This is a genomic window from Enterobacter sp. CPE_E863, assembly GCF_046521465.1.
Lineage (GTDB): Bacteria > Pseudomonadota > Gammaproteobacteria > Enterobacterales > Enterobacteriaceae > Enterobacter > Enterobacter adelaidei.
In genome coordinates this window covers 4,129,742-4,242,650 of record NZ_JBKFZX010000001.1, presented here as the reverse complement: position 1 = coordinate 4,242,650, position 112,909 = coordinate 4,129,742, and the positions used below count along the sequence as shown (strand labels likewise).

Genomic DNA, 112,909 nt, shown 5'->3' with positions numbered 1-112,909 from the left:
GGTTAAAAAATACCCTGTCTATATTATCGCCGCATTGAAAGACTTTTCGGGGGAACATTGGCCCCCACAGGTAAGGAATAATTCACTCTCAGATCCTTTTTTGATATGACGTTCAGATCGCTTATTTCAATCCTCACGTTAAGTTTTGCTTCATTTTCCGCATTCAGTTTTGAGCTGCCTGCATCCATGATCTCGATGAACAGCGCATTTGCTGTATCGCCAGCGAAATCGGCTCTGTTTCACCACGAAACAGGCCCGCTACGCTCGCGCATCCTCGATCAATACCAGAAGTGGAAGGGGACCCAGTATCAGTGGGGCGGAACCACGCATCGCGGGGTGGATTGCTCGGCACTGATGCAACATCTGTTCAGCGATGCGGTACACCTTAATTTACCGCGCACGACGAGCGAACAGATCCACCGCGGCGTGCAGGTGGCGCAATATCGCCTGAAGGCAGGAGACCTGGTGTTCTTCCAGACGGGACCGAACCGCAAGCACGTAGGCGTTTATATTGGCAATAGCCAGTTTATTCATGCTTCAAGTAGCCAGGGGGTAACGGTCTCAACCCTGACGGACGACTACTGGCAAGAGCACTACATTACTGCCCGTCGGGTCGCGGGCAGTGCAGCCTGACGATATCAAATGATGTCATCCACGACGCCGCCATCGACGCGCAATGCCGCGCCCGAGGTGGCGGAGGCCTGGGTCGAACAGACATAAATCACCATATTGGCCACCTCTTCAACCGTGGCCGCGCGCTGGATAACCGAGCTGGGGCGGTTGGCCATCACAAACTCTTTCGCCAGCTGTTCCAGCGATTTGCCGGTTTTTTCGATTTCATCCTTCATCATTTCGGCGAAACCATCAGACATCGTCGGTCCTGGCAACACGCTGTTGACCGTCACACCACTTCCCGCCACGAACTTCGCCAGGCCGCGTGCGAGCGAAAGCTGCGCCGTTTTGGTCACGCCGTAGTGGATCATATCCGCCGGGATATTGCAGGCCGACTCGGAGGAAATAAACACCACGCGTCCCCAGCCTTTCTGCACCATGCCCGGCAGCAAGGCGCGGGAGAGGCGTACGCCGGACATCACGTTGGTCTGCCAGTAACGCTCCCAGGTGTCATCGTCGGTAGCATAGAAATCCTGCGGTCCGTAAATTCCGGCGTTGTTGACCAGGATATCAACGTTGCCCGCGACCTTCACAAGCGACTCGACCCCTTCTGCCGTACTGAGATCGGCGATCGCGGCACGCACCTGCACGCCTGGCACTACCTGCTGAAGCTGTTGAATACCTTTATTCACCGATTCCGTGCTGCGGCCATTGACGATTACTTCCGCACCACTTTCCGCCAGACCTCTGGCAATAGCGAACCCGATCCCGCCGGTTGAGGCCGTCACCAGCGCCACTTTCCCCGCAAAGTCGATTTTCATCATCCACTCCTTATCGTTTTAACGTTCGGACCTTAAAGCGTAGCAGGTGGTGATGATGGCTCATGGCTAAAAAGGTGCACCAGCGTCTCAACCTGCTCATCAAGCGGGGTGAGGGAGCGTTTAACAATCAGGTGAAGCGGCGTTGCTCTGCGCGCGCCGTGGCTCAGCGGCAGATGTTTCAGTACACCTTGATCCAGCTGGGTCTGGATGTGTTCTGCTGGCAGCCAGCCGTAGCCAACCTGAGAGACAACGGCCTCAATGGCGGCATCAATGGTGGAAAACGTCCACGACTCGCCGGCAGCGCGCGCGGTAGTCTGGTTGTCCGCAATCTGGATGAGCGGCCACGGGCGCAGCATGTCATCGTTAAGCGGTACGTCGAGGGTGAAAAGGGGATGCTGATGATGCGCCACGGCGACAAAGTCGATATTCATCAGCCATTCGCCGAGCCCTGTCATGTCCTGGCGGCGCGTCAGAACCATGATATCGGCTTCGTCATTTATGGCATCGGCACGGGACGTTTCAAGCACTTCGGTGAGGCGTACGTGGGTTTGTGGATACTGCTGCTGGAACTGACGCAGAATGGCGAACAGGCGGCGACGCGGGAAAACCGTGTCTACGACCAGATCCAACCGTGTGCGCGTGCCGTTGCGAAGGGTACCTGCGCGCGTCTCAACATACGAAAACGCTTTCAGCAACGGTTTCACCTGGTTGAGAAGAAGTTCTCCGGCTGGGGTTAGCACCGCTCGTCGTCCTTCCGGCGCCAGCAGCGCCACGCCCAGCCTCTCCTGCAACAACGCCAGGTTATAGCTGACGGAGGACTGGCTGCGATGGGTTTCTTCCGCTGCTTTGGCAAAGCTACCGGCCTCAACCACTTTCATCAGTAAAGACCATTGTTCCAGCGTCGTCTTGTGCATGACATATCTAAATTTTGGATGAGTTTGATTAAAACATAGCGTTATTCATCCATTTTTTGAAGGGGTACGATCGTCTCATCAAAACAAAGGAGACATCTTATGAACACCTTCGACAAACACGACTTAAGCGGCTTCGTTGGCAAACACCTTGTTTATACCTATGACAATGGCTGGAACTACGAGATTTACGTAAAAAATGAGACCACCCTTGATTACCGTATTCATAGCGGTCTTGTGGCAAACCGTTGGGTAAAAGATCAGCAGGCCTATATCGTACGGGTAGGGGAGAGTATCTATAAAATTTCCTGGACAGAGCCAACCGGGACGGATGTGAGCCTGATTGTAAACCTGGGCGATAAACTGTTTCACGGCACCATCTTCTTCCCGCGCTGGGTCATGAACAATCCGGAAAAAACCGTCTGCTTCCAGAACGATCATATTCCTCTTATGAATAGCTATCGCGATGCAGGTCCGGCCTATCCAACTGAAGTGATTGATGAGTTTGCTACGATCACTTTTGTACGCGATTGCGGTGCGGATAATGAAAGCGTTATTGCCTGCGCAGCCAGTGAATTACCAAATGATTTCCCTGCTAATCTTAACTAAGCGCGACAGTTGATTCCGCGACAATTCATATTAATAAAAAGTTCCCGGAGGACGGTCTATTTCCGCCGAAACCGCCGGGATTTTAATTTTGGTTGAGTATTCATTTACTTTTCTTATAATCTCAATGTAAAAGAAATGAAATATTGTCGTAAGTGTTGTGAGGCTTCCCACAAAAACGTGAAAAATTTAACATGACAGCTATCTTGCTGTTGTAAAAAGACTTCTTGTCATTCTTAATGTGCTGTCCCCCTTCTGCTTCTCACCTGTCTTAATTTTTTCCTAAGAAAACACCGCTACTTTGTTTCAGTTGATGGTTTGTTGACATAACTGTTATAGCGACTTAATTTTATTTGGTCTTTATTTAATAACCATCTTGCATGATCCCATTGAGCTGCCCATTACGACAGCGCAGTAAAAGATGACGCCTTTAATACAGCAAGGAAATTAATAATGAGTGATTTTCTGCCTTTTTCGCGACCGTCGATGGGCGCTGAGGAAATTGCGGCGCTTCAGGACGTTTTGATGTCGGGCTGGATCACCACGGGGCCTAAGAATCAGGAACTTGAAGAGGCATTCTGTCAACTTACCGGGAACCAGCATGCAATTGCCGTTTGTTCTGCAACAGCAGGAATGCATGTCACGCTGATGGCGCTGGATATTGGCCCGGGCGATGAAGTCATTACCCCCTCCCAGACCTGGGTCTCCACTCTGAATATGATTGTTTTACTGGGCGCAACGCCGGTAATGATTGATGTGGACAAAGATACCTTGATGGTGACACCCGAAGCGGTTGAAGCTGCCATCACCCCGCGTACCAAAGCGATTATCCCCGTTCATTATGCCGGCGCACCATGTGAAATCGACGCCATCCACGCCATTGGTGAACGCCACGGTATTCCGGTGATTGAAGATGCGGCTCATGCAGCCGGTACTTACTATAAAGACCGTCATGTCGGCTGGAAGGGAACGGCGATTTTCTCTTTCCACGCCATTAAAAATATGACCTGTGCAGAAGGCGGTCTCGTGGTGACGGATAACGCGCAACTTGCTGCGCGGATCCGCAGCCTGAAATTCCACGGCCTGGGTGTCGACGCGTATGACCGCCAGACGCACGGTCGTGCGCCGCAGGCAGAAGTGATTTCCCCGGGCTATAAATACAACCTGGCGGATATCAACGCCGCGCTGGCGCTGGTGCAGTTGGGCAAACTGAAGGAAGCCAACAAACGACGCAAGGAAATTGCTGAACGCTACCTGCGGGAGCTTGCCGATACGCCGTTCCAGCCGCTCACCATTCCGTCATGGCCGCATGTGCACGCCTGGCACCTGTTTATCATTCGCGTTGATGAAGCGCGCTGCGGGATTTCACGCGACAACCTGATGGCAGCGCTGAAAGAGAAAGGCATCGGTACTGGCCTGCACTTCCGCGCGGCGCATACGCAAAAATACTACCGCGAGCGTTTTCCTGATGTATCGCTCCCGAATTCAGAATGGAATAGCGCGCGTATTTGTTCTCTCCCTCTTTTCCCGGACATGACTCATGACGACACAACCCGCGTCATTACCGCGCTCCATCAGCTTGCAGGAAATTGATATGTTCAGTGCACCGCCTGTACAAAAAGTTTCTGTGGTGATCCCTGTTTATAACGAGCAGGAGAGCCTGCCTGAACTGATCCGCCGCACAACCGCCGCCTGCGACACCATGGGCAAAGCGTATGAAATTCTGCTGGTGGATGATGGCAGCAGTGATAATTCCGCCCTGATGCTGACCGAAGCCGCACAGGTAGAAGGCAGCCATGTTGTGGCCGTGTTGCTCAACCGTAATTACGGCCAGCACTCCGCCATTATGGCCGGGTTCAGCCACGTCACGGGCGATCTAATCATCACCCTGGACGCTGACCTGCAAAACCCGCCGGAAGAGATCCCGCGCCTGGTGGCGAAAGCCGATGAAGGCTATGACGTCGTCGGCACGGTGCGTCAAAACCGTCAGGACAGTATGTTCCGTAAGCTGGCCTCACGCACCATCAACCGCCTTATCCAGCGCACCACCGGTAAAGCGATGGGCGATTATGGCTGCATGCTGCGCGCCTACCGCCGCCATATTGTCGACGCCATGCTTCATTGCCATGAACGCAGCACCTTTATTCCGATTCTCGCTAACACCTTTGCCCGCAAGGCCACGGAAATTCCAGTTATGCACGCCGAGCGCGAGCATGGGGAGTCGAAGTACAGCTTTATGCGCCTCATCAACCTGATGTACGACCTCATCACCTGCCTGACCACCACACCGCTGCGCCTGCTGAGCGTTTTCGGCAGCATCATCGCCGTGGCCGGGTTTGCGCTGTCCGTACTGTTGGTCGTGCTGCGCCTGGTCTTTGGCCCGCAGTGGGCGGCGGAAGGGGTCTTCATGCTCTTTGCCGTACTGTTTATGTTCATCGGCGCCCAGTTTGTCGGAATGGGCCTGCTGGGTGAATACATTGGCCGTATCTATAACGATGTTCGCGCACGTCCGCGCTACTTTATTCAACGTGTTGTCCGTCAGGAACACAAAGCATCTCAAGAGGAAATCCACCCATGAAAGCTGTTGTATTTGCCTATCACGATATGGGGTGCACGGGCACGCTGGCCCTGCTGGAAGCGGGCTACGACATTGCTGCGATCTTTACTCATCCGGACACGGCGGGAGAGAACAACTTTTTCGGCTCTGTAGCGCGTATCGCCGCTGAACGTGGTATTCCGGTTTATGCACCGGACGATGTAAACCACCCGCTGTGGGTGGATCGCATCCGCGTGCTCGCGCCTGATGTTATCTTCTCGTTCTACTACCGTAACCTGATTTCCGACGAGATCTTAGGTCTGGCCGCCAAAGGGGCATTCAACCTTCACGGCTCCCTGCTGCCGGCCTATCGTGGCCGCGCGCCGCTGAACTGGGTACTGGTCAATGGTGAAACCGAAACCGGCGTGACCCTGCACCGTATGGTGCATCGTGCGGATGCGGGTGCTATCGTGGCACAGCAGAAAGTGGCTATTGATGCCGACGAGACGGCGCTGCAGCTGCATCAAAAGCTGAATGCAACCGCGCAGACGCTGCTGCGTGATGCACTGCCAGCGATCCTTGGCGGTACGTTCAGCGAGACTGCGCAGGATGAGAGCAAAGCGAGCACCTTTGGCCGCCGCGCACCGGAAGATGGTCGTCTGGACTGGAACAAACCCGCTCGCCAGCTGCACAACCTGGTGCGTGCGGTGACCGATCCATGGCCGGGCGCTTACAGTTTTGCGGGTGTCAGCAAATTTATCGTCTGGAAATCCCGCGTGCGCGACGACATTCCGGCGGCAAAACCGGGTACCGTTGTCTCTGTCTCCCCGCTGATCGTGAGCTGTGGTGAGCAAGCTCTGGAGATCGTTACCGGACAAACCGATAACGGTCTGTATGTTCAGGGTACTCAACTGGCACAGTCTTTAGGTCTGGTGACCGGGGCGCTGATCACCAGTGCGCCAGTTGTTGCCATCAAACGCCGCACTCGCGTGTTGATCCTCGGCGTGAACGGCTTTATCGGGAACCACCTGACCGAACGTCTGCTCAAAGACGATAACTACGAAATCTATGGTCTGGATATCGGCTCTGATGCGATCAGCCGTTTCCTTGATAACCCGCGTTTCCACTTCGTGGAAGGGGATATCAGCATCCATTCCGAATGGATCGAATATCACATTAAAAAATGCGACGTGGTGCTGCCGCTGGTTGCCATTGCTACGCCGATTGAGTACACCCGTAACCCGCTGCGCGTGTTCGAGCTGGACTTCGAAGAGAACCTGAAGATCATCCGCGATTGCGTAAAATACGACAAACGCATCATCTTCCCGTCCACCTCTGAAGTGTACGGCATGTGTACCGACAAAAACTTCGATGAAGACACCTCCAATCTGGTGGTCGGGCCGATCAACAAACAGCGCTGGATTTATTCCGTCTCCAAACAACTGCTGGACCGCGTGATTTGGGCCTACGGTGAGAAAGAAGGCCTGCGCTTTACCCTGTTCCGTCCGTTTAACTGGATGGGTCCACGTCTGGATAACCTGAACGCGGCGCGTATCGGTAGCTCACGTGCGATCACGCAGCTGATCCTCAACCTGGTTGAGGGCTCCCCAATCAAGCTTATCGAAGGCGGCAAACAGAAACGCTGCTTTACTGATATCAGCGATGGTATCGAAGCGCTGTTCCGCATCATCGAAAACAAAGATAACCGCTGCAACGGTGAGATCATCAACATCGGTAACCCGGACAACGAAGCGAGCATTCGTGAACTGGCAGAGATGCTGCTGGCAAGCTTTGAGCGCCATCCACTGCGCGATAAATTCCCGCCGTTTGCCGGTTTCCGTGAAGTGGAAAGCAGCAGCTACTACGGTAAAGGGTATCAGGACGTTGAGCACCGTAAGCCAAGCATTCGCAATGCGAAACGCTGCCTGAACTGGACGCCGACGGTGAAAATGGAGCTGACTATTGATGAGACGCTCGATTTCTTCCTGCGCACTGTGGAGCTGTCGGAACAGGACTCATGAAAAAAGTCGGTTTACGCATTGATGTCGACACCTTCAGGGGGACGCGTGACGGCGTACCCAAACTGCTGGAACTGCTGAGCAAGCACGATGTGCGTTCAAGCATTTTCTTCAGCGTGGGGCCTGACAACATGGGACGCCATTTATGGCGTCTGATTAAACCGGCGTTTCTGTTCAAAATGCTGCGCTCACGCGCAGCATCCCTCTATGGCTGGGATATTTTGCTGGCCGGGACCGCATGGCCCGGCAGGCGTATCGGTGCGGGCAATGAAGCGATTATCCGTGAAGCGACACGGCAACACGAGGTCGGCCTGCATGCCTGGGATCACCATGCCTGGCAAGCGTGGGCTGGCGTCTGGGACATATCGCGCCTGACCCGTGAAGTCGAGCGCGGTATGTTGGAGCTGGAGGCGATTACCTGCCAGCCTGTGCGCTGCTCCGCCGTGGCGGGATGGCGTGCGGACCAACGTGTTGTGAAAGCTAAAGAATCCTTCGCATTCCGCTACAACAGCGACTGTCGCGGGACCGGGCCATTTTTACCGCTGTTAGGGGAAAATCGCAACGGGACGGTGCAGATCCCGGTCACGCTTCCCACCTGGGATGAAGTGGTTGGCCGCGAGGTGAAGGCAGAGGATTTCAATCGCTATATTCTGGACCGCATGCATCGCGATACCGGTACGCCGGTGTATACCATCCACGCAGAAGTGGAAGGGATTGCGTATCAGCATGATTTCGATGAGCTGCTGACGATGGCTGCTCAGGAGGGGATTCAGTTCTGTCCGTTGAGTGAACTGCTGCCAGACGATCTCAGCGTCCTGCCCGTGGGCAAAATAGTACGTAATGAACTGGCTGGCCGGGAAGGCTGGCTTGGCTATCAACAAACCGTGAGTCCGGCCCCATGAAAACAGCCCGTTATGGCTTAGCGCTTCTCGCACTGTTTATCGTTTACTACCTCATCCCTGTCGATATCCGCCTGCTGTGGCAGCCTGATGAAACGCGCTATGCGGAAATTAGCCGCGAAATGCTGGCATCAGGAGACTGGGTTGTCCCGCATTTCCTGGGGCTGCGTTACTTTGAAAAACCGATTGCGGGCTACTGGATCAACAGTATCGGGCAATTGTTGTTTGGGGATACCAACCTTGCCGTGCGTGCCGGGGCCATATTCTCCACCGGGTTTGCGGCGCTGCTGGTCATCTGGATGGCCTGGCGTCTGTGGCGAGATAAACGTATTGCCATATTCTCCGGTCTTATCTTCCTGACGCTGTTCCTGGTGTATGGCATCGGTACGTATGCCGTGCTGGATCCCATCATCACCCTGTGGCTGGTGGCGGCGATGTGCAGTTTCTGGCTAGCATCCCAGGCTGAGACGGTTGCCGGAAAAGCAGGGGGGTACGTGCTGCTTGGGCTGGCCTGCGGTATGGGGGTGATGACCAAAGGCTTCCTGGCGCTGGCAGTACCGGTGATTGGCGTACTGCCGTGGGTCATTGCCCAAAAGCGCTGGAAAGAGGTGCTGATTTTTGGCTGGCTGGCAATCCTGAGTTGTGTGCTGATTGTCCTGCCCTGGGCACTGGCGATTGCCCATCGTGAGCCTGATTTCTGGCGTTACTTCTTCTGGGTTGAGCATATTCAGCGTTTTGCCCAGAGCGATGCCCAGCACAAAGCGCCATTCTGGTATTACCTGCCGTTCCTGGTCGCGGGTAGTCTGCCGTGGTTAGCGTTGTTGCCAGGCGCGTTCCGTCTTGGCTGGAATGACAGACAAAACGCGGCTGGCGGGTTCTATCTGTTGGGCTGGGTGGTTATGCCGTTGCTGTTCTTCAGCATTGCCAAAGGCAAGCTGCCGACCTATATCCTGCCTTGTTTTGCCCCGCTGGCGATTCTGATGGCGCGCTATGCCTGCCTCGCGGCGGAAAAAGGTGCTCGCGTGCTGCGCATTAACGGGGGGATCAACGTGGCATTTGGCGCCATTGGCGTGGTGGCTGCTCTGGTTGTCTCACCGTGGGGGCTCTCTAAACACCCGGTCTGGACGTCGGTTGAGCTGTATAAAGTCTTCTGCGCGGTGGTCGCGTTCCTGATTTGGGCCGTGGTGGGCTGGTTTACGCTCAGGCAGAGTCAGCAGCGCTGGTGGCTAGCGGCGTTGTGTCCTGCCGGGCTGGCGTTGTTGATTGGTTTTGCCATTCCTAACCTGGTGGTGGATTCCAAACAGCCGCAGTCGCTGGTCGACACCGTGCGCGATCCGCTGCAGGACAGTCGGTTTGTGCTGGCCAATAACGTCGGTGTGGCCTCTGGCCTGGCGTGGGAGCTTAAGCGTAATGACATCATTCTGTTTGGTCAGAGTGGAGAACTGCGCTATGGCCTGGATTACCCTGATGTGAAAGACCGTTTTGTGGGTAAAGCTGATTTCGCAGAGTGGCTGGCGGAACATCGACAGCAGGGGCGCATATCGCTGGTGATTCTGCTGTCAAAAAGCGACGATCTTAAGCGGGCTAATTTGCCAGAACCGGACAGCGTGTATATCCAGGGTCGTCTGGCCTACCTTCAGTATCTACCGAAGTGATGACCTGGCTCTGGCTGATACTGGCAAGCTTGCTCAGCTGTGCGGGACAACTTTGCCAGAAACAAGCCACCCGTCCGGCGAAAGCCGGGCGGCGTGGTGTACATATCGCGCTGTGGCTTGGCCTGGCCCTGTTGGCATTGGGCTGCGGGATGCTGGTCTGGCTGGTGGTCTTACAACGTATGCCTGTGGGCATTGCTTACCCGATGTTAAGCCTCAATTTTGTCTGGGTGACGCTAGCGGCGAAGACCGTCTGGCGTGAGAACGTTGCTTCGCATCACTGGCTGGGTGTTGGGTTTATCATCATTGGCATTATTGTGCTGGGAGGAAGCCTGTGAAAGGAACGTTCTGGGCCCTATGCAGCGTACTGTTAGTCAGCGCCGCGCAGCTGCTGCTGCGAAGCGCCATGCAGGCGCTCCCCCCCGTCAGTGATGTCCTGGCGTTAATTTCTGCCCTCTGGCATTTCTCATCCGGTACCGGTGCGCTGCTGCTGGGGTTAACGGGGTATGTCGCCTCAATGGGGTGCTGGTATCTGGCCTTGCATCGTATGGCGCTCAGCAAAGCGTATGCCTTGCTGAGCCTCAGCTATATCCTGGTGTGGGGCGCTGCAATCTTGTTGCCGGGCTGGGAGGAACGCTTCTCCTGGCACGGGCTGGTGGGGGTGGGGTTTATTATTCTGGGCGTGCTGACTATTTTCCGACCAGCGCGTCGTCAACCGAGTGAATCCGCGCGGCAGTGAGTTCGTAGGGTGTTGCGGTGCAAACGGCAAGGCTGAGTAAACCGACCTGGCACTGGCTTGATGAATGGAGCGCGCGGGCTGAACTGTCAATGCTGACCATCTGCCAGGCATGACCGTCGCGTTGTTTAAGAATCGCCTTTTTTCGCGTCCAGATGCGCCAGAATGCAGTAAGCTGGCCTTCTGGCGTTTCCTTTTCCAGCTCATCGTGTTCGGCATTGCTGAACACGGCATTGGCAAGCGTACGCCAGTTATCCTGCTGGCGAATGTGTTCCAGTGAACAGCCAACATCGCCTTCATCACTGATAATTAAAGCAATATCGTCGCCCGAGTGGCTACTGCTGAACCACAGTGGATAGTCGCCAGCAAAAATGGCTTTCCCTTGTTCGCTGTAGATAATCTCCGGGAGTTGTTCTGGAGCCAACAGCCGAGAAAGCAACCCGCGATCGGCCAGCCAGCGAGCACGCTGAGCGCCTTCCGGCGCGTGTCGGGAGAGTGCTTCAGCCCAGCAGCTTGTGCTCAGCGAGGAAATTTTTCCCAGAAAAACCTGGTACATATAGCGTCTGGCCTTCAGTTAAAACGATGATAGCCGTAAAGTTGAGCGGCGAAACTATTACTATAATCCATTGCCCCCTTGAATTGCTAACCAGACAGGGATGCTCACCCTGGTAATCGGCTTTTCGGTCGCCCTGGCCCGAGCAGGATCGCCAGCTTGCTTCCGCCTTTGGTGGTTTCCATCCAGATCTTACACACACTGGTTAGCGGGACCGACAGTAGCATCCCGACCGGGCCCAGCAGCCATCCCCAGATCAGTAACGATAAGAATACCACCAGCGTCGACATGCCCAGCCGGTGCCCCATCATGCGCGGTTCGAGAATATTCCCCAGCACCATATGCACGACGAGGAAAAGTGCCCCGACCAACATGCATTCATAGAAACCATTAAACAGGAATGCCTGAATCATCGGTGGTACGGCGGAGAGTACCGCGCCAATATTGGGCACATAGTTGAGCAAAAACGCCAGTACGCCCCACATCAACGCAAACTGCACGCCCATCAACATCAACCCCAGCCAGACAATCACGCCGGTCCAGACGCTCAACAGCGTTTTCAGCGCCAGATATTTGGAGACGCCCTTTAACGCGCGGTGTAATCCGGCGATGTGAATTTGAGGATTATTCAGCGCAAAGCGCAGCTTATAGGGGACGTGGCGCACTTCGAACAGCATAAACACCACCGTCATGACCAGCAGAAGCATACTGGCCATCGCGCCGGAAAGTCCCGTCATCAGGGTGGTGGCGTAGGTCATGACTTTCTCTGAATCCATCCGGCGCAGCATCCGCTCTGGCGAGATATGCAGATTAAGGAAAGGCACCATCTCCTGCAGCGCCACGATCTTCCGCGTCAGCGCTTTGTTGTACTGTGGCAACATCGTGGAGAATTCGCTCAGCGAAGCCGCCAGCACGCCGAAAAGCGCCGTCAGGGCAATTAGCATCACGATGACGACGATGGTGATGGCCACCGGGCGACTGACGCCCCGACGTAAAAACCAGCTCACCAGTGGATTAAGCACAATGGCAAAAAAGAGCGCCAGCAGGAGCTGCACAATAATGTCAGCCGCGGCATGGATACCCGCAAGGATAACCACCAGGCAGGCGAGTTTTAATAAGATGTGGAGCCCAGCTTTGTCGGACGGGTTAGCGATCATACGCGTTCCTTAAAATGATGACCCGGTAAGTTTAGTGTCCGCGGTTCGCTTCGTCTGGGGCTGTTAATCTGAAAGTCGGTGCTGATTTTCTTATTGTGTCGTGGTAATAGTGAAACACTGTTGTAAAAATCCAGGTAGAACCTCATGCCCGAACCTGCCGCTGAACCGGCGCTGAGCGGACTGCGCCTCAATCTGCGCATCGTCTCCGTTGTTATTTTCAATTTCGCCAGTTATATGACCATTGGCCTGCCGCTGGCGGTTTTGCCTGGCTATGTCCATGACGTGATGGGCTTTAGCGCCTTCTGGGCGGGGCTGGTGATTAGCCTGCAGTATTTCGCCACGCTCCTGAGCCGTCCGCATGCCGGGCGTTACGCGGACCTTTTCGGCCCAAAAAGCATCGTGGTTGTAGGGTTGTGCGGCTGCTTTCTGAGTGGCCTGAGCTATTTTCTGGCCGCCACCACCAGCCACTGGCCCCTGGTTAGCCTGGTACTGCTCTGCCTGGGTCGCGTGATCCTGGGTATCGGTCAAAGTCTGGCGGGAACCGGTTCGACACTGTGGGGCGTGGGGGTGGTAGGCGCGCCGCACATTGGTCGGGTTATTTCATGGAATGGCATTGTCACCTACGGCGCAATGGCGCTGGGGGCGCCGCTTGGTGTGGCCTGTTATGCGTTTGGTGGTCTGTATGGGCTGGCGATTACCATTATGGCGGTTGCGGCTCTGGCGATCCTCTTTGCGCTGCCGCGCCCGAAAGTGAAGGCCAGCAAAGGCAAACCACTGCCGTTTCGGGCGGTGCTCGGGCGCGTCTGGCCGTATGGTATGGCCCTGGCGCTGGCGACAACGGGGTTCGGTGTGATTGCGACCTTCATTACCCTTTTCTATGACGCCAAAGGATGGGACGGCGCAGCTTTCGCGTTAACCCTGTTTAGCTGCGCGTTTGTTGGCGCGCGTTTGCTTTTCCCGAACGGTATCAACCGTCTGGGCGGGCTGAACGTGGCAATGATCTGCTTTGCGGTAGAGATAGTCGGGCTGCTGTTGACCGGCATAGCGATGATGCCATGGGTCGCAAAAGTGGGCGTCTTCCTTGCGGGAGCAGGTTTTTCACTGGTCTTCCCGGCGCTGGGGGTGGTGGCGGTAAAAGCCGTGCCGCAGCAGAACCAGGGGGCGGCGCTGGCAACCTACACGGTATTTATGGATATGTCTTTGGGCATTACCGGCCCGCTGGCAGGGCTGGTGATGACCTGGGCAGGAGTACCGGTTATTTATCTTGCTGCGGCGGGTCTGGTGGTTATCGCCTTGATGCTGACATGGCGGCTAAAAAAATGGCCCCCGGTGCAGGCACCGGAGGCCACGTCATCCTCGTGAAGGATTACTGGATCACGAGGGTGTTAATGATGTTTTCAGCCGCAGTCTGCGCTTTCTGCTGATCGTCCGCTGGCAGGGTGATCTGCATAGTCAGCAGTTTGTTATCGACCTTACCCAGCACCACAGACGAGTACGCGGTCTGGCCTTTTGCGGAGATGATGCTATCCAGCTGTTGCAGCGTGTGGCCTTTCAGTTCGATGGACTTATTGGTCACCACCTGCAGCTGCGGGTCGCGGCTGCGCTGCTGATCTTCCAGACGTTTTGACAGTACGCTCAGATCTTCGCTGGTGTCGTCACCCACAATCACAATGACGGCTTTCTGCCCGGTTGCGTCGGAATAAACGTGCATATTGTTCGCCTGAGTGCCCAGCTTACCGCTCTGGTCAGTCATATCGGCTGGCAGAGAGAATCTGAGTTTGCCATCCAGCAGATTCACCGGCTGACCGGTCGCATTGCTCTCTGCAGATGCACCCTGAGCAGGCGTTTTCGTGTCGCTGTTATCACAGGCTGCAAGACCCACAACCAGCAGGCCAATCCCGACATATTTAACCAGATTGCGCATTGACTTCTTCCTTTCGATAAACGGCCATAACGGCTCATTCGCTCATCTTATCACAACTGATAAAGCGAACCCTTAACCAGCCTGCAATGCCGTGATTTCAGATTTATCTGCCAGCCTTTTCAGCAGCATATTCAGCAGCACACCGTACATTGGCAGGAAGAAGACAATACTGATGAGCACCTTGAAGCAGTAGTCCACCAGGGCGATCTCCATCCAGTGCTCGGCCATGAACGCATCCGGGCTGTGCCAGAAGGCGATGAAGAAGAAGGCCAGCGTATCGCTCACGTTACCGAACAGCGTCGAGGCGGTCGGGGCCATCCACCAGCGGTGATTCTGACGCAGGCGGTTAAACACATGCACGTCGAGGATCTGCCCCAGCGCATAAGCCATAAAGCTTGCGGTGGCGATTCGGGCGACAAACAGGTTGAAGTGGGTTAGCGCCTCAAAACCCTGCCAACTGCCCATATAGAACAGGGACGAAATCACGTAAGACACGAACAGCGCCGGGAGCATGACCGCAAAAATAATGCGGCGAGCCAGCGGTGCGCCAAAAATTCGCACGGTCAAATCGGTGGCGAGGAAAATAAACGGAAAACTGAACGCCCCCCAGGTGGTATGAAAACCAAAAATGGAGATGGGAAGCTGTACCAGATAGTTGCTGGAGGTGATCACCAGCAGATGAAAAAGCGAAAGCCAGAACAACGCTTTTACGCGCTGAGATTCAGAAAACTGCGTCATATTGTGACCTTTTTATACGTTGGGGTGAGGGAACCCAATAAAAACCGCAGCATGATACTGCTTTGGGCAGACATTGCAATGGTTAGTTTTTACGCAATCGTTAACCTGGTTTGCATTGATCGCTACGGGGCGTAAACTACAGCCGTTTTTACCTGACCGAGAAAATCATGACCGACCTGTTTTCCAGCCCGGACCACACTCTTGATGCCCAGGGCCTTCGCTGCCCGGAGCCGGTAATGATGGTGCGCAAAACCGTGCGTAACATGCAATCCGGCGAAACGCTGCTGATCATCGCCGACGACCCGGCGACCACCCGCGATATCCCCGGATTTTGTACCTTTATGGAGCATGAGCTGGTGGCTCAGCAGACTGAAGCGATGCCGTACCGGTATTTGATTCGTAAGGGGTAGATGGGCAGCCCCTGCGGCCTGATGCCCTCACTCCGACCCTCTCCTTTCGGGAGAGGGAGAACGTCACCCCTTCATCCACGTCCGTATCCCGTCCAGGAACATCTGCGTCGCCATCATCACCAGAATCAGCCCCATCAGGCGTTCCAGCGCGTTCACCCCTTTCTCACCCAGCAGGCGCAGGAACAGGGACGACTGCAGCAGGATGATAAATGTCCCACCCCAGGCGATCAGCAGGGCAATCACCAGATGGCTCATCTGGTTCGGATACTGATGTGACAGCAGCATCAGCGTCGCCAGAATGGTCGGCCCGGCGACGAGAGGAATCGCCAGCGGCACAATAAATGGCTCTTCACCCGCAGGCAGGCCGCTGCTGCTGCCTTCCGCGCTCGGGAAAATCATCTTTATGGCAATCAGGAACAGGATAATCCCGCCGGAAATCGACACGGTTTCGGCACGCAGGTTCAGGAAGGCGAGGATTTTTTCGCCCGCAAACAGGAAGATAAACATCACCAGCAGCGCGATAAGCAGCTCGCGGATCATGATCGCCCGACGGCGCTTTGGCTCGGTGTGCTTCAGCACCGACATGAAGATCGGCAGGTTTCCGAGTGGATCCATTATCAGGATCAATAAAACCGCCGCGGAAATGATTTCACTCATGTAAATTATCCCTGAAACTCTCTATGGTTATTATGATGATTAGCTCTTTTTCTGATTGCCGGGCAATCATCGATTAATTTCGCTTGCGACTTTGGCAGCATTTTGTAATGTGAAGCATATCCCAGTTCAATACTGGCTTGCACAAACAGCACACACCCTCTGCAGGAAAAAAATGCTATGAAAAACGTTGGTTTTATCGGCTGGCGCGGTATGGTCGGCTCTGTACTCATGCAACGCATGGTTGAAGAGCGCGATTTCGACGCTATCCGCCCGGTCTTCTTCTCCACTTCCCAGCTCGGCCAGGCTGCTCCGTCCTTTGGTGGTACCACAGGCACGTTGCAGGATGCTTACGATCTGGAAGCGCTGAAGGCACTCGATATTATTGTCACGTGCCAGGGCGGCGATTATACCAACGAAATCTATCCAAAGCTGCGTGAAAGCGGCTGGCAGGGCTACTGGATTGACGCGGCCTCTTCGCTTCGCATGAAAGACGATGCCATCATCATTCTTGACCCGGTTAACCAGGGCGTGATCACCGACGGCCTGAACAACGGCGTGAAAACCTTTGTTGGCGGTAACTGCACCGTCAGCCTGATGCTGATGTCTCTGGGCGGCTTGTTCTCGCAAGATCTGGTGGAGTGGGTCTCCGTGGCGACGTACCAGGCGGCTTCCGGCGGCGGTGCGCGTCATATGCGCGAGCTGCTGACCCAGATGGGCCAGCTGCACCAGAGCGTCGCGACCGAGCTGGCAGACCCGGCGTCCGCGATTCTGGATATCGAGCGTAAAGTCACCCAGCTGACCCGCAGCGGCGAGCTGCCGGTGGATAACTTCGGCGTACCGCTGGCCGGTGGCCTGATCCCGTGGATCGATAAACAGCTGGATAACGGCCAGACTCGCGAAGAGTGGAAGGGCCAGGCCGAGACCAACAAAATTCTCGCCACCGCGAATACTATTCCGGTTGATGGCCTGTGCGTGCGCATTGGCGCGCTGCGCTGCCACAGCCAGGCCTTCACCCTTAAACTGAAAAAAGATGTGTCTATTCCGACCGTGGAAGAGCTGCTGGCTGCACACAACCCGTGGGCGAAAGTGGTACCAAACGATCGCGATATCACCATGCGTGAACTGACCCCTGCAGCCGTGACCGGCACGTTGACCACGCCTGTCGGCCGTCTGCGTAAGCTGAACATGGGGCCGGAGTACCTCTCCGCGTTCACCGTTGGCGACCAGCTCTTATGGGGTGCCGCCGAGCCGCTGCGCCGCATGCTGCGCCAGCTGGCGTAATAATTTGTTAACGACCGGGGGTGATTTTCACCCCCTTTTTTTGCGTACTACATGGAGTAAAACGCGTATGTCTTATTTTTTATCAGGAGTCATTTAGAGCGTTGGCTATGCTTTAAGGAAGAGTCATTTCTTACCTGAGGTTAGGACGGGCTGTGAGGATGCTCGTTCAGGTCACATTAAAGTCGTCCCAGGCGCTAAAAAAGGACGACATAAAAAACAGGATGAATACCATGTCCGATCGTGTGGATAGAGACGTGATTAATGCGCTTATTGCGGGTCATTTTGCCGACCCCTTTTCCGTGCTGGGGATGCACCGTACAGAGACCGGGCTGGAAGTCCGGGCGTTGTTACCGGATGCGACAGAAGTGTGGGTTATCGAACCCAAAACCGGCCGCAAAGTGGGCAATCTGGAATGCCTCGACTCGCGTGGTTTCTTCTCTGGCGTGATGCCCCGTCGTAAAAACCCTTTCCGTTATCAGCTCGCCGTCATCTGGCACGGCCAGCAAAATCTCATTGATGATCCCTACAGCTTTGGTCCTCTTTTGCAGGAGATGGACGCATGGCTGCTGTCTGAAGGAACCCATTTGCGGCCTTATGAAACGCTGGGTGCCCATGCAGACACGATGGATGGTATCACCGGCACGCGGTTTGCCGTGTGGGCACCCAACGCCCAACGCGTCTCCGTTGTCGGACAATTCAACTACTGGGACGGCCGTCGCCACCCGATGCGCCTGCGCCGGGAAACGGGGATCTGGGAGCTGTTTATCCCCGGTGCGCACAACGGACAGCTCTACAAATTCGAGATGATCGATGCCCACGGCAAGCTGCGCATTAAAGCCGACCCGTACGCCTTTGAAGCCCAGATGCGCCCGGATACGGCATCGCTGATTTGTGGCCTGCCAGAGAAGATCACTCAGACGGAAGAGCGCAAACAGGCCAACCGCTTCGATGCACCTATCTCCGTCTATGAAGTGCATCTTGGCTCATGGCGCCGCCACACCGATAACAACTTCTGGCTCAGCTACCGGGAGCTTGCCGACCAGCTGGTGCCGTATGCCAAATGGATGGGCTTTACTCACCTTGAGCTGTTGCCGGTCAACGAGCATCCGTTCGATGGTAGCTGGGGTTATCAGCCAACCGGGCTGTATGCGCCTACGCGCCGCTTTGGCACGCGCGATGACTTCCGTTATTTCATCCATGCCGCGCATGCCGCCGGGCTGAATGTGATCCTCGACTGGGTGCCAGGCCATTTCCCGTCGGATGACTTTGGTTTGTCAGAGTTTGATGGTACGAAGCTGTACGAGCACAGCGACCCGCGAGAAGGTTATCACCAGGACTGGAATACGCTGATCTACAACTACGGTCGCCGCGAAGTCGCGAACTACCTGGTCGGAAATGCCCTGTACTGGATTGAGCGCTTTGGCATTGATGCTCTGCGTGTTGATGCGGTGGCATCCATGATCTATCGCGATTACAGCCGCAAAGAGGGAGAGTGGATCCCGAATGAGTTTGGTGGCCGTGAAAACCTGGAGGCGATTGAGTTCCTGCGCAGCACCAACCGCATTATCGGTGAGCAGGTGGACGGCGCGGTAACAATGGCAGAAGAGTCGACCGACTTTGCGGGCGTCTCCCGTCCGCCTTCATTAGGCGGTCTGGGGTTCTGGTACAAGTGGAACCTGGGCTGGATGCACGACACGCTCGACTACATGAAGCTCGATCCGGTATATCGTCAGTATCATCACGACAAGCTGACGTTCGGGATGCTCTACAACTACACCGAAAACTTCATGCTGCCGCTGTCGCATGATGAAGTGGTACACGGCAAAAAATCCATTCTTGACCGCATGCCGGGCGATGCGTGGCAGAAATTTGCCAACCTGCGCGCCTACTACGGCTGGATGTTTGCGTTCCCGGGCAAAAAACTGCTGTTTATGGGCAATGAGTTCGCTCAGGGACGCGAGTGGAACCACGACGCCAGCCTCGACTGGCATCTGCTGGAAGGCGGTGACAACTGGCACCACGGCGTGCAACGTCTGGTGCGTGACCTGAACCTGACCTATCGTCATCACAAAGCGCTGCACGAACTCGATTTTGACCCGTACGGCTTTGAGTGGCTGGTGGTGGATGACCATGAGCGCTCGGTGTTTGTCTTTGTGCGGCGAGATAAAGCGGGTAACGAGATCATCGTCGCCAGCAACTTCACGCCGGTGCCGCGCCAGCACTATCGCTTCGGCATTAACCAGCCGGGTAAATGGCGCGAAATCCTGAATACCGATTCCATGCACTACCACGGAAGCAATACCGGTAATGGTGGTCTGGTGCAAAGCGATGCTATCGAAAGTCACGGGCGGCCAAACTCTCTGAGTCTCACGCTACCGCCGCTTGGCACCATCTGGCTGATGCGGGAGGGGGAATGACGCAGCTTACGGCAGGTCAACCCGAACCGCTCGGGGCGAGTTTTGACGGAAAGGGTGTGAATTTCACCCTCTTTTCTGCTCACGCTGAGCGGGTAGAACTGTGTGTTTTTGACGGTGAGGGTAACGAGCACCGTTACGATTTACCGTCGCGCACGGGGGATACCTGGCACGGTTACCTGGCCGGAGGACGGCCAGGTATGCACTATGGTTTTCGCGTTCATGGTCCGTGGGAACCTGCGCAAGGGCACTGGTTTAACCCTGCAAAGCTGTTGATTGATCCGTGTGCGCACCGCGTGGACGGTGAGTTTAAAGACGACCCGATTTTCCATGTTGGTTATGGTGAGCCTGACCATCGCGACAGTGCCCATGTGGTGCCAAAAAGCGTGGTAGTGCACGATCTCTATGACTGGGAGGACGATGCGCCACCGGCCACGCCGTGGGGCAACACCGTCATTTACGAGGCCCATGTCAAAGGGCTGACGTATCTGCATCCGTCCATCCCCAAAGAGATGCGCGGCACCTACAAGGCGCTTAGCCATCCGACCATGATCGCCTACCTGAAACACCTCGGCATCACCGCTCTTGAACTGCTACCCGTCGCCCATTTTGCCAGCGAGCCGCGTCTGCAGCGGCTGGGGTTGAGCAACTACTGGGGTTACAACCCGCTGGCGATGTTCGCGCTCGAACCCCGCTATGCCGTCCATCCGGAAAAAGCGCGGGACGAGTTTCGCGATGCGGTGAAAGCGCTCCATGCTGCGGGAATTGAAGTCATTCTGGATGTGGTGCTGAACCACAGCGCAGAAAGCGATCTCGATGGTCCAACGCTCTCCATGCGCGGAATTGATAACCGTAGCTATTATTGGATCAGGCAGGGTGGCGATTACGAGAACTGGACCGGCTGCGGTAACACGCTCAATCTCAGCCATCCGGCGGTCACGCATTTTGCTTATGAATGCCTGAAATACTGGGTGGAAACGTTCCACGTGGACGGTTTTCGTTTCGACCTGGCACCCGTGATGGGACGCATGCCGGCGTTCAGCCAGCAGGCGCCGCTGTTTGAGGCGATAAAAAACTGTCCGGTGCTCTCGCAGGTCAAGCTCATCGCCGAGCCGTGGGACATCGGTGAAGGAGGCTATCAGGTCGGGAATTTCCCGCCGCTGTTTGCCGAGTGGAACGATCACTATCGCGATGCCGCGCGCCGCTTCTGGCTGGAGCGAAATCTCTCGCTGGGGGAATTTGCCGGGCGCTTTGCCGCGTCAAGCGATCTCTTTAAGCGCGACGGTAAGCGACCGTCGGCCACCGTCAACCTGTTGACGGCGCACGACGGTTTTACGCTCAGGGACTGCGTTTGTTTCAATCAGAAACACAATGAGGCGAACGGCGAAGAGAATCGCGATGGCACTAACAATAACCATAGCTTCAATCATGGTATAGAAGGGTTAGGCGGAAGCCTTGACGTTATCGAGCGGCGGCGCGCCAGCGTTCATGCGCTGCTGACAACGCTTCTGTTGTCGCAGGGGACACCGATGCTGCTGGCGGGCGATGAGCACGGCCACAGCCAGCACGGTAACAACAATGCGTATTGCCAGGACAACACCTTAACCTGGCTTGACTGGGGGGAGGCGAACAGCGGGCTGATCCATTTTACCGCTGCGCTGATCCACCTTCGCCAGCAAATCCCGGCCCTGACCACCGACCGCTGGTGGGAAGAGGGGGACGGAAACGTTCGCTGGTTGAATAAAGACGCGCAACCACTAAGCGCGCAAGAGTGGCAACACGGTGTACCACGGCTGCAAATCCTGCTTTCGGATAAATGGCTGGTTACGCTGAACGCGACGGATGATGTCGCAGAGATTGTTTTACCTGAAGGGGAATGGCGCGCCGTTCCCCCCTTTGCCGGAGCGGATAATCCGGTAGTAATGGCTGTCTGGCACGGGCCTGCGCACGGAGTGTGTGTATTCCAAAGATGATAAAAAAGGAGTTAGTCATGGTTAGATTAGAGAAGAACGATCCCTTAATGTTGGCACGCCAGCTACCATTAAAAACGGTTGCCCTGATACTCGCTGGTGGGCGTGGTACCCGTCTGAAAGATTTGACCATCAAACGCGCCAAGCCGGCTGTTCACTTTGGTGGTAAGTTCCGTATCATTGATTTCGCACTCTCCAATTGCCTCAACTCTGGCATCCGCCGCATTGGCGTCATTACGCAGTATCAATCACACACGCTGGTGCAGCATATCCAGCGTGGCTGGTCCTTCTTCAGCGAAGAGATGAATGAGTTTGTCGATCTTCTTCCGGCCCAGCAGCGCGTTCACGGCGAAAACTGGTACCGGGGCACGGCGGATGCGGTGACGCAAAACCTTGATATCATTCGTCGTTATAACGCGGAATACATCGTGATCCTCGCCGGGGATCATATTTACAAGCAAGACTACTCCCACATGCTCATCGACCATGTCGAAAAAGGGGCGCGTTGCACCGTGGCGTGTTTGCCGGTGCCCGTTGCTGAAGCGACGGCATTTGGCGTAATGCACGTGGATGCGGACGACAAAATTATCGACTTCGTCGAAAAACCTGCAAACCCACCGACCATGCCGGGAGATGATACGAAGTCACTCGCCAGTATGGGGATCTATGTCTTTGATGCAGATTACCTTTATGAACTGCTCGAAGAAGACGACAAAGACGAAAACTCCAGCCATGACTTTGGCAAAGATATCATCCCGAAAATTACGCAAGCTGGCATGGCGTATGCACATCCCTTCCCGTTGTCCTGCGTGCAATCCGACCCAAATGCGGAACCTTACTGGCGCGATGTGGGAACGCTGGAGGCGTACTGGAAGGCGAACCTCGACCTGGCTTCGGTGACCCCTGAGCTGGATATGTACGATCAGAACTGGCCGATTCGTACTCATATGGAATCGCTGCCGCCAGCCAAATTCGTTCAGGACCGTTCAGGTAGCCACGGTATGACACTGAACTCGCTGGTCTCTGGCGGATGCATTATTTCAGGGTCGGTGGTGGTGCAGTCAGTGCTGTTCCCCCGCGTGCGGATAAATTCATTCTGTAATATTGATTCGGCAGTCTTATTGCCGGATGTCTGGGTAGGACGTTCGTGTCGCCTGCGTCGTTGCGTTATCGACCGCGCCTGTGTCATTCCTGAGGGGATGGTCATTGGTGAAAATGCGGAAGAAGACGCGCGTCGCTTCTACCGTTCGGAAGAGGGAATCGTGTTAGTAACACGGGAAATGTTGCGGAAGCTGCAGATCAAACAGGAGCGATGATGCAGGTTTTACACGTATGTTCTGAGATGTTCCCGTTGTTAAAAACGGGCGGCCTGGCGGATGTTCTTGGTGCATTACCGGCGGCGCAAATCGCCGGAGGGGTGGATACCCGAGTCCTGCTGCCCGCATTTCCGGATATCCGGCGTGGTATTCCTGATGCAAAAGTGGTGACGCGTCGTGAGACTTTTGCCGGGCGCATCACCCTGCTGTTTGGACATTACAACGGCGTTGGGATCTACCTGATTGACGCGCCGCACTTATACGACAGGCCCGGGAGTCCGTATCACGACACCAACCTGTTTGCTTACCCGGACAACGTACTGCGCTTTGCGTTGCTCGGCTGGGTCGGTGCAGAAATGGCGACGGGGCTGGATCCGTTCTGGCGTCCGGATGTGGTGCACGCGCACGACTGGCACGCCGGGCTTGCCCCGGCGTATCTGGCCGCGCGCGGCCACCCGGCCAGGTCAGTCTTTACCGTGCATAACCTGGCATATCAGGGGATGTACTATGCCCATCACATGCATGAAATCGATCTGCCATTGTCGTTCTATAACATGCACGGGCTGGAGTTTAACGGGCAGATCTCGTTCCTGAAAGCCGGGCTTTACTATGCCGATCATATTACCGCCGTGAGCCCGACTTACGCCCGGGAAATTACCCAGCCGGAGTTTGGTTATGGTCTGGAAGGGCTACTGCGACAGCGGCATCGTGAAGGGCGCCTGTCGGGTATTTTGAACGGTGTGGATGAAAAGATCTGGAGCCCGGAAACCGATCTCCTGCTGGCGTCGCGCTATGGCCGTGATTCGGTCGAGGACAAAGCCGAAAACAAGCGCCAGCTGCAAATTGCCATGGGTCTGAAGGTGAACGACAAAGTCCCGTTGTTCGCCGTGGTCAGCCGTCTGACCAGCCAGAAAGGGCTGGATCTGGTGCTGGAAGCGCTGCCTGGTTTACTGGAACAGGGAGGGCAACTGGCTCTGCTCGGCGCGGGCGACCCGGTATTGCAGGAAGGTTTTCTGGCTGCGGCGGCGGAACATCCCGGTCAGGTTGGGGTGCAGATTGGCTATCACGAGGCGTTTTCGCACCGCATTATGGGCGGCGCGGACGTCATCCTGGTGCCAAGCCGTTTCGAACCCTGCGGCCTGACGCAACTCTACGGCCTGAAATACGGCACGTTACCGCTGGTGCGTCGCACGGGTGGGCTGGCTGACACGGTTTCCGACAGCTCTCTGGAAAACCTGGCGGACGGTATCGCCAGCGGGTTTGTGTTTGAAGACAGTAATGCCTGGTCGTTGTTACGGGCGATTCGGCGTGCTTTTGTTTTATGGTCCCGGCCTTCCTTGTGGCGTTATGTTCAGCGCCAGGCGATGAGCATGGACTTTAGCTGGCACGTTGCGGCGCAGTCATACCGCGATCTTTATCAACGCTTGATGTAACAAGGCGGAGTCACTGATATGAATGCACCTTTTAGCTACTCTTCACCCACACTCAGCGTTGAGGCGTTAAAGCACTCTATCGCCTACAAGCTGATGTTTACCATCGGGAAAGATCCGGTCATCGCGAACAAACACGAGTGGCTGAACGCCACCCTGTTTGCCGTGCGTGACCGTTTAGTTGAACGTTGGCTGCGCTCCAACCGTGCCCAGCTCTCACAGGAAACGCGTCAGGTTTATTACCTGTCGATGGAATTTTTGATTGGCCGCACACTTTCCAATGCGCTGTTGTCGCTCGGTATTTATGACGACGTCAAAAACGCCCTGGAAGAGATGGGGTTAGATTTAGAAGAACTGATTGACGAAGAGAATGACCCGGGTCTCGGTAACGGCGGCCTGGGACGCCTTGCAGCCTGCTTCCTGGATTCGCTGGCGACTCTGGCGCTGCCGGGTCGTGGTTACGGTATTCGCTATGACTACGGCATGTTCAAACAGAACATCGTCGACGGACGTCAGAAAGAGTCGCCGGACTACTGGCTGGAATATGGCAACCCCTGGGAGTTCAAGCGTCACAATACGCGCTACAAAGTGCGCTTCGGTGGACGTATCCAACAGGAAGGGAAAAAATCCCGCTGGGTGGAAACCGAAGAGATCCTGGCCGTGGCCTATGACCAGATCATCCCGGGCTACGACACTGACGCCACCAACACGCTGCGCCTGTGGAGCGCCCAGGCCAGTAGCGAAATTAACCTCGGTAAATTCAACCAGGGTGACTACTTCGCGGCGGTGGAAGATAAAAACCACTCCGAGAACGTGTCCCGTGTCCTTTACCCGGATGACTCAACCTACTCCGGGCGTGAGCTGCGCCTGCGCCAGGAGTATTTCCTGGTGTCCTCGACGATTCAGGATATCCTGAGCCGTCACTACCAGCTGCACAAAACCTACGCCAACCTGGCGGAGAAAACCGCGATTCACCTCAACGACACCCACCCGGTGCTCTCCATTCCTGAGCTGATGCGCCTGCTGATCGACGAACATAAGTTCAGCTGGGATGATGCGTTTGAAGTGACCTGTCAGGTGTTCTCATACACCAACCACACGCTGATGAGCGAAGCGCTGGAAACCTGGCCGGTGGATATGCTCGGCAAAATCCTGCCGCGCCATCTGCAGATCATCTTTGAGATTAACGATTACTTCCTCAAGACGTTGCAGGAGCAGTACCCGAACGATACCGGCCTGCTGAGTCGTACGTCGATCATTGATGAGTCGAACGGCCGCCGTGTGCGCATGGCCTGGCTGGCGGTGGTGATCAGCCACAAGGTTAACGGAGTGTCCGAGTTGCACTCAAACCTGATGGTGCAGTCGCTGTTTGCTGACTTCGCGAAGATCTTCCCGACACGTTTTTGCAATGTGACCAACGGCGTGACGCCACGACGCTGGCTGGCGCTGGCCAATCAGCCGCTCTCTGAGGTGCTGGATGAGAATATCGGTCGCACCTGGCGTACCGATTTGAGCCAGCTGAGCGAGCTGGAACAGCACATTGATTTCCCGACGGTCAACAAAGCCGTGCGTGAAGCCAAGCTGCTGAACAAAAAGCGTTTGTCAGTATATCTTGCACTACACCTGAACGTAGTCGCCAACCCGAAAGCGCTGTTCGATGTGCAGATCAAGCGCATCCATGAGTACAAACGTCAGCTCATGAACGTGCTGCATGTGATCACCCATTACAACCGCATCAAGGCCGACCCTACGGCTGAGTGGGTGCCACGGGTGAAGATCTTTGCCGGCAAGGCGGCTTCCGCCTACTACATGGCCAAGCATATCATTCACCTCATCAATGATGTGGCGAAGGTGGTCAACCTGGATCCGGAAATTGGTGACAAGCTGAAGGTGGTGTTCATCCCGAACTACAGCGTCAGTCTGGCGCAGCTGATCATCCCGGCGGCGGATCTCTCTGAGCAGATTTCCACGGCAGGTACCGAAGCGTCCGGTACCAGTAACATGAAGTTTGCCCTTAACGGCGCGCTGACCATTGGTACGCTGGACGGGGCGAATGTCGAGATGCTGGAGCATGTCGGTGCAGATAACATCTTTATCTTCGGTAACACAACGGAAGAGGTCGAAGCGCTGCGTAAGCAGGGTTACTCGCCGCGTAAATATTACGAAGAGGATGAAGAGCTACGCCAGGTATTGACGCAAATCGCCACCGGCGTGTTTAGCCCTGACGAGCCTGGCCGCTATCGTGACCTGGTAGATTCGCTGATTAACTTTGGCGATCACTATCAGGTGCTGGCGGATTATCGCAGCTACGTGGATTGTCAGGATAAAGTAGACGAACTGTACCGGCAGCAGGAGAAATGGACCATTGCCGCGATGCACAACATCGCCAATATGGGGTATTTCTCGTCAGACAGGACCATCAAAGAGTATGCCGAGACGATCTGGCATATTGATCCGGTGAGGTTGTAAAAACAAAGCCGGGTGGCGGCTTCGCCTTACCCGGCCTACTTGATCCCGTAGGCCCGGTAAGCGTAGCCCCACCGGGCATTTTTTCACATCAGGACGCTAGCGACAGCTCACGCTTCCCCGCATTTTGCAGTAACCACTGCGCCACGCGAGACTGCTGCTCGGCATCCAGCCACATCCCTTCTTTAGTACGACGCCAGATGGCGTCATCCAGGCGGCGCACCCACTCGTGTTCAACCAGATAACGCAACTCGGCTTCGTACAGTTCATGGCCGAAATGTTCGCCCAGATCGGCAATCTCTTTGGCTTCACCCAGGATCCACTCCGTGTTGCTACCGTAAGTACGGGCATAATGGCGTGCCATCCCTTCGGTGATGAACGGATAGCGGCGACGCAGCTTCGCGGCATAATCATCGCGGTTATCCCCGATATCTCCGCCAGGGAGCACGGCACCTTTGGTCCATGCCGGACCAATGCCTTTATAGTACGGCACCAGTTTTTCCAGCGCGTGCTCGGCCAGCTTACGATAAGTGGTGAGTTTGCCGCCAAACACCGACAGCAGCGGTGCCTGCCCATCTACGTCGTGAATATCAAGCGTATAGTCGCGGGTGATGGCCTGCGGTGAATCCGATTCGTCATCGCACAGCGGACGCACGCCGGAGTAAGTCCAGACCACATCATTACGAGACAGCTGTTTCTTAAAGTGCGCGTTATACACTTTCAGCAGGTAGTTGACCTCGCTCTCGTCGATCTCAACGTTTTTCGGATCGCCTTTGTACTCCACGTCGGTGGTGCCGATAATCGAAAACTCGTCCATCCACGGGATCACAAACACGATGCGTTTATCTTCGTTCTGCAGAATATAAGCCTGCTTCTGAGTATGTACGCGCGGCACCACAATATGGCTGCCTTTGATCAGGCGAATACCGTACGGTGAAGGTAGGTGCATGCCTTCGTCAAAGAACTGTTTCACCCACGGACCGGTGGCGTTGACCAGGCCGCGTGCTTTCCAGCTGAATTTCTCGCCGGTATCGATGTCTTCCGCGTCGACAATCCACAGACCGTTTTCACGACGAGCAGAGGTCGCGCGGGTGCGGGTTTTCACCTCGCCGCCTTTCTTCACCACCATCTGTGCGTTCGCCAGAACCAGACGCGCATCGTCCACCCAGCAGTCGGAATATTCGAATCCGCGCACGATTTCAGGTTTAAGGACCGATTCTGAACCAAAACGCAAACCGTTCGAACCCGGCAGACTGGTGCGTTTACCCAGGTGATCGTACATAAACAGACCGATTCGGATCATCCAGGCCGGACGCAGATGCGGGCGATGGGGCAGACGGAAACGCATCGGAATCGCCAGATGCGGTGCCATTTTCAACAATACTTCACGTTCAGCCAGCGCTTCGCTGACCAGGCGGAATTCGTAGTGTTCCAGGTAGCGCAGGCCACCGTGAATCAGTTTGGAGCTGGCGGACGACGTCGCGCAGGCGAGATCGTTAGCTTCCAGCATCAGTACGGATAATCCGCGTCCTGCGGCATCGACCGCAATACCGGCACCGTTGATGCCACCGCCTATCACAATCAGATCTTTGGTTTCCATAACACCCTCATGCACTTTCGTTAAAGCTCAGAAATGTTCGATATCGCTCATAATAGCAAAGGAACGCGCTTTTGGTAACATCAAAAAAACAATTTAGAGTGATATGGATAACATAATGGCGTTTACCCGCCGCCAGGACGTACACTACGGGGTAAAATAGTGCCGTTGACCAATGTAAAGAGAACACCATGGATCAGTTTGAATGTATTAACGTAGAAGAAGCCCATCAGAAAATGCACCAGGGAACGGCGGTGCTGGTGGACATCCGCGATCCGCAGAGTTTTGCGATGGGCCACACGCCGGGCGCGTTCCACCTTACCAACGACACGCTGGGCGCGTTTATGCGCGATAACGACTTCGACACACCGGTGATGGTCATGTGCTACCACGGCAACAGCAGTAAAGGTGCGGCGCAGTACCTGCTTCAGCAGGGTTATGATGCGGTATACAGCGTCGACGGCGGATTCGATGCCTGGCATCGCCATTTCCCGGCAGAAGTTGAGTACGCGTTTGAGCGCTGATCCCGCTATACTGTCCCCTTTTGTGTGGAAATAAGCGACCGCTACCCATGTTGATGATCACCTCTTTTACCAACCCGCGTGTCGCCCAGGCGTTTGTCGACTACATGGCGACGCAGGGTGTTATTCTGACCATCCAGCAACATACTCAGACCGATGTCTGGCTGGCCGACGAGAGCCAGGCAGGGCGGGTAAACGAGGAGCTGGCGCGTTTTCTTGAGAACCCCGGCGACCCGCGCTATCTGGCTGCCAGCTGGCAATCTGGCCAGACGGGCAGTGGGTTGCATTATCGTCGTTTTCCTTTCTTTGCCACCGTGCGTGAACGTGCTGGGCCGTTTACGCTACTGCTGATGGCGGCCTGTATTGTCGTCTTTATCATTATGAACGTGGTGGGTGACCAGAGCGTGATGATCGCTCTGGCGTGGCCGTACGACCCTTCTCTGGAGTTTGATGTCTGGCGCTACTTTACCCACGCGCTGATGCACTTCTCGGTGATGCACATCCTCTTTAACCTGCTGTGGTGGTGGTATCTCGGCGGTATCGTTGAGAAGCGGCTCGGCAGCGGCAAGCTGATCGTTATCACCATTATTAGCGCCCTGCTGAGCGGCTATGTGCAGCATAAATTCAGCGGTCCGTGGTTCGGTGGGCTGTCTGGCGTGGTATACGCCCTGATGGGCTACGTCTGGCTTCGCGGGGAGCGCGACCCGGAAAGCGGCATCTATTTGCAACGCGGGCTCATAACCTTTGCGTTAATATGGCTAATTGCCGGATGGTTTGATCTGTTTGGTATGTCTATCGCCAATGGTGCACACGTCACTGGCCTGGTTGTCGGGTTGGCAATGGCCTTTGCCGACACGCTCCATGCGCGAAAACGAACATAATTCTCAGGGATAATTGATGAAACAAACACAACGTCATGACGCCATTATCGAACTGGTAAAAAAACAGGGATACGTCAGTACTGAAGAGCTGGTTGAGCAGTTTGCCGTCAGCCCGCAAACCATCCGTCGTGACCTGAACGATCTGGCCGATCAGAACCGTATTCTGCGCCACCACGGCGGGGCGGCGCTGCCGTCCAGCTCGGTCAACACCTCCTGGCACGATCGTAAAGCCACGCAGACGGCAGAGAAAGAACGCATTGCCCGTAAGGTCGCCAGCCAGATCCCTAACGGGGCGACGCTGTTTATTGATATCGGCACCACGCCGGAAGCGGTCGCCCATGCGCTGCTGGATCATGAGAACCTGCGCGTGGTCACCAACAACCTGAACGTCGCCAACACCCTGATGCAGAAAGACGATTTCCGCATTATTCTCGCGGGCGGCGAACTGCGCAGCCGCGACGGCGGGATTATCGGCGAAGCGACCCTCGACTTTATCTCTCAGTTCCGCCTCGATTTTGGCATTCTCGGGATCAGCGGCATCGACAGCGACGGCTCGCTGCTGGAGTTTGATTATCACGAGGTGCGTACCAAGCGCGCGATTATTGAAAACTCACGTCATGTGATGCTGGTGGTAGACCATTCGAAGTTTGGCCGTAATGCGATGGTAAACATGGGCAGCATCAGCATGGTGGATGCGGTGTATACAGACGTGATGCCGCCAGCGGGCGTGATGCAGGTGATTAAAGATAATAATTTGCAGCTGGAATTGTGCTAGGAATTGTGTCGGGTGGCGCTGCGCTTACCCGACCTACAAAACTCCGTAGGCCCGTGCAAGCGTAGCGCCGCCGGGCAATGAATTACACTCCGTACCCCATCATCTTCAACAATCGCTGCGCATGCTGCACCGCATCCTGACGATGCGCCACGCCCAGCTTTTGATACAGGTTGCGGATATGCGTTTTGATGGTGGTCGCCGCCACCGCCAGTTCACCCGCAATTTGTTCATTGCTGTAGCCGGAGTAGATCAGCCCCAGTACCTGCCATTCACGCTGGGTGAGCGGGCTGGTGCGGATAAGCTCCGGTACTTCCGGGTGGTTCAACAGACGTTCGACAAAGTTCTCATCGAAATGCGCAAACTTATGGCGATGGTGCTGGTTGATTTCACGCAGAATACGTTGAGCGCGATGCTGATCGAGTTCCGGCAGCGTATTAAGCTGAATCAACTGACGCAGCTGCTGCGCCATCACTTCACCTTCAATCACAAAGTGGCTGATAAACCCGGTGCGGTTCGCGAGTTGCAGCGCTTCCAGCAGTACACGCTGAGCATCATTTTTACGACCCGCCTGCCAGTAGAGCTGGTTTTGCAGCAGCAGGTTGCGGTTCAGATCGCTCATCAGACGCAGGCCGCGCGCGTTCTCGTTCAGCTCTTCCAGCACAATCTCCGCGGGCTCTAATTCACCGAGCAGGATCTGCGCGCGGGCAATGTTGCGCCACTGGCTCTGCAGGAAGTGGTTGTTAGCAAATTCCGGTTTTGGCGTCTGACGCAGCCAGTTGGCGGCGGATTTTTTATCGCCTGTCATTTGCCAGTAAATCACCCGGACCTTATCGGCGTTCGATACCCAGTCGCTATGATACTGACCGTTGCCCAGCAGGTTTTCGAGACGGTTAAGATGATTACGGGCGTTATCGAGATCGCCACGCGCCAGCGAACACTGCACCAGCAGCGCCAGACACTGCAACTGTAGCTGCGGCTGGAAGCCAGAAAGCACGTCCACACCCTGGCGGGCGCAACTTTCAGCTTCATCCAGACGTGACCATGCCCACAGGAGCTGAGCGCGAATACGCAACAGGAACTCGTGCATCGGCAACTGTTCCAGATGCTGTTCCCGAATCAGCTGGAAGGCTTTTTCCTGATTTTCCCAGGCAGCCTGCAGGAACCCCTGAGCGAACAGAATTTCGCTTTGCTGGATCAGGCTCCACAACGCGTAGTGCCAGACATCATGGCGCCGTGCCATTTGTTCAGTTTGCTGCATCAGCGAAAGGGAGCGCGTCAGCTCGCCTTTGCAGTGCAGCACTTCACCGTGTACCGACGTGGCAACGATCCGGCTGTAGAAGTTGGCCAGCGGCAGTTCATCCAGTGCGACCATCGCCAGGCGTTCGGCTTCATCCGGGTCGCCGTCGTTAATCGCCACCTGGGCCCGCAGGGCGTTAAATTCACCGTGCAGGGGCGTGTCCATGTTGCTTTCCATCTCCTGCTCCGCACGTGCCAGCAGGGTATTCACTTCGCTATAGCGATGTTGGCTCTGCATCAGCCAGGCCTGCAGCAACACCAGACGCGGGTTCTCCAGCAGACTTTCCCACGGCAGCGCTTTGAGAGACTCTTCAAGCAGCGTCAGCTCGCTGTGGTTGAACAAGCCCCACGCATGGTTGAGGAGAATATCACGCAGCATGTTGGCATCACCTGCGGCCAGCGCATGATGGATCGCCTCGCTCGGGAAGCCTTGTGCCATCCAGCTTTCGGCGGCAGCGCGATGAATTTCCGGCAGTTCAACCGCAAGCTCCCACTGGCAACGCTGGCGCAGGAAACTGCCAAACAGCGGATGGTAGCTGAACCATTCGCCGGGATCGTCCATACGCGTCAGGAACAGGCCCTGACGTTCAATTTCTTCAAGCTGTAGCTGGCCGTTTTCGCAGCCCGTCACGCGCACAATCAGCGCGTCGTTCATGGAACGCAGCAGGGAGCTTTTCAGCAGGAAGTTACGGGTAGACGGATCGACGCTGTCCAGCACCTCATCCACAAGATAATCAGAAAGATGGCTGGCATTGATCCCTGCCAGTCGACGCGCTGACTGATGCGCCGGGCTGTTGTTTTGCCGGGCAGAGAGGGCAATTAACTGCAGTGCAGTGGCCCAGCCTGCGACATCGTCACACATCCGGCTGCTTTCTGATGCCTCAATGGGGGAGGTCAGACGGCAGTCAAAGAACTGTTTCGCTTCCTGATGAGTAAAAGCCAGCTGCTGGCTGCCCACTTCCAGAAGTTGATCGCGCACGCGCAGGTTGGCAATACCCAACTGCGGCAGGTTGCGTGACAGTACCACCAGGGTCAGGTTTTCCGGTTGATGGCGCAGGAAGAAACGCATCGACTCATGAATTACCGGGTTAGTGATGAGATGGTAATCATCAATCACCACATACAGCGGGCGATGCCATTCGGCCAGTTCAATAAATAGCTGAGAGAAAAGGGAGGACATGCTGGCGTACTGGCGCTTTTGCACCATCACTTCACTGGCGACGCAGTGTCCATTGGTGGCCTGTTGAATAGCGGCAATCAAATAGCTGGCAAAACGCTCTTGCTGGTTATCGCCCTCATCAAGGGAGTACCAGCCAAGATCGCTCTTACCTGCGGCCCATTGCGAAATGAGCGTTGTTTTTCCATAGCCTGCAGGGCTCGTAACCAGCGCCAGTCGGAAATTATGCGCGCCGGAAAGTTTAGCCAACAGGCGCTCGCGGACCACTGTATGGTCAAGGCGAACCGGGCGACTTAATTTAGACGGAATCAACATAGGTTTCACTTCACTGTGGGGAACGAGAGATTTTATTTTTTTTGCGCTTCGTAATTAATACGATATAAGGTCGGCCAGAAAGAGAACTATTGCAAGTTATGTCTGGATTTGGTGGCTCTGAATTTGCACTCTGTCACAAAACATTCAGACAGATGATGGAACTTTCTGGAATGGGCTTTAACACCGCGTCAATGCTGGCTTGTATGGTTCTGGTACGGCTGCGCTGAAACTGGTTTCAGAAAGGGATAGTGACGTCAAATGTAATAAAGTTCGGGTAAAATTATAAGTGATTAATAATCTCCTTAGTTATTACCCGATTGCAGAAATATTATTCTACGTAAGTAATCATTTCAGAGGGGTTTAATTAACCCCCGAAACTGCATTTCATTTCTTTGACATTCTCCCCGGTTACTTTTTTATCTTCAGGGCACACTCGAACTATGCTCTGAGAGTGGCCTCGATCACATTTTCATGCTCATCCCCGCTACTCATCCCTGTCTAATCCCCCACAGGAGGAGGAAGAGGTGAAATGAGCCAGGCACACTAGCGCCAACTTGTGTTTTCTTTCTAAAGGATGCCGATCCCCTATGTCACAGCCTACCTTCAACAAAGCTCAATTCCAGGCTGCCCTGACGCGTCAGTGGCAGCGTTTTGGCCTTCATGCGGCAAACGAAATGACGCCTCACCAGTGGTGGCAGGCGGTGAGTGGTGCGCTCGCGGAACAGCTGGATGCTCAGCCTTTGGCAAAGCCGGTGAAAAACCAGCGACACGTGAACTACATCTCGATGGAATTCCTGATTGGCCGTCTGACGGGCAACAACCTGCTGAACCTTGGCTGGTATCAGGACGTTGGTGATGTGCTCAAAGAGCATGACATTAATCTGACCGACCTGCTTGAAGAAGAGATTGACCCCGCGCTGGGTAACGGTGGACTGGGACGTCTGGCTGCCTGCTTCCTTGACTCCATGGCGACCGTTGGCCAGTCAGCAATTGGCTATGGTCTCAACTACCAGTACGGCCTGTTCCGTCAGTCATTTGCCGATGGTCATCAGATGGAAGCGCCGGACGACTGGCACCGCAATACTTACCCGTGGTTCCGCCACAACGCGCAGCTGGATGTGCAGGTCGGGATTGGCGGGAAAGTGACGAAGCAAGGTCTCTGGGAACCGGCATTCACCATTACTGGCGAAGCCTGGGACCTGCCGGTGCTGGGTTACCGTAACGGCGTGGCGCAGCCTCTGCGTCTGTGGCAGGCGAAGCACGCGCATCCGTTCAACCTGACCAAATTCAACGACGGCGATTTCCTGCGTGCTGAACAGCAAGGTATCGACGCCGAAAAACTGACAAAAGTCCTCTACCCGAACGACAACCATCTGGCGGGTAAAAAACTGCGTCTGATGCAGCAGTACTTCCAGTGTGCCTGTTCCGTGGCGGATATCCTGCGTCGTCATCATCTGGAGGGCCGCAAGCTGGCGCAGCTGCCTGATTTCGAAGTGATTCAGCTCAATGACACACACCCGACGATCGCAATCCCGGAACTGCTGCGCGTGCTGATCGACGAGCATCAGCTGAGCTGGGATGACGCCTGGGCGATTACCAGCCGTACCTTCGCTTACACCAACCACACCCTGATGCCAGAAGCGCTGGAGTGCTGGGACGAGAAGCTGGTGAAAACACTGCTGCCGCGTCATATGCAGATCATCAACAAGATTAACGACAACTTTAAAGTGCTGGTGAAAAAGACCTGGCCTGGCGACAAAGAAGTCTGGGCGAAGCTGGCAGTGGTTCATGACAAACAGGTGCGCATGGCGAACATGTGCGTGGTAAGCGGCTTTGCCGTAAACGGTGTGGCAGCGCTGCACTCGGATCTGGTGGTAAAAGATCTGTTCCCGGAATATCACCAGCTGTGGCCGACCAAATTCCACAACGTGACAAACGGCATCACGCCGCGTCGCTGGATCAAGCAGTGCAACCCACTGCTGGCAGGGCTGCTGGACAAAACCCTGAAGAAAGAGTGGGCCAACGATCTGGACCAGCTCATCAACCTGGAAAAATACGCCGACGACGCGAAATTCCGCGAGCAGTACCGTGCGATCAAGCGGGAAAACAAAGTTCGCCTGGCAGCGTTTGTCAAAGCGCGTACCGGAATTGAGATCAACCCGAATGCCATTTTTGACATTCAGATCAAACGCCTGCACGAGTACAAACGTCAGCACCTGAATCTGCTGCACATTCTGGCGCTGTACAAAGAGATCCGCGAGAACCCGCAGGCTGACCGCGTACCACGCGTGTTCCTGTTCGGTGCGAAAGCGGCACCGGGCTACTACCTGGCGAAAAACATCATTCTGGCAATCAACAAAGTTGCTGAAGTCATCAACAACGATCCGAAAGTCGGCGACAAGCTGAAAGTGGTGTTCCTGCCGGATTATTGTGTCTCGGCGGCTGAAATGCTGATCCCGGCGGCAGATATCTCCGAGCAGATTTCTACGGCAGGTAAAGAAGCATCCGGTACCGGCAACATGAAGCTGGCGCTTAACGGCGCGCTGACGGTTGGCACACTGGACGGTGCAAACGTCGAAATCGCCGAGAAAGTGGGTGAAGAGAATATCTTCATTTTCGGTCATACCGTGGAAGAGGTGAAAGCCATCAAGGCCAAAGGCTATGACCCGGTGAAATGGCGTAAGAAAGACAAAGTGCTTGATGCGGTGCTGAAGGAACTGGAAAGCGGTAAATACAGCGACGGCGACAAGCACGCGTTTGACCAGATGCTGCACAGCATGGACAAGCATGGCGGTGACCCGTATCTGGTGATGGCGGACTTCACAGCCTATGTCGACGCACAAAAACAGGTTGATGTTCTGTATCGCGACCAGGAAGCCTGGATCCGGGCGTGCATTCTGAATACCGCCCGCTGCGGTATGTTCAGCTCTGACCGCTCAATTCGTGATTATCAGGCCCGTATCTGGCAGGCAAAACGCTAAGGAAGCGCGATGGAGAGTAAACGTCTGGACAGCGCCGCGCAGGCGGCGGGGATCAGCCTCAGTTACATTAATGCTCACGGCAAACCGCAGTCTATTGGCGCAGACACCAAAAGACGTTTGCTGGATGCCATGCACAAAACCGACGCGAAAGCGTCGGTTGCGCCGGTGCCGAATGTGAAGGTATTCACCGCAGGCAAAAAGATGCCTCTGGCGGTGGAGGGGCAGGGCGAGTTTAGCTGGCTGCTTACCACCGAAGAGGGGCATCAGCACAAAGGTCACGCCACCGGCGGCAAAATGCTAAACCTTCCGGCAAAACTGCCGGAGGGCTATCACACCTTAACGCTCACCCAGGACGACCAGCGATACCCTTGTCGGGTGATTGTGGCGCCAAAACGTTGCTATGAACCGCAGGCGTTGCTTGAAGGTAAAAAGCTGTGGGGTGCCTGCGTGCAGCTCTACACGTTGCGTTCCGACAGCAACTGGGGCATCGGTGATTTTGGCGACCTGAAAAAAATGCTGGCATCGGTGGGGGAGCGCGGCGGCGCATTTATTGGTCTTAACCCTATTCACGCGCTCTATCCGGCCAACCCGGAGAGCGCCAGTCCGTATAGCCCGTCGTCCCGTCGCTGGCTGAACGTCATCTATATCGACGTTAACGCGTTAGATGACTTCAAAAACAGCAAAGAAGCGCAGGCATGGTGGAAACTTCCGACCACCCAGCAGATGCTGAAACAGGCTCGTGACGCGGAATGGGTTGATTACTCTACGGTTACCTCGCTGAAGATGGCGGCTTTACGCCTGGCGTGGAAAGGTTTTGCCCGGCGCGATGATGAGCAGATGGCGGCTTTTCGTCAGTTTGTTACCCAGGAGGGCGAAAGCCTTTACTGGCAGGCGGCATTTGACGCATTGCACGCATACCAGGTGAAAGAGGATGAAATGCGCTGGGGCTGGCCGGTATGGCCGCAAGCGTATCAATCTGTTGATACCCCGGAAGTGAAAGCGTTCTGTAAGAAGCATGCTGACGAGGTGGATTTCTACCTGTGGCTGCAGTGGCTGGCGTACAGCCAGTTTGCTGCCTGCTGGCAGGTAAGCCAGGGCTACAAGATGCCGATCGGCCTGTATCGTGACCTGGCCGTGGGTGTGGCTGAAGGCGGGGCGGAAACCTGGTGTGACCGTGAACTTTACTGCCTGAAAGCCTCTGTGGGGGCGCCACCGGATATCCTTGGCCCGCTCGGTCAGAACTGGGGCTTACCGCCGATGGATCCGCACGTGATGGCGGCGCGTGCTTACGAGCCGTTTATCGACCTGCTGCGCGCTAACATGCAGAACTGCGGGGCGCTGCGTATCGACCATGTGATGTCCGTGCTGCGTCTGTGGTGGATCCCATACGGTGAAACGGCGGACCACGGGGCGTATGTACAGTATCCGGTTGACGATCTGCTGTCGATCCTGGCGCTGGAAAGTAAGCGCCATCAGTGCATGGTGATCGGTGAAGATCTGGGTACTGTGCCAGTGGAGATTGTCAGTAAACTGCGTGATAGCGGTGTGTATTCCTATAAAGTGCTCTATTTTGAAAACGACCATGAGAAAACCTTCCGCGCGCCGAAAGCGTACCCTGAACAGTCAATGGCAGTCGCGACGACGCATGATCTTCCTACGCTGCGTGGCTATTGGGAAAGCGGTGATCTGACGCTCGGTAAAACGCTGGGGCTGTATCCTGATGAAGAGGTGTTACGCGGTCTGTATCAGGATCGTGAGCTGGCGAAGCAGGGCTTGCTGGATGCCTTGCATAAGCATGGCTGTCTGCCGAAACGTGCCGGGCATAAGGCGTCGCTGATGGCGATGACCCCGACGCTCAACCGTGGCTTGCAGCGCTATATTGCTGACAGCAACAGTGCCCTGCTGGGTCTGCAACCGGAAGACTGGATTGATATGGCCGGGCCGGTGAACATTCCGGGAACCAGCTATCAGTACAAGAACTGGCGTCGCAAGTTGTCCGTGAGTCTTGAGAAGATGTTTGCCGATGATGGGGTGAACAAGCTGATTAAGGATTTGGATAAGCGCAGAAGAGCAGTAGTGAAGAAGAAATAAAAAAGAACCCGCCAGTTGGCGGGTTCTTTTTTTACATCAGATAACCATATTCAACAGCAGAACCCCGACCAGACCGCACACTGAAATAATGGTTTCCAGCGCAGACCAGGACTTGATGGTTTCACCGATAGTCAGGTTGAAGTACTCCTTGAACAGCCAGAAGCCCGGATCGTTTACGTGAGAGAAAATCACGCTACCGGAACCGACTGCGATAACCATCAGCTCAGGGCTAACACCTGTCGTGGCAATCAGCGGCGCAACGATACCACCGGCGGTGATGGCGGCCACGGTCGCAGAACCGAGTGCAATACGCAGAACCGCGGCGATAGACCAGGCCATCAGGAGCGGTGACACGTTAGTTTCATGCATCATGGCCGCGATGTATTTATCCACGCCGCTGTCGACCAGTACCTGCTTGAACGCACCGCCACCGCCGATGATCAGGAGCATCATGGCAATGATTTTGATGGAGGAGGTCAGCGTGTCGTTGATCTGATCCATTGAACGACCACGGTTCAGACCAAAGGTGAACATCGCGATCAATACCGCAATCAGGGTTGCCATCACCGGGTCGCCCAGGAACTCCGCAACGGACAGGAACGGGTGACCTTTCGGCAGGATCATCTCTGCCACGGCACGCATCGCCATCAGGATAACCGGCACCAGAGAGGTCCAGACGCTGACGCCAAAGCCAGGCATCTCTTCTTCGGTGAAGGTTTTTGCGCTGTATAGACCTTCCGGGATTGGCTTATCAATGCCTTTCAGGAAACGGGCATACACCGGGCCTGCCAGGATCACTGTTGGGATAGCGAGAATGGTGCCGAACAGCAGCGTTTTACCCATATCGGCGTGGAAGATGGTCGCGATAGCGGTTGGACCCGGGTGCGGTGGCAGGAAGCCATGCGTCACGGACAGCGCTGCGGCCATTGGTACACCGACATACAGCAGAGGGATGTTTGCCGCCGCCGCAATGGTGAACACCAGTGGCAGCATCAGCACAAAGCCTACTTCATAGAACAGCGCGAAACCGACGGTAAAACCGGTTAATACCACCGCCCACTGGATGTTCTTCTTACCAAATTTGGCAATGAGCGTGGTGGCAATACGTTGAGCACCACCGCAGTCCGCCAGCATTTTGCCGAGCATGGCACCGAAGCCCATGATCAACGCCAGGCTGCCGAGCGTCCCGCCGACACCGGCTTTAATTGAGCTGATGACTTTCACCAGCGGCATCCCTTGCATCAGACCGACTGCAAGTGCCACCAGAACCAGAGCGATAAATCCGTTCATTTTGAAACGGATCATCAAGAGCAGTAATAACACAACACCGATAGCAACGATGACTAATGGCATGATTTACCTGGCCTTTGAATTGTTATGGGTAACGTCATTGTTTCAACGACAAATTCCGATTGTCCCAACTGGGAACAGAGTGATTACGGCACTAGTACTGATACCTTGGAAACCAATAAGTTTAGTCGGCTGTTATGAGAGTGCTTAGTGCCCATGAGAATGATACGGGTAACATGATGTGATTGAGAATCACCCTGGGAGGCTAAATTTGAATTATGAGACGCAGGTCAACATATGGAGGGAATGAAGGGGGAGAAGCGAGGCCCGGTAAGCACAGCGCCACCGGGCGATTAAGACGGGCACTGAATCAGTAGTAAGAGTGCTCGCCGCGCTGGTGTTCGGTCAGATCACGCACGCCTTTCAGTTCCGGGAATTCGTTCAGCAGCTGCTTTTCGATCCCTTCTTTCAGGGTCACATCGACCATGGAACACCCGTTACAGCCGCCGCCAAACTGCAGAATGGCGAAGCCTTCGTCGGTGATTTCCATCAGGGAAACACGACCACCGTGGCCCGCCAGCTGTGGGTTGATCTGGGACTGCAGAAGACACTCTACGCGCTCCATCAGCGGTGCATCGTCTGCCACTTTACGCATTTTCGCGTTTGGCGCTTTCAGGGTCAGCTGAGAACCCAGCTGGTCGGTGACGAAGTCGATCTCCGCATCTTCAAGATACGGTGCGCTCAGCTCATCAACGTAGGCGGTGAGCTGTTCAAATTTAAGGGCTGTGTCAGTTGCTTCTACCGCATCCGGCGGACAATAAGAGACACCACATTCTGCATTCGGAGTGCCTGGATTGATCACAAACACGCGGATCTGCGTCCCTTCTTCCTGATTTGCCAGCAGTTTGGCAAAGTGCGCTTGTGCAGAATCGGAAATACGGATCATAGCTTTGGCCTAATAGTTGACTAAATTACCTGGGTATAATCATACGCCCATTGAAGAAGGGCTACAAGGTACGGCACAGACACCATACCTGAACCGACGCGGCGCCGCTTCGCAAAAGCAGTCGGGAAAGTTCAGCAACGGTACTGCCTGTGGTGACGACATCATCCACAATCGCGATATGGAGGCCTTTGACCGCTAATTCAAGGCGAAAGGCATTTTTGAGGTTTTTTTTGCGAAGCCGGGCGTTGAGCTGATGCTGGATGGCGGTGGCATGGACACGCGTGATCGCGGCGGCATCATACTCACAGCCGAGCCAGCGGGCGAGTGGGCGACATAGCAGGTCACTCTGGTTGTGGCCGCGCCGCCAGTGTCGGCGTCGGTATAAGGGGACATTCACCACCCTGTCGATTTTCGGCAGGGTGCGGCTACGACGAGCCTGTAACACCGCCAGCAATAACAGGCGGGCGAGAGGTTGCGCCAGCGAACTCTGACCGGAAAACTTCAGGGCGTGAATGAGCCTGCTCAACGGTGGAACATAATCATCCACCGCCACCAGCGCGCTCCAGGGCGGGGATTTTTTCAGGCAGCGTCCGCAGGGTATATGTCGGCTCGTGGCCGGTAAACCACATTGTGGGCAGACCGTGAGACGTCCTTCCAGCGACCGCGTACAGACGGAACAGATCCCCCACCCACTGAGTGCAAGTGGCATTTGGCATAGCCAGCACAAGCCGGGCACTGTTAGCATGTGCAACCTCCATGTGAAATAAAGAGAACAGTAACTGATGAAGACGCTGTGGTGGCAGACTGTAGGGACAGGAAATTGCCATCTTGTGCTGCTGCACGGATGGGGCCTGAATGCGGAAGTATGGAATTGCATAAACGAGGAACTGGCCTCGCATTTCACGCTGCATCTGGTGGACTTACCGGGTTTTGGTCGCAGCCGTGGTTTTGGCCCTATGTCGCTTGATGAGATGGCGCAGCAGGTTCTGGCCGCCGCGCCACAAAACGCTATCTGGCTGGGCTGGAGCCTGGGCGGGCTGGTGGCAAGCCAGATTGCGCTCTCCCGACCAGAACGCGTGAGCGCGCTGGTGACCGTGGCCTCGTCGCCATGCTTTAGTGCACAAGCGTCGTGGCCGGGTATAAAACCGGATGTGCTGGCGGGCTTCCAGCAACAGCTGAGTGAAGATTTTCAGCGGACCGTTGAACGGTTCCTCGCATTGCAAACGATGGGGACCGAAACCGCACGTCAGGATGCGAGAGCATTGAAGCAGACCGTGCTTTCCCTGCCGATGCCGGACGTGGCGGTGCTTAACGGTGGTCTTGAGATCCTGAAAACGGTTGATCTGCGTGAACCGCTGTCTGCGCTGACGATGCCGCATCTGCGTATCTATGGCTACCTCGACGGACTGGTGCCGCGGAAAGTGGTTCCATTGCTGGATTCGCTCTGGCCGGAAAGTGAATCGCAGATCATTGCCAAAGCGGCCCATGCCCCGTTTATCTCTCATCCGGCGGAGTTTTGTGCAGCGCTCATTGCGTTAAGTCAACGTTTAGACTGATTAATTTCTATCCAGCCTGGAAAAAGTGATACACCGCAACCATACTCCAGAGGTCGTTGCGGTGGTTCTGCCTACGACAATCAAAACAACAATCCTAAGGAGAGTCAGGCTATGAAACTTGTTACAGGTATTGTCACTTCTCTGGTTATTGGGTCACTTTCATTTGGCGTCTTTGCGGCAAAAGAGCTGGAAAAAGATAAAGTTGCCGGGATGAATCTGACCAAAATTGGTGAGATTTCTACGTCTGACACCACCGCGCCGATGGACGCTCGCAGAGAGTTGTCGAAGAAAGCGGATGAACTGGGCGGGAAGTATTATGTGGTAACCAGTGCGAATAAAGATACAAAAAACGTGCGCGCAACGGCGGAAGTGTATAAGTAATACGATAAAGCCGGGCATCTCTGCCCGGCTTTATTAACGCAAAGCCCACCACTCCTTGAGGCAGGCTTTACCTTCCGGGCAGCGTTTACAACTGCCGGAGAGACAGCCGTCCGCGTCTTCCTGAATCCGCACGGCTTTCCCCATGGCTTCCAGTCTTTCCAGCATGGCATCGATCATCGGCTGCGGCGTATGCAGGCTGAGGCTCAGCTGTTTCGCCTCCATCCGCCCTTGTAATGCCAGCAGATCACGAACCTGAATCAACGATGCCATGGCTTACTCCTTAGTGACAGTCACCCGCCGGGCTGCTGCAACAAGTGGCGGCGGTTTTACGGTTTGCCAGCAGGTCGATATCGACGCGGCTGCGTGCCCGGCGTAGCAGACTGATAACTAACACGTTAAAGAGGACAACTGCCAGAATACAGACCAGGCTATAACGCGGGTGCTGGCTAAAGTTAACGGCCTGGTAAAAGAGCGTCGCCAGCGAGTAAGCAATGTTTAACCCCCACAGAATGGAGAATCCCATCCAGCCACGGCTGGACTCACGGGAAATCGCCCCCATCACGGAGATGCACGGAATATAGAGCAGGACAAAGATGAGGTAGCTGTAAGCTGCAGACTCGCTGCCAAACTTCTCACTCATCACGCCCATAGCCCCCGTCGCCATTTCACCGTCGCCTTTGCTGGCTTCAATAGGGTTTGCCAGCACGCTCAGGCTGAAGGTGTCTTTCAGGCTCTGCCAGGTTTCCTCTACTGCACCCAACAGTTCGTTACCGAGGTGAAACTCTGCCGGATTAAATTCCTGCTCCTGAATGTTCTCAGCGGTGTAAAGCGTGTTCAGGGTGCCGACAACCACCTCTTTTGCCATCGCACCCGTGAACAGGCCAACCGTCGCCTGCCAGTTATCCTCATGCACGCCAATCGGTTTGAAGACTGGCGTGATGACGCGGCTGACGGAGGCAAGAGCAGAATCGTTGATGTTATCTGCCGCCTGCCCGCTGAGGGTGAAGCTGTTCAACGCGCTCAGGAAAATGCTGACGATGACAATTACCTTACCGGCGCGCAGCACAAAGCCTTTCAGGCGCTGCCAGGTCTGGATCGCCAGGCTTTTTAGATGCGGCACGTGATACACCGGCAGCTCCATCACAAACGGCGACGCTTCACCGCGCATGATGGTGTGCTTCAGCATCAGACCGGTGAGGATCGCCATCACGATACCCAGCACATACAGCGAAAAGACCGCCAGCGCGCCCTGTTGGCCAAAGAAGGCTGCCGCAAAAACCGCAAAGATGGCCAGACGGGCACCGCAGGACATAAACGGCGCCATCATGATGGTCATCAGACGTTCACGCGGTGCATCCAGGGTACGTGCGCCCATCACCGAGGGTACGTTACAGCCGAAGCCAACAATCAGCGGGACGAAGGATTTACCCGGCAGACCCAGCGCCTGCATCAGACGATCCATCACGAACGCGGCGCGCGCCATGTAACCGGAATCCTCCAGGAAGGAGAGGAACAGATACATCATGCCAATTTGCGGCACCAGTGGCAGAACGGTATTGATACCGCCACCGATCCCCTGGGCAAGGAAAATGGTTAGCCATTCCGGGAAGTGCAGGGTGTAACCCACCCACTGAATACCGTGTACGAAGACCGCGACGGAACCCGCATCGAAAATAGGCTGCAGCGCGCCACCGATGTTAATGGCGAGCAGGAACATTACGTACATCACCAGCAGGAAGATCGGCAAACCCAGGAAACGGTTAAGCACAATCTTGTCTACCGCAGCGGTAAAACGGCTCGGTTCCGCCGTAAGGGCGTTACTGACAACGTCGCAAATTGAGGCAATTGCCTGGTAACGTGCATCGGCGATGTGCAGGGCCGGGTCATCCAGCTCGTCGCTAAGACGGGCGATTGTGACATCCAGTTTATCTGCCGCATGCCCGGCGTATGCACGGCTGTAGATATCCCCTTCCAGCATCTGCAGGCCGAGCCACAAACGCTGTTTTTCGGGCATGCTTTTGTCCATTTCCTCTGCCAGAAGACCAGCTTCGCGCAGAAGTGGTTGCGCGTAATGCACCAGCTCAACGTCGCGATTCCCCGTATGACGGTCAATCGCCAGCTTCAGCGCATCAATGCCGCGAGCACGCGTCGACACCAGCGGAACCACCGGGCAACCCAGGCGCGCTGAGAGAGCATCGACGTCGATGCGCAGCTTCTGTTTCTCGGCAATGTCGAGCATGTTAAGCGCCACGATGCAGGGAATACCCAGTTCCAGCAGTTGCAGCGTCAGATAGAGGTTACGCTCAAGATTGGAAGCGTCGACCACGTTGATCAGGAGATCCGCGTCGCCGCCAAGAATATAGTGGCAGGCAATTTGCTCATCGAGCGAGGTTTGCGACGAAATGGTGGTTAAGGAGTAGGTGCCGGGAAGGTCAACCAGCGTCACCTGGTTGTCTGTCGTCGTGAACTGGCCTTCTTTACGCTCAACCGTCACACCTGCCCAGTTACCCACGCGCTGACGCGCTCCGGTTAACTGGTTAAATAACGTGGTCTTGCCGGAATTTGGATTACCAATTAAGCCAATAGTTAATTTTTTCATTTTAGTAGACTCACTGAAACCGCTGGCTTGTTATTGAGATAAGGCTTCGACTTCTATTAATGCGAGGTCTTTCTTACGCAGCACCAAATTCACGCGGCGGGTTTCGATATGAACGGGATCACCTAACGGGGCAACGCGCACGACCTGGAAAGACGAGCCGGGTAGCATGCCCAGTGACAGCAGCTTTTGCCGATAGGCCGGGCTAATTTCACGGGTAAAACCGGTAATTTTCCATGCACTGTCTGGAGTGAATTGCATAATGCCTGATCCCACGAAGGTTAAATAATCTACTATGCGATGATAATGAGAATAGTTTGTATCAGCAATAATAAAACTGTGACGGAATGTTGTTTGCGGGAATAATTTACGGCCTGTTTGACCTTGCTCAATATTTGCTGAATATGCGGCGACGAGAGAAGCGGCCTATTTGTTAATGGCGTGCTAATTATTGGTTTAAATAAAGGAGTGAGAGAATAAACCGTACTGCGCGATCCCCTCTCCCCTGTGGGGAGAGGGTGAGAGGTTAGCGTTTTTTACCCATCGCGGCCGCCAGCGCATCCATCATCGCGCTGTTGCCTGCAGGCTGAGCATCACGCCCACGCGGTTTCGCGGCTTTAGCAGCCGGGCGCTGTTGTTCGCGGCCACCACCATTGCCGCCACGGCGCGCGTTGGTTTCGCCCGGCTGCTCGTCCAGACGCATGGTCAGGGCAATTCGTTTGCGCTGTAAATCCACTTCCAGCACTTTGACCTTCACGATATCGCCCGCTTTGACCACGGTGTGCGGGTCTTCAACGAACTTATCGGCAAGGGATGAGATATGGACCAGGCCATCCTGATGCACGCCGATATCCACAAATGCGCCAAAGTTGGTGACGTTGGTCACCGCGCCTTCCAGCACCATGCCTGGCAGCAGGTCGTTCATGGTCTCGATGCCGTCGGCAAAGGTCGCGGTTTTGAACTCAGGACGTGGATCGCGGCCCGGTTTTTCCAGCTCTTTGATGATGTCAGTGACGGTTGGCACACCAAATTTATCGTCGGTGAAATCCGCGGCTTTCAGGTTGCGCAGCGCACTGTTATCACCCATCAGGTCTTTCAGTGCCTGTTGAGTGGCAGCCAGAATGCGTTCTACCACCGGGTACGCTTCCGGGTGAACGGTTGAGGCATCCAGCGGGTTATCACCGTGGTTGATGCGCAGGAAGCCCGCACACTGCTCAAAGGCTTTCGGTCCCAGACGGCTCACCTTCAGCAGTTGCTGACGGTTCTGGAACTGACCGTTCTCATCACGCCATGCGACGATGTTCTGCGCCATCATGCGGGTTAAGCCTGCAACACGGGTCAACAGGGGAACTGAGGCGGTATTCAGGTCTACACCGACGGCGTTTACGCAGTCTTCCACCACCGCATCTAGCTTACGGGCGAGCTGAGTCTGGCTCACGTCGTGCTGATACTGGCCCACACCGATGGATTTCGGGTCAATCTTCACCAGTTCTGCCAGCGGATCCTGCAGACGACGAGCGATAGAGACCGCGCCGCGCAGAGAAACGTCCAGGTCCGGGAACTCCTGCGCCGCCAGTTCAGATGCGGAATAGACGGATGCCCCCGCTTCACTGACGATCACTTTCTGCGCCGTTACTTTCGGGAATTGTTTCTGCACGTCGAGGTAGAAACGTTCGGTTTCGCGGGACGCCGTACCGTTGCCGATAGCAACCAGCTCCACGTTGTATTTCTCGCACAGTGCCGCCACTGCGACAGCCGCTTTCGCTGCCTGGCCAGTGTGTGGATAGATGGTGTCGGTTGCCACCAGCTTACCGGTGCCGTCAACTACCGCCACTTTTACGCCCGTACGCAGACCCGGATCGAGCCCCATGGTGGCGCGAAGGCCCGCCGGGGCGGCCATCAGCAAGTCGTGCAGGTTGCGGGCAAACACATTGATCGCTTCATCTTCGGCGCGCTCGCGCACGGTGCCCATCAGCTCGGTTTCGAGGTGCATCAGCACTTTGATACGCCACGTCCAGCTCACCACGCCTTTACGCCAGCTGTCCGCCGGGGCGTTGTTCAGACGCAGGCCGAGGTGATCGATGATGATCTGCTCGCAGTGGCTCTCTTTCGGCGGCTCGTCAAACTGCGGGTCGGCATTCAGGGAAAGCTGCAGCACGCCTTCGTTGCGGCCGCGGAACATTGCCAGCGCACGGTGAGACGGGGTCGTTGAAATCGGTTCGTGGTGATCGAAGTAGTCGCGGAATTTCGCGCCTTCGTCCTCTTTACCCGCGACGACGGTCGAGACGATGTGGGCATTCTTCCACAGGTAATCACGTACTTTGGCGAGCAGGGCGGCGTCTTCGGCAAAGCGTTCCATCAGAATATAACGCGCGCCGTCGAGGGCGGCCTTGGTGTCCGCTACGCCTTTGTCAGCGTCGATGAATTTCGCCGCTTCGGTATCTGGATCGTGGGAAGGTTCGTTCCACAGCAGGTCGGCCAGCGGCTCAAGACCCGCTTCAATCGCAATCTGCCCGCGCGTGCGGCGCTTTGGTTTGTACGGCAGATAGAGGTCTTCGAGTTCGGTTTTGCTCAGGGTACCGTTAATAGCGTTTTCCAGCTCGCTGGTCAGTTTACCCTGTTCGCCGATGGATTTGAGGATCGCCTGACGACGTTCTTCCAGTTCGCGCAGATAACCCAGACGGGTCTCCAGGTTACGCAGCTGTGTGTCATCCAGACCGCCGGTGACTTCCTTACGATAACGTGCAATAAACGGCACGGTGTTCCCTTCATCAAGCAGGCGAACGGCAGCTTCTACCTGTTCGGCTCTGGCCTGAAGTTCACCCGCAATAATGCGGCAGAGCGAATCTTTCATCATGGCTTTATCATCTTGTGGGTCAAAAATCAGGGGATAGTTATACGGGCTGACACGGCAAAATGCCAGCCGTGGAGGGCGCTCTCGGACTATTTTACGTACTCGATCTCATTGACGTACCAGCTGGCTTCACCGCCGGGTGTCTGAACGACGGCTAAATCGCCCACTTCCTTTTTCAACAGCGCACGGGCCATAGGGGAGTCGATGGAGATGTAATCCTTACGACCAAAAATTTCATCGTAGCCGACGATGCGAAAACGCAGGGTATCGCCGTTATCGTTTTCAATCTCCACCCATGCGCCGAAGAACACTTTGCCTTCCTGCTGCGGGGAGTAATCGACAATTTTAAGGTTCTCAAGGCATTTCGTCAGATAGCGTACCCGACGGTCGATCTCACGCAGCCGCTTCTTGTTGTACTGATAATCAGCATTTTCGCTGCGATCGCCGAGGCTCGCGGCCCAGGTGACTTTTTTCGTCACTTCAGGACGCTCTTCGCGCCACAGGTAATCCATCTCTTTTTTGAGTTTTTCGTACCCTTCGCGGGTGATCAGGGGCGTTTTCATGGTAAAGCCTTTGCTGCCGGTTTTCTGTCTTGCGCACAATACGTACCACACAGTGTAACAGACAGGATTAATAATGATTTATGTGATGAAATGAGCAGATAAGCTGCTGTTAAATATGCTTTGTAACAATTTCGACTAGAATTTATACCAGAATTAGCTGGTCGAACACGTGCACTTTTTTAGAATACGCTGTTACAAAGACTATCCGAACCTTTGGGAGTAAATACAATGCAAGAGAACTACAAAATTCTGGTCGTGGATGACGACATGCGCCTGCGTGCGCTGCTGGAACGTTATCTGACCGAGCAGGGCTTCCAGGTTCGTAGCGTCGCGAACGCTGAGCAGATGGATCGTCTGCTGACCCGTGAATCTTTCCACCTGATGGTGCTCGACCTGATGCTGCCCGGCGAAGACGGGCTCTCTATCTGCCGTCGTCTGCGTAGCCAGAGCAACCCGATGCCAATCATCATGGTGACGGCGAAGGGCGAGGAAGTTGACCGTATCGTGGGCCTCGAAATTGGTGCTGACGACTACATTCCAAAACCGTTTAACCCGCGTGAACTGCTGGCGCGTATTCGTGCTGTGCTGCGCCGTCAGGCGAACGAACTGCCTGGCGCACCGTCTCAGGAAGAAGCCGTCATTGCCTTCGGCAAGTTCAAACTGAACCTCGGCACGCGCGAGATGTTCCGTGAAGACGAACCTATGCCACTCACCAGCGGCGAGTTCGCAGTTCTCAAAGCACTGGTTAGCCACCCACGTGAGCCGCTGTCCCGTGACAAGCTGATGAACCTGGCGCGTGGCCGCGAATACTCCGCAATGGAACGCTCCATCGATGTGCAGATCTCTCGTCTGCGCCGCATGGTGGAAGAAGATCCGGCGCATCCTCGTTATATTCAGACCGTTTGGGGTCTGGGCTACGTGTTCGTTCCGGACGGCTCTAAAGCATGAGGCGAATGCGCTTCTCGCCGCGAAGCTCGTTTGCCCGCACCCTGTTACTGATCGTCACCCTGCTGTTCGTCAGCCTGGTGACGACCTATCTGGTGGTGCTGAACTTTGCGATCCTGCCGAGCCTCCAGCAGTTTAATAAGGTCCTGGCCTACGAAGTCCGTATGCTGATGACCGATAAACTGCAGCTGGAGGATGGCACGCAGCTGGTTGTCCCCCCTGCCTTCCGTCGTGAAATTTACCGTGAGCTGGGTATTTCTCTCTACTCAAACGAAGCGGCGGAAGACGCGGGCCTGCGCTGGGCGCAGCATTATGAATTCCTTAGCCAGCAGATGGCGCAGCAGCTCGGCGGCCCGACGGAAGTGCGCGTCGAGGTCAACAAAAGCTCGCCTGTTGTCTGGCTGAAAACCTGGCTGTCACCCAATATCTGGGTTCGCGTTCCGCTGACCGAAATCCATCAGGGCGACTTCTCACCGCTATTCCGCTACACCCTGGCGATTATGCTGCTGGCGATAGGCGGAGCCTGGCTGTTTATTCGTATACAGAACCGACCGCTGGTCGACCTGGAGCACGCTGCGCTGCAGGTCGGTAAAGGGATTATTCCTCCTCCATTGCGTGAGTATGGTGCCTCTGAGGTCCGTTCGGTGACGCGTGCGTTTAACCATATGGCGGCCGGTGTGAAGCAACTGGCAGATGACCGTACGCTGCTGATGGCCGGTGTGAGCCATGACCTGCGCACACCGCTAACGCGTATTCGTCTGGCGACGGAGATGATGGGGGAAGAGGACGGCTATCTTGCCGAGTCCATCAACAAGGACATCGAAGAGTGTAATGCCATCATTGGGCAGTTCATCGACTACCTGCGTACCGGCCAGGAGATGCCAATGGAGATGGCGGATCTGAACGCGGTGCTGGGCGAAGTGGTGGCGGCGGAAAGCGGCTACGAGCGCGAGATTGATACCGACCTTCAGGCGGGAGAGATCCAGGTCCGCATGCATCCGCTCTCTATCAAACGTGCGGTTGCCAACATGGTGGTCAATGCGGCGCGTTACGGTAATGGCTGGATTAAAGTCAGCAGCGGGTCTGAACTTAACCGCGCCTGGTTCCAGGTGGAAGACGATGGTCCGGGCATCAAGCCTGAGCAGCGTAAGCATCTGTTCCAGCCGTTTGTGCGTGGCGACAGCGCGCGCAGCACCAGCGGTACAGGTTTAGGTCTGGCGATTGTACAGCGTATCATCGATAACCATAACGGGTTGCTGGAGATTGGCACCAGCGAGCGGGGCGGGTTGAGCATTCGCGCATGGTTGCCGGTACCGGTGACGCGCGGGCAGGTGAAAGAGAGTTGACAAAAGGGTGCGGCCTGATGCCCTCACCCCGGCCCTCTCCCGCCGGGAGAGGGAGAAAACATTAAAAAAGGCAACTTTCGTTGCCTTTTTGCTTTTACCTACAGCTTCGGTCCCGCGCTCACCAGCGCTTCACCCGCCGGGGTATCGGTGTACTTCTCGAAGTTCTCAATAAACAGCTTCGCCAGCGATTCCGCTTTCTCGCGCCACTGTTCCGGCGAACCGTAAGTGTTGCGGGGGTCGAGGATATGCGTATCCACACCCGGCAGCTCTGTTGGGATCGCCAGATCAAACATTGGCAGCGTGAAGGTTTCAGCGTTATCCAGAGAACCATCCAGAATGGCGTCGATAATGGCGCGCGTATCTTTGATGGAAATACGCTTGCCGGTACCGTTCCAGCCCGTGTTCACCAGGTACGCCTGCGCGCCGGAAGCCTGCATGCGTTTTACCAGCACTTCAGCGTACTGCGTCGGGTGCAGCGACAGGAATGCCGCGCCGAAGCAGGCTGAGAAGGTTGGGGTGGGTTCTGTCACGCCGCGCTCGGTACCCGCCAGCTTAGCGGTGAAGCCAGAGAGGAAGTGGTACTGTGTCTGGCTGGCGGTCAGGCGAGACACCGGCGGCAGCACGCCGAACGCATCTGCCGTCAGGAAAATGACCTTCGTGGCATGACCCGCTTTTGACACCGGCTTCACGATATTGTCGATGTGGTAGATCGGGTAAGAGACGCGGGTGTTTTCCGTTTTCGACGCATCGTCGAAGTCGATGGAGCCATCGGCACGCACGGTGACGTTTTCCAGCAGCGCATCGCGACGAATAGCGTGGAAGATATCCGGCTCGGCCTCTTCAGACAGTCGAATAGTCTTCGCGTAGCAGCCGCCTTCAAAGTTGAATACACCATCGTCATCCCAGCCGTGTTCGTCATCGCCAATCAGACGACGTTTCGGATCGGTGGACAGAGTGGTTTTCCCGGTACCGGACAGTCCGAAGAACACCGCCACGTCACCTTTTTCACCGACGTTAGCCGAGCAGTGCATGGAGGCGATGCCCCGCAGCGGCAGCAGGTAGTTCATGACGGAGAACATCCCTTTCTTCATTTCGCCGCCGTACCAGGTACCGCCGATCAGTTGGATACGCTCGGTCAGGTTGAAGGCAACAAAGTTTTCGGAGTTCAGACCCTGCTCTTTCCACTGTGGGTTAGTGCATTTCGCACCGTTCATCACGATGAAATCCGGGGTGAAATTCTTCAGCTCTTCGTCGGTTGGACGAATAAACATGTTTTTCACGAAATGCGCCTGCCAGGCCACTTCGGTGATAAAACGTACGGAGAGACGGGTGTCGGCGTTAGCGCCACAGAAAGCATCGACAATGAACAGACGCTTGCCGGAAAGTTGATGGGTGACGAGCCCTTTCAGATGCTGCCAGGTTTCCGGGGAGAGCGGTTTGTTATCGTTCTTCCCTTTGCCCTTGTCAGCCCACCACAGCGTATCGCGGGTGGTTTCGTCGCGGACGATATACTTATCTTTCGGCGAACGACCGGTAAAGATACCGGTATCGACGGCGATAGCACCAAGATTCGTCAACACACCACGCTCGTATCCTTCCAGGGCTGGATTGAGCTCTTCCTGATACAGCGTATCGTAGTCGGGGTTGTAGACGATTTCCTGGACGTCGTGAATACCATAAGCCTTGAGATCTTGCGGGGTTAAACCAGTAACACGCATATCACTGCTCCTTAGCCAATATGTACTGCCTGAAATTGTAGGGTTTTTCTGAGGTTGTTAACCGCGACGGGGCTCATAGATTTACGCATCTGGACAAAACCCTTACTAACGGAAAACGCTGCGACTCCAGTCACAGGGCAGGCGGATTATCGCAGGAATCGCTTTTTGGTTGGGGAAAATGTTCCGAAAAGGTTAAAGGCTGGTGATATTATCGGAAGGAATGTGAATGTAATCGCATACACGTAAGAAAATTACGTAAGAGTTACATTATGAAAACGATTCAGCATGGGCGGGGATTTTACCCCTCCCCCAAAGGGGAGAGGGGAAAAGTATTAGTGAACCTGTGGGTCTGCCGGGGAGGCGTTATTGCGGATCTCAGCAATATCCATCGAATTGAACACATAGTGCGTACCGCAGTAGTCACAGTGCATATCAATTTCGCCATCTTCCGCCATGATGCTGTCGATCTCTTCATCCGGCAGCGTCTTCAGTGCGCCGGCACAACGTTCACGTGAACAGGTGCACTTAAACTCCACTGACTGCGGGTCGTAAACGGTCACTTCTTCTTCGTGATACAGACGCCACAGCACGTCGGTCGCCGACAGGTTGAACAGCTCTTCCGCTTTGATGGTTTCAGTCAGCGTCGCCAGGTGTTCAAAATCATTGGTCTGCGCGTCCTGAGCCGGCAGAACCTGCAGCAGCATACCGCCCGCAGCAGGCTGGCCGTCCACTTCACCGGTGCGAATGAACAGGCGGGTTGGCAGCTGTTCAGAACGCATGAAGTAATCTTCCAGGCAGGCCGCCAGCGTATCGCCTTCCAGACCGACCACGCCCTGATAGCGTTCACCTTCCTCAGGGGAGATGGTGATCACCAGGTAGCCATTACCCACCAGCGTTTTCAGATCTGCATTTTCAGGTACATCGCCCTGAACGCGTGCCACGCCGCGCATCTGCTGCTGGTTATTACCGTTGATCACCGCCAGCGTCATCGGGCCATCACCCTGCAATTGCACGGTGATATCACCCGCGAATTTCAGCGTTGCCGTCAGCAAGCTGGTGGCAACCAGTAGTTCGCCCAACAGGGTCTTCACCGGCAGCGGGTAGTTGTGGTTTTCCAGAATCTGTTTCCAGGTTTCGGATACGGTGACCAGCTCGCCGCGCACGGCGAATTGTTCAAACAGATAGCGGTGTAATTGGTCGTGTTGGGCCATTTTAGTCTCTCGTGCGGGTGAGATTACTCAGTCTCACCGTGTTTAAATTTCATCAGATCGCGGCGCTCTTTTTTATCCGGCCGCCGGTCCGGGTGTGGCATAGTCAGCGCGTTCATTTTGCGCGCCAGTGCGGTTTTCTCACGCTTTTCAATGCTTTCAGCCGTCTCTTCATAAAGCAGTACGGCTTCGGTTGCGGGCCGTCGTTGTTCGGTAATGGCTTTAATCACCACCGTTCGTTCATCGTTGCCCTGACGCAGCGTCAGGGTGGCATTCAACTCAACCAGCTTGCTCGGTTTGCTGCGCTGGCCGTTGTAATGCACTTTTCCGCCGTCAACCATCTCGCGGGCAAGGGCGCGTGTTTTATAAAAACGCGCTGCCCACAGCCATTTATCCAGTCTTACCCCATCAGAGGGTTTTTCTTTCATGGCGTCTCCTTCACGGTGAGTGAGGGGATCATCTGGCGGTAGTCGTTCAACCCCGGATGGCGCAGATAGCTTTTTTCAGCCATGCCAGAGTCAGGATTCGTAACCCCCAGACAATAGCGAATGCCAAAGGTGGCTGCGGAATCCAGAATGGGCTCGCTGTCGTCAATAAACAGCGTACGTTCAGGCTGCAAACCTGTCTCTTCCTTCACCGCGTGCCACAACCGCTGATCCTCTTTCGGATAACCAAATGTGTGGGTAGAAAGTAATAAATCAAGGTGTGAAGCCAGACCCGTATGTTCCAGCTTTACCGCCAGATTATGAGGATGCGCATTGGTCAGCAAAATACGGCGCTTGCCGCTGGCTTTCAGCGCATCCAGAAAAGGTACAGTATCTTCACGCAGCACGGCGCGTGGACCCTGAGCGGTAGTCATGGCACAAATATCCAGACCGAGGCGTTCGCTCCAGTAGTCAAGACAGTACCAGTTTAGCGTATGCTGCACCGCGCTATATTGCGAACGAATGAATGCCTGCGCTTCTGCCGGGGAGATCCCCTGCTGTTCGCCATAGGTTTCCGGAACCAGCTTTTGCCAGAAATAGTTATCAAAGGCGAGATCGAGCAGTGTGCCGTCCATATCCAGCAGAACGGTATCAACCTCCTGCCAGGCGATATCAAGATGCATAAGGGGTACTCCAGCCAGAAGAAACGTGCGCGACAGGGTAGCACATCTTGTCGCGCAAGGACGTTATCAGATCAGGCTCTCAGAGGAGGGGAGCAGCTTAGGATTGAGGCAATTTTCGTAATATTGCTGGATGTCAGCCAGCCGGGTGCGTGAACGCTGGTAGCGACGCAGGGCCATAAAACCGTTCCAGAAGATGGAGAACAGCATGGCTAGCATCAGCAGCGAGGTACCAATGTAGCGCCACAAACCTGCGCTATCCGGCATCTGGTGCAGAACGATATGACGGGTACCGTTGGCATCAGTATAAATACTCGTGACGATCCCTTCGGCACTGAACGGCGTTTGCATCAGCATCTGCGCCAGGCGCTGAAATTGGCTCCACTGCTCTTGTGCCGGGTAATCATAAAGCGCAACCTGCGGATAAGGTTGATCGACCAGGTCGCTGCCTTCATCACTGACAATGACAAAGCCACCCGGTGCCGGGCTGTTCAGCGCCTGAGCCGCACGTGTGGTTTCGCGCATCATGAACGGTGCCGTCGAAGTGGCCACCAGGTTGTCCAGCGATTCCGCGCTAACCGGACGCAGCAGCACGTTGACGCCATCCAGCCGACCCGCTTCGGCACGTTTCACCAGCGCGTCCCAGTCTTTACTGTTCCCCAGGTTTACCAGGGCGTTTTTGAGACGCACACACTCGTCCTGCGAGGAGCATAAATCCTTCGTTTTTAGAACGATGTCGCCAAAATCATCCAGCAGAACCATGCCTGATTTCTGAATGGCTGAGCGCAGCGCAGGGCTGACGCGCGAATCATCATCCGGCTTCGGATGTAACTGGCGGTTGACCGTCTGAGTGAGGGCGGTAGCTTTATTCACCACTTCGGATTCCGGCAACGGCAGCGGCGGCGCGTCGTTCCAGATGATTTGCGAGCAATCGAACGGCATGAACGGTGAGTTCTGGCGCGTATTCCACGCCCCTGGGGTATGAATATTACACATCCCGGTTCCCTTCAGGCGCAGCGTGTCTCCTACGCGCACACCGGCTTCATCCAGTTTGTTGACGCTGGTCGCTTCGATGGTTTGCGCCCCTTTGATCCACGAAAGGGTGAATTTGATGGGCATATCCAGCGGCACGAAAAACAGCAGCATGACAAAGACCAGCGCGGCGCCTCCGGCAATAACCGTGCTACGTAACCAGTGCTGGAGCGGGAAATTTTTCACTTCATCATGCAGAGATAAAAATCGGCCCTGACGCACAACGTGGCGGTCAAGGTAGATATCAATATCGGTTTTCTGTCCTAAATCCTGCGCAATCCATGGTTGCCAGTGGCGCGGGTAGATAAGGTCGATAATGCCGAGTGAGATATTGTTGAGATGCTCCTGATCGTTTTCACCAAACAGACCCCAGCGCTTCGGCGTACCGCGCAGGCAGTGTATCTCACGCAACGAGGTTTTTGCTGGTGGGGCAAAAAGCCCCCAAAGCCCGGCAGCCAACAGTAACACCGCTCCGCCAGCCAGCCAGGGCACAAACACATCCGGCGTCAGCAGACAGCAGAAAAAGAGCAGGAAAGCGGCAACGATCAGGATGGCTTCACGAATGCCATCCGGGCGGCTCAGGGCATATTCTTCATGCGTCTCCTGGCGGATATTCAGCAGCTCGATCTGCTCTGACTCTTCGCCACGGATGGAAGCCTGGGTTGAACTTGCACGCTCCAGCGCAAAGCGCGGTGCTTCCTGAAGGTATTCACTTAGCGTGTGACCGTTAAGCGAGATGACCAGAGGTAATGAATCGGTGTGGATCAGTTCAACGCTGTTTTCGTCAGTAATGTATTGCTCCCAGGATGGGGGCAGATGCACTTCGACAGAATCAAGGTAATAGCGCCATTTGTTGGGATCATCGGTGGTGATGCCATAGCGCGTGATGGAGCGTGTCAGGCACAGCACGGTATCACTTTGCGCATTAAGCTTAAGTGAGACTGGCGCAGCAGTAGCTCCCGTCGGCCCAGGGGTTAACTGAGAACGGTTCAGCGTTTCGAGATAGTTTTCAACTGCATCGCGTTCGTCCTGCGTGAGTTTACGCGTCGTTGCGCCAGCGAACGCATTTAAAAAAGGCAACCGGTAACGGCGTTGTATGCGACGCCTGTATACCCATCCTGCAAACAATGCGCCGGCCAGCATAGCAGCGAGAACAATCAAAATGGTGCTCATGCTTTCCCCATCTTACTTATCTTCTTACAGGTGTAGTCTGTAGCACCTTTAATATTGAATGAGAGTCTGTGGTTGGCTATCGGCAAGTATGGAGTCGAACTTGAGCATTCTGAAGCGCATCCCAGTGACCGATGATGATAGCAAAGCCTGTGATGGCGCGATATCAGCAAATTCCTGGAAACATTTCAACCTCTTGACATTTGTTTTGAATTGAGGATTGATCTTTATTACGTTGCATAAATGTAAATAAAGAACGATTGACATTGCCGAAACCGTGCGGCATATCGCACAATAAAGCCCGTTCTCACTGCTAAGACCCATCAAGATGAGCAAACCACTACAAAAACCCACCATTCTGAATGTTGAAACTGTCGCAAAATCGCGCCTGTTTAATGTCGAAAGCGTGGACCTGGAGTTCAGCAACGGTGTGCGTCGCGTTTATGAGCGTATGCGCCCCTCGTCGCGCGAAGCGGTGATGATTGTGCCGATTGTCGACGATCATCTGATTTTGATCCGCGAATACGCTGTGGGAACGGAGTCTTACGAGCTTGGGTTCTCGAAAGGGCTTATCGACCCGGGTGAAACCGTCTTTGAAGCGGCAAACCGCGAGCTGAAAGAAGAGGTGGGGTTTGGCGCGAATGAGCTGTCGTTCCTGAAAAAACTGAGTATGGCACCCTCTTATTTTTCCAGCAAAATGAATATTGTGGTAGCCGAAGATCTCTATCCAGAATCGCTGGAAGGAGACGAGCCGGAGCCGCTGCCGCAGGTTCGCTGGCCGTTAGCACACCTGATGGATTTGCTGGAAGACCCGGACTTTAACGAAGCGCGTAATGTGAGTGCACTGTTCCTGGTACGGGAGTGGTTGAAGGGGCAGGGGCGACTGTAGTGGCCTGATGCCCTCACCCCAACCCTCTCCCACGGGAGAGGGAGCAAACACCAAAACGGCAACCAGAGGTTGCCGTTTTGCTTTGTTGTCAGAACAGCTCGTGCGTTTCGCCGTTATCAATAATCTCTGTACCCACCTCATGCACCGCCTGTGTGGTTGGCTGCGTGCCCTCGATGAAATACTCTTCGCGACTATTCCCGCCGTTGGCGAGCTGGCCCGTACTGCGGTCGATATTGACTGTCACCACGCCTGGCGGTGGCGTCAGCGGCTGCTCTGGAACACCTTCCAGAACAGATTTCATATAGGCATCCCAGGCAGGTTGCGCACTTTTCGCACCGCCTTCATAGCCGGAAATCTGATCTTTAATCGCACCAGATGCCGTTGTACGGCCTAAGTCGCGACGATGATCGTCGAAACCGATCCAGACTGAGGTCACCACACCCGGCCCGTAGCCGGAGAACCACGCATCTTTCGAGCTGTTGGTTGTCCCTGTCTTACCGCCGATGTCATGACGCTGCAAATCACGTCCTGCACGCCAGCCGGTACCTTGCCAGCCTGGTTCACCGAAGATGTTAGTATTCAGCGCGCTTTTGATCAGGAACGACAGCGGCGTGTTGATCACATGCGGGGCATACTCCTGTGCACCTGTCTGCGCCACCAGCGCCTGGTTCGCCTGTTCCAGTTGTGGCTGCGGTACTACGCCGTTCTGCTGCTCCTGAGACACGGCAACGTCTTCCATGTCCTTGTTCTCAAGCACGTCAGATTTCGGCGTATTGCCGTAAATGACCGGAATATCGCAGTCAGGACAGGCAATTTTCGGCTTCGCTTCAAACAGTACGCCGCCCTGATCGTTCTCGATTTTACTGATGAAATACGGATCAATCAGGAAGCCACCGTTGGCCATTACCGAGTATCCGCGTGCAACCTGAAGCGGCGTAAAGGAGGCTGAGCCTAACGCCAGCGATTCGGTGCGAACGATGTTCTGCGCCGGGAAACCGAAGCGTTGCAGATACTCGGCAGCATAGTCGACGCCCATGGCGCGCATGGCACGCACCATTACCACGTTTTTCGATTGTCCCAGACCCTGACGAAGACGAATAGGGCCGGCATATTCCGCCGGAGAGTTCTTCGGCTGCCAGTCGGAACCGGCACCGGCATCCCAGCGAGAGATGGGAACGTCGTTAAGGATGCTGGCAAGGGTCAGGCCCTTATCCATCGCGGCAGTGTAGAGGAACGGCTTGATATTGGAACCGACCTGACGCAGTGCCTGGGTAGCACGGTTAAATTTGCTCTGGTTAAAATCGAACCCACCGACCAGGGCCATTACAGCTCCGTTCTGAGGATTAATGGAGACCAGAGCCGAGTTAACGTCCGGAACTTGCGCCAGCCACCAGGCCTCACCTACCTTGCGCACCCAGATTTGCTGTCCGGTTTGTACCGCATCGGTCACTTTACGCGGCGTTGCACCTTGCAGGGTATCTGAACGGTACGGACGCGCCCAACGGATGCCATCCATACGCAGGGAGACTGAGGTGCCGTCCGCGAGCGTCGCAACGGCTTCCTGAGGATCGGCTTGAGTGACCACGGCAGGAAGGAGCGGACCATAGGTTGGCAGCGCTTTCAGCGTACCGGTGATTTTTTTGCTGTCCCACGCGCTTTCGCCCACTTTCCAGAGCACGTTTGACGGGCCGCGATAGCCGTGACGCATATCGTAATCCATCACGTTATTACGCACCGCTTCCTGTGCTGCCTGCTGAACCTTGCGGGTAACAGTAGTGTAAACGCGATAACCATCTTCGTAGGCCTTATCACCATAACGATTCACCATTTCCTGGCGAACCATTTCGGTCAGATAGGGGGCAGAGAAGGCGATCTCAGGGGCGTGATAGTTGGCATCAATGACATCATTACGCGCCTGGTCGTACTCGCTCTGGCTGATATAGCCTTCACTCAACATACGGGACAGAACGACGTTACGACGCGCGGTGGCGCGATCGAGCGAGTAGAGCGGGTTAAACGTAGAAGGCGCTTTCGGCAGACCCGCGATGGTTGCCATTTCGCTTAAGGTGAGTTGCTCAACTGGTTTACCGAAGTACACCTGTGCGGCAGCCCCTACACCATAGGCGCGGTAGCCCAAATAGATTTTATTGAGGTACAGCTCAAGGATCTCGTCTTTGCTCAACAGCTGCTCGATACGGATCGCAAGGAAGACCTCTTTGATCTTACGGATCAGCGTCTTTTCCGGACTGAGGAAGAAGTTACGTGCCAGCTGTTGCGTAATGGTACTCGCCCCCTGAGAGGCATGACCGGAGAACAACGCAATGCTTGCGGCACGGAAAATTCCCACCGGATCGACACCATGGTGCTCGTAAAAACGGCTGTCCTCAGTGGCGATAAAGGCTTTCACCATAACAGGTGGAATTTGGTTTAAGGTCAGCGGAATACGGCGCTTCTCGCCATACTGCGCCATCAACTCGCCATCGGCGCTATAGACTTGCATCGGGATCTGGAGTCGTACATCGCGAAGCGTGGCGACATCAGGTAGCTGTGGCTCAATATATTTGTACAAACCGTAAATCGAGCCTGCTCCCAGCAGAATGCAACAGACTGCAAGGATGAATAAATACTTTACGAACTTCACCGGAGATTTCCCATTTGGTTTCACTTGGGCAGTTTCTAAACAATCGCGCGGTAGTATAAAGGCAAGCCTGATTCATTGATATAGCCGTCACGGTGACGGGCGATAAGGAGATCGTGAAGCATGGCTTTCAAAACATGGCAAACGGGCGTTCATATTCAACAGGATAGGGTGCTCATCGTCGCATTGGCCCGGGAGAGAACTGGCTGGTGCTTGCGTCGCTGGTGGGTAATCCCTCTGACCGAAGGCGTCATTCGGGAAGGTAAAATATGCCAGCCAGAACAGCTGGTTGACGCGTTGCGCGACTGGCGGAAGACGTTGCCGCACCACCACCGTGTGTTCCTCTCTTTCCCGGCAGCACGCACCCTGCAACGCTCACTTCCCCGCCCGGGCATTGCGCTGCGCGACAGCGAGCAACTTTCATGGCTGGGCGCGGCACTCTCGCGCGAACTGGAGATACCAGCAGAAACGCTCTGTTTCGATTACGTGCAGGACACGTTCAGCAACACATTTCATGTTACCGCCGCACAAAACAAAGAGGTTGAAACTCTCCTGGCGCTGGCGAAAACGCTACGTTTGCGGCTGGTTACGATTACCCCGGATGCCAGCGCACTGGCGAACCTTCTTCCCGCAGTTGCCCCGGCGTATTGCGTCGCCTGGCGAGATGAACATCAGTGGCTTTGGGCTATGCGTCATCAGTGGGGACGCCGCTTTACCACAGAAGCTGCAAACGTGACGGAACTGGCGGCGCTGCTGGCTCTGAGTCCGGGCGATATCGCGCTGTTTGATAGCCGACGTGACCCATGGGAAACCCTGGAGCGCTGCCATGCCCCGCTACCGGAATGCGGTGCTGATTACACCGTCGCGCTGGCGTTGGCCATGAGCGAGGTCCCTGAGTGAACATGACGAACTTTATACCGTGGCGACAGCAACGGCGGGCGCGTTGTCTGCGTTTCTGGGGCGCGATGTTCGTCGGCGCATGGCTGGTGATGCTGATGGTCATTTTCTGCCTGAGGATAAACCACCTGGTGAGGCTGCACGCTCTGCGAGCTGAACTGGCGGGAATGCAGTCCGTGCGTCACACGCTTATGTCTCGCCAGACGCTGACCACAGAGGTGCCGATGCCTGCACTGAAACGTCAACGACACGCATGGCAACCGGTGCTGGAATCACTTGCCAGCGTCATGCCGCCGCAGGTCTGGCTGACTGAACTGCGTTACCAGCCTCCTGCTCTGATGCTTATCGGGTATGCCACTACCCTGCCAGCTCTTTCTGCGCTGCGTGACGTACCTGGACAACTCGACGGGTTCACGACAGGACCCGCAGGGGAGATCCGCCAGGATAGCCAGGGACACTGGATGTTCACATTTAATCTGAAAAGTGAGAGGTAACGTGTGGACACCCTGTTGGAACGCTGGTGTGAAAACCGTCCATGGCATCGGGTGCTTTGCTGGTGTCTGAGTATTCTCTTTGCCGGGCTGGCCGCATGGAGCATGTTGCTCCACCCAGTAGACAGGCTGTGTGCTGAGCTCCAGCGGCAATTGATGCAGGATGCGCGGGCTAATGCATCGCTATGGCCCGCAGCCAGTAAGATACCTTTTAGCCCAGCCTCTCCGAAAGTGCAGGAGATGCAGCCCTTTTCACCGCTCGATTTTCAGGGGGACGGTATGAAATTGGTTCACTGGAAGCCGTCGCAAAGGGGAGGAGAACTGACGCTGGATGCTGAATGGCCGGCGATCCCGACCATTTTTTCCCTGCTGGCACAGCGGGATGTGCAGGTCGCGGCTTTCGCTATTGCGCCACAGGATGCGTTGTTACGCCTGCGGCTGGAGCTGGAGTCAGATCATGCGAAATAGTGTGCGTTGCTTGCTGGTTTGTTCGGTGCTGACATTGACCGGTATGCGCGATCCGTTTCGCCCGCCGGACGATCCTTGCAGTCGTGGTCAACTGTTGCAGTGGCACTACCGCGGTATGGTGGCGGGTCATGAAACGGTTGGCATCTTACAGGATGGGCAAAAGCGCTGGTATCGCCTGAAAACGCATCAGCGCTTCCCGGTGGGCTGGCAGGTAAAAGCCATCAATGAGTCAGCACTGGTTGTTGATGTGGGTGACACATGTGAACCTGGACAATGGACGTGGCAACGAGAAGGAACGATTAAAAATGAACTTAAGGATAATGCTGTTGCTGCTGGCGTTCTGCCAACCGCTGTGGGCCACCGTACCAAAACCCGTCACGCTGGTGGTGGATGATGTTCCTGTGGTTCAGGTGCTACAGGCACTGGTCGCGCAGGAGAACCGTAATCTGGTGGTATCACCGGATGTTAGCGGCTCGCTTTCACTTAACCTGACGCGCATCCCCTGGCGACAAGCGCTACAGACGGTGGTCACCAGCGCCGGACTTGTTATACGGGAGGAGGGTGGCATTTTTTATGTCCATACTGCGGCCTGGCAGCGCGAACAGCGGGAGCGTTCAGAGCAGGAGCGGACGCGTCGGCAGCTGGATGCCCCGCTGGTCTCACAAAGTCTCTCATTTTCTTACTCCGATGCCGGGGAGCTACAAAAAGCAGCCGAAAAACTCCTGAGCCCAAAGGGAAGTTTATCACTCGACAAGCGCACTAACCGCCTGTTGGTTCGGGATAATAAGACGGTGGTGGATACGCTGCAGCGCTGGGCCGCTCAGATGGATATTCCCGTCGAGCAGGTAGAGCTTGCGGCGCATATTGTGACCATCAATGAAAAAAGCCTGCGTGAGCTAGGGGTGAAGTGGAATCTCGCCGACGCCACCGACGCGGGCAAAGTTGGTCAGTTCACCACTCTTGGCAGCGATCTTTCCGTAGCCAGCGCCACCAGCCACGTGGGTTTTAATATCGGGCGAATTAATGGTCGGCTGCTGGATCTGGAGTTGTCAGCACTGGAGCAAAAACAGCAGGTTGATATCATCGCCAGCCCGCGACTGCTGGCCTCGCACATGCAACCGGCCAGCATCAAACAGGGGAGTGAGATCCCGTATCAGGTTTCAAGCGGTGAAAGCGGGGCGACCTCCGTTGAGTTTAAAGAGGCGGTATTAGGGATGGAGGTGACGCCCGTGGTATTGCCGGGGGGACGCGTGCGTCTGAAATTACACATCAGTGAAAATATGCCGGGGCAGGTGCTGCAGCAGGCTGACGGTGAAACGCTGGCGATCGACAAACAGGAGATCGAAACGCAGGTGGAGGTAAAAAGCGGAGAAACACTGGCGCTGGGTGGAATTTTTTCGCAGAAGAACAAAACCGGCAGCGATAGCGTGCCGGGATTGGGTCGCATCCCCTGGATTGGGCAGCTTTTTCGTCATGATGGAAAAGACAACGAACGGCGTGAGTTAGTGGTGTTTATTACACCACGTCTGGTCGGTATTCACTGACGGGTAACGATCCCCGCAATGATTTTGCATTCAGTTTGTTGCAGATGTTTGACGTGGGGCATGAATTAGCATACAAGGAGTACCGATTTGAGTTGGACTTACGTCTTATTACCTTATGCGCCCGGCGCGGTGATTTAATCAGTTGCCAAACAAGCCGGAGTATTGAGATAATTTTTAGTCTGACTCTCGCTCTATTGCATATGAGGTTTCAGTTCATGTCCTGCTACGCTGGGTGTCTGCGAAGCGGGGATTACCATTAACGAATAGTCTTAGTAGTACCGATAAAATGGCAGAGAAACGCAATATCTTTCTGGTTGGGCCTATGGGTGCCGGCAAAAGCACTATTGGGCGTCAGTTAGCTCAACAACTCAATATGGAATTTTACGATTCTGATCAAGAGATTGAGAAACGAACCGGAGCTGATGTGGGCTGGGTTTTCGACGTAGAAGGCGAAGAAGGTTTCCGTGACCGAGAAGAAAAAGTGATCAACGAACTCACGGAAAAACAGGGCATTGTGCTGGCAACAGGCGGCGGCTCTGTAAAATCTCGCGAAACCCGCAACCGTCTCTCCGCCCGTGGCGTAGTGGTCTATCTTGAAACGACCATCGAGAAACAGCTGGCACGTACGCAGCGTGATAAAAAGCGCCCGCTGCTGCAGGTTGAAACGCCACCACGCGAAGTTCTGGAAGCGTTGGCCGATGAACGCAATCCGCTGTACGAAGAGATTGCTGATGTGACCATTCGTACTGACGATCAGAGCGCTAAAGTGGTTGCAAACCAGATTATTCATATGCTGGAAAGCAACTGATTCTGGCTTTATATACACTCGCCTGCGGGTAAAAGCATTAAAGGTGGATGTCGCGTCATGGAGAGGATTACAGTTACTCTCGGGGAACGTAGTTACCCTATCACCATCGCGGCTGGTTTGTTTAACGACCCAGCTTCCTTTTTACCACTGAAAGCGGGTGATCAGGCGATGCTGGTCACCAACGAGACGCTGGCTCCGCTTTATCTTGACCGTGTACGCCACCTGCTAGAGCAGGCGGGCGTAAAAGTCGACAGTGTCATTCTGCCCGATGGCGAGCAGTATAAAAGTCTGACGGTACTGGATACCGTCTTTACCGCATTGCTGCAAAAACCGCATGGTCGCGATACAACATTGCTTGCCCTGGGCGGCGGTGTTGTGGGCGATCTCACCGGCTTTGCGGCTGCAAGCTATCAACGTGGTGTCCGTTTTATTCAGATTCCGACTACGTTGCTGTCTCAGGTCGACTCTTCTGTTGGCGGCAAAACTGCGGTCAACCATCCGCTTGGCAAAAACATGATTGGCGCATTCTACCAGCCCGCATCGGTGGTGGTGGATCTCGACTGTCTGAAAACGCTGCCGAAGCGCGAGCTGGCTTCGGGTCTTGCGGAAGTGATCAAATACGGCATTATTCTGGATGGCGAGTTCTTTGACTGGCTTGAAGAGAATATGGATGCGTTGCTGCGCCTGGATGAGGCCAAACTGGCATATTGCATCCGTCGTTGTTGTGAGCTGAAAGCGGAAGTTGTCGCAGCAGACGAGCGTGAAACGGGCTTACGTGCTTTACTGAATCTTGGGCATACGTTTGGTCACGCGATTGAAGCCGAAATGGGTTACGGTAACTGGCTTCACGGTGAAGCGGTTGCTGCCGGAATGGTGATGGCTGCTCGCACCTCTGAACGTCTGGGGCAGTTTAAACCGGATGAAACGGCGCGCATCATCGCGCTGCTTGAGCGTGCAGGCTTGCCGGTGACCGGGCCGCAAGAGATGTCGGCACAAGCGTATTTACCCCACATGATGCGCGATAAAAAAGTATTGGCAGGTGAGATGCGTCTTGTACTCCCGCTTGCAATAGGGAAGAGTGAAGTGCGCGGCGGAGTGCCGCACGATGTCGTTCTTGGCGCTATCGCTGATTGTCAGCAGGCGTAACAACTAGAAAGGTCAGGCCACTGTTGCAGGTGGTCGTTTAGCTTCAGGTGAAATGCAAAGTCGTTGGCATAAGCCTTTGAGTGGGGTGTTAAATGGATGAATTCAAACCAGAAGACGAGCTGAAACCCGATCCCAGCGATCGTCGTACTGGTCGTTCTCGTCAATCTTCAGAACGTGATAACGAGCCGCAGATCAACTTTGACGATGTTGATCTGGATGCAGACGATCGTCGCCCCTCGCGCAGCCGCAACGCGCACGATGAGCGAGCAGAAGAGGATTATGAGTCCGAAGAAGATTCAATGGACGAAGAGCCTGTAGAGCGTCGCCCGCGTAAACGTAAGAAAGCCGCTGCACCAAAACCGGCTTCCCGCCAGTATCTTATGATGGGGCTTGGCGTGTTGGTACTTGTGCTGCTGATTGTCGGCATTGGTTCTGCACTTAAAGCACCATCAACGAACTCAACCGAGCAAACCGCTTCCGCTGAGAAGAGCATCAACCTCTCCGGTAACGATGCGGCTAATCAGGCAAATGGCGCGCAGCCTGCACCGGGTACTACCCCTGCAGAGCAGACCGCAGGAAACACCACAGCACCAGCACCACAGGATGTTTCTCTGCCGCCCGTTTCCTCAAACCCAGCTCAGAGCCAGGCACCTGTTACGCCTGAAGGTCAGCAGCGTGTAGAAGTTCAGGGAGACCTGAATAATGCACTGACGCAGCCGCAAAACCAGCAGCAGATGGATAACGCCGTGGTTAACTCTACGCTGCCAACTGAACCTGCAACCGTTGCCCCGGTTCGCGGTGGTAACGCTCAGCAGCAAACTGCTGCGACCGAAACCAAGCCGCGCCAGACGCAGACTGCAACACGTCCTGAACGTAAGCAGGCGGTGATTGAACCTAAACGCGAAACTAAACCTCAGGCAGTGGTGAAAGCGCCTGAAGTGAAAGCTGTTCCGGCGCAGCCGAAACATACTGAAACGGCTGCGGTGAGCGAGCCAGCAAAAGCGCCAGTTACACAGACTGCACCGAAAGCCACGGCGAGCACGACAGCACCGACGACGACTGCTGCACCTGCGGCATCTGCAACAGCCTCCAGCGCTGCAGCAGGCAAAACAGCAGGTAACGTAGGTTCGCTTAAAGCTGCACCTTCCAGCAACTACACGCTGCAGCTGAGCAGTTCGTCTAACTATGACAACCTCAACAGTTGGGCGAAGAAATCCAATCTGAAAAACTACGTGGTTTATCAGACGACCCGTAACGGCCAGCCGTGGTATGTGTTGGTCAGCGGCGTTTATACGTCTAAAGATGAAGCGAAGCGTGCCGTAGCGACGTTGCCTGCTGATGTTCAGGCGAAAAACCCGTGGGCGAAGCCGATTCATCAGGTTCAGGCCGATCTGAAGTAATGTTTAAAGCGCAGGATGCTGTCGGAGCTTTCTCCACAGCCGGAGAAGGTGTAATCAGTTAGTCAGCATGAAAAAAAATCGCGCTTTTCTGAAATGGGCAGGGGGGAAATACCCCCTGCTCGATGATATTAAAAAGCACCTGCCGAAAGGTGAGTGTCTTATCGAGCCCTTCGTGGGCGCGGGATCGGTGTTCCTGAACACCGATTTTTCTCGTTATATCCTGGCGGATATCAACAGCGACCTTATCAGCCTCTATAACATCGTCAAACTGCGTACCGATGAGTATGTCGCAGAGGCGCGTAAACTGTTTACGCCTGAGAACAATAACCCGGACATTTACTACCAGTTCCGCGCGGAGTTCAATCAGAGTGAGGATTCGTTCCGCCGGGCGTTGTTGTTCCTCTATCTTAACCGACATGGCTACAACGGCCTGTGTCGGTATAATCTTCGTGGTGAATTTAACGTGCCTTTTGGACGCTATAAGCGGCCGTATTTCCCACAGGACGAGCTGTATCACTTTGCTGAAAAAGCACAGAATGCTGAGTTTCACTGCCTCTCCTATGAAGAGTGTATGGAACTGGCAGGCGTAAACTCGGTGGTTTACTGTGACCCCCCTTACGCGCCGCTGTCTGCGACGGCGAATTTCACTGCCTATCACACCAACAGCTTCAGCCCTGCCGAGCAGGCGCGCCTGGCTGAGATGGCGGAAAAGCTGGTCAGCAAAAGAATTCCGGTGTTAATTTCGAATCACGATACCCCTGATACGCGCGAATGGTACAAAGCCGCGAAGCATTTTCAGGTTAAGGTGCGGCGTAGCATCAGCAGCAACGGCGGCACACGTAAAAAGGTGGACGAACTCCTGGCTCTTTATCGCCCCTGAGCCGTTTTGCCCGCCGGTAAACACATTTCAAGGAGAAGCGGATGAAACAGTTTTTGATTGCTCCCTCAATTCTGTCGGCCGATTTTGCCCGCCTGGGTGAAGACACTGCCAACGCACTGGTGGCAGGCGCGGATGTCGTCCATTTCGACGTGATGGATAACCACTACGTTCCTAACCTGACCATCGGTCCGATGGTGCTTAAGGCGCTGCGTAACTATGGCATTACCGCCCCGATCGACGTACACCTGATGGTGAAACCGGTTGACCGCATCGTGCCGGATTTTGCCGCAGCGGGAGCCAGCATCATCACCTTCCACCCGGAAGCCTCTGAACATGTGGATCGCACGCTGCAGCTGATCAAAGAGAACGGCTGTAAGGCGGGTCTGGTGTTTAACCCGGCAACGCCGCTGAGCTATCTTGATTATGTGATGGATAAGCTGGACGTAATTTTGCTGATGTCCGTTAACCCAGGCTTTGGCGGCCAGTCGTTCATTCCTCACACGCTGGATAAGCTGCGTGAAGTGCGTCGTCGTATTGATGAATCAGGCTACGACATTCGTCTGGAAGTGGATGGCGGTGTGAAAGTGAATAACATTGGTGAAATTGCGGCAGCGGGCGCGGATATGTTCGTTGCAGGTTCGGCAATTTTCGACCAACCGGATTACAAAAAAGTCATTGATGAAATGCGCCGTGAACTGGCAAAGGTAAGTCATGGATAAATTGCAGACAATTCGGGGTGTGGCATTCGACCTCGACGGCACGCTGGTCGACAGCGCGCCGGGCTTAACAAGCGCCGTTGATCAGGCGCTGTATGCGCTTGAACTCCCCGTTGCGGGTGAAGAGCGTGTGGTAACGTGGATCGGCAACGGCGCTGACGTGCTGATGGAGCGTGCGTTGACGTGGGCTCGCCAGGAGCGTGCGTCGCAGCGTTCGGCGCAGGGTAAACCGAGCGTCGATCATGCCGACATCCCGAAGGACGAGCAACTGCGTATTCTGCGCAAACTGTTCGATCGTTTCTATGAAGAGACCGTCGAGGAAGGGAGTTTCCTGTTCCCGGACGTCCAGGAAACCCTGAGCACACTGCATGCGAAAGGCATCCCGCTGGGGCTGGTAACCAACAAGCCAACGCCGTTTGTTGCACCTCTGCTTGAAGCGCTGGATATCGCGAAGTATTTCACTGTCATTGTCGGCGGTGATGACGTGCAAAACAAAAAGCCGCATCCGGAACCGCTTCTGCTGGTGGCAGGAAAATTATCCTTAACGCCTGCGGAGCTGCTCTTTGTTGGTGATTCACGCAATGATATTCTGGCTGCCCGGGCGGCTGGGTGTCCTTCCGTCGGGTTAACCTACGGCTACAACTACGGTGAGGCCATCACGCTAAGTGAGCCGGACGTCGTGTTCGACCACTTCAAAGATTTGTTGCCCGCACTCGGGCTTTCACACAGTGAACATCAGGAATTGAATAATGACTAAGCCCATCGTTTTTAGTGGCGCACAGCCTTCAGGTGAATTGACCATTGGTAACTACATGGGTGCGTTACGTCAGTGGGTCAGCATGCAGGATGATTACCATTGCATTTATTGCATCGTCGATCTTCATGCGATTACCGCGCGTCAGGATCCTGAGAAACTGCGTAAAGCCACGCTGGACACCCTGGCGCTGTATCTGGCCTGCGGCATCGATCCTGAGAAGAGCACCATTTTCGTTCAGTCTCACGTGCCAGAGCACGCACAGCTGGGCTGGGCGCTGAACTGCTACACCTACTTCGGTGAGCTGAGCCGCATGACTCAGTTCAAGGATAAATCTGCACGCTATTCTGAAAACATCAACGCCGGTCTGTTTGACTATCCGGTACTGATGGCTGCAGACATCCTGCTGTATCAGACTAACCAGGTTCCTGTTGGTGAAGACCAGAAGCAGCACCTGGAGCTGAGCCGTGATATTGCCCAGCGCTTTAATGCGATTTATGGCGATGTGTTCAAGGTACCAGAGCCATTCATTCCGAAATCCGGTGCACGCGTGATGTCACTGCTGGAACCGACCAAAAAGATGTCCAAGTCTGACGATAACCGCAACAACGTTATCGGCCTGCTGGAAGATCCGAAATCGGTCGTGAAAAAGCTTAAGCGTGCGGTAACTGATTCCGACGAGCCGCCTGTCGTGCGCTACGACGTGCAGAACAAAGCGGGCGTGTCCAACCTGCTGGATATTCTCTCCGGGGTTACTGGTCAGAGCATTCCTGAGCTGGAACAGCATTTTGAAGGCAAGATGTACGGCCACCTGAAAGGTGAAGTGGCGGATGCCGTTTCTGGCATGCTGACTGAGCTGCAGGAGCGCTATAACCGCTATCGTAATGACGAAGCTTTCCTGCAGAAGGTGATGAAAGACGGCGCGGAAAAAGCCAGTGCGCGCGCATCTGAAACCCTGAAAGCGGTGTATGAAGCGATTGGGTTTGTGGGTAAGCCTTAAGTAAAAGCAAAACGGTAACCACGTTACCGTTTTTAGGGTTTGTTCCCTCTCCCCGTGGGAGAGGGCCAGGGTGAGGGCATCAGGCCGCACTTCCCTAAATAAAAAACCGGGAAATTCCCGGTTTTTTTACGCCTGAAAAACGCTTACTGCTGTGCCGCCGGGCCGCAACCACCGATGATCTTCGAAATGGAGATCGCCGGGTGCAGCAGATAATCGTAGCTGCAGTTATTTTTCGTGTTTTCTACACGACCGGTGCAAGCCGTCAGAGTCGATAACAGGCCGACCAGAACGGCGGCTTTTGCCAGTTTAAACATACGCATTCCTTGTCTGAAAACGAAAATGAGATGTAACTCAAGGGAATAAAGGGGAAAGTTCCACTTCGGGGCGGTATGTTATCGACAGCAGTAAGAGGGGAGTAGTCCGCTTAAAGACTACTCAGGGAAGGAATAATATGCGTTAGTGGTTGGAGAACCAGTTGAGTTTACCGCGCAGTTCCACCACGCGACCCACTACAATCAGCGCCGGGCTTTCAACCTGTTGCGCCAGTTCACCAAGCTGCGTCAGCACGCCATTTACCACGCGCTGCGTAATGGCGGTACCGTTTTCCACCAGTGCGACAGGCATATCTGCATCCATGCCGTGCTCAAGCAGTTTCGCCTGAATTGTAGCGGCCTGGTTCAGCCCCATATAGAACACCAGCGTCTGTTTTTCTGCGGCCAGGTTATGCCAGTCCAGCTCGCTGCCGGTTTTCAGGTGGCCCGTCACCAGACGCACGCTCTGAGCGTAGTCCCGGTGTGTCAGCGGAATGCCTGAGTAGGCTGAGCAACCGGATGCCGCCGTAATGCCGGGCACGACAGAGAACGGAATACCCGCGTCACACAGGGTTTCCAGCTCTTCGCCGCCACGGCCAAAGATAAACGGATCACCACCTTTCAGACGCACCACGCGTTTTCCCTTTTGCGCCTCGCGCAGCAGGATCTGGTTAATCTCTTCCTGCGGCACGCAATGGTAGCCCGCGCGTTTGCCTACGAAAACACGGTCGGCGTCGCGGCGAACCAGGTTCATGATGTCATCGGAGACCAGGCGATCGTAAACCACAGTATCGGCCTGCTGGAGCTGCTGGAGGCCTTTCAGCGTCAGCAAGCCTGCATCTCCCGGCCCTGCACCCACCAGCACCACTTCACCGCGGTGATCAAGCGGTTCGGCCAGCAACTGTTCGGTCGTCTCTTCAACGGCTTTCGTGTCCTGATTCGCCAGCGACTGCGCCAGCCTGTCGTTGACAAAGAATTTTTCCCAGAACCGACGTCGCTCAGCTACGGTTGCGAAGGTTTGCTTCACGCGTGAACGCAGCTGCCCGGCATAATGCGCAATCTGACCAAGATGCTGTGGCAGCACAGCCTCCAGTTTTTCCCGCAGCAGGCGAGCAAGTACCGGGGAGCGGCCACCGGACGACACCGCAATCATCAGCGGGGAACGGTCGATAATCGACGGCATGATGAAGCTGGCTTCTTTCGGCGCATCCACCACGTTGCAGAAGATACGGCGTACCTCACAGGCATCGCTCACGCGTTGGTTCACTTCATCGTCGTCCGTTGCGGCAATCGTCAGCCAGCAGGTATCCAGCAGGGATTCATTAAACTCACCCTGCTGCAGCGTGAGCATTCCTGCCTGGGCCCAGACCTCAAACTGTGGGGCAAAGTCGAGGGCGTTGACGGTCAAACGGGCACCCGCTTCTAACAGCAGGCGCGCTTTGCGTTCGGCCACATCGCCGCCGCCCACGAGCAGGCAGTCGCGGTTGCGTAATTGACAAAAAATCGGCAGGTGATCCACGACGTTACCTCGTAGCATTTATGGAAGGGGTAAGAATTGACGTCAGGATAACAGCAGGGATCGTAAGGAACATACGAATTTCCTGCCGTTATCCCTAAAAGGGCGGAGGTTAGCCTTTCAGCTGCACCATGCCGTCCTTCACGCGGGCGTCGTAGTGCTTCACAGAGCGGCTCTCATCTTCCATGCAATAGCCATCGCTTAAGCGGAAACGCTGCTTTTTCAACGGGCTTGCGACCCACAGCTCGCCCTGATGCTCCGCAATCAACCCGCGGGACAGCACGCTGGCCTCGAAGAACGGATCGATATTGCTGATGGCAAAAACCTGTTCATCATGGCGAGGACGGAAAATCGCGACCTGCTCTTTACCCAGCAGCGCGCAAACGCCGGTGGCAGGCAGGATGTCGTTAATATTGCAGATGTTTACCCACTGGCTCATGCGTTTTCCTCCACCAGAGTCACCGGAATACGTTCATAAGGCGTCGCCGGACGATGTTGTTCGCGCTCTGCCACAACCTGCACGTTCGGGTCGCGCTGGGTGCTGTTGATAAAGTGTTTGAAGCGCGTCTGTGCCGCCGGGGTGTTCACGGTTTCAGTCCATTCGCAAATCACCGCGTCGCGCAGGCGAGCCATCTCGGCTTCAAGCTGTTCGTTTAGGCCCAGTTTGTCGTCGATGATGACTGACTTCAGGTAGTCGATGCCGCCTTCCAGGTTGTCCAGCCAGGAAGCGGTACGGGTCAGCTTGTCGGCGGTACGGATGTAGAACATCATGAAGCGGTCGAGATACTGAATCAGCGTATCGTGGTCGAGATCCGCTGCCAGCAGGTCTGCGTGACGGGGTTTCATCCCGCCGTTGCCGCATACGTACAGGTTCCAGCCTTTCTCGGTAGCGATAATACCCACGTCTTTACCCTGTGCTTCTGCGCATTCACGAGTACAGCCGGAGACGCCGAACTTCATTTTGTGCGGCGTGCGGATGCCTTTGTAGCGATTTTCCAACTCCACGCCGAAGCCCACGCTGTCGCCCACGCCGTAGCGGCACCAGGTGCTACCCACGCAGGTTTTGGCCATACGCAGCGCTTTGGCATACGCATGACCGGTTTCGAAGCCCGCTTCAATCAGCTGACGCCAGATTTCCGGCAGATCGTCTTTCTGCGCACCAAACAGGCCGATACGCTGGGAACCGGTGATTTTGGTGTACAGGTTAAATTCACGTGCGATGCGACCTACGGCGACCAGCCCTTCCGGGGTGATTTCACCACCGGCAGAGCGTGGGATAACGGAATAGGTCCCGTCTTTCTGGATGTTTGCCAGGAAGTTGTCGTTGGTGTCCTGAAGCGGCGTATGTTCTGGTTTGAGAACGTACTCATTCCAGCAGGAGGCCAGCAGAGAACCGACGGTCGGTTTACACACTTCGCAGCCATAACCCTGGCCGTGTTTTGCGAGCAGTTCGTCGAAGGATTTGATGCCCTCCACGCGGATCAGATGGTAAAGCTCCTGGCGAGAGTAAGAGAAGTGTTCGCACAGGTTGTTGTTCACTTCGATGCCCTGTTTCGCCAGTTCGGCGTTCAGCACCTGGGTGACCAGTGGAATACAACCGCCGCAGCCGGTACCGGCTTTGGTTTCCGCTTTCAGTGCCGCCACGGTGTGGCAACCTTTGTTGATAGCGGAAATCAACATGCCTTTGGTGACGTCGAAGCAGGAGCAAATCTGCGCGCTGTCCGGCAGTTTATCGACACCGATAGACGGCTTGCCGCTGGAGGCATGAGCAGGCAGAATCAGGGCGTCCGGGTTTTCCGGCAGCTCGATGGCATTCAGCACCAGTTGCAGCAGGTTGCCATAATCGCTGGTGTCGCCTACCAGCACCGCGCCGAGTAGAGTTTTATTATCCTGGCTGACGATGAGTCGTTTGTAGACCTCTTTGCTTTCGTCGAGGTAGACGTAGCTGCGCGAGTTCGGGGTACGACCGTGCGCATCGCCAATACCGCCAACGTCTACGCCCAGCAGCTTCAGCTTGGCGCTCATGTCTGCGCCTTCGAAGGCGTTCTCCGTTCCAAGGATATGGTCAACGGCAACCTGCGCCATTTTGTAGCCGGGGGCGACCAGCCCGTACACGCGGTTGTTCCAGCTGGCGCACTCGCCAATTGCGTAGATGTCCGGGTCAGAGGTCTGGCAGGTATCGTTAATCATGATACCGCCGCGCTGAGCAACGGCCAGTCCACACTGGTTAGCCAGCTTGTCGCGCGGACGTATCCCGGTGGAGAAGACGATAAAGTCCACTTCAAGCTCGCTGCCGTCGGCAAAACGCATGGTTTTGCGCGCTTCAGTGCCTTCCTGGACGATCTCTTTGGTGTTTTTGCTGGTGTGAACCTTCACGCCCATGCTTTCGATTTTACGACGTAACTGGTCACCACCCATGTGGTCCAGCTGCTCGGCCATCAGCATCGGGGCAAATTCGATGACGTGAGTTTCAACGCCGAGGTTTTTCAGTGCGCCTGCGGCTTCCAGACCCAGCAGGCCGCCACCAACTACTGCACCGCGTTTGCTACGACGTGCACAGTTTTCAATGGCTTTGAGGTCTTCAATGGTACGGTAGACGAAGCAATCCTGGGTTTCCGAGCCTTTGATTGGCGGGATCCACGGATAGGAGCCCGTCGCCATGATCAGCTTGTCGTAAAAAACCGTGCGTCCGGCGCTGGAGTGGATCACTTTTTCCTGGCGGTTGATGGTGATAGCGCGTTCTCCCACCAGTACTTTTACGCCATGCTTCTCGTAGAAACCCTCACGCACCAGAGAGAGCTCTTCAGCGGTATGATGTGAGAAGTAGGAAGACAGGTGCACACGGTCGTACGCCTTGCGGGGTTCTTCACAGAACACGGTAATGTCGAACTGGGCAGCGTCAGCTTTATCGAGAAGATCCTCAATAAAGCGGTGGCCGACCATGCCGTTACCGATGATAGCGAGTCTGACTTTGCTCATTATTGCCTCGATTTCTTTTCTATTACTGCCTACCTTAACGATTCAGCTATGGCGATTATTGATGCAAATCAAATACGTCTTCGCCTACTCCTTAGGTGGTATGCGACTGATTTGTCAGGGTTTTTATAAGTGGCGGAAATCGAAGGCTTTTCGTTGTCGTTGAATTTGTGTACAACTCAGGGACGATCGTTGAAAAATCGGTACGCCTGAATATCAGCTGCGTTTTTTAGGGGAAAGGTATGTCTACAACACCGTTATGGCTTGTTCAGAATGTTCGTTTACCGGGTCGGGAAGGGCTGTGGCAACTCGCCATTGAGAACGGGCGATTTGGTGACATTACCCCAATGGACGATACCCACGCCGAAAGTTATGAAGTCTTAAATGCCCGTGGAGGGCTGGCGATCCCGCCGTTTATTGAGCCGCATATTCATCTTGATACCACCCAGACGGCAGGTGAGCCGAACTGGAACCAGTCCGGCACGCTGTTTGAAGGGATTGAGCGCTGGGCGGAGCGTAAGGCGTTGCTCAGTCATGACGATGTCAAAGCGCGTGCCTGGAAAACGCTGAAGTGGCAAATTGCCAACGGCATTCAGTTTGTCCGCACCCATGTAGATGTCTCCGACCCGACGCTTACTGCTCTTAAGGCGATGCTGGAGGTGAAACAGGAGGTTGCCCCGTGGGTGACGCTGCAAATTGTCGCGTTCCCGCAGGAAGGTATTCTTTCGTACCCGAACGGCGCGGCGCTGCTGGAAGAGGCGTTAAAACTGGGGGCTGACGTGGTGGGGGCGATCCCGCACTTCGAATTCACCCGGGAATATGGCGTGCAGTCTCTGCATATCGCCTTCGAGCTGGCGAAGAAATATGACCGCCCGCTGGATATCCACTGTGATGAAATCGACGACGAGCAGTCCCGCTTTGTGGAGACGGTCGCCACGCTGGCGTATGAGGCCGGTATTGGTGCGCAGGTAACGGCCAGCCATACCACCGCTATGCACTCTTACAACGGTGCATACACCTCGCGGCTGTTCCGACTGCTGAAGATGTCGGGCATTAACTTTGTGGCGAATCCGCTGGTGAACATTCATCTGCAGGGACGCTTTGACGACTATCCGAAGCGTCGCGGCATCACCAGGGTGAAGGAGCTGCAGGAAGCGGGCATCAACGTCTGCTTCGGCCATGATGATGTGTTTGACCCGTGGTACCCGCTCGGCACCGGCAACATGCTGCAGGTGCTGCATATGGGACTGCATGTTTGCCAGATGATGGGCTATCCGCAAATCGACAGCGGGCTGAACTTGATTACACACAACAGTGCCAGAACCTTTGGTCTGAGTGATTACGGTATCGCAACGGGGAACCCGGCAAACCTGATAATCCTGCCGGCAGAGAGCGGATTTGAAGCGGTGCGCTGCCAGGTGCCGGTGCGCTGGTCGATTCGTCAGGGGCGGATTATTGCCACCACGCAGCTGGCGCAGACGTGGATCCAGATGGACAGCGGTGGGGAAGAGGTGAGCTTTGCCAGAAACAGCCCCTCTGATTAAGCAAAGGGGCAAGGCGATTAGTGAGAAGCTGCCGCCACGTTATGCTGGCGGTGGCGGGTCACGAAGCCCAGGACGAGGCACATGATAAACACCACGGCATACAGACCGTTCGCGGTGTGCAGCGCTGCCAGAGGACCGCTGTGCGCTACAATCGGGCCCGTGACGACGAAGGTCAGCATGGTGCCGATGGTGCCGCAGGTCAGCACGAAGTTCACCAGTTTTGGCGAGGCCACTTTCGTCTGCAGCGAGCCCAGCGTGATGATTGATGTGTAAATCGCGCTGGAGAAGAAGCCCAGGGTCAGGATGAACCACGGCATATGTTCCGGCGACCCGTTAATGAACAGGTACATCAGCACGGTTGCCATGCCTGCCAGCACGGTCAGAATGCGCTGCAGGTCGAAGAAGCGCAGGATGAAGCTAAACGCCCACATGCCGAACATGTAAGACATCCAGAAATCGCTCACCAGTTTGCCCGCATCGTTCAGGCTCATGCCCAGACCTTTAGCGTATTCCGGTACCCAGGAGATAAAGCCCAGCTGACCCAGGATGTAGCACAGGGCGGCAATAGAGAGGAACAGCACGCCGATACCCCATTTCTCTTTCGCGACAGGTTCTGCCGTGGTCTGCGCTTTTTTACCCAGCACCGGGAATTCACAGCCGAAGGTCAGAATAAAGATCGCCACGTAGACCAGCCCGATGCAGGCATAGACCCAGTACCACTCAATGCTGCGTGCCAGCAGAACGGCGGCAACCATCGGGAAAATCATCCCGGCCATGCTGAAGAAGGAGTCAGTAAACAGCAGACGCGCGCCGCGCTGACGGCCTTCATACATGTGGGTAATGAGGAACGTACCGATCGACATGGTGATCCCGCTGACCAGACCGAGCACAAACATGGCGGCGGAGAACAGGGCGATGCTGTGGCTCAACATCAGACCCGCCACGGCGGCGACCATCAGCACAAAGCCAAAACGCAGCTGCGTTTTCAGCGGAACAATTTCCATCAGCCAGGCATTCAGGAAGATAGAAATCAGGATCCCCGCGTTGAGGAAGGTGAAAGTGTTACTCATGCTGGATACGGGCAGCTGGAAGTAGTCTGCGATATTCCCCATCACCATCCCGGTGACGATCACCAACGCGCCGGTCAGGGCGTAGGAGAAGAAGCTGATCCATGTGAGCTTGATGCGATTGCTGTTAGTCATGTCTGGCCTGTTCAAAAAAGAAAAGCGCCCAGAGGGCGCTGAGAGCGGGCAGATTTTAGACATTAAAGTGATCCATTCATATCTTTTAAGAGAAATTAGAACTTCATTGCATTATTTTGTGTGATAGCGATCACAAAATATGGCGCTAAAGCCAACCGTTTGCGTGGTTACAACTGTTTCAAATTCGTAAAATTAGGTAAAAGGCTGGTCTCCGTTCATACTGCTCTTTAGAATCATGCCATTCGCTTTTTATACTGCGCTTTGTTAAGGAATTCTCATGCTCAAATCAACACTGGCGGCTGTCGCAGCTGTGTTTGCTCTTTCTGCCGTTTCCCCTGCTGCGCTGGCAGCAAAAGGAGATCCTCACGTCCTGCTGACCACCTCCGCCGGGAACATTGAGCTGGAGCTGAATAGCCAGAAAGCCCCTGTTTCCGTGAAAAACTTCCTCGACTACGTGAACAGTGGTTTCTATAACAACACCACTTTCCACCGCGTGATCCCGGGCTTTATGGTTCAGGGTGGCGGCTTCAATGAGCAAATGCAGCAGAAGCAGCCGAACCCGCCTATTAAAAACGAAGCGGACAACGGTCTGCTGAACAAGCGCGGTACCATTTCCATGGCGCGTACAGCAGATAAAGACAGCGCGACAAGCCAGTTCTTCCTCAACGTGGCGGATAACGCCTTCCTCGACCACGGCCAGCGTGACTTCGGTTATGCCGTCTTCGGTAAAATTGTGAAAGGGATGGATGTGGCGGACAAGATCTCTCAGGTGCCTACCCATGATGTCGGCCCATACCAGAATGTGCCGTCAAAGCCTGTCGTTATCCTCTCCGCAAAAGTTCTGCCATAACGTTTTTTGACACGGGCGTCCCCCGCCCGTGTTTTGCCCCTCCCTGCGAAAGCGCGTTTTGCTGCTTATACTTGTGGCAAACGGACTATTCAGGGAGGCGTTAAGTGAAAAAACTCACCGATAAGCGAAAATCCCGTCTCTGGGAGCAGCAGCGTAACGTCAATTTTCAGGCCAGTTGCCTCCTTGAAAAAGGTAATGGTCCTTCAGAGCCCCACATTGAGACGCTGGAACTGGGGCCTTCTGCCCCCGGTTTGCCCCATCTGTGCCTTATTCACCGCCATTTGTACCGCAGAGAGATGAAGCGGGCAGGCGAGTTACGTACCGACGATATTTTTAAGGGCGACATTCCTTTCTGCCATTTCGAATACATCGAGAAGATGGGTAACGAGCTGATGGCGGCGCTGGAAAGCGAAAAGTATCTCGTGGGTCTTGAGAAAGCGGCGTTTGTTGACAGAGTTAGCCACTATTACTGCGAAATCAACATGCTGCATCCGTTTATGCGCGGCAACGGTATTGCCCAACGCGTTTTCTTCGAGCAGCTGGCGCTCCACGCGGGCTACTCGCTGGACTGGCGCGATATCGATCCCGACCAGTGGGTGGTGGCTAACCGAAGTGGCGCAACGGGAGATTTAACCGCGCTAAACGCTATCTTTGCCAAAGTAGTGAGCGAAGCGCGGGAATCTGAGTAGAATAGGGCGGCATTTTTTTCGGGAGCCGCCATGATTCTGCTGATTGATAACTACGATTCCTTCACCTGGAACCTTTACCAGTATTTTTGTGAGCTGGGTGCAGAGGTGGTTGTCCGCCGCAACGACGACATTAGCCTGGCGGATATTGAAACACTGGCTCCGCAGAAAATCGTGATTTCACCCGGCCCCTGCACCCCGTCGGAGTCGGGTATTTCGCTGGAGGTTATCCAGCACTATGCCGGCAAGCTGCCGATCCTCGGCGTCTGTCTTGGCCATCAGGCCATTGCGCAGGTGTTTGGTGCCACTATCGTGCGCGCCGCGAAAGTGATGCACGGTAAAACCTCTCCGGTCACCCACACTGGCGTTGGGGTATTCAGCGGGCTCAATAATCCGTTAACCGTGACGCGCTACCATTCACTGGTGATTGACCCGTCGACGCTGCCTGACTGCTTTGAGGTGACCGCCTGGAGCGATACGCAGGAGATCATGGGGATTCGTCACCGCGAATGGGATCTCGAAGGCGTACAGTTCCACCCGGAAAGCATCCTCAGCGAACAGGGCCACGCGCTGCTGGCAAATTTCCTTAAACGCTGAATATTGATTGCCTTGTCGTGATTTTTTATGCATATTTTGTGATTATATTTTCACAATCAATGTGACATAAAATGGATGGGCATGACATGGCAACTGAACAACCTGCAATTACCCGCGCAACATTTGATGAAGTGATTCTGCCGATTTATGCACCGGCTGAGTTTATCCCGGTAAAAGGAAAAGGCAGCCGCGTCTGGGATCAGCAGGGCAAAGAGTATGTTGATTTCGCGGGCGGTATTGCAGTGACGGCGCTGGGCCATTGCCATCCTGCCCTGGTTGAGGCGCTGAAAACCCAGGGCGAAACGCTCTGGCACACCAGCAACGTTTTTACCAACGAGCCGGCGTTACGCCTCGGCCGCAAGATTATTGATGCGACGTTTGCCGAGCGCGTGCTGTTCATGAACTCGGGCACCGAAGCAAACGAAACCGCCTTCAAGCTGGCGCGCTACTACGCAACCACGCGCCACAGCCCGTACAAAACCAAAATCATTGCCTTCCACAATGCCTTCCACGGACGCTCCTTCTTTACCGTCTCCGTCGGCGGCCAGCCGAAGTATTCCGACGGATTTGGCCCGAAACCGGCCGACATCGTCCATGTGCCGTTTAACGATCTGCATGCGGTGAAAGCGGTGATGGACGACCACACCTGCGCGGTTGTTGTCGAGCCGATCCAGGGTGAAGGCGGCGTGACGGCGGCGACGCCAGAATTCCTGAAAGGTCTGCGTGCGCTGTGCGATGAGCATCAGGCGCTGCTGGTGTTTGATGAAGTGCAGTGCGGGATGGGACGTACCGGCGATCTGTTTGCCTATATGCACTACGGCGTGACGCCGGATATTCTCACCAGCGCCAAAGCGCTCGGCGGTGGTTTCCCGGTGAGTGCGGTACTGACGACTCAGGAGATTGCCTCCGCGTTCCACGTTGGTTCTCACGGTTCCACCTATGGCGGGAACCCGCTGGCGAGTGCCGTGGCGGGCGCGGCATTTGATATTATCAATACACCTGAGGTTCTGAACGGCGTCATCGCCAAGCGCGAGCTGTTTGTGAAACACCTGCAGCAGATTGACGATCGGTTTGACGTGTTCAGCGAGATCCGCGGGATGGGGCTGCTGATCGGTGCCGAGCTGAAACCGCAGTACAAAGGTCGCGCGCGCGATTTCCTGCATGCCGCCGCCCGCGAAGGGGTGATGGTGCTGAACGCGGGACCGGATGTGATGCGTTTTGCGCCGTCGCTGGTGGTAGAAGACAAAGACATTGAAGATGGATTAACCCGTTTTGCCGCGGCAGTCGAGAAAATCGTAAAAGGTTAATACTCCGTCCGCTTTAATATCCGCGTTAACCAAATCCCGTGATGCGGACGCTGACGCCATGCCACCGACGAAATGGTGTGCATGGTGTTCAGATGCCCCAGAATGCGCTGTAAATGCTGCTCCAGCGTGCTCATTGGCCCGTGGGTTAACGTCTCCGGCGCTTCCAGAATATTCGAGTCGCCCGACTCGCCCGGCGCGTCATACTCCAGACGCTGCTGACACCGCTGTAAGGCAATTTCACACGACTGCAAATAGCGCTGCGCCAGATCCGGCGTCAGCATCGTGTGCTCGCGCGCCAGCGTGGTCATGGCGTTAATGTGCTCGACGATAAACTGGCTGTGCGTCACCCAGAGCTTCATATCCGCCAGATAGTGCGAGTTAAAGCCTGGTTCCTGCATTGCCTGGTTGAGCGAGTTAAACAGGGCGTTGTGCGCCTGGTTGACCTTCATCCGCTGATACGCCAGCGGGGAGGGTTGCGGATCGTCGCTCAGGATCAGACGAATGGCCTGCTGGTCGGCCTCCAGCGCGTCGTGGGCGTTCTGGCGCAACAGTCCGCTTTGCCATTGCGGCCACAGCCAGACCATGCCGCCAAAGGCAATCAGACAGCCAATCAGGGTATCGATCAGTCTGGCGACAATAAATTGTTCGCCATTGAGCGTGAGCAGTTGCAGGGTGTATACCGCCGTTACCGTAAAGCCCACCATCGCCCAGCCATAGTTTTTGCGGATAATCAGGTAGCTCACCAGCGTAATTATCAGCATTCCCGCCAGGGTATAACCTTCCGGCACGTGAAAGTGCAGCGTGACGCCCGCAATAATCAGCCCGGCCATCGTTCCCCCCGCCCGGTGCAGAATACGCACGCGCGTGGCGCCATAGCCGTTCTGGGTGACAAACAGCACGGTCATTAAGATCCAGTAGGGTTTAGGTAGATGCAGCGCCATGCCCATCAGGCTGGCGGTACTGAGCATGACGCTAATCCGTGCGGCGTTGCGCAGAGCGGACGATTTAAGAGACAGATAGCTTCTGAGCGCCGGCAATAACGGCAGACGTTTTTGTTTATCCGCCATGAGATCGCGGGGATAAAGCGGGCGTTGGGTGCGCAACACGCGGGCGATACGGCTGAAATGCCAGGCGGCAAACTGGCCCACCGGGTTGTCCTCATGCTGGCGGGCGATTTTCTCCAGCGCGCCGAGTTGTTTGTCCATGTTAAAACGCGTGGGATAGCGGTGATATAAAATGTCATCAGCCAGCACCCGCAGACGCGCAGAGACGGTTTGCGCATTCCAGCGGATCACCGCTTCGGCATGGCTGCGCTCGACCAGCTTTTGCACCTCCTGAGGATGATGCAGGCTCACGGAGATATGTTCTTGCAGATCCAGCCCCACCTGGAAGGTACGCAGCAGCCGTTTGTATTCGTGATTCTTGTTGGCGGCGAGCATGTGTAGTTGCTGATAACACTGGCTTATCAGATCCACCACCTTTTGCTGGCGCGTCAGCAGCGGCGGTAACGATTTTTCCGGATCGGTATGCTGGGTGAGCAGGGTGTATTTGGCCTCGCAGTAATCCGCAAGTTGCACATAGAGCAGGCTCAATGATTCACGCAGGGGCTGTTCCCGCCACAGCCAGAACCAGAACCAGTTAAACAGCCCATACCACAGCGTACCCAGGGCGTAGATCAGTAGCGGCTCCCACACCGGCATGTTACCCGCGAGGCTCAGCGTGAAGATGGCCGCTATCAGTGAGGCGGGAAGCAGGCGCGCATGAAGGGAACTGATTTCGGCGGTGACGCCGAGCGTCATCGCCAGCACGGTCAGGATTAACGGCAGCGGAATATCGCGGGCGAGTAAGAGCTGCACGGCGAGGCTACAGCCAGCAAACAGCGAGCCGCCAATAATCAGACGTTTAAAAAAGCGCTTATGCGGTGTGTCCAGGCCAGCAATGTTGCAGCAGGCGGGCACGAGAGAAAACAGCAGACCTTGCTGAAGATGTCCGAGGATCAGGCCGATGGCTACAGGAAGACACAACACCAGCGTTTGTCGCAGTGCATAGTTAACTTCCGGGTGATAAATCAGCCTACGCCACATGGGGAAGAGAGACAAAAACGGCGTGACACCTTGCGATGGCACGCCGTTTGAGTGGAATTAACGCGTTCCGTAGACCACGATGGTTTTACCGTGGGCGGAGATCAGGTTCTGATCTTCCAGCATTTTCAGAATACGGCCCACTGTTTCACGGGAGCAGCCGACGATCTGGCCGATCTCCTGACGGGTAATTTTAATCTGCATGCCGTCAGGGTGGGTCATCGCATCAGGTTGTTTTGCCAGGTTAAGCAGAGTCTGCGCGATACGACCGGTAACGTCCAGGAAGGCGAGGTTACCCACTTTCTCAGATGTAACCTGCAGACGGCGAGCCATCTGGGAAGAAAGACGCATCAGGATATCAGGGTTAACCTGAATCAACTGACGGAATTTCTTGTAAGAAATTTCAGCCACTTCACATGCTGTCTTTGCACGAACCCAGGCACTACGTTCCTGGCCTTCTTCAAACAGGCCCAGTTCACCGATGAAATCGCCCTGGTTCAGATAAGAAAGGATCATCTCTTTCCCTTCTTCATCTTTGATCAGCACTGCCACCGAGCCTTTTACGATGTAATACAACGTTTCCGCTTTTTCACCCTGGTGAATCAGCGTGCTCTTCGATGGGTACTTATGAATGTGGCAATGAGACAAGAACCATTCGAGAGTCGGGTCTGTTTGCGGTTTGCCAAGCACCATGCGCTGTTATCCTCTGTTATAAGCTGTCACCAGAGTCATCAGATGCATCCGGACTCTGGGGTTGCAATCGAATTCTTACCCATACCCTGGGAAGTCGGCTATCGTAACGTTTCGCAGCCAGTAAAGTTTGATGTCCTCTGCATACATGTGTAACGTCAATGTATTACTGTAGCATCCTGAGTGTTTTAGCATAGCTTTCGCCGCGTGTCTCCTGGTGTCTCGCTTCAGCATGATGCAGGTCGCCTTCCATTGCGAGAAATGTAACGCACGCGTAATCTGTCACCAAAAATGCAACGTTGGAGTTAATGAATATGCAAGCGCGCGTGAAATGGGTTGAAGGTTTAACGTTCCTGGGCGAGTCCGCTTCAGGGCACCAGGTTTTGATGGATGGTAACTCCGGCGATAAAGCACCAAGCCCGATGGAGATGGTATTGATGGCAGCCGGTGGATGCAGCGCGATTGATGTGGTGTCGATTCTGCAAAAAGGCCGTCATGATGTAACGGATTGCGAAGTTAAACTCACGTCGGAACGCCGTGAAGAGGCACCACGCCTGTTCACCCATATTAACCTGCACTTTGTGGTCACCGGTAAAGAACTGAAAGACGCGGCCGTTTCACGCGCGGTGGACCTGTCTGCGGAGAAATACTGCTCTGTGGCGTTAATGCTGGAGAAAGCGGTAAAAATCACACATTCGTATGAAGTGATCGAGGCGTGATTGATGGGGCATCGTGCGTGTTGATGCCCTCACCCTAACCCTCTCCCACCGGGAGAGGGAATATGATCACGCGATCTGCTTCCCTTCCATCAACCGCTGTACCAGCGGCGTCATGATGAGCTCCATCGCCAGCCCCATTTTTCCGCCCGGCACCACTAATGTATTCATGTGCGAAATAAACGAGCCCTGCAGCATGGCCAGCAGCCAGGGGTAATCAATGCCTTCGAGGTTGCGGAAATGGATCACCACGAAACTCTCATCCAGCGACGGGATGCTTTTGGCCGCGAATGGGTTGGAGGTGTCGACTGTCGGTACTCGCTGGAAGTTAATATGGGTACGGGAGAACTGCGGCGTCAGGAAGTTGATGTAATCCTCCATGGAGCGCACCACGGAGTCCATGACCGCTTCTCGTGAATGGCCGCGCTCGCTCATGTCACGCGTCAGCTTCTGGATCCACTCCAGGTTAACGATCGGTACCACGCCAACCAGCAGATCCACATGGCGCGCCACGTCGTGATGGGGAGTTACCACGCCGCCATGCAGCCCTTCATAAAACAGCACGTCGGTGGGTTCCGGCAGGGGTTGCCAGGGGGTAAAGGTGCCCGGCACCTGGTTCCATGGCACGGCTTCATCGTAAGTATGCAGATACTTGCGGGATTGCCCTGTGCCGCTCTTGCCATATTCGACGAAGGTTTGCTCCAGCAGGCCGAAGTCATTGGCTTCCGGGCCAAAGTAGCTGATGTGTTTACCCAGATCGCGCGCTTTACGGATGGCCATGTCCATCTCCGGGCGCGTATAGCGGTGAAAGCTGTCGCCTTCGACCTCCGCCGCACGGAGATTCAGCTGGGCGAAAATCTTGCGAAATGCGAGGCTGGTGGTGGTGGTTCCCGCACCACTCGACCCCGTAACGGCAATAACCGGATGTCTGGCAGACATAGCAACTCCCTGACTGGAAAGGTTGAAAGATCAGCCGTGAAACGCGTTGCGGGGCATGATATTGACCGTCTCATGCAGTTCTGACCATACCAGCACCACGTCGCCGCTTTTGAGCTGGCGCTTTACATCGTTGACCTTTTGCTCGAGCGAGCGTTCTTGTTCACCATAATCTGTGCCTTCGCGTAATACAAAGCTTTCAATCAGATTATCGAGCGTTTCGGGAGCCAGATCCTGCCAGGGAATGATCATTTTGCACCGTCCAGATACGGGGTTAACCAGTCAGGAATACGCGTCTCAAGCCACATTTTCGGGCGACGCAGTGTGCCACCGATAAACCCGACGTGGCCGCCATGCTCCGTCAACTGATAGTGAACGTTGTCGGGCAGGAATTCCTGAGCGGGAATCGAATGATGATCCATAAACGGGTCATCTTTGGCATGAATGATCAGCGTCGGCTGCGTAATCTTGCTGAGCAGCGGCATGGCGCTGCACTGACGATAGTAGTCAATCGCGTCGGCAAAGCCGTGGATTTTTGCAGTGATCAGATCGTCGAACTCGCGAATGCGACGCACTTTTTTTAACTGACGCAGACTTATCGGAAGCGTCTCCGGGTAGGCTTTCAGTTTGCGCGCCGCGTTTGCTTTCAGCAGGTTAAGCAGGTAGCGCTGATAGACGCGGGAAAAACCTTTATCCATATGGTAGCTACACTGCTCCAGCATAAATGGTGCAGAGACAATGACGGCGGCATCCAGCGGGACGCTTTCGCCCTCTTTGGCCAGCAGACAAGCCAGCATATTCCCGCCCAGCGAGTAGCCCACGGCTGCCGTTGGCACGGTGCCATAGTTTTCCCGCAGCCAGTGTAAAAACCACGTACCGTCCTCGGTTTCACCCGAGTGATAAATGCGTTTCTGGCGATTTGGCTCGCCGCTACAGCCGCGAAAATGCATCACCACACCGAGCCATCCACGCGCTTTTGCCGCCTCAATTAACCCGTGCGCATACGGACTGTGCAGGCTGCCTTCCAGACCGTGAAAGACCACCAGACGCGGCTTATGGTGAGCCTGTTCCGGTTCCTCGCTCCAGGCGAGATCCAGAAAGTCTCCGTCCGGTAAATCCAGCCGTTGCCAGTGCGGGGTGAACTGAACCTTGCGACGGATAAGCCGTGGCAGCATGGTCTGTAGGTGGCGATTGGACACGCCGCGCATGGGCACGAACTCAGCGCTCTCTTCAGTAGCTATGTCGAAGTCTGATGGAATGATTTGGGTCATAACGATGCGATGCTAATTCTTGTCAGTTATTTACTATAATCGCTTCCAGCTGTTCCTGAGCGTCCAGCCACGCCATCTCGCACTCTTCGAGGCTGGATTTCGTTTTGGCCTGAGTTTGCAGACAGTCAGTCAGCTCAGCTTTGCGGCTCTGGTCATACAGACCGCTATCGCCCAGCTTCTCTTCAACGGTAGCGAGTGTCGCATTAAGTTTTTCCATCTCTTTTTCGAGACGGGCGATCTCTTTGCGTAGCGGCTGTGTCTGGGTGCGAAGTTCCGCGTCGCGGCGCTTTTGGTCTTTACGCGCCTGCGCGCTGTTGGCGTTCTCTTTCGCGGACTCTTCCGGCTGGTTTTCCAGCTTCTGCACGTCGGTCAGCCACTGCTGGTAGTCTTCCAGGTCACCGTCGAATGGTTCAACTTTGCCGTCATGCACTAAGTAGAGATCGTCCGTGGTGGAGCGGATCAGGTGGCGATCGTGCGAGACGACAACCAGCGCGCCTTCAAACTCAATCAGCGCTTCAGTTAGCGCCTGACGCATATCGAGATCCAGGTGGTTAGTCGGTTCATCAAGAAGCAGCAGGTTCGGACGTTGCCAGACGATCAGTGCCAGCACCAGACGGGCCTTTTCGCCACCGGAGAAGCGCTCGGTGTTTTCGGTGACCTTATCACCCTGGAAGCCAAAACCGCCGAGGTAGTCACGTAGCTTCTGCTCCATCTCCTGCGGCGCCAGACGCGCGAGGTGCTGAATCGGGGATTCATCCGCGCGTAAAAATTCCAGCTGATGCTGGGCGAAGTAACCCAGCTTGATGCCCTTCGCGAGACCGATTTCACCGCTGACCGGGTTAAGCTCGCCCGCCAGCAGTTTGATCAACGTTGATTTACCTGCACCGTTGCGTCCCAGCAGGCCAATGCGCGAACCCGGCACCAGGTTGAGCTTGATGGAGTCGAGAATAGTGCGTTCGCCGTAGCCCGCGCTGACTTTTTCCATCTTCAGCAGTGGGTTTGGCAGGCTTTCCGGCGCGCGGAAGCTGAAGTGGAACGGGTTATCCACGTGCGCCGGGGCAATCATCTCCATGCGTTCCAGCATTTTGATGCGGCTCTGGGCCTGTTTCGCTTTTGACGCTTTGGCCTTGAAGCGATCCACAAAGCTTTGCAGATGCGCCACGCGCTGCTGCTGGCTTTCATACATGGACTGCTGCTGGGCAAGACGCGTCGCGCGCTGGCGCTCGAAGGAGCTGTAGTTGCCGGTGTACTCGAACATCGTTTGCTGTTCGATATGAATGATTTTATCCACCACCGGGTCGAGAAAGTCGCGGTCGTGGGAGATCAGAATCAGAGTGCCCTGATAGCTCTTGAGCCACTTCTCCAGCCAAATAACCGCATCGAGATCCAGGTGGTTCGTCGGTTCATCGAGCAACAACAGATCGGAGCGGCAGATCAGTGCCTGCGCCAGGTTGAGGCGCATACGCCAGCCGCCCGAGAAGTCGCTGACCGGGCGTTCCAGCTGTTCATTGCTGAAGCCCAGGCCGTGCAGCAGGCTGGAGGCGCGGGAGCGAATGGTCCATGCGTCGATGGCGTCCAGCTTGCCGTGAACGGTGGCGATGGCGTGACCGTCGTTGCGCTCGTTGGCGGCGTTAAGTTCCGCTTCCAGCTTACGGTATTCACGGTCACCGTCGATAACATAGTCGAGAGCCGGTTCGCTCAGGGCGGGCGTCTCCTGGTTCACCCAGGCGAGCTGCCAGTTCCCCGGGAAGGTAAAGTTACCGCCATCCGCGCTAATCTCGTTTTTCAGCAGCGCCAGCAGAGTGGATTTACCACAGCCGTTTTTGCCGACCAGACCCACTTTTTGGCCAGGGTTGATGGTTGCAGTGGCGTTATCCAGCAGGACGCGCACGCCGCGACGAATTTGTAACGAGGAGAAAACAATCATAGAAGCGCCGTATGTTCCGACTATGTTAATTTGTCATTATGATAATGTAAGGTGTGGGCTATTTTCCGCACCGGGCCGCCATGGTAGCCCAAAACAACGACAATACACAAAAACAGAAACAAGACCGGGAGGGGAATGATGTCTCAGACAGCAAAAGTGCTGCTGCTGTATGCCCATCCGGAATCTCAGGACTCGGTGGCAAACCGGGTGCTGCTTAAGCCGGCCACACAGCTCAGTAACGTGACGGTGCACGATCTTTACGCGCACTATCCTGATTTCTTTATTGATATCCCTTACGAGCAGGAACTGCTGCGTCAGCACGACGTCATTGTGTTCCAGCATCCGCTTTATACCTACAGCTGCCCGGCGCTGCTAAAAGAGTGGCTGGACCGCGTGCTGAGCAGGGGATTCTCCAGTGGGGTAGGGGGCAACCAACTGGCGGGAAAGTACTGGCGTAGCGTTATTACTACCGGTGAACCGGAAAGCGCATACCGTTATGACGGGCTGAACCGCTATCCGATGAGTGACATCCTGCGTCCATTCGAACTGACGGCAGCGATGTGTCGTATGCACTGGATGAGCCCGATTATTATCTACTGGGCACGTCGTCAGGATCCGAAAGAACTGGCAAGCCACGCCAGAGCGTATGGTGAATGGCTGGCGTCACCGATTCCGGCAGGAGGACGTTAATGGAAGGATCGAATCTGCTCCTTGCCGGAGTGCTGTTTTTATTTGCGGCCGTCGTCGCGGTTCCGCTTGCTGCACGTATTGGAATAGGTGCAGTGCTGGGCTATCTGCTGGCAGGGATCGCGATTGGCCCCTGGGGACTTGGATTCATCAGCGATGTAGATGAGATTCTCCATTTCTCCGAGCTGGGTGTGGTGTTCCTGATGTTCATCATCGGCCTTGAGCTGAACCCCTCTAAATTGTGGCAACTCAGACGCTCTATCTTCGGTGTGGGTGCTGCACAGGTGCTGTTCAGCGCCGCGATTCTGGGGGGCCTGTTAATGCTGACCAACTTCTCCTGGCAGGCGGCGGTGATCGGTGGGATAGGTCTTGCGATGTCGTCGACGGCAATGGCGCTTCAGTTAATGCGCGACAAAGGGATGAACCGCAACGAAGCAGGGCAACTGGGTTTTTCGGTGCTGCTGTTTCAGGATCTGGCGGTGATCCCCGCGCTGGCTCTGGTGCCGCTATTGGCAGGCTCCGGCGACGATCACTTTGACTGGGCAAAAATCGCCATGAAGGTGCTGGCCTTCGCCGGTATGCTGATTGGCGGACGTTTCCTGTTACGCCCTGTGTTCCGCTTTATTGCCGCGTCGGGCGTACGGGAGGTGTTCACCGCTGCGACGCTGCTGCTGGTGCTGGGATCGGCGCTGTTTATGGATGCGCTGGGGCTGTCGATGGCGCTCGGGACCTTCATTGCCGGGGTGCTGCTTGCTGAGAGCGAATATCGTCACGAACTGGAAATTGCCATCGATCCCTTCAAAGGGCTGCTGTTAGGGCTTTTCTTTATTTCGGTGGGTATGGCGCTTAACCTTGGCGTTCTTTATACCCATCTGCTGTGGGTTGTCGTGAGCGTTGCCATTCTGGTGGCGGTGAAAACACTGGTGCTGTATGTCATGTCGCGCATTTACGGGCTACGCAGTTCGGAACGTATGCAGTTTGCCAGCGTATTAAGCCAGGGAGGCGAGTTCGCGTTTGTGCTGTTTTCCACTGCATCTTCCCAGAAGCTGTTTAAAGACGATCAGATGGCTCTGCTGCTGGTGACGGTGACGCTGTCCATGATGACCACGCCGCTGTTGATGAAGCTGGTGGATAAACTTCTGTCACGCCGCCTGAATCCCGCTGATGATGAAGACGAAGCGCCGTGGGTGGAAGACGATAAGCCGCAGGTGATTGTGGTGGGCTTTGGCCGTTTCGGACAGGTTATCGGACGTTTGCTGATGGCGAACAAAATGCGCATTACGGTGCTGGAGCGTGATATCAGCGCGGTTAATCTGATGCGTAAATATGGCTACAAGGTGTATTACGGCGATGCGACCCAGCTCGAGCTACTGCGCTCGGCGGGAGCGGAGGCAGCAGAGTCTATCGTGATTACCTGTAACGATCCGGAAGACACGATGAAGCTGGTGGAGTTGTGTCAGCAGCATTTCCCGCATCTGCATATTCTGGCGCGTGCGCGGGGACGTGTTGAAGCCCACGAATTGTTGCAGGCGGGTGTGAAACACTTCTCCCGTGAGACGTTCTCCAGTGCGCTGGAGCTGGGACGCAAGGCGTTGATCTCGCTCGGTATGCATCCACATCAGGCGCAGCGTGCGCAAATGCACTTCCGCCGGCTGGATATGCGAATGCTGCGTGAGCTGATGCCGGTACATACGGATACCGCGCAGATCTCACGCGTGCGGGAAGCGCGTCGCGAGCTGGAGGAGATTTTCCAGCGAGAGATGCAACTGGAACGACGCCAGCTTGATGGCTGGGATGAATTTGAATAAAGGGTAACGAAAGATGGCTGTACGTAAACGCTTTATTGCGGGTGCAAAATGCCCGACCTGCCAGGCGCAAGATACTCTGGCGATGTGGCGGGAAAATAATATTGATGTTGTTGAGTGTGTTAAGTGCGGTCACCAGATGCGTGAGGCTGATAAAGAGGCCCGCGATCACGTTCGCAAAGAAGAGCAAGTGATCGGGATTTTTCATCCGGACTAGCGATATGTCCTGAGTTTTTTTAAGCTAAAGGGTACACGGGTGCAGATTTCCGCTACAATCTGCGCCAGCAATTTTCCCACGCTCAGGAGATATCATGAAAGTAGCAAAAGACCTGGTGGTCAGCCTGGCCTATCAGGTACGTACAGAAGACGGTGTGTTGGTTGATGAGTCTCCGGTGAGTGCGCCGCTTGACTACCTGCATGGTCACGGTTCCCTGATTTCCGGCCTGGAAAACGCGCTGGAAGGTCATGAAGTTGGCGACAAATTTGATGTTGCTGTAGGCGCGAACGACGCTTACGGTCAGTATGATGACAACCTGGTTCAGCGCGTTCCTAAAGACGTGTTCATGGGCGTTGACGAACTGCAGGTTGGCATGCGCTTCCTGGCTGAAACTGACCAGGGTCCGGTTCCTGTTGAAATCACCGAAGTGGAAGACGACCACGTTGTGGTTGACGGTAACCACATGCTGGCTGGTCAGAACCTGAAGTTCAACGTAGAAGTTGTTGCGATCCGTGAAGCAACCGAAGAAGAACTGGCTCATGGCCACGTTCACGGTGCGCATGGTCACGACCATGACCACGATCACGGCCACGACGGCTGCTGCGGTGGTCACGGCCACGATCACGACCACGGTAAAGGTGGTTGCGGCAACGGTGGCTGCGGTTGCCACTAATTCCGCCAGGCGGAAAATAAAAAAGCGGGAGATTCCCGCTTTTTTTACGCCTCAATAATGAGGTGGTGGCGTCTCTTCTGACTGAGAGGCAATGTTCGACGGCTGCGTAGCCTTCAGCTTTTCCGTCAGCAGGCGCATATGATCCCGCAGTTTTGCCATTTCGAGCTCATGTGCAGTCACGGTCTGGTTTAGCTCTTCGATGGTGATGTCCTGAAAAGCCAGGCGGCTTTCCAGCTCAGCCATTCTCGCTTCTAATGCAGTATCCTTCATCATTCACCTCGTTTATTTCAGATTCACCATAATGGCCCAGCGGCGGCGCAGTTTAACTGAGTTTATCCTGAAGTACAGTCTGCATCCCTTTGGCAGGAAACTTATTTAAACAAAAATAGTCTGAAAAGTGGCGAGAATTGGAAGTGTCTGTCTGTAGATTTCTTCCGCAACGTTTTATAGTACGTAACTCATTTACGTTTAACGCTGGGGTGAGAGTCCCCAGGCCCTGGAGATATGGATGAAATCACTGTTTAAAGTAACGCTGCTGGCGACGACGATGGCTGTTGCGCTGAACGCGCCGCTGTCATTCGCTGCTGATACTGCTGCGAAGCCTGCTGCCACTGCAGACAGCAAAGCGGCGTTCAAAAATGACGACCAGAAATCCGCCTACGCACTCGGCGCATCTCTGGGTCGTTACATGGAAAACTCTCTGAAAGAACAAGAGAAACTGGGCATCAAACTGGATAAAGCTCAGCTGATCGCGGGCGTTCAGGACGCATTTGCTGATAAGAGCAAGCTGTCTGACCAGGAGATCGAACAGACTCTGCAGGCGTTCGAAGCGCGTGTGAAAGGTGCCGCTCAGACTAAGATGGATGCGGACGCTAAAGAAAACGAAGCCAAAGGCAAAGCCTATCGCGATACCTTTGCTAAAGAGAAAGGTGTGAAAACCTCCTCTACTGGCCTGGTGTACAAAGTTGAGAAAGAAGGCACCGGCGATGCGCCTAAAGACAGCGACACTGTTGTCGTGAACTACAAAGGTACGCTGATCGACGGTAAAGAGTTCGATAACTCTTACACCCGCGGTGAGCCGCTCTCCTTCCGTCTGGATGGTGTGATCCCTGGCTGGACTGAAGGCCTGAAAAACATCAAAAAAGGCGGCAAGATCAAGCTGGTTATCCCACCAGATCTGGCGTACGGCAAAACCGGCGTTCCGGGTATCCCTGCCAATTCTACGCTGGTCTTTGACGTAGAGCTGCTGGATATCAAACCGGCACCGAAAGCGGACGCTAAAGCAGACGCACCGGCTGACGATAAAGCCGCTGCTGCTAAGAAGTAACGCTGAAAAAAAACCGCCGCCTTTAAGGCGGCGGTTTTTTTATTATGGGGCAGATATAATTAACACTGGAAAGCGTTATACCCGCTGTATTAATTTAGTTGTCCGTGTAGATAATGAGCCTGCCCTGAAAACCTAACGACAGGCTCCTGAAAAGGAGTGTTTTTTTCATGTCCAGGTCGCTTTTAACCAACGAAACCAGTGAACTTGATTTGCTGGATCAACGTCCTTTTGACCAGACCGACTTCGATATTCTGAAATCGTATGAAGCGGTGGTGGACGGGTTAGCGATGCTCATTGGCTCCCACTGCGAAATCGTATTGCACTCCTTGCAAGATCTGAAGTGTTCCGCCATCCGCATTGCCAATGGTGAGCATACTGGCCGTAAAATTGGTTCGCCAATCACCGACCTTGCATTGCGTATGTTGCATGACATGACCGGCGCGGACAGCAGCGTCTCCAAATGCTATTTCACCCGCGCCAAAAGCGGCGTGCTAATGAAATCAGAAACTATCGCGATTCGAAACCGCGAGCATCGTGTGATTGGACTGCTGTGCATCAACATGAACCTTGATGTGCCATTCTCGCAAATCATGAGCACCTTTATTCCACCAGAAACGCCAGATGTTGGCTCTTCCGTTAACTTTGCCTCTTCTGTTGAAGATCTTGTGACTCAGACGCTTGAGTTCACCATTGAAGAGGTGAACGCCGACCGCAACGTATCGAACAACGCCAAGAATCGCCAGATCGTGCTGAATCTCTATGAGAAAGGGATTTTTGATATTAAAGACGCCATCAACCAGGTTGCCGATCGTCTGAATATCTCCAAGCACACGGTTTACCTCTATATTCGCCAGTTCAAGAGCGGTGATTTCCTGGGGCAAGACAAGTAATGCGTTTTGCGTTAATGGTGACAGGCCCGGCGTACGGTACTCAGCAGGCCAGCAGCGCGCTGCAGTTTGCGCATGCGCTGCTGAAGGCCGGACATGAACTGGTGAGCGTCTTCTTTTATCGGGAAGGGGTGTATAACGCGAACCAGTTTACGTCACCGGCGAGTGATGAGTTTGACCTGGTGCGTGCCTGGCAGGCATTAAACGAAAAGCAGGGCGTTGAACTGCATATCTGCGTGGCGGCGGCACTGCGCCGCGGCGTGACCGATGCAACCGAAGCCGCGCGTCTTGGTTTATCGGGTTCTAACCTGCAGCCCGGTTTTTCGTTGAGTGGTCTGGGTGCACTGGCACAGGCAGCGTTAACCTGCGACAGAGTGGTGCAATTCTGATGAAGCGTATCGCGTTTGTTTTTTCCTCAGCGCCGCACGGTAGTGCGTCCGGCAGAGAAGGGCTGGATGCGCTGCTCGCGACCTCAGCATTGACTGAAGATATCGGCGTCTTCTTTTTGGGGGACGGTGTGTTCCAGCTTCTGGCGGGTCAACAGCCGCAAGCCGTTCTCGCGCGCGATTACATCGCGACGTTCAAAGTGTTACCGCTGTACGATATCGAAACGTTCTATGTCTGCACCGACTCTCTGGCCGCACGGGGTTTAAACGAGGCCACGCCTTTCGTGCTGGATGTGACGTGTCTGTCCTCCATAGCACTGCGCGAACACCTTTCCCACTACGATACCGTTCTGACTTTCTGAGGCTGCCATGCTCCATACTCTGAGCCATTCACCGTGGCAATGTGATATCGACGCGTTACTGAGTATGCTGCGCGAAGGTGATGACCTGCTGCTGATTCAGGATGGCGTACTTGCCGCACTGGAAGGCAGTCGTTTCGTTGAAATGCTCACGAATGCCCCCATAACTGTCTCTGCGCTGAAGGACGATCTGGATGCGCGGGGTCTTTCTGGTCAAATTTCAGCCAAAATTGACGTGGTTGGCTATACTGATTTCGTCAATCTTACTGTGAAGCATGCCAGTCAAATGAACTGGTGATTTGAGATCGCTGTATATTTCTTGACACCTTTTCGACGTAGCCCTAAAATTTCGCGTCCTCATATTGTATGAGGTCGATTTATTACGTGTTTACGAAGCAAAAGCTAAAACCAGGAGCTATTTAATGGCAACAGTTAACCAGCTGGTACGCAAACCACGTGCACGCAAAGTTGCGAAAAGCAACGTGCCTGCGCTGGAAGCCTGCCCGCAGAAACGTGGCGTATGTACTCGTGTATATACCACCACTCCTAAAAACCAAACTCCGCACTGCGTAAAGTATGCCGTGTGCGTTTGACTAACGGTTTCGAAGTGACTTCCTACATCGGTGGTGAAGGTCACAACCTGCAGGAGCACTCCGTGATCCTGATCCGTGGCGGTCGTGTTAAAGACCTTCCGGGTGTTCGTTACCACACCGTTCGTGGTGCGCTGGACTGCTCAGGTGTTAAAGACCGTAAGCAGGCTCGCTCCAAGTACGGCGTGAAGCGTCCTAAGGCTTAATGGTTCTCCGTTAAGTAAGGCCAAACTGATTTATCTTAATGTCACACTAAACTCTTTGAGTTTTGGACAATCCTGAATTAACAACGGAGTATTCCCATGCCACGTCGTCGCGTCATTGGTCAGCGTAAAATTCTTCCAGATCCGAAATTCGGATCAGAACTGCTGGCAAAATTTGTAAATATCCTGATGGTAGATGGTAAAAAATCTACTGCAGAAGCAATCGTATACAGCGCGCTTGAGACCCTGGCTCAGCGTTCTGGTAAAAATGAACTGGAAGCTTTCGAAGTCGCTCTCGACAACGTTCGCCCGACTGTAGAAGTTAAGTCCCGCCGCGTTGGTGGTTCTACTTATCAGGTTCCAGTTGAAGTTCGTCCGGTTCGTCGTAATGCTCTGGCAATGCGTTGGATCGTTGAAGCTGCTCGTAAACGCGGTGATAAATCCATGGCTCTGCGTCTGGCGAACGAACTTTCTGATGCTGCAGACAACAAAGGTACTGCAGTTAAGAAACGTGAAGACGTTCACCGTATGGCAGAAGCCAACAAGGCGTTCGCACACTACCGTTGGTAATCCCTTCGGAGTATTAGTCACCAGGCGGGCGCTTCAGAGAAGCCGCCCGCTCTGGGTAACTTAACTGAACGCCTAAAGATATAACGAGGAATCAAATGGCTCGTACAACACCCATCGCACGCTACCGTAACATCGGTATCAGTGCGCACATCGACGCCGGTAAAACCACTACTACCGAACGTATTCTGTTCTACACCGGTGTAAACCATAAAATCGGTGAAGTTCATGACGGCGCAGCCACCATGGACTGGATGGAACAGGAGCAGGAGCGTGGTATTACTATCACCTCCGCAGCGACTACTGCATTCTGGTCAGGTATGGCTAAGCAGTACGAACCGCATCGCGTAAACATCATCGACACCCCAGGGCACGTTGACTTCACCATCGAAGTAGAACGTTCCATGCGTGTTCTTGACGGCGCGGTAATGGTTTATTGCGCAGTTGGTGGTGTTCAGCCACAGTCTGAAACCGTATGGCGTCAGGCGAACAAATATAAAGTTCCACGCATCGCGTTCGTTAACAAAATGGACCGTATGGGTGCTAACTTCCTGAAAGTTGTTGGCCAGATCAAAACCCGTCTGGGCGCGAACCCTGTTCCGCTGCAGCTGGCAATTGGTGCTGAAGAAGGCTTCACCGGCGTTATCGACCTGGTGAAAATGAAAGCCATCAACTGGAACGATGCAGACCAGGGCGTTACCTTCGAATACGAAGATATCCCAGCTGCAATGCAGGACCTGGCTGACGAATGGCACCAGAACCTGATCGAATCCGCTGCTGAAGCTTCTGAAGAGCTGATGGAGAAATACCTGGGTGGTGAAGAACTGACTGAAGAAGAGATCAAAAAAGCTCTGCGTCAGCGCGTTCTGAACAACGAAATCATCCTGGTAACCTGTGGTTCTGCGTTCAAGAACAAAGGTGTTCAGGCGATGCTGGATGCGGTAGTTGACTACCTGCCATCCCCGGTTGACGTTCCTGCGATCAACGGCATCCTGGACGACGGTAAAGATACTCCGGCTGAGCGTCACGCAAGCGACGAAGAGCCATTCTCTGCACTGGCGTTCAAAATTGCTACCGACCCATTCGTGGGTAACCTGACCTTCTTCCGCGTTTACTCTGGTGTGGTTAACTCCGGTGACACCATCCTGAACTCCGTGAAAGCGGCGCGTGAACGTTTTGGCCGTATCGTACAGATGCACGCTAACAAACGTGAAGAAATCAAAGAAGTTCGTGCGGGCGACATCGCTGCAGCTATCGGTCTGAAAGACGTGACCACTGGTGACACCCTGTGTGACCCAGATCACCCAATCATTCTGGAGCGTATGGAATTCCCTGAGCCGGTAATCTCCATCGCAGTTGAACCAAAAACCAAAGCTGACCAGGAAAAAATGGGTCTGGCTCTGGGCCGTCTGGCGAAAGAAGATCCATCATTCCGCGTATGGACTGATGAAGAATCTAACCAGACCATCATCGCTGGTATGGGTGAACTGCACCTGGACATCATCGTTGACCGTATGAAGCGTGAATTCAACGTTGAAGCGAACGTGGGTAAACCTCAGGTTGCTTACCGCGAAGCGATTCGCGCGAAAGTTACCGATGTTGAAGGTAAACACGCTAAGCAGTCTGGTGGTCGCGGTCAGTACGGTCACGTTGTGATCGACATGTACCCACTGGAGCCGGGCTCTAACCCTAAAGGTTACGAGTTCATCAACGACATCAAAGGTGGTGTAATTCCTGGTGAATACATCCCAGCCGTTGATAAAGGCATCCAGGAACAGCTGAAAGCGGGCCCTCTGGCTGGCTATCCGGTTGTTGACATGGGTATCCGTCTGCACTTCGGTTCTTACCACGACGTTGACTCCTCTGAACTGGCGTTTAAACTGGCTGCGTCTATTGCCTTTAAAGAAGGCTTTAAGAAAGCAAAACCAGTTCTGCTTGAGCCAATCATGAAGGTTGAAGTAGAAACTCCTGAAGAGAACACCGGTGACGTTATCGGTGACTTGAGCCGTCGTCGCGGTATGCTGCGTGGTCAGGAATCCGAAGTAACTGGCGTTAAGATCCACGCTGAAGTTCCACTGTCTGAAATGTTCGGATATGCAACTCAGCTGCGTTCTCTGACCAAAGGTCGTGCATCATACACCATGGAATTCCTGAAGTATGATGATGCGCCTAACAACGTTGCTCAGGCCGTTATTGAAGCCCGTGGTAAGTAATCCACAGGATTAAAACCTAAGTCCCGTGCTCTCTCCAAAGGGGAGAGCACTATAGTAAGGAATATAGCCGTGTCTAAAGAAAAATTTGAACGTACAAAACCGCACGTCAACGTTGGTACTATCGGCCACGTTGACCATGGTAAAACTACCCTGACCGCTGCAATCACTACCGTTCTGGCTAAAACCTACGGTGGTTCTGCTCGTGCATTCGACCAGATCGATAACGCACCAGAAGAAAAAGCTCGTGGTATCACCATCAACACCTCCCACGTTGAGTACGACACCCCGACTCGCCACTACGCACACGTAGACTGCCCGGGCCACGCCGACTATGTTAAAAACATGATCACCGGTGCTGCGCAGATGGACGGCGCGATCCTGGTTGTTGCTGCGACTGACGGCCCAATGCCTCAGACTCGTGAGCACATCCTGCTGGGTCGTCAGGTAGGCGTTCCTTACATCATCGTGTTCCTGAACAAGTGCGACATGGTTGATGACGAAGAGCTGCTGGAACTGGTAGAGATGGAAGTTCGTGAACTGCTGTCTCAGTACGATTTCCCAGGCGACGATACCCCAATCGTTCGTGGTTCTGCTCTGAAAGCGCTGGAAGGCGACGCAGAGTGGGAAGCGAAAATCATCGAACTGGCTGGCTTCCTGGATTCTTACATCCCAGAACCAGAGCGTGCGATTGACAAGCCATTCCTGCTGCCAATCGAAGACGTATTCTCCATCTCCGGTCGTGGTACCGTTGTTACCGGTCGTGTAGAGCGCGGTATCATCAAAGTTGGTGAAGAAGTTGAAATCGTTGGTATCAAAGAGACTGCGAAGTCTACCTGTACTGGCGTTGAAATGTTCCGCAAACTGCTGGACGAAGGCCGTGCTGGTGAGAACGTTGGTGTTCTGCTGCGTGGTATCAAACGTGAAGAAATCGAACGTGGTCAGGTTCTGGCGAAGCCAGGCTCAATCAAGCCACACACCAAGTTCGAATCTGAAGTGTACATTCTGTCCAAAGACGAAGGCGGCCGTCATACTCCGTTCTTCAAAGGCTACCGTCCACAGTTCTACTTCCGTACTACTGACGTGACCGGTACCATCGAACTGCCAGAAGGCGTAGAGATGGTAATGCCAGGCGACAACATCAAGATGGTTGTGACTCTGATCCACCCAATCGCGATGGACGACGGTCTGCGTTTCGCAATCCGTGAAGGCGGCCGTACCGTTGGCGCGGGCGTGGTTGCTAAAGTTCTGGGCTAATTAATTATCCCCGAATAAAAAAGGACGCTTCGGCGTCCTTTTTTGTTTTCTGCCACTCAAGCACTGTCACAAAATTTCGCATTTTTTGCCTGCTCCCGCCCCGTATTGTGGCGTTTGTGCTATTGTAATCATAACCATTCTCACTTACACTTTGCGCATAATTTGAACGGGAGTCTCTATGTACGTTTGTTTATGTAATGGTGTAAGCGACAAGAAAATACGTCAGGCCGTTCGCCAGTTTCAGCCTCAGTCATTTCAGCAGCTACGCAAATTTGTTCCGGTGGGAAATCAATGTGGTAAATGTGTACGTGCTGCGCGAGAGATCATGCAGGACGAATTGATGCAGATCCCGGAATACAAAGAGATCGCGTAAGCGCCCATCTTTTTTTTGACATCCCTGTAGCCCGATCTACGCTTCAATGAGTGGAAGCGGAGGGACTATATAATGAAAGGTGATGTTAAAATCATAAGTTATCTCAATAAATTATTGGGAAATGAGCTTGTCGCAATCAACCAGTACTTTCTTCACGCGAGAATGTTTAAAAACTGGGGACTTAAACGTCTAAACGACGTTGAGTACCATGAATCTATTGATGAGATGAAACACGCTGATAAATATATCGAGCGTATTTTATTCCTTGAAGGCATTCCAAACCTGCAGGATCTCGGAAAGCTGGGCATCGGAGAAGATGTCGAAGAGATGCTGCGTTCTGACCTCAGGCTCGAACTTGAAGGCGCCAAAGATCTCCGTGAAGCTATTGCCTATGCGGATAGTGTCCATGATTACGTCAGCCGCGACATGATGATCCAGATCCTGGCCGACGAAGAGGGTCATATTGACTGGCTGGAAACTGAGCTGGATCTCATCGCTAAGATTGGCCTGCAAAACTACCTTCAGTCGCAGATTAAAGTGGAAGAGTAACCAGCGTCTTCCAGCCAACGCATAAACCCGCAGCTGCCAGAAATGGCCCAAAAGGCAGCGGGTTTTTTATTGCCTCTTTATCAGAGGTGAGTAATGAAAAAACAAGAATGCTAAGTAATGCCATAAGCGCAGCGAGTAATGCCAGGGTTGGCAGCACGCACCAACCATGCCAGGCGCCAAGCGCAGACAGGTATTTAACATCGCCATATCCCATCCCTTCACGCCGGCAGATAAATCGATAGCCCCAGTAAATAACGGCAAAGCCAAAATATCCTGCCATTGCCCCCATCACCGCACTCGCCAAAAAATCAGGATGGATACAAAGCTGAAAGAGCAGGCCTACCCATAGCAGCGGACAGAGAAATTTATCGGGAAGCAGTCCGTAGCGAATATCAGCATGAACAAGAAAGGCAGTCAGCGAAGAATAGATCAGCAAAAAGGTGAGGGTGGTTAACATCGAAAAGGCCTCAAAGGGGTTTGAGCGCATACTCGTTGTAACCTGCTTAACCGGCAATACACAAAAGCAGCAATTGCGTAGCGGGTCCAGACAAAGATTCGACAAGGAATACATTGCATAAAAAGTTGCGCGCCCTTACGCAAGCTGCGTCTTTGGCGCTTAATTTCTAAACGACACTTGCGTCTTGCCCAGATTTACGTATAATGCGCGGGCTTGTCGTAATTGACGGCGGGTTCAATCAGAACCAGAGTAGCTCATTTTGTTACTCAACAATGCTCCCAATTGGGGAGCTACGTAAGAACGGTTACACTCTCCCATCAATCGTAATGGGTTTGAGGAGTAATCATTTTCGTTTATAAAATAATTGGAGCTCTGGTCTCATGCAGAACCAAAGAATCCGTATCCGCCTTAAAGCGTTTGATCATCGTCTGATCGATCAATCAACCGCGGAAATCGTCGAGACTGCTAAGCGCACTGGTGCGCAAGTCCGTGGTCCGATCCCGCTGCCGACCCGCAAAGAGCGCTTCACCGTTCTGATCTCCCCGCACGTTAACAAAGACGCGCGTGATCAGTACGAAATCCGCACTCACAAGCGTCTGGTTGACATCGTTGAGCCAACTGAGAAAACCGTTGATGCTCTGATGCGTCTGGATCTGGCTGCCGGTGTAGACGTGCAGATCAGCCTGGGTTAATCAGGTCATCGAGCGATTGAGAGGTTGAAACAATGATTGGTTTAGTCGGTAAAAAAGTGGGTATGACCCGCATCTTCACTGAAGATGGCGTTTCTATCCCAGTAACCGTAATCGAAGTTGAAGCAAACCGCGTTACTCAGGTTAAAGATCTGGCTAACGATGGCTACCGCGCTATTCAGGTTACCACTGGTGCTAAAAAAGCTAACCGTGTAACCAAACCAGAAGCGGGTCACTTCGCTAAAGCTGGCGTAGAAGCTGGCCGTGGTCTGTGGGAATTCCGTCTTGCTGAAGGCGAAGAGTTCACCGTAGGTCAGGACATTAGCGTTGAGCTGTTTGCTGACGTTAAAAAAGTTGACGTAACCGGTACCTCTAAAGGTAAAGGTTTTGCTGGTACCGTTAAGCGCTGGAACTTCCGTACCCAGGACGCTACCCACGGTAACTCCTTGTCTCACCGCGTTCCGGGTTCTATCGGTCAGAACCAGACTCCGGGCAAAGTGTTCAAAGGCAAGAAAATGGCAGGTCAGCTGGGTAACGAACGTGTAACCGTTCAGAGCCTGGACGTAGTACGTGTTGACGCTGAGCGCAACCTGCTGCTGGTTAAAGGTGCAGTTCCGGGTGCAACCGGTAGCGACCTGATCGTTAAACCAGCTGTGAAGGCGTAAGGGGATAGCAATGGAATTAGTATTGAAAGACGCGCAGAGCGCGCTGACTGTTTCCGAAACTACCTTCGGTCGTGATTTCAACGAAGCGCTGGTTCACCAGGTTGTTGTTGCTTATGCAGCTGGTGCTCGTCAGGGTACTCGTGCTCAGAAGACTCGTGCTGAAGTAACTGGTTCCGGCAAAAAGCCATGGCGCCAGAAAGGTACCGGCCGTGCGCGTTCAGGTTCTATCAAGAGCCCGATCTGGCGTTCAGGTGGCGTGACCTTCGCTGCGCGTCCACAGGACCACAGTCAAAAAGTTAACAAAAAGATGTACCGCGGCGCGCTGAAAAGCATCCTGTCCGAACTGGTACGTCAGGATCGTCTGATCGTTGTCGAGAAGTTCTCTGTAGAAGCGCCTAAAACTAAGCTGCTGGCACAGAAACTGAAAGACATGGCTCTGGAAGATGTGCTGATCATCACCGGTGAGCTGGACGAGAACCTGTTCCTGGCCGCACGTAACCTGCACAAGGTTGACGTACGCGATGCGACTGGTATCGACCCGGTTAGCCTGATCGCCTTCGACAAAGTCGTAATGACTGCTGATGCTGTTAAGCAAGTTGAGGAGATGCTGGCATGATTCGTGAAGAACGTCTGCTGAAGGTGCTTCGCGCACCGCACGTTTCTGAAAAAGCGTCTACTGCGATGGAAAAAACAAACACCATCGTTCTCAAAGTTGCTAAAGACGCGACCAAAGCAGAGATCAAAGCTGCTGTGCAGAAACTGTTTGAAGTCGAAGTCGAAGTCGTTAACACCCTGGTAGTTAAAGGGAAAGTTAAACGTCACGGACAGCGTATCGGTCGTCGTAGCGACTGGAAAAAAGCTTACGTCACCCTGAAAGAAGGCCAGAATCTGGACTTCGTTGGCGGCGCTGAGTAAGTCGGAGGAGTAATACAATGGCAGTTGTTAAATGTAAACCGACATCTCCGGGTCGTCGCCACGTAGTTAAAGTGGTTAACCCTGAGCTGCACAAGGGCAAACCTTTTGCTCCGTTGCTGGAAAAAAACAGCAAATCCGGTGGTCGTAACAACAATGGCCGTATCACCACTCGTCACATCGGTGGTGGCCACAAGCAGGCTTATCGTATTGTTGACTTCAAACGCAACAAAGACGGTATCCCAGCAGTTGTTGAACGTCTTGAGTACGATCCGAACCGTTCCGCGAACATCGCGCTGGTTCTGTACAAAGACGGCGAACGCCGTTACATCCTGGCCCCTAAAGGCCTGAAAGCTGGCGACCAGATTCAGTCTGGCGTTGATGCTGCAATCAAAGCAGGTAACACCCTGCCGATGCGCAATATCCCGGTTGGTTCTACCGTTCATAACGTAGAAATGAAACCAGGTAAAGGCGGTCAGCTGGCACGTTCCGCTGGTACTTACGTTCAGATCGTTGCTCGTGATGGTGCTTATGTCACCCTGCGTCTGCGTTCTGGTGAAATGCGTAAAGTCGAAGCAGACTGCCGTGCAACCCTGGGCGAAGTTGGCAATGCTGAGCATATGCTGCGCGTTCTGGGTAAAGCAGGTGCTGCACGCTGGCGTGGTGTTCGTCCTACCGTTCGCGGTACTGCGATGAACCCAGTCGACCACCCACATGGTGGTGGTGAAGGTCGTAACTTTGGTAAGCACCCGGTAACTCCGTGGGGCGTTCAGACCAAAGGTAAGAAGACCCGCAGCAACAAGCGTACTGATAAATTTATCGTACGTCGCCGTAGCAAATAATTTTAGAGGATAAGCCATGCCACGTTCTCTCAAGAAAGGTCCTTTTATTGACCTGCACTTGCTGAAGAAGGTAGAGAAAGCGGTGGAAAGCGGAGACAAGAAGCCCCTGCGCACTTGGTCCCGTCGTTCAACGATCTTTCCTAACATGATCGGTTTGACCATCGCTGTCCATAATGGTCGTCAGCACGTTCCAGTCTTTGTTACCGACGAAATGGTTGGTCACAAACTGGGTGAATTCGCACCGACTCGTACTTATCGCGGCCACGCTGCTGATAAAAAAGCGAAGAAGAAATAAGGTAGGAGGAAGAGATGGAAACTTTAGCTCAACATCGCCATGCTCGTTCTTCTGCACAGAAGGTTCGCCTTGTTGCTGACCTGATTCGCGGTAAGAAAGTGTCGCAGGCCCTGGACATCCTGACCTATACCAACAAGAAAGCTGCGGTATTGGTCAAGAAAGTACTGGAATCTGCCATTGCTAACGCTGAACACAACGATGGCGCTGACATCGACGATCTGAAAGTCGCGAAAATTTTCGTAGATGAAGGCCCAAGCATGAAGCGCATTATGCCGCGTGCGAAAGGTCGTGCAGATCGCATCCTGAAGCGCACCAGCCACATTACTGTGGTTGTGTCCGATCGCTGAGACTCTGGAGACTAGCAATGGGTCAGAAAGTACATCCTAATGGTATTCGCCTGGGTATTGTAAAACCATGGAACTCTACCTGGTTTGCGAACACCAAAGAATTCGCTGACAACCTGGACAGCGATTTTAAAGTACGTCAGTACCTGACTAAGGAACTGGCTAAAGCGTCTGTATCTCGTATCGTTATCGAGCGTCCAGCTAAGAGCATCCGTGTGACTATCCACACTGCTCGTCCTGGCATCGTTATCGGTAAGAAAGGCGAAGACGTAGAAAAACTGCGCAAGGTCGTAGCGGATATCGCTGGCGTTCCTGCACAGATCAATATCGCTGAAGTTCGTAAGCCTGAACTGGACGCTAAATTGGTTGCTGACAGCATCACTTCACAGCTGGAACGTCGTGTTATGTTCCGTCGTGCTATGAAGCGTGCTGTACAGAACGCAATGCGTCTGGGCGCTAAAGGTATCAAAGTTGAAGTTAGCGGCCGTCTGGGCGGCGCGGAAATCGCACGTACCGAATGGTACCGTGAAGGTCGCGTACCGCTGCACACTCTGCGTGCTGACATCGACTACAACACCTCTGAAGCGCACACCACTTACGGTGTAATCGGCGTTAAGGTATGGATCTTCAAAGGTGAGATCCTGGGTGGTATGGCTGCTGTTGAACAACCGGAAAAACCGGCTGCTCAACCTAAAAAGCAGCAGCGTAAAGGCCGTAAATAAGGAGCGTCGCTGATGTTACAACCAAAGCGTACAAAATTCCGTAAAGTGCACAAAGGCCGCAACCGTGGTCTGGCGCAGGGTACGGATGTTAGCTTCGGCACTTTCGGTCTGAAAGCTGTTGGCCGTGGTCGTCTGACTGCACGTCAGATCGAAGCAGCACGTCGTGCAATGACCCGTGCAGTTAAGCGTCAAGGTAAAATTTGGATCCGTGTATTCCCGGACAAACCAATTACCGAGAAGCCGCTGGAAGTTCGTATGGGTAAAGGTAAAGGTAACGTGGAGTACTGGGTTGCCTTGATCCAACCGGGCAAAGTCCTGTATGAAATGGACGGTGTTCCGGAAGAGCTGGCCCGTGAAGCCTTCGGCCTGGCAGCAGCGAAACTGCCTATCAAAACCACCTTTGTAACTAAGACGGTGATGTAATGAAAGCAAAAGAGCTGCGTGAAAAAAGCGTTGAAGAGCTGAACGCTGAGCTGCTGAACCTGCTGCGTGAGCAGTTCAACCTGCGTATGCAGGCTGCAAGTGGCCAGCTGCAACAGACTCACCTGCTGAAGCAAGTGCGTCGCAATGTTGCACGCGTTAAGACTTTACTGACTCAGAAGGCGGGTGCGTAATGACCGATAAAATCCGTACTCTGCAAGGTCGTGTTGTTAGCGACAAAATGGAGAAATCCATTGTTGTAGCTATCGAACGTATTGTGAAACACCCGATCTACGGTAAATTCATCAAGCGTACGACCAAACTGCACGTACATGACGAGAACAACGAATGTGGTATCGGCGACAAGGTTGAAATCCGTGAATGCCGTCCACTGTCCAAGACTAAGTCCTGGACGCTGGTTCGCGTTGTAGAGAAAGCGGTTCTGTAATACAGTACGCATTCTCAATACGAATAAACGGCTCAGCGATGAGCCGTTTATTTTTTCTACCCATATTGCAGAAGCGGTGTTATAATGCCGCGCCCTCGATATGGGGCTTTTTAACGGCTCTGATTTTAGAGTCTCAGGTAGTAGTTGACATTAGCGGAGCACTAAAATGATCCAAGAACAGACTATGCTGAACGTCGCCGACAACTCCGGTGCACGTCGCGTAATGTGTATCAAGGTTCTGGGTGGCTCGCACCGTCGCTACGCAGGCGTAGGCGACATCATCAAGATCACCATCAAGGAAGCAATTCCACGTGGTAAGGTCAAAAAAGGTGATGTGCTGAAGGCGGTAGTGGTGCGCACCAAGAAGGGTGTTCGTCGCCCTGACGGTTCTGTCATTCGCTTCGATGGTAATGCATGCGTTATTTTAAACAATAACAGCGAGCAGCCTATCGGCACGCGTATCTTTGGGCCGGTAACTCGTGAACTTCGTACTGAGAAGTTCATGAAAATTATCTCTCTGGCACCAGAAGTACTCTAAGGAGCGAATCATGGCAGCGAAAATCCGTCGTGATGACGAAGTTATCGTGTTAACCGGTAAAGATAAAGGTAAACGCGGTAAAGTAAAAAATGTTCTGTCTTCCGGCAAACTCGTCGTTGAAGGTATCAACCTGGTTAAGAAACATCAGAAGCCGGTTCCGGCCCTGAACCAACCAGGCGGCATCGTTGAAAAAGAAGCTGCTATTCAGGTTTCTAACGTTGCAATCTTCAATGCGGCTACCGGCAAGGCTGACCGTGTAGGCTTTAGATTCGAAGACGGTAAAAAAGTCCGTTTCTTCAAGTCTAACAGCGAAACTATCAAGTAATTTGGAGTAGTACGATGGCGAAACTGCATGATTACTACAAAGACGAAGTAGTTAAAAAACTCATGACTGAGTTTAACTACAATTCTGTCATGCAAGTCCCTCGGGTCGAGAAGATCACCCTGAACATGGGTGTTGGTGAAGCGATCGCTGACAAGAAACTGCTGGATAACGCAGCAGCTGACCTGACAGCAATCTCCGGTCAAAAACCGCTGATCACCAAAGCACGCAAATCTGTTGCAGGCTTCAAAATCCGTCAGGGCTATCCGATCGGCTGTAAAGTAACTCTGCGTGGCGAACGCATGTGGGAGTTCTTTGAGCGCCTGATCACTATTGCTGTTCCACGTATCCGTGACTTCCGTGGCTTGTCCGCTAAGTCTTTCGACGGTCGTGGTAACTACAGCATGGGTGTCCGTGAGCAGATCATCTTCCCAGAAATCGACTACGATAAAGTCGACCGCGTGCGTGGTTTGGATATTACCATTACCACTACTGCGAAATCTGACGAAGAAGGCCGTGCTCTGCTGGCTGCCTTTGACTTCCCGTTCCGCAAGTAAGGTAGGGTTACTGAATGGCTAAGCAATCAATGAAAGCACGCGAAGTAAAGCGCGTAGCTTTAGCTGATAAATTCTTCGCTAAACGCGCTGAACTGAAAGCGATCATTTCTGATGTGAACGCTTCCGACGAAGATCGTTGGAATGCGGTTCTCAAGCTGCAGTCTCTGCCGCGTGATTCCAGCCCGTCTCGTCAGCGTAACCGCTGTCGTCAAACAGGTCGTCCACATGGTTATGTGGGCAAGTTTGGGTTGAGCCGTATCAAACTGCGTGAAGCCGCCATGCGCGGTGAAGTACCAGGCTTGAAAAAGGCTAGCTGGTAATTACCAATTGAATCACGGGAGTAAAGACAGATGAGCATGCAAGATCCGATCGCGGATATGCTGACCCGTATCCGTAACGGTCAGGCCGCGAACAAAGTTGCGGTCACCATGCCTTCCGCCAAGCTGAAAGTGGCAATTGCCAACGTGCTGAAGGAAGAAGGTTTTATCGAAGATTTTAAAGTTGAAGGCGACACCAAGCCGGAACTGGAACTTACTCTCAAGTATTTCCAGGGTAAAGCTGTTGTAGAAAGCATTCAGCGTGTCAGCCGCCCAGGCCTGCGCATCTATAAGAAAAAAGATGAGCTGCCAAAAGTTATGGCTGGTCTTGGTATCGCAGTTGTTTCTACCTCTAAAGGTGTTATGACTGATCGTGCAGCGCGCCAGGCTGGTCTTGGTGGCGAAATTATCTGCTACGTAGCCTAATCGGAGGAAAGAATGTCTCGTGTTGCTAAAGCACCGGTCGTTATTCCTGCCGGCGTTGATGTAAAAATCGACGGTCAGGTTATTACGATCAAAGGTAAAAACGGCGAGCTGACTCGTACCCTCAACAAAGCTGTTGAAGTTAAACATGCAGATAACGCTCTGACCTTCGGTCCACGTGATGGTTTCGTGGATGGATGGGCTCAGGCTGGTACCGCGCGTGCCCTGCTGAACTCAATGGTTGTTGGTGTTACCGAAGGCTTCACTAAAAAGCTTCAGCTGGTTGGTGTAGGTTATCGTGCAGCTATCAAAGGGAATGCAGTAGGCCTGTCTCTGGGCTTCTCACACCCTGTTGAGCATCCGCTGCCGGCCGGTATCACTGCAGAATGTCCGACTCAAACTGAAATCGTGCTGAAAGGCGCTGATAAACAGCTGATCGGTCAGGTTGCAGCAGATCTGCGCGCCTACCGTCGTCCTGAGCCTTACAAAGGCAAGGGTGTTCGTTACGCCGACGAAGTCGTGCGTACCAAAGAGGCTAAGAAGAAGTAAGGTAACACTATGGATAAGAAATCTGCTCGTATCCGTCGTGCGACCCGCGCACGCCGCAAGCTCAAAGAGCTGGGTGCAACTCGCCTGGTGGTACATCGTACCCCGCGTCATATTTACGCACAGGTAATTGCACCGAACGGTTCTGAAGTTCTGGTAGCTGCTTCTACTGTAGAAAAAGCTATTGCAGAACAATTGAAGTACACCGGTAACAAAGACGCCGCTGCAGCTGTAGGTAAAGCTGTTGCTGAACGCGCTCTGGAAAAAGGCATCAGCAATGTTTCCTTTGACCGTTCCGGGTTCCAATATCATGGTCGTGTCCAGGCACTGGCAGATGCTGCCCGTGAAGCTGGCCTTCAGTTCTAAGGTAGAGGTGTAAGATGGCTCACATCGAAAAACAGGCTGGCGAACTGCAGGAAAAGCTGATCGCGGTAAACCGCGTATCTAAAACCGTTAAAGGTGGTCGTATTTTCTCCTTCACAGCTCTGACTGTAGTGGGTGATGGTAATGGTCGCGTTGGTTTTGGTTACGGTAAAGCGCGTGAAGTTCCAGCAGCGATCCAGAAAGCGATGGAAAAAGCCCGTCGCAACATGATTAACGTCGCGCTGAACAACGGCACCCTGCAGCACCCAGTTAAAGGTGTTCACACGGGGTCTCGTGTATTCATGCAGCCAGCTTCAGAAGGTACCGGTATCATCGCCGGTGGTGCAATGCGCGCCGTTCTGGAAGTTGCTGGGGTTCATAACGTACTGGCTAAAGCATATGGTTCCACCAACCCGATCAACGTGGTTCGTGCAACTATTGATGGCCTGGAAAATATGAATTCTCCAGAAATGGTCGCTGCCAAGCGTGGTAAATCCGTTGAAGAAATTCTGGGGTAATTGACCATGGCAAAGACTATTAAAATCACTCAAACCCGCAGTGCAATCGGTCGTCTGCCGAAACACAAGGCAACGCTGCTTGGCCTGGGTCTGCGTCGTATTGGTCATACCGTTGAGCGCGAGGATACTCCTGCTATTCGCGGTATGGTCAACGCGGTTTACTTCATGGTTAAAGTTGAGGAGTAAGAGATGCGTTTAAATACTCTGTCTCCGGCCGAAGGCTCTAAAAAGGCGGGTAAACGCCTGGGTCGTGGTATCGGTTCTGGCCTCGGCAAAACCGGTGGTCGTGGTCACAAAGGTCAGAACTCTCGTTCTGGCGGTGGCGTACGTCGCGGTTTCGAGGGTGGCCAGATGCCACTGTACCGTCGTCTGCCGAAGTTCGGCTTCACCTCTCGCAAAGCAGCGATCACAGCGGAAATCCGTCTGTCTGACCTGGCGAAAGTTGAAGGCGGCGTTGTAGACCTGAACACGCTGAAAGCAGCAAACATTATCGGTATCCAGATCGAGTTCGCGAAAGTGATCCTGGCTGGTGAAGTTTCTACTCCGGTAACTGTTCGTGGCCTGCGTGTTACTAAAGGTGCTCGTGCTGCTATCGAAGCTGCTGGCGGTAAAATTGAGGAATAAGTAGCAGATGGCTAAGCAACCGGGATTAGATTTTCAAAGTGCCAAAGGTGGATTTGGCGAGCTGAAACGCAGACTGCTGTTTGTTATCGGCGCGCTGATTGTGTTCCGTATTGGCTCTTTTATTCCGATCCCTGGTATCGATGCCGCTGTACTTGCCAAACTGCTTGAGCAACAGCGAGGCACCATCATTGAAATGTTCAACATGTTCTCTGGTGGTGCTCTCAGCCGTGCTTCTATCTTCGCTCTGGGTATTATGCCGTACATTTCGGCATCTATTATTATCCAGCTGCTGACGGTCGTTCATCCGGCCCTGGCAGAGTTGAAGAAAGAAGGGGAGTCTGGACGTCGTAAGATTAGTCAGTACACCCGTTACGGTACTCTGGTGCTGGCAATATTCCAGTCGATCGGTATTGCTACCGGTCTTCCGAATATGCCTGGTATGCAGGGCCTGGTATTAAACCCAGGCTTTGCATTCTATTTCACCGCTGTTGTTAGTCTGGTCACAGGGACAATGTTCCTGATGTGGCTCGGCGAACAGATTACTGAACGTGGTATCGGTAACGGTATCTCGATCATTATCTTCGCCGGTATTGTTGCGGGCCTCCCGCCAGCCATCGCCCATACTATCGAGCAAGCGCGTCAAGGCGACCTGCACTTCCTCCTGTTGCTGTTGGTTGCAGTATTAGTATTTGCAGTGACGTTCTTTGTTGTCTTCGTTGAACGTGGTCAACGCCGCATTGTGGTGAACTACGCTAAACGTCAGCAAGGTCGTCGTGTCTATGCTGCACAGAGCACACATTTACCGCTGAAAGTGAATATGGCAGGGGTAATCCCGGCGATCTTCGCTTCCAGTATTATTCTGTTCCCGGCGACCATCGCGTCATGGTTCGGGGGCGGGACTGGTTGGAACTGGCTGACAACAATTTCGCTGTATTTGCAGCCTGGGCAACCACTTTATGTGTTACTCTATGCGTCTGCGATCATCTTCTTCTGTTTCTTCTACACGGCGTTGGTCTTCAACCCGCGTGAAACAGCAGATAACCTGAAGAAGTCCGGTGCATTTGTACCAGGAATTCGTCCGGGAGAGCAAACGGCGAAGTATATCGATAAAGTAATGACTCGTCT

At 54.3% G+C, this 112,909-nt stretch carries 116 protein-coding genes and 2 pseudogenes (1 of these 118 only partly in view); 82 read left to right on the top strand and 36 right to left on the bottom strand.

Annotated elements, in window-relative coordinates:
* Positions 1-105 precede the first annotated feature (105 nt).
* A complete protein-coding gene (locus ACLHV8_RS20905) occupies positions 106-633 on the top strand; it encodes an NlpC/P60 family protein (protein WP_049005363.1) in 528 nt (175 codons plus the stop codon).
* Positions 634-638: 5 nt separating this feature from the next.
* Here ACLHV8_RS20905 and ACLHV8_RS20900 read toward each other — a convergent pair whose 3' ends face one another.
* Positions 639-1,433, bottom strand: a complete 795-nt coding sequence (locus ACLHV8_RS20900; protein WP_208594557.1) for an SDR family NAD(P)-dependent oxidoreductase — start codon at positions 1,431-1,433, stop codon at positions 639-641.
* Between the two features lie 32 nt (positions 1,434-1,465).
* On the bottom strand, positions 1,466-2,347 hold the full coding sequence (locus ACLHV8_RS20895; RefSeq protein WP_208594521.1) for a LysR family transcriptional regulator: 882 nt from the start codon (positions 2,345-2,347) through the stop codon (positions 1,466-1,468).
* 99 nt (positions 2,348-2,446) lie between these two features.
* On the opposite strand from ACLHV8_RS20895, the gene ACLHV8_RS20890 reads away from it, so the two are divergent.
* The 8 genes from ACLHV8_RS20890 (at position 2,447) to arnF (ending at position 10,794) form a co-directional block, all read left to right on the top strand.
* Positions 2,447-2,953, top strand: a complete 507-nt coding sequence (locus ACLHV8_RS20890; RefSeq protein ID WP_028018060.1) for a phenolic acid decarboxylase — start codon at positions 2,447-2,449, stop codon at positions 2,951-2,953.
* Between the two features lie 450 nt (positions 2,954-3,403).
* Entirely contained in the window at positions 3,404-4,543 is a 1,140-nt protein-coding gene (gene arnB / locus ACLHV8_RS20885) for a UDP-4-amino-4-deoxy-L-arabinose aminotransferase (protein WP_049005366.1), read from the top strand.
* Position 4,544: 1 nt separating this feature from the next.
* Positions 4,545-5,528, top strand: coding sequence for an undecaprenyl-phosphate 4-deoxy-4-formamido-L-arabinose transferase (arnC, locus tag ACLHV8_RS20880; protein ID WP_028018058.1), 984 nt, complete (start codon positions 4,545-4,547; stop codon positions 5,526-5,528).
* Positions 5,525-7,507, top strand: coding sequence for a bifunctional UDP-4-amino-4-deoxy-L-arabinose formyltransferase/UDP-glucuronic acid oxidase ArnA (gene arnA, locus ACLHV8_RS20875; protein ID WP_208594522.1), 1,983 nt, complete (start codon positions 5,525-5,527; stop codon positions 7,505-7,507). Before arnC ends, arnA begins: the two co-directional genes overlap by 4 nt.
* Positions 7,504-8,406, top strand: a complete 903-nt coding sequence (gene arnD, locus ACLHV8_RS20870) for a 4-deoxy-4-formamido-L-arabinose-phosphoundecaprenol deformylase (protein WP_208594523.1) — start codon at positions 7,504-7,506, stop codon at positions 8,404-8,406. Before arnA ends, arnD begins: the two co-directional genes overlap by 4 nt.
* Positions 8,403-10,058 (top strand): lipid IV(A) 4-amino-4-deoxy-L-arabinosyltransferase, encoded by a 1,656-nt coding sequence (gene arnT / locus ACLHV8_RS20865; RefSeq protein WP_208594524.1) that lies wholly within the window; start codon positions 8,403-8,405, stop codon positions 10,056-10,058. The genes arnD and arnT overlap by 4 nt, the downstream gene beginning before the upstream one ends.
* Positions 10,058-10,393 (top strand): 4-amino-4-deoxy-L-arabinose-phosphoundecaprenol flippase subunit ArnE, encoded by a 336-nt coding sequence (gene arnE, locus ACLHV8_RS20860; protein ID WP_049005370.1) that lies wholly within the window; start codon positions 10,058-10,060, stop codon positions 10,391-10,393. The genes arnT and arnE overlap by 1 nt, the downstream gene beginning before the upstream one ends.
* Positions 10,390-10,794, top strand: a complete 405-nt coding sequence (gene arnF, locus ACLHV8_RS20855; RefSeq protein WP_049005371.1) for a 4-amino-4-deoxy-L-arabinose-phosphoundecaprenol flippase subunit ArnF — start codon at positions 10,390-10,392, stop codon at positions 10,792-10,794. Before arnE ends, arnF begins: the two co-directional genes overlap by 4 nt.
* Here the strand turns inward: arnF and acpT are convergent.
* Both acpT and ACLHV8_RS20845 read right to left on the bottom strand, forming a co-directional pair.
* Positions 10,745-11,347 (bottom strand): 4'-phosphopantetheinyl transferase AcpT, encoded by a 603-nt coding sequence (acpT, locus tag ACLHV8_RS20850; protein ID WP_208594525.1) that lies wholly within the window; start codon positions 11,345-11,347, stop codon positions 10,745-10,747. The two genes, arnF and acpT, sit on opposite strands and share 50 nt — an antisense overlap.
* A gap of 104 nt (positions 11,348-11,451) precedes the next feature.
* A complete protein-coding gene (locus ACLHV8_RS20845) occupies positions 11,452-12,501 on the bottom strand; it encodes an AI-2E family transporter (RefSeq protein WP_208594526.1) in 1,050 nt (349 codons plus the stop codon).
* 109 nt (positions 12,502-12,610) lie between these two features.
* Between ACLHV8_RS20845 and ACLHV8_RS20840 the strand changes: the two are divergent.
* Positions 12,611-13,863, top strand: a pseudogene (locus tag ACLHV8_RS20840) (MFS transporter).
* A gap of 4 nt (positions 13,864-13,867) precedes the next feature.
* Here the strand turns inward: ACLHV8_RS20840 and ACLHV8_RS20835 are convergent.
* Together ACLHV8_RS20835 and ACLHV8_RS20830 are read right to left on the bottom strand one after the other, a co-directional pair.
* Positions 13,868-14,425, bottom strand: a complete 558-nt coding sequence (locus tag ACLHV8_RS20835) for a DcrB family lipoprotein (RefSeq protein ID WP_410377022.1) — start codon at positions 14,423-14,425, stop codon at positions 13,868-13,870.
* Between the two features lie 72 nt (positions 14,426-14,497).
* Positions 14,498-15,163 (bottom strand): 7-cyano-7-deazaguanine/7-aminomethyl-7-deazaguanine transporter, encoded by a 666-nt coding sequence (locus ACLHV8_RS20830; protein WP_028018048.1) that lies wholly within the window; start codon positions 15,161-15,163, stop codon positions 14,498-14,500.
* A gap of 167 nt (positions 15,164-15,330) precedes the next feature.
* On the opposite strand from ACLHV8_RS20830, the gene tusA reads away from it, so the two are divergent.
* Positions 15,331-15,573: a sulfurtransferase TusA gene (tusA, locus tag ACLHV8_RS20825; RefSeq protein WP_208594528.1), complete on the top strand. Its 243-nt coding sequence runs from the start codon at positions 15,331-15,333 to the stop codon at positions 15,571-15,573.
* 63 nt (positions 15,574-15,636) lie between these two features.
* On the opposite strand, the gene yhgN is transcribed toward tusA, so the two are convergent.
* Entirely contained in the window at positions 15,637-16,230 is a 594-nt protein-coding gene (yhgN, locus tag ACLHV8_RS20820; protein ID WP_025759646.1) for an NAAT family transporter YhgN, read from the bottom strand.
* Between the two features lie 177 nt (positions 16,231-16,407).
* Between yhgN and asd the strand changes: the two genes are divergently transcribed.
* From asd to glgP, 6 genes are all read left to right on the top strand, one after another.
* On the top strand, positions 16,408-17,511 hold the full coding sequence (gene asd, locus ACLHV8_RS20815) for an aspartate-semialdehyde dehydrogenase (RefSeq protein WP_208594529.1): 1,104 nt from the start codon (positions 16,408-16,410) through the stop codon (positions 17,509-17,511).
* 230 nt (positions 17,512-17,741) lie between these two features.
* Positions 17,742-19,928: a 1,4-alpha-glucan branching enzyme gene (gene glgB, locus ACLHV8_RS20810; RefSeq protein WP_208594530.1), complete on the top strand. Its 2,187-nt coding sequence runs from the start codon at positions 17,742-17,744 to the stop codon at positions 19,926-19,928.
* Positions 19,925-21,898 (top strand): glycogen debranching protein GlgX, encoded by a 1,974-nt coding sequence (gene glgX / locus ACLHV8_RS20805; RefSeq protein WP_208594531.1) that lies wholly within the window; start codon positions 19,925-19,927, stop codon positions 21,896-21,898. Before glgB ends, glgX begins: the two co-directional genes overlap by 4 nt.
* Positions 21,899-21,915: 17 nt before the next feature.
* Positions 21,916-23,211 (top strand): glucose-1-phosphate adenylyltransferase, encoded by a 1,296-nt coding sequence (glgC, locus tag ACLHV8_RS20800; protein WP_049005379.1) that lies wholly within the window; start codon positions 21,916-21,918, stop codon positions 23,209-23,211.
* Entirely contained in the window at positions 23,211-24,644 is a 1,434-nt protein-coding gene (glgA, locus tag ACLHV8_RS20795; RefSeq protein ID WP_028018042.1) for a glycogen synthase GlgA, read from the top strand. The genes glgC and glgA overlap by 1 nt, the downstream gene beginning before the upstream one ends.
* An 18-nt stretch (positions 24,645-24,662) precedes the next feature.
* Positions 24,663-27,110 carry a glycogen phosphorylase gene (glgP, locus tag ACLHV8_RS20790; protein ID WP_049005380.1) on the top strand — a complete coding sequence of 816 codons (2,448 nt, stop codon included), beginning with the start codon at positions 24,663-24,665 and terminating at the stop codon, positions 27,108-27,110.
* A gap of 88 nt (positions 27,111-27,198) precedes the next feature.
* On the opposite strand, the gene glpD is transcribed toward glgP, so the two are convergent.
* The gene (glpD, locus tag ACLHV8_RS20785) at positions 27,199-28,707 is read right to left on the bottom strand and encodes a glycerol-3-phosphate dehydrogenase (RefSeq protein WP_028018040.1); all 1,509 of its coding nucleotides are present in this window, start codon (positions 28,705-28,707) and stop codon (positions 27,199-27,201) included.
* A gap of 188 nt (positions 28,708-28,895) precedes the next feature.
* On the opposite strand from glpD, the gene glpE reads away from it, so the two are divergent.
* From glpE to ACLHV8_RS20770, 3 genes are read left to right on the top strand one after another with little or no spacing between them, the layout of a single operon-like run.
* On the top strand, positions 28,896-29,228 hold the full coding sequence (gene glpE, locus ACLHV8_RS20780; protein WP_014885552.1) for a thiosulfate sulfurtransferase GlpE: 333 nt from the start codon (positions 28,896-28,898) through the stop codon (positions 29,226-29,228).
* A 47-nt stretch (positions 29,229-29,275) separates the two neighbouring features.
* Positions 29,276-30,106, top strand: coding sequence for a rhomboid family intramembrane serine protease GlpG (gene glpG / locus ACLHV8_RS20775; protein ID WP_028018039.1), 831 nt, complete (start codon positions 29,276-29,278; stop codon positions 30,104-30,106).
* Positions 30,107-30,122: 16 nt separating this feature from the next.
* Positions 30,123-30,881 carry a DeoR/GlpR family transcriptional regulator gene (locus ACLHV8_RS20770; RefSeq protein ID WP_008503060.1) on the top strand — a complete coding sequence of 253 codons (759 nt, stop codon included), beginning with the start codon at positions 30,123-30,125 and terminating at the stop codon, positions 30,879-30,881.
* Between the two features lie 82 nt (positions 30,882-30,963).
* On the opposite strand, the gene malT is transcribed toward ACLHV8_RS20770, so the two are convergent.
* Positions 30,964-33,669: an HTH-type transcriptional regulator MalT gene (malT, locus tag ACLHV8_RS20765; protein ID WP_208594532.1), complete on the bottom strand. Its 2,706-nt coding sequence runs from the start codon at positions 33,667-33,669 to the stop codon at positions 30,964-30,966.
* A gap of 587 nt (positions 33,670-34,256) precedes the next feature.
* Here malT and malP point away from each other — a divergent pair.
* Together malP and malQ are read left to right on the top strand one after the other, a co-directional pair.
* Positions 34,257-36,650 (top strand): maltodextrin phosphorylase, encoded by a 2,394-nt coding sequence (malP, locus tag ACLHV8_RS20760; protein ID WP_208594533.1) that lies wholly within the window; start codon positions 34,257-34,259, stop codon positions 36,648-36,650.
* 9 nt (positions 36,651-36,659) lie between these two features.
* On the top strand, positions 36,660-38,741 hold the full coding sequence (malQ, locus tag ACLHV8_RS20755) for a 4-alpha-glucanotransferase (protein ID WP_208594534.1): 2,082 nt from the start codon (positions 36,660-36,662) through the stop codon (positions 38,739-38,741).
* 36 nt (positions 38,742-38,777) lie between these two features.
* Here the strand turns inward: malQ and gntT are convergent, their stop codons facing one another.
* The 3 genes from gntT to gntX form a co-directional block, all read right to left on the bottom strand.
* Positions 38,778-40,094, bottom strand: a complete 1,317-nt coding sequence (gene gntT / locus ACLHV8_RS20750) for a gluconate transporter (RefSeq protein ID WP_014171973.1) — start codon at positions 40,092-40,094, stop codon at positions 38,778-38,780.
* A gap of 307 nt (positions 40,095-40,401) precedes the next feature.
* Positions 40,402-40,977: a Fe-S biogenesis protein NfuA gene (nfuA, locus tag ACLHV8_RS20745; protein ID WP_208594535.1), complete on the bottom strand. Its 576-nt coding sequence runs from the start codon at positions 40,975-40,977 to the stop codon at positions 40,402-40,404.
* A gap of 61 nt (positions 40,978-41,038) precedes the next feature.
* Positions 41,039-41,722 carry a DNA utilization protein GntX gene (gene gntX, locus ACLHV8_RS20740; RefSeq protein WP_208594536.1) on the bottom strand — a complete coding sequence of 228 codons (684 nt, stop codon included), beginning with the start codon at positions 41,720-41,722 and terminating at the stop codon, positions 41,039-41,041.
* 37 nt (positions 41,723-41,759) lie between these two features.
* Between gntX and bioH the strand changes: the two genes are divergently transcribed.
* The gene (gene bioH, locus ACLHV8_RS20735) at positions 41,760-42,533 is read left to right on the top strand and encodes a pimeloyl-ACP methyl ester esterase BioH (protein WP_049005384.1); all 774 of its coding nucleotides are present in this window, start codon (positions 41,760-41,762) and stop codon (positions 42,531-42,533) included.
* 111 nt (positions 42,534-42,644) lie between these two features.
* A complete protein-coding gene (locus ACLHV8_RS20730; protein WP_049005385.1) occupies positions 42,645-42,914 on the top strand; it encodes a YdgH/BhsA/McbA-like domain containing protein in 270 nt (89 codons plus the stop codon).
* Between the two features lie 33 nt (positions 42,915-42,947).
* Here ACLHV8_RS20730 and feoC read toward each other — a convergent pair whose 3' ends face one another.
* The 5 genes from feoC to greB all read right to left on the bottom strand — a co-directional run bounded on the left by feoC (position 42,948) and on the right by greB (position 48,927).
* Positions 42,948-43,184 (bottom strand): [Fe-S]-dependent transcriptional repressor FeoC, encoded by a 237-nt coding sequence (gene feoC, locus ACLHV8_RS20725; protein WP_208594537.1) that lies wholly within the window; start codon positions 43,182-43,184, stop codon positions 42,948-42,950.
* Between the two features lie 10 nt (positions 43,185-43,194).
* Positions 43,195-45,513, bottom strand: coding sequence for a Fe(2+) transporter permease subunit FeoB (gene feoB / locus ACLHV8_RS20720; protein WP_208594538.1), 2,319 nt, complete (start codon positions 45,511-45,513; stop codon positions 43,195-43,197).
* A 30-nt stretch (positions 45,514-45,543) separates the two neighbouring features.
* A complete protein-coding gene (feoA, locus tag ACLHV8_RS20715; protein ID WP_010436417.1) occupies positions 45,544-45,771 on the bottom strand; it encodes a ferrous iron transporter A in 228 nt (75 codons plus the stop codon).
* Positions 45,772-46,036: 265 nt separating this feature from the next.
* A complete protein-coding gene (locus ACLHV8_RS20710) occupies positions 46,037-48,367 on the bottom strand; it encodes a Tex family protein (RefSeq protein WP_208594539.1) in 2,331 nt (776 codons plus the stop codon).
* Positions 48,368-48,453: 86 nt separating this feature from the next.
* Complete coding sequence (greB, locus tag ACLHV8_RS20705) at positions 48,454-48,927, bottom strand: transcription elongation factor GreB (protein WP_028018028.1); 474 nt, start codon at positions 48,925-48,927, stop codon at positions 48,454-48,456.
* 228 nt (positions 48,928-49,155) lie between these two features.
* On the opposite strand from greB, the gene ompR reads away from it, so the two are divergent.
* Positions 49,156-49,875, top strand: a complete 720-nt coding sequence (ompR, locus tag ACLHV8_RS20700) for a two-component system response regulator OmpR (protein ID WP_001157751.1) — start codon at positions 49,156-49,158, stop codon at positions 49,873-49,875.
* Entirely contained in the window at positions 49,872-51,218 is a 1,347-nt protein-coding gene (gene envZ / locus ACLHV8_RS20695; RefSeq protein ID WP_410392134.1) for a two-component system sensor histidine kinase EnvZ, read from the top strand. Before ompR ends, envZ begins: the two co-directional genes overlap by 4 nt.
* 98 nt (positions 51,219-51,316) lie before the next feature.
* Here envZ and pckA read toward each other — a convergent pair whose 3' ends face one another.
* The 5 genes from pckA to ACLHV8_RS20670 all read right to left on the bottom strand — a co-directional run bounded on the left by pckA (position 51,317) and on the right by ACLHV8_RS20670 (position 57,454).
* Positions 51,317-52,936, bottom strand: a complete 1,620-nt coding sequence (gene pckA / locus ACLHV8_RS20690) for a phosphoenolpyruvate carboxykinase (ATP) (RefSeq protein ID WP_028018027.1) — start codon at positions 52,934-52,936, stop codon at positions 51,317-51,319.
* Between the two features lie 332 nt (positions 52,937-53,268).
* Complete coding sequence (gene hslO, locus ACLHV8_RS20685) at positions 53,269-54,147, bottom strand: Hsp33 family molecular chaperone HslO (RefSeq protein ID WP_023309492.1); 879 nt, start codon at positions 54,145-54,147, stop codon at positions 53,269-53,271.
* 23 nt (positions 54,148-54,170) lie between these two features.
* Entirely contained in the window at positions 54,171-54,572 is a 402-nt protein-coding gene (hslR, locus tag ACLHV8_RS20680) for a ribosome-associated heat shock protein Hsp15 (protein ID WP_023333710.1), read from the bottom strand.
* The gene (gene yrfG, locus ACLHV8_RS20675; protein WP_208594541.1) at positions 54,569-55,252 is read right to left on the bottom strand and encodes a GMP/IMP nucleotidase; all 684 of its coding nucleotides are present in this window, start codon (positions 55,250-55,252) and stop codon (positions 54,569-54,571) included. The genes hslR and yrfG overlap by 4 nt, the downstream gene beginning before the upstream one ends.
* A gap of 66 nt (positions 55,253-55,318) precedes the next feature.
* Positions 55,319-57,454 carry an intracellular growth attenuator family protein gene (locus ACLHV8_RS20670; RefSeq protein ID WP_208594542.1) on the bottom strand — a complete coding sequence of 712 codons (2,136 nt, stop codon included), beginning with the start codon at positions 57,452-57,454 and terminating at the stop codon, positions 55,319-55,321.
* 325 nt (positions 57,455-57,779) lie between these two features.
* Between ACLHV8_RS20670 and nudE the strand changes: the two genes are divergently transcribed.
* Positions 57,780-58,340 (top strand): ADP compounds hydrolase NudE, encoded by a 561-nt coding sequence (gene nudE / locus ACLHV8_RS20665; protein ID WP_008503041.1) that lies wholly within the window; start codon positions 57,780-57,782, stop codon positions 58,338-58,340.
* Positions 58,341-58,428: 88 nt separating this feature from the next.
* On the opposite strand, the gene mrcA is transcribed toward nudE, so the two are convergent.
* Positions 58,429-60,981, bottom strand: coding sequence for a peptidoglycan glycosyltransferase/peptidoglycan DD-transpeptidase MrcA (gene mrcA, locus ACLHV8_RS20660; protein WP_164881346.1), 2,553 nt, complete (start codon positions 60,979-60,981; stop codon positions 58,429-58,431).
* 120 nt (positions 60,982-61,101) lie between these two features.
* Between mrcA and ACLHV8_RS20655 the strand changes: the two genes are divergently transcribed.
* From ACLHV8_RS20655 to trpS, 12 genes are all read left to right on the top strand, one after another.
* Positions 61,102-61,878, top strand: a complete 777-nt coding sequence (locus ACLHV8_RS20655) for a DNA utilization protein HofM (RefSeq protein WP_208594543.1) — start codon at positions 61,102-61,104, stop codon at positions 61,876-61,878.
* The gene (locus ACLHV8_RS20650; protein WP_128348355.1) at positions 61,875-62,369 is read left to right on the top strand and encodes a PilN domain-containing protein; all 495 of its coding nucleotides are present in this window, start codon (positions 61,875-61,877) and stop codon (positions 62,367-62,369) included. The genes ACLHV8_RS20655 and ACLHV8_RS20650 overlap by 4 nt, the downstream gene beginning before the upstream one ends.
* Positions 62,370-62,372: 3 nt before the next feature.
* Positions 62,373-62,834, top strand: a complete 462-nt coding sequence (locus ACLHV8_RS20645; protein ID WP_208594544.1) for a HofO — start codon at positions 62,373-62,375, stop codon at positions 62,832-62,834.
* The gene (locus ACLHV8_RS20640) at positions 62,824-63,228 is read left to right on the top strand and encodes a HofP DNA utilization family protein (protein WP_049007364.1); all 405 of its coding nucleotides are present in this window, start codon (positions 62,824-62,826) and stop codon (positions 63,226-63,228) included. Before ACLHV8_RS20645 ends, ACLHV8_RS20640 begins: the two co-directional genes overlap by 11 nt.
* Entirely contained in the window at positions 63,155-64,378 is a 1,224-nt protein-coding gene (gene hofQ / locus ACLHV8_RS20635; protein WP_410377051.1) for a DNA uptake porin HofQ, read from the top strand. Before ACLHV8_RS20640 ends, hofQ begins: the two co-directional genes overlap by 74 nt.
* 286 nt (positions 64,379-64,664) lie before the next feature.
* Positions 64,665-65,186, top strand: a complete 522-nt coding sequence (gene aroK, locus ACLHV8_RS20630; RefSeq protein ID WP_003861630.1) for a shikimate kinase AroK — start codon at positions 64,665-64,667, stop codon at positions 65,184-65,186.
* A 57-nt stretch (positions 65,187-65,243) separates the two neighbouring features.
* Positions 65,244-66,332 carry a 3-dehydroquinate synthase gene (gene aroB / locus ACLHV8_RS20625; RefSeq protein WP_028018016.1) on the top strand — a complete coding sequence of 363 codons (1,089 nt, stop codon included), beginning with the start codon at positions 65,244-65,246 and terminating at the stop codon, positions 66,330-66,332.
* 92 nt (positions 66,333-66,424) lie between these two features.
* Positions 66,425-67,732 (top strand): cell division protein DamX, encoded by a 1,308-nt coding sequence (gene damX / locus ACLHV8_RS20620; RefSeq protein WP_049007362.1) that lies wholly within the window; start codon positions 66,425-66,427, stop codon positions 67,730-67,732.
* A gap of 67 nt (positions 67,733-67,799) precedes the next feature.
* On the top strand, positions 67,800-68,612 hold the full coding sequence (gene dam, locus ACLHV8_RS20615) for an adenine-specific DNA-methyltransferase (protein ID WP_028018014.1): 813 nt from the start codon (positions 67,800-67,802) through the stop codon (positions 68,610-68,612).
* A gap of 41 nt (positions 68,613-68,653) precedes the next feature.
* Positions 68,654-69,331: a ribulose-phosphate 3-epimerase gene (gene rpe / locus ACLHV8_RS20610; protein ID WP_208594546.1), complete on the top strand. Its 678-nt coding sequence runs from the start codon at positions 68,654-68,656 to the stop codon at positions 69,329-69,331.
* Positions 69,324-70,085 carry a phosphoglycolate phosphatase gene (gene gph / locus ACLHV8_RS20605; protein WP_049007360.1) on the top strand — a complete coding sequence of 254 codons (762 nt, stop codon included), beginning with the start codon at positions 69,324-69,326 and terminating at the stop codon, positions 70,083-70,085. Before rpe ends, gph begins: the two co-directional genes overlap by 8 nt.
* A complete protein-coding gene (gene trpS, locus ACLHV8_RS20600) occupies positions 70,078-71,082 on the top strand; it encodes a tryptophan--tRNA ligase (protein ID WP_028018012.1) in 1,005 nt (334 codons plus the stop codon). The genes gph and trpS overlap by 8 nt, the downstream gene beginning before the upstream one ends.
* A gap of 143 nt (positions 71,083-71,225) precedes the next feature.
* Here the strand turns inward: trpS and ACLHV8_RS20595 are convergent, their stop codons facing one another.
* The 4 genes from ACLHV8_RS20595 to nirB form a co-directional block, all read right to left on the bottom strand.
* The gene (locus ACLHV8_RS20595; protein ID WP_028018011.1) at positions 71,226-71,396 is read right to left on the bottom strand and encodes a YhfL family protein; all 171 of its coding nucleotides are present in this window, start codon (positions 71,394-71,396) and stop codon (positions 71,226-71,228) included.
* Positions 71,397-71,538: 142 nt separating this feature from the next.
* On the bottom strand, positions 71,539-72,912 hold the full coding sequence (cysG, locus tag ACLHV8_RS20590; protein ID WP_129324607.1) for a siroheme synthase CysG: 1,374 nt from the start codon (positions 72,910-72,912) through the stop codon (positions 71,539-71,541).
* A 109-nt stretch (positions 72,913-73,021) separates the two neighbouring features.
* The gene (gene nirD, locus ACLHV8_RS20585; protein WP_028018009.1) at positions 73,022-73,348 is read right to left on the bottom strand and encodes a nitrite reductase small subunit NirD; all 327 of its coding nucleotides are present in this window, start codon (positions 73,346-73,348) and stop codon (positions 73,022-73,024) included.
* Positions 73,345-75,888 carry a nitrite reductase large subunit NirB gene (nirB, locus tag ACLHV8_RS20580; RefSeq protein WP_129324608.1) on the bottom strand — a complete coding sequence of 848 codons (2,544 nt, stop codon included), beginning with the start codon at positions 75,886-75,888 and terminating at the stop codon, positions 73,345-73,347. Before nirB ends, nirD begins: the two co-directional genes overlap by 4 nt.
* A gap of 239 nt (positions 75,889-76,127) precedes the next feature.
* Here nirB and ACLHV8_RS20575 point away from each other — a divergent pair, with 239 nt between their 5' ends.
* Entirely contained in the window at positions 76,128-77,429 is a 1,302-nt protein-coding gene (locus ACLHV8_RS20575) for a cytosine deaminase (RefSeq protein WP_049007356.1), read from the top strand.
* 17 nt (positions 77,430-77,446) lie between these two features.
* Here ACLHV8_RS20575 and tsgA read toward each other — a convergent pair whose 3' ends face one another.
* Positions 77,447-78,631 carry an MFS transporter TsgA gene (tsgA, locus tag ACLHV8_RS20570; RefSeq protein ID WP_108091114.1) on the bottom strand — a complete coding sequence of 395 codons (1,185 nt, stop codon included), beginning with the start codon at positions 78,629-78,631 and terminating at the stop codon, positions 77,447-77,449.
* A 277-nt stretch (positions 78,632-78,908) separates the two neighbouring features.
* On the opposite strand from tsgA, the gene ppiA reads away from it, so the two are divergent.
* The 4 genes from ppiA to ACLHV8_RS20550 all read left to right on the top strand — a co-directional run bounded on the left by ppiA (position 78,909) and on the right by ACLHV8_RS20550 (position 82,071).
* Positions 78,909-79,481: a peptidylprolyl isomerase A gene (ppiA, locus tag ACLHV8_RS20565; RefSeq protein ID WP_023309471.1), complete on the top strand. Its 573-nt coding sequence runs from the start codon at positions 78,909-78,911 to the stop codon at positions 79,479-79,481.
* Positions 79,482-79,585: 104 nt separating this feature from the next.
* On the top strand, positions 79,586-80,170 hold the full coding sequence (locus ACLHV8_RS20560; RefSeq protein ID WP_208594547.1) for a putative adenosine monophosphate-protein transferase Fic: 585 nt from the start codon (positions 79,586-79,588) through the stop codon (positions 80,168-80,170).
* A gap of 30 nt (positions 80,171-80,200) precedes the next feature.
* On the top strand, positions 80,201-80,764 hold the full coding sequence (gene pabA / locus ACLHV8_RS20555) for an aminodeoxychorismate synthase component 2 (protein WP_208594548.1): 564 nt from the start codon (positions 80,201-80,203) through the stop codon (positions 80,762-80,764).
* Positions 80,765-80,850: 86 nt separating this feature from the next.
* Positions 80,851-82,071 carry an aspartate aminotransferase family protein gene (locus ACLHV8_RS20550; RefSeq protein ID WP_208594549.1) on the top strand — a complete coding sequence of 407 codons (1,221 nt, stop codon included), beginning with the start codon at positions 80,851-80,853 and terminating at the stop codon, positions 82,069-82,071.
* Here the strand turns inward: ACLHV8_RS20550 and ACLHV8_RS20545 are convergent.
* Both ACLHV8_RS20545 and crp read right to left on the bottom strand, forming a co-directional pair.
* On the bottom strand, positions 82,068-84,155 hold the full coding sequence (locus ACLHV8_RS20545; RefSeq protein ID WP_208594558.1) for a YccS/YhfK family putative transporter: 2,088 nt from the start codon (positions 84,153-84,155) through the stop codon (positions 82,068-82,070). The two genes, ACLHV8_RS20550 and ACLHV8_RS20545, sit on opposite strands and share 4 nt — an antisense overlap.
* Before the next feature lie 57 nt (positions 84,156-84,212).
* Positions 84,213-84,845: a cAMP-activated global transcriptional regulator CRP gene (gene crp, locus ACLHV8_RS20540; protein WP_000242758.1), complete on the bottom strand. Its 633-nt coding sequence runs from the start codon at positions 84,843-84,845 to the stop codon at positions 84,213-84,215.
* A 311-nt stretch (positions 84,846-85,156) separates the two neighbouring features.
* Here crp and ACLHV8_RS20535 point away from each other — a divergent pair, with 311 nt between their 5' ends.
* A complete protein-coding gene (locus ACLHV8_RS20535; RefSeq protein ID WP_049007351.1) occupies positions 85,157-85,561 on the top strand; it encodes an OsmC family protein in 405 nt (134 codons plus the stop codon).
* Between the two features lie 66 nt (positions 85,562-85,627).
* On the opposite strand, the gene ACLHV8_RS20530 is transcribed toward ACLHV8_RS20535, so the two are convergent.
* From ACLHV8_RS20530 to ACLHV8_RS20515, 4 genes are read right to left on the bottom strand one after another with little or no spacing between them, the layout of a single operon-like run.
* Positions 85,628-86,497 carry a phosphoribulokinase gene (locus tag ACLHV8_RS20530; protein ID WP_028018000.1) on the bottom strand — a complete coding sequence of 290 codons (870 nt, stop codon included), beginning with the start codon at positions 86,495-86,497 and terminating at the stop codon, positions 85,628-85,630.
* Positions 86,498-86,527: 30 nt separating this feature from the next.
* Positions 86,528-86,746 (bottom strand): YheU family protein, encoded by a 219-nt coding sequence (locus ACLHV8_RS20525; RefSeq protein ID WP_008503016.1) that lies wholly within the window; start codon positions 86,744-86,746, stop codon positions 86,528-86,530.
* Complete coding sequence (locus ACLHV8_RS20520; RefSeq protein WP_208594550.1) at positions 86,743-87,765, bottom strand: hydrolase; 1,023 nt, start codon at positions 87,763-87,765, stop codon at positions 86,743-86,745. The genes ACLHV8_RS20525 and ACLHV8_RS20520 overlap by 4 nt, the downstream gene beginning before the upstream one ends.
* A gap of 22 nt (positions 87,766-87,787) precedes the next feature.
* Entirely contained in the window at positions 87,788-89,692 is a 1,905-nt protein-coding gene (locus ACLHV8_RS20515) for an ABC transporter ATP-binding protein (RefSeq protein ID WP_028017998.1), read from the bottom strand.
* A 135-nt stretch (positions 89,693-89,827) separates the two neighbouring features.
* Here ACLHV8_RS20515 and kefG point away from each other — a divergent pair, with 135 nt between their 5' ends.
* The 4 genes from kefG to slyD all read left to right on the top strand — a co-directional run bounded on the left by kefG (position 89,828) and on the right by slyD (position 93,074).
* Positions 89,828-90,382, top strand: coding sequence for a glutathione-regulated potassium-efflux system ancillary protein KefG (gene kefG / locus ACLHV8_RS20510; RefSeq protein WP_065422678.1), 555 nt, complete (start codon positions 89,828-89,830; stop codon positions 90,380-90,382).
* Positions 90,382-92,187, top strand: a complete 1,806-nt coding sequence (gene kefB, locus ACLHV8_RS20505; protein ID WP_128348345.1) for a glutathione-regulated potassium-efflux system protein KefB — start codon at positions 90,382-90,384, stop codon at positions 92,185-92,187. Before kefG ends, kefB begins: the two co-directional genes overlap by 1 nt.
* 13 nt (positions 92,188-92,200) lie before the next feature.
* Positions 92,201-92,401 (top strand): YheV family putative zinc ribbon protein, encoded by a 201-nt coding sequence (locus tag ACLHV8_RS20500; RefSeq protein ID WP_010436300.1) that lies wholly within the window; start codon positions 92,201-92,203, stop codon positions 92,399-92,401.
* 94 nt (positions 92,402-92,495) lie between these two features.
* A complete protein-coding gene (gene slyD / locus ACLHV8_RS20495; protein WP_208594551.1) occupies positions 92,496-93,074 on the top strand; it encodes a peptidylprolyl isomerase in 579 nt (192 codons plus the stop codon).
* A gap of 51 nt (positions 93,075-93,125) precedes the next feature.
* Here slyD and ACLHV8_RS20490 read toward each other — a convergent pair whose 3' ends face one another.
* Positions 93,126-93,344, bottom strand: coding sequence for a protein SlyX (locus ACLHV8_RS20490; RefSeq protein WP_024907948.1), 219 nt, complete (start codon positions 93,342-93,344; stop codon positions 93,126-93,128).
* A gap of 238 nt (positions 93,345-93,582) precedes the next feature.
* Between ACLHV8_RS20490 and fkpA the strand changes: the two genes are divergently transcribed.
* From fkpA to bfr, 11 genes and pseudogenes are all read left to right on the top strand, one after another.
* The gene (fkpA, locus tag ACLHV8_RS20485) at positions 93,583-94,401 is read left to right on the top strand and encodes an FKBP-type peptidyl-prolyl cis-trans isomerase (RefSeq protein WP_114979376.1); all 819 of its coding nucleotides are present in this window, start codon (positions 93,583-93,585) and stop codon (positions 94,399-94,401) included.
* Positions 94,402-94,568: 167 nt separating this feature from the next.
* On the top strand, positions 94,569-95,291 hold the full coding sequence (locus ACLHV8_RS20480) for a transcriptional regulator (RefSeq protein WP_003861697.1): 723 nt from the start codon (positions 94,569-94,571) through the stop codon (positions 95,289-95,291).
* Positions 95,291-95,677, top strand: coding sequence for a sulfurtransferase complex subunit TusD (gene tusD / locus ACLHV8_RS20475; RefSeq protein WP_208594552.1), 387 nt, complete (start codon positions 95,291-95,293; stop codon positions 95,675-95,677). Before ACLHV8_RS20480 ends, tusD begins: the two co-directional genes overlap by 1 nt.
* Positions 95,677-96,036, top strand: a complete 360-nt coding sequence (gene tusC / locus ACLHV8_RS20470; protein WP_208594553.1) for a sulfurtransferase complex subunit TusC — start codon at positions 95,677-95,679, stop codon at positions 96,034-96,036. Before tusD ends, tusC begins: the two co-directional genes overlap by 1 nt.
* Before the next feature lie 7 nt (positions 96,037-96,043).
* Positions 96,044-96,331, top strand: coding sequence for a sulfurtransferase complex subunit TusB (gene tusB, locus ACLHV8_RS20465; RefSeq protein ID WP_208594554.1), 288 nt, complete (start codon positions 96,044-96,046; stop codon positions 96,329-96,331).
* Positions 96,332-96,455: 124 nt separating this feature from the next.
* Positions 96,456-96,829 (top strand): annotated as a pseudogene (gene rpsL, locus ACLHV8_RS20460) (30S ribosomal protein S12).
* Between the two features lie 96 nt (positions 96,830-96,925).
* Positions 96,926-97,396, top strand: coding sequence for a 30S ribosomal protein S7 (gene rpsG / locus ACLHV8_RS20455; RefSeq protein ID WP_004106370.1), 471 nt, complete (start codon positions 96,926-96,928; stop codon positions 97,394-97,396).
* Positions 97,397-97,491: 95 nt separating this feature from the next.
* Positions 97,492-99,606, top strand: coding sequence for an elongation factor G (fusA, locus tag ACLHV8_RS20450; RefSeq protein ID WP_028017992.1), 2,115 nt, complete (start codon positions 97,492-97,494; stop codon positions 99,604-99,606).
* A 69-nt stretch (positions 99,607-99,675) separates the two neighbouring features.
* Positions 99,676-100,860, top strand: coding sequence for an elongation factor Tu (tuf, locus tag ACLHV8_RS20445; RefSeq protein WP_014830236.1), 1,185 nt, complete (start codon positions 99,676-99,678; stop codon positions 100,858-100,860).
* Positions 100,861-101,038: 178 nt separating this feature from the next.
* Positions 101,039-101,233, top strand: coding sequence for a bacterioferritin-associated ferredoxin (gene bfd / locus ACLHV8_RS20440; protein WP_008503493.1), 195 nt, complete (start codon positions 101,039-101,041; stop codon positions 101,231-101,233).
* A gap of 72 nt (positions 101,234-101,305) precedes the next feature.
* Entirely contained in the window at positions 101,306-101,782 is a 477-nt protein-coding gene (bfr, locus tag ACLHV8_RS20435) for a bacterioferritin (protein ID WP_008503492.1), read from the top strand.
* Here bfr and ACLHV8_RS20430 read toward each other — a convergent pair.
* Positions 101,766-102,239 carry a prepilin peptidase gene (locus tag ACLHV8_RS20430; protein WP_049006574.1) on the bottom strand — a complete coding sequence of 158 codons (474 nt, stop codon included), beginning with the start codon at positions 102,237-102,239 and terminating at the stop codon, positions 101,766-101,768. The genes bfr and ACLHV8_RS20430 overlap by 17 nt on opposite strands.
* 380 nt (positions 102,240-102,619) lie before the next feature.
* Between ACLHV8_RS20430 and rpsJ the strand changes: the two genes are divergently transcribed.
* The 22 genes from rpsJ to secY all read left to right on the top strand — a co-directional run.
* Entirely contained in the window at positions 102,620-102,931 is a 312-nt protein-coding gene (rpsJ, locus tag ACLHV8_RS20425) for a 30S ribosomal protein S10 (protein WP_001181005.1), read from the top strand.
* 32 nt (positions 102,932-102,963) lie between these two features.
* Positions 102,964-103,593, top strand: a complete 630-nt coding sequence (gene rplC / locus ACLHV8_RS20420; RefSeq protein WP_003863274.1) for a 50S ribosomal protein L3 — start codon at positions 102,964-102,966, stop codon at positions 103,591-103,593.
* 10 nt (positions 103,594-103,603) lie between these two features.
* Positions 103,604-104,209, top strand: coding sequence for a 50S ribosomal protein L4 (rplD, locus tag ACLHV8_RS20415; RefSeq protein WP_000424395.1), 606 nt, complete (start codon positions 103,604-103,606; stop codon positions 104,207-104,209).
* Positions 104,206-104,508 carry a 50S ribosomal protein L23 gene (gene rplW, locus ACLHV8_RS20410; protein ID WP_000617546.1) on the top strand — a complete coding sequence of 101 codons (303 nt, stop codon included), beginning with the start codon at positions 104,206-104,208 and terminating at the stop codon, positions 104,506-104,508. The genes rplD and rplW overlap by 4 nt, the downstream gene beginning before the upstream one ends.
* A gap of 17 nt (positions 104,509-104,525) precedes the next feature.
* On the top strand, positions 104,526-105,347 hold the full coding sequence (gene rplB, locus ACLHV8_RS20405; protein ID WP_000301859.1) for a 50S ribosomal protein L2: 822 nt from the start codon (positions 104,526-104,528) through the stop codon (positions 105,345-105,347).
* A 16-nt stretch (positions 105,348-105,363) separates the two neighbouring features.
* Positions 105,364-105,642 (top strand): 30S ribosomal protein S19, encoded by a 279-nt coding sequence (gene rpsS / locus ACLHV8_RS20400; protein WP_001138117.1) that lies wholly within the window; start codon positions 105,364-105,366, stop codon positions 105,640-105,642.
* A 14-nt stretch (positions 105,643-105,656) separates the two neighbouring features.
* Positions 105,657-105,989 carry a 50S ribosomal protein L22 gene (gene rplV, locus ACLHV8_RS20395; RefSeq protein WP_002919773.1) on the top strand — a complete coding sequence of 111 codons (333 nt, stop codon included), beginning with the start codon at positions 105,657-105,659 and terminating at the stop codon, positions 105,987-105,989.
* Between the two features lie 17 nt (positions 105,990-106,006).
* The gene (rpsC, locus tag ACLHV8_RS20390) at positions 106,007-106,708 is read left to right on the top strand and encodes a 30S ribosomal protein S3 (RefSeq protein WP_000529945.1); all 702 of its coding nucleotides are present in this window, start codon (positions 106,007-106,009) and stop codon (positions 106,706-106,708) included.
* A 12-nt stretch (positions 106,709-106,720) separates the two neighbouring features.
* Positions 106,721-107,131: a 50S ribosomal protein L16 gene (gene rplP / locus ACLHV8_RS20385; RefSeq protein ID WP_002919759.1), complete on the top strand. Its 411-nt coding sequence runs from the start codon at positions 106,721-106,723 to the stop codon at positions 107,129-107,131.
* On the top strand, positions 107,131-107,322 hold the full coding sequence (rpmC, locus tag ACLHV8_RS20380) for a 50S ribosomal protein L29 (protein ID WP_003863282.1): 192 nt from the start codon (positions 107,131-107,133) through the stop codon (positions 107,320-107,322). Before rplP ends, rpmC begins: the two co-directional genes overlap by 1 nt.
* Positions 107,322-107,576: a 30S ribosomal protein S17 gene (gene rpsQ, locus ACLHV8_RS20375; protein ID WP_008503489.1), complete on the top strand. Its 255-nt coding sequence runs from the start codon at positions 107,322-107,324 to the stop codon at positions 107,574-107,576. The genes rpmC and rpsQ overlap by 1 nt, the downstream gene beginning before the upstream one ends.
* A gap of 166 nt (positions 107,577-107,742) precedes the next feature.
* Positions 107,743-108,114 carry a 50S ribosomal protein L14 gene (gene rplN / locus ACLHV8_RS20370; protein ID WP_002919748.1) on the top strand — a complete coding sequence of 124 codons (372 nt, stop codon included), beginning with the start codon at positions 107,743-107,745 and terminating at the stop codon, positions 108,112-108,114.
* A 10-nt stretch (positions 108,115-108,124) separates the two neighbouring features.
* Entirely contained in the window at positions 108,125-108,439 is a 315-nt protein-coding gene (rplX, locus tag ACLHV8_RS20365; RefSeq protein ID WP_003863287.1) for a 50S ribosomal protein L24, read from the top strand.
* 14 nt (positions 108,440-108,453) lie between these two features.
* On the top strand, positions 108,454-108,993 hold the full coding sequence (gene rplE / locus ACLHV8_RS20360) for a 50S ribosomal protein L5 (RefSeq protein WP_001096202.1): 540 nt from the start codon (positions 108,454-108,456) through the stop codon (positions 108,991-108,993).
* Positions 108,994-109,007: 14 nt separating this feature from the next.
* Positions 109,008-109,313, top strand: a complete 306-nt coding sequence (rpsN, locus tag ACLHV8_RS20355) for a 30S ribosomal protein S14 (protein WP_003863291.1) — start codon at positions 109,008-109,010, stop codon at positions 109,311-109,313.
* 30 nt (positions 109,314-109,343) lie between these two features.
* Entirely contained in the window at positions 109,344-109,736 is a 393-nt protein-coding gene (gene rpsH, locus ACLHV8_RS20350; RefSeq protein WP_006178918.1) for a 30S ribosomal protein S8, read from the top strand.
* Positions 109,737-109,748: 12 nt separating this feature from the next.
* Complete coding sequence (rplF, locus tag ACLHV8_RS20345) at positions 109,749-110,282, top strand: 50S ribosomal protein L6 (RefSeq protein ID WP_003863296.1); 534 nt, start codon at positions 109,749-109,751, stop codon at positions 110,280-110,282.
* 9 nt (positions 110,283-110,291) lie between these two features.
* Positions 110,292-110,645 carry a 50S ribosomal protein L18 gene (gene rplR / locus ACLHV8_RS20340; protein ID WP_013099023.1) on the top strand — a complete coding sequence of 118 codons (354 nt, stop codon included), beginning with the start codon at positions 110,292-110,294 and terminating at the stop codon, positions 110,643-110,645.
* A 14-nt stretch (positions 110,646-110,659) separates the two neighbouring features.
* Complete coding sequence (rpsE, locus tag ACLHV8_RS20335) at positions 110,660-111,160, top strand: 30S ribosomal protein S5 (RefSeq protein ID WP_003863299.1); 501 nt, start codon at positions 110,660-110,662, stop codon at positions 111,158-111,160.
* Positions 111,161-111,166: 6 nt separating this feature from the next.
* The gene (gene rpmD, locus ACLHV8_RS20330) at positions 111,167-111,346 is read left to right on the top strand and encodes a 50S ribosomal protein L30 (protein ID WP_208595246.1); all 180 of its coding nucleotides are present in this window, start codon (positions 111,167-111,169) and stop codon (positions 111,344-111,346) included.
* A 3-nt stretch (positions 111,347-111,349) separates the two neighbouring features.
* Positions 111,350-111,784 (top strand): 50S ribosomal protein L15, encoded by a 435-nt coding sequence (gene rplO, locus ACLHV8_RS20325; protein ID WP_003863304.1) that lies wholly within the window; start codon positions 111,350-111,352, stop codon positions 111,782-111,784.
* Positions 111,785-111,791: 7 nt separating this feature from the next.
* Positions 111,792-112,909, top strand: the 5' portion of a protein-coding gene (gene secY, locus ACLHV8_RS20320) for a preprotein translocase subunit SecY (protein WP_003863305.1). 214 nt of this gene lie beyond the right edge of the window; 1,118 of the gene's 1,332 nt are visible here — the first part of the coding sequence; it begins with the start codon at positions 111,792-111,794; its stop codon lies beyond the right edge, outside the window.

Excerpts from the sequence above, each read along its gene's own strand:
- ACLHV8_RS20905 (WP_049005363.1), top strand. The coding sequence starts at position 106 with ATGACGTTCAGATCGCTTATTTCAATCCTCACGTTAAGTTTTGCTTCA.
- ACLHV8_RS20900 (WP_208594557.1), bottom strand. The coding sequence starts at position 1,433 with ATGAAAATCGACTTTGCGGGGAAAGTGGCGCTGGTGACGGCCTCAACC.
- ACLHV8_RS20895 (WP_208594521.1), bottom strand. The coding sequence starts at position 2,347 with ATGCACAAGACGACGCTGGAACAATGGTCTTTACTGATGAAAGTGGTT.
- ACLHV8_RS20890 (WP_028018060.1), top strand. The coding sequence starts at position 2,447 with ATGAACACCTTCGACAAACACGACTTAAGCGGCTTCGTTGGCAAACAC.
- arnB (WP_049005366.1), top strand. The coding sequence starts at position 3,404 with ATGAGTGATTTTCTGCCTTTTTCGCGACCGTCGATGGGCGCTGAGGAA.
- arnC (WP_028018058.1), top strand. The coding sequence starts at position 4,545 with ATGTTCAGTGCACCGCCTGTACAAAAAGTTTCTGTGGTGATCCCTGTT.
- arnA (WP_208594522.1), top strand. The coding sequence starts at position 5,525 with ATGAAAGCTGTTGTATTTGCCTATCACGATATGGGGTGCACGGGCACG.
- arnD (WP_208594523.1), top strand. The coding sequence starts at position 7,504 with ATGAAAAAAGTCGGTTTACGCATTGATGTCGACACCTTCAGGGGGACG.
- arnT (WP_208594524.1), top strand. The coding sequence starts at position 8,403 with ATGAAAACAGCCCGTTATGGCTTAGCGCTTCTCGCACTGTTTATCGTT.
- arnE (WP_049005370.1), top strand. The coding sequence starts at position 10,058 with ATGACCTGGCTCTGGCTGATACTGGCAAGCTTGCTCAGCTGTGCGGGA.
- acpT (WP_208594525.1), bottom strand. The coding sequence starts at position 11,347 with ATGTACCAGGTTTTTCTGGGAAAAATTTCCTCGCTGAGCACAAGCTGC.
- ACLHV8_RS20845 (WP_208594526.1), bottom strand. The coding sequence starts at position 12,501 with ATGATCGCTAACCCGTCCGACAAAGCTGGGCTCCACATCTTATTAAAA.
- ACLHV8_RS20835 (WP_410377022.1), bottom strand. The coding sequence starts at position 14,425 with ATGCGCAATCTGGTTAAATATGTCGGGATTGGCCTGCTGGTTGTGGGT.
- ACLHV8_RS20830 (WP_028018048.1), bottom strand. The coding sequence starts at position 15,163 with ATGACGCAGTTTTCTGAATCTCAGCGCGTAAAAGCGTTGTTCTGGCTT.
- tusA (WP_208594528.1), top strand. The coding sequence starts at position 15,331 with ATGACCGACCTGTTTTCCAGCCCGGACCACACTCTTGATGCCCAGGGC.
- yhgN (WP_025759646.1), bottom strand. The coding sequence starts at position 16,230 with ATGAGTGAAATCATTTCCGCGGCGGTTTTATTGATCCTGATAATGGAT.
- asd (WP_208594529.1), top strand. The coding sequence starts at position 16,408 with ATGAAAAACGTTGGTTTTATCGGCTGGCGCGGTATGGTCGGCTCTGTA.
- glgB (WP_208594530.1), top strand. The coding sequence starts at position 17,742 with ATGTCCGATCGTGTGGATAGAGACGTGATTAATGCGCTTATTGCGGGT.
- glgX (WP_208594531.1), top strand. The coding sequence starts at position 19,925 with ATGACGCAGCTTACGGCAGGTCAACCCGAACCGCTCGGGGCGAGTTTT.
- glgC (WP_049005379.1), top strand. The coding sequence starts at position 21,916 with ATGGTTAGATTAGAGAAGAACGATCCCTTAATGTTGGCACGCCAGCTA.
- glgA (WP_028018042.1), top strand. The coding sequence starts at position 23,211 with ATGCAGGTTTTACACGTATGTTCTGAGATGTTCCCGTTGTTAAAAACG.
- glgP (WP_049005380.1), top strand. The coding sequence starts at position 24,663 with ATGAATGCACCTTTTAGCTACTCTTCACCCACACTCAGCGTTGAGGCG.
- glpD (WP_028018040.1), bottom strand. The coding sequence starts at position 28,707 with ATGGAAACCAAAGATCTGATTGTGATAGGCGGTGGCATCAACGGTGCC.
- glpE (WP_014885552.1), top strand. The coding sequence starts at position 28,896 with ATGGATCAGTTTGAATGTATTAACGTAGAAGAAGCCCATCAGAAAATG.
- glpG (WP_028018039.1), top strand. The coding sequence starts at position 29,276 with ATGTTGATGATCACCTCTTTTACCAACCCGCGTGTCGCCCAGGCGTTT.
- ACLHV8_RS20770 (WP_008503060.1), top strand. The coding sequence starts at position 30,123 with ATGAAACAAACACAACGTCATGACGCCATTATCGAACTGGTAAAAAAA.
- malT (WP_208594532.1), bottom strand. The coding sequence starts at position 33,669 with ATGTTGATTCCGTCTAAATTAAGTCGCCCGGTTCGCCTTGACCATACA.
- malP (WP_208594533.1), top strand. The coding sequence starts at position 34,257 with ATGTCACAGCCTACCTTCAACAAAGCTCAATTCCAGGCTGCCCTGACG.
- malQ (WP_208594534.1), top strand. The coding sequence starts at position 36,660 with ATGGAGAGTAAACGTCTGGACAGCGCCGCGCAGGCGGCGGGGATCAGC.
- gntT (WP_014171973.1), bottom strand. The coding sequence starts at position 40,094 with ATGCCATTAGTCATCGTTGCTATCGGTGTTGTGTTATTACTGCTCTTG.
- nfuA (WP_208594535.1), bottom strand. The coding sequence starts at position 40,977 with ATGATCCGTATTTCCGATTCTGCACAAGCGCACTTTGCCAAACTGCTG.
- gntX (WP_208594536.1), bottom strand. The coding sequence starts at position 41,722 with ATGCTAACAGTGCCCGGCTTGTGCTGGCTATGCCAAATGCCACTTGCA.
- bioH (WP_049005384.1), top strand. The coding sequence starts at position 41,760 with ATGAAGACGCTGTGGTGGCAGACTGTAGGGACAGGAAATTGCCATCTT.
- ACLHV8_RS20730 (WP_049005385.1), top strand. The coding sequence starts at position 42,645 with ATGAAACTTGTTACAGGTATTGTCACTTCTCTGGTTATTGGGTCACTT.
- feoC (WP_208594537.1), bottom strand. The coding sequence starts at position 43,184 with ATGGCATCGTTGATTCAGGTTCGTGATCTGCTGGCATTACAAGGGCGG.
- feoB (WP_208594538.1), bottom strand. The coding sequence starts at position 45,513 with ATGAAAAAATTAACTATTGGCTTAATTGGTAATCCAAATTCCGGCAAG.
- feoA (WP_010436417.1), bottom strand. The coding sequence starts at position 45,771 with ATGCAATTCACTCCAGACAGTGCATGGAAAATTACCGGTTTTACCCGT.
- ACLHV8_RS20710 (WP_208594539.1), bottom strand. The coding sequence starts at position 48,367 with ATGATGAAAGATTCGCTCTGCCGCATTATTGCGGGTGAACTTCAGGCC.
- greB (WP_028018028.1), bottom strand. The coding sequence starts at position 48,927 with ATGAAAACGCCCCTGATCACCCGCGAAGGGTACGAAAAACTCAAAAAA.
- ompR (WP_001157751.1), top strand. The coding sequence starts at position 49,156 with ATGCAAGAGAACTACAAAATTCTGGTCGTGGATGACGACATGCGCCTG.
- envZ (WP_410392134.1), top strand. The coding sequence starts at position 49,872 with ATGAGGCGAATGCGCTTCTCGCCGCGAAGCTCGTTTGCCCGCACCCTG.
- pckA (WP_028018027.1), bottom strand. The coding sequence starts at position 52,936 with ATGCGTGTTACTGGTTTAACCCCGCAAGATCTCAAGGCTTATGGTATT.
- hslO (WP_023309492.1), bottom strand. The coding sequence starts at position 54,147 with ATGGCCCAACACGACCAATTACACCGCTATCTGTTTGAACAATTCGCC.
- hslR (WP_023333710.1), bottom strand. The coding sequence starts at position 54,572 with ATGAAAGAAAAACCCTCTGATGGGGTAAGACTGGATAAATGGCTGTGG.
- yrfG (WP_208594541.1), bottom strand. The coding sequence starts at position 55,252 with ATGCATCTTGATATCGCCTGGCAGGAGGTTGATACCGTTCTGCTGGAT.
- ACLHV8_RS20670 (WP_208594542.1), bottom strand. The coding sequence starts at position 57,454 with ATGAGCACCATTTTGATTGTTCTCGCTGCTATGCTGGCCGGCGCATTG.
- nudE (WP_008503041.1), top strand. The coding sequence starts at position 57,780 with ATGAGCAAACCACTACAAAAACCCACCATTCTGAATGTTGAAACTGTC.
- ACLHV8_RS20655 (WP_208594543.1), top strand. The coding sequence starts at position 61,102 with ATGGCTTTCAAAACATGGCAAACGGGCGTTCATATTCAACAGGATAGG.
- ACLHV8_RS20640 (WP_049007364.1), top strand. The coding sequence starts at position 62,824 with ATGCGAAATAGTGTGCGTTGCTTGCTGGTTTGTTCGGTGCTGACATTG.
- hofQ (WP_410377051.1), top strand. The coding sequence starts at position 63,155 with ATGCTGTTGCTGCTGGCGTTCTGCCAACCGCTGTGGGCCACCGTACCA.
- aroK (WP_003861630.1), top strand. The coding sequence starts at position 64,665 with ATGGCAGAGAAACGCAATATCTTTCTGGTTGGGCCTATGGGTGCCGGC.
- aroB (WP_028018016.1), top strand. The coding sequence starts at position 65,244 with ATGGAGAGGATTACAGTTACTCTCGGGGAACGTAGTTACCCTATCACC.
- damX (WP_049007362.1), top strand. The coding sequence starts at position 66,425 with ATGGATGAATTCAAACCAGAAGACGAGCTGAAACCCGATCCCAGCGAT.
- dam (WP_028018014.1), top strand. The coding sequence starts at position 67,800 with ATGAAAAAAAATCGCGCTTTTCTGAAATGGGCAGGGGGGAAATACCCC.
- rpe (WP_208594546.1), top strand. The coding sequence starts at position 68,654 with ATGAAACAGTTTTTGATTGCTCCCTCAATTCTGTCGGCCGATTTTGCC.
- gph (WP_049007360.1), top strand. The coding sequence starts at position 69,324 with ATGGATAAATTGCAGACAATTCGGGGTGTGGCATTCGACCTCGACGGC.
- trpS (WP_028018012.1), top strand. The coding sequence starts at position 70,078 with ATGACTAAGCCCATCGTTTTTAGTGGCGCACAGCCTTCAGGTGAATTG.
- ACLHV8_RS20595 (WP_028018011.1), bottom strand. The coding sequence starts at position 71,396 with ATGTTTAAACTGGCAAAAGCCGCCGTTCTGGTCGGCCTGTTATCGACT.
- nirD (WP_028018009.1), bottom strand. The coding sequence starts at position 73,348 with ATGAGCCAGTGGGTAAACATCTGCAATATTAACGACATCCTGCCTGCC.
- nirB (WP_129324608.1), bottom strand. The coding sequence starts at position 75,888 with ATGAGCAAAGTCAGACTCGCTATCATCGGTAACGGCATGGTCGGCCAC.
- ACLHV8_RS20575 (WP_049007356.1), top strand. The coding sequence starts at position 76,128 with ATGTCTACAACACCGTTATGGCTTGTTCAGAATGTTCGTTTACCGGGT.
- tsgA (WP_108091114.1), bottom strand. The coding sequence starts at position 78,631 with ATGACTAACAGCAATCGCATCAAGCTCACATGGATCAGCTTCTTCTCC.
- ppiA (WP_023309471.1), top strand. The coding sequence starts at position 78,909 with ATGCTCAAATCAACACTGGCGGCTGTCGCAGCTGTGTTTGCTCTTTCT.
- pabA (WP_208594548.1), top strand. The coding sequence starts at position 80,201 with ATGATTCTGCTGATTGATAACTACGATTCCTTCACCTGGAACCTTTAC.
- ACLHV8_RS20550 (WP_208594549.1), top strand. The coding sequence starts at position 80,851 with ATGGCAACTGAACAACCTGCAATTACCCGCGCAACATTTGATGAAGTG.
- ACLHV8_RS20545 (WP_208594558.1), bottom strand. The coding sequence starts at position 84,155 with ATGTGGCGTAGGCTGATTTATCACCCGGAAGTTAACTATGCACTGCGA.
- crp (WP_000242758.1), bottom strand. The coding sequence starts at position 84,845 with ATGGTGCTTGGCAAACCGCAAACAGACCCGACTCTCGAATGGTTCTTG.
- ACLHV8_RS20535 (WP_049007351.1), top strand. The coding sequence starts at position 85,157 with ATGCAAGCGCGCGTGAAATGGGTTGAAGGTTTAACGTTCCTGGGCGAG.
- ACLHV8_RS20530 (WP_028018000.1), bottom strand. The coding sequence starts at position 86,497 with ATGTCTGCCAGACATCCGGTTATTGCCGTTACGGGGTCGAGTGGTGCG.
- ACLHV8_RS20525 (WP_008503016.1), bottom strand. The coding sequence starts at position 86,746 with ATGATCATTCCCTGGCAGGATCTGGCTCCCGAAACGCTCGATAATCTG.
- ACLHV8_RS20520 (WP_208594550.1), bottom strand. The coding sequence starts at position 87,765 with ATGACCCAAATCATTCCATCAGACTTCGACATAGCTACTGAAGAGAGC.
- ACLHV8_RS20515 (WP_028017998.1), bottom strand. The coding sequence starts at position 89,692 with ATGATTGTTTTCTCCTCGTTACAAATTCGTCGCGGCGTGCGCGTCCTG.
- kefG (WP_065422678.1), top strand. The coding sequence starts at position 89,828 with ATGATGTCTCAGACAGCAAAAGTGCTGCTGCTGTATGCCCATCCGGAA.
- kefB (WP_128348345.1), top strand. The coding sequence starts at position 90,382 with ATGGAAGGATCGAATCTGCTCCTTGCCGGAGTGCTGTTTTTATTTGCG.
- ACLHV8_RS20500 (WP_010436300.1), top strand. The coding sequence starts at position 92,201 with ATGGCTGTACGTAAACGCTTTATTGCGGGTGCAAAATGCCCGACCTGC.
- slyD (WP_208594551.1), top strand. The coding sequence starts at position 92,496 with ATGAAAGTAGCAAAAGACCTGGTGGTCAGCCTGGCCTATCAGGTACGT.
- ACLHV8_RS20490 (WP_024907948.1), bottom strand. The coding sequence starts at position 93,344 with ATGAAGGATACTGCATTAGAAGCGAGAATGGCTGAGCTGGAAAGCCGC.
- fkpA (WP_114979376.1), top strand. The coding sequence starts at position 93,583 with ATGAAATCACTGTTTAAAGTAACGCTGCTGGCGACGACGATGGCTGTT.
- ACLHV8_RS20480 (WP_003861697.1), top strand. The coding sequence starts at position 94,569 with ATGTCCAGGTCGCTTTTAACCAACGAAACCAGTGAACTTGATTTGCTG.
- tusD (WP_208594552.1), top strand. The coding sequence starts at position 95,291 with ATGCGTTTTGCGTTAATGGTGACAGGCCCGGCGTACGGTACTCAGCAG.
- tusC (WP_208594553.1), top strand. The coding sequence starts at position 95,677 with ATGAAGCGTATCGCGTTTGTTTTTTCCTCAGCGCCGCACGGTAGTGCG.
- tusB (WP_208594554.1), top strand. The coding sequence starts at position 96,044 with ATGCTCCATACTCTGAGCCATTCACCGTGGCAATGTGATATCGACGCG.
- rpsG (WP_004106370.1), top strand. The coding sequence starts at position 96,926 with ATGCCACGTCGTCGCGTCATTGGTCAGCGTAAAATTCTTCCAGATCCG.
- fusA (WP_028017992.1), top strand. The coding sequence starts at position 97,492 with ATGGCTCGTACAACACCCATCGCACGCTACCGTAACATCGGTATCAGT.
- bfd (WP_008503493.1), top strand. The coding sequence starts at position 101,039 with ATGTACGTTTGTTTATGTAATGGTGTAAGCGACAAGAAAATACGTCAG.
- bfr (WP_008503492.1), top strand. The coding sequence starts at position 101,306 with ATGAAAGGTGATGTTAAAATCATAAGTTATCTCAATAAATTATTGGGA.
- ACLHV8_RS20430 (WP_049006574.1), bottom strand. The coding sequence starts at position 102,239 with ATGTTAACCACCCTCACCTTTTTGCTGATCTATTCTTCGCTGACTGCC.
- rpsJ (WP_001181005.1), top strand. The coding sequence starts at position 102,620 with ATGCAGAACCAAAGAATCCGTATCCGCCTTAAAGCGTTTGATCATCGT.
- rplC (WP_003863274.1), top strand. The coding sequence starts at position 102,964 with ATGATTGGTTTAGTCGGTAAAAAAGTGGGTATGACCCGCATCTTCACT.
- rplD (WP_000424395.1), top strand. The coding sequence starts at position 103,604 with ATGGAATTAGTATTGAAAGACGCGCAGAGCGCGCTGACTGTTTCCGAA.
- rplW (WP_000617546.1), top strand. The coding sequence starts at position 104,206 with ATGATTCGTGAAGAACGTCTGCTGAAGGTGCTTCGCGCACCGCACGTT.
- rplB (WP_000301859.1), top strand. The coding sequence starts at position 104,526 with ATGGCAGTTGTTAAATGTAAACCGACATCTCCGGGTCGTCGCCACGTA.
- rpsS (WP_001138117.1), top strand. The coding sequence starts at position 105,364 with ATGCCACGTTCTCTCAAGAAAGGTCCTTTTATTGACCTGCACTTGCTG.
- rplV (WP_002919773.1), top strand. The coding sequence starts at position 105,657 with ATGGAAACTTTAGCTCAACATCGCCATGCTCGTTCTTCTGCACAGAAG.
- rpsC (WP_000529945.1), top strand. The coding sequence starts at position 106,007 with ATGGGTCAGAAAGTACATCCTAATGGTATTCGCCTGGGTATTGTAAAA.
- rplP (WP_002919759.1), top strand. The coding sequence starts at position 106,721 with ATGTTACAACCAAAGCGTACAAAATTCCGTAAAGTGCACAAAGGCCGC.
- rpmC (WP_003863282.1), top strand. The coding sequence starts at position 107,131 with ATGAAAGCAAAAGAGCTGCGTGAAAAAAGCGTTGAAGAGCTGAACGCT.
- rpsQ (WP_008503489.1), top strand. The coding sequence starts at position 107,322 with ATGACCGATAAAATCCGTACTCTGCAAGGTCGTGTTGTTAGCGACAAA.
- rplN (WP_002919748.1), top strand. The coding sequence starts at position 107,743 with ATGATCCAAGAACAGACTATGCTGAACGTCGCCGACAACTCCGGTGCA.
- rplX (WP_003863287.1), top strand. The coding sequence starts at position 108,125 with ATGGCAGCGAAAATCCGTCGTGATGACGAAGTTATCGTGTTAACCGGT.
- rplE (WP_001096202.1), top strand. The coding sequence starts at position 108,454 with ATGGCGAAACTGCATGATTACTACAAAGACGAAGTAGTTAAAAAACTC.
- rpsN (WP_003863291.1), top strand. The coding sequence starts at position 109,008 with ATGGCTAAGCAATCAATGAAAGCACGCGAAGTAAAGCGCGTAGCTTTA.
- rpsH (WP_006178918.1), top strand. The coding sequence starts at position 109,344 with ATGAGCATGCAAGATCCGATCGCGGATATGCTGACCCGTATCCGTAAC.
- rplF (WP_003863296.1), top strand. The coding sequence starts at position 109,749 with ATGTCTCGTGTTGCTAAAGCACCGGTCGTTATTCCTGCCGGCGTTGAT.
- rplR (WP_013099023.1), top strand. The coding sequence starts at position 110,292 with ATGGATAAGAAATCTGCTCGTATCCGTCGTGCGACCCGCGCACGCCGC.
- rpsE (WP_003863299.1), top strand. The coding sequence starts at position 110,660 with ATGGCTCACATCGAAAAACAGGCTGGCGAACTGCAGGAAAAGCTGATC.
- rpmD (WP_208595246.1), top strand. The coding sequence starts at position 111,167 with ATGGCAAAGACTATTAAAATCACTCAAACCCGCAGTGCAATCGGTCGT.
- rplO (WP_003863304.1), top strand. The coding sequence starts at position 111,350 with ATGCGTTTAAATACTCTGTCTCCGGCCGAAGGCTCTAAAAAGGCGGGT.